Annotated in this window: 112 protein-coding genes (1 of these 112 only partly in view); 57 read left to right on the forward strand and 55 right to left on the reverse strand. The window is 47.5% G+C overall.

Annotated elements, in window-relative coordinates; translation table 11 throughout:
• Window positions 1–79: 79 nt before the first annotated feature.
• The 20 genes from B3850_RS10910 to B3850_RS11005 form a co-directional block, all read right to left on the reverse strand.
• Window positions 80–1,153 (reverse strand): helix-turn-helix domain-containing protein, encoded by a 1,074-nt coding sequence (locus tag B3850_RS10910; RefSeq protein ID WP_286874651.1) that lies wholly within the window; start codon window positions 1,151–1,153, stop codon window positions 80–82.
• 47 nt (window positions 1,154–1,200) lie between these two features.
• Complete coding sequence (locus tag B3850_RS10915) at window positions 1,201–1,449, reverse strand: hypothetical protein (RefSeq protein WP_286874653.1); 249 nt, start codon at window positions 1,447–1,449, stop codon at window positions 1,201–1,203.
• Window positions 1,450–1,461: 12 nt separating this feature from the next.
• A complete protein-coding gene (locus B3850_RS10920; protein ID WP_286874655.1) occupies window positions 1,462–2,271 on the reverse strand; it encodes a hypothetical protein in 810 nt (269 codons plus the stop codon).
• Window positions 2,272–2,328: 57 nt separating this feature from the next.
• Window positions 2,329–3,750, reverse strand: a complete 1,422-nt coding sequence (locus B3850_RS10925) for a TnsD family Tn7-like transposition protein (RefSeq protein ID WP_286874657.1) — start codon at window positions 3,748–3,750, stop codon at window positions 2,329–2,331.
• Window positions 3,751–3,770: 20 nt separating this feature from the next.
• The gene (locus tag B3850_RS10930; RefSeq protein WP_286911741.1) at window positions 3,771–5,228 is read right to left on the reverse strand and encodes an ATP-binding protein; all 1,458 of its coding nucleotides are present in this window, start codon (window positions 5,226–5,228) and stop codon (window positions 3,771–3,773) included.
• Window positions 5,218–7,383 carry a transposase gene (locus B3850_RS10935; protein ID WP_286911742.1) on the reverse strand — a complete coding sequence of 722 codons (2,166 nt, stop codon included), beginning with the start codon at window positions 7,381–7,383 and terminating at the stop codon, window positions 5,218–5,220. The genes B3850_RS10930 and B3850_RS10935 overlap by 11 nt, the downstream gene beginning before the upstream one ends.
• Complete coding sequence (locus tag B3850_RS10940) at window positions 7,373–8,194, reverse strand: TnsA endonuclease N-terminal domain-containing protein (protein WP_286874663.1); 822 nt, start codon at window positions 8,192–8,194, stop codon at window positions 7,373–7,375. Before B3850_RS10940 ends, B3850_RS10935 begins: the two co-directional genes overlap by 11 nt.
• Before the next feature lie 43 nt (window positions 8,195–8,237).
• Window positions 8,238–9,152: a hypothetical protein gene (locus B3850_RS10945; RefSeq protein ID WP_286874665.1), complete on the reverse strand. Its 915-nt coding sequence runs from the start codon at window positions 9,150–9,152 to the stop codon at window positions 8,238–8,240.
• A gap of 349 nt (window positions 9,153–9,501) precedes the next feature.
• A complete protein-coding gene (locus tag B3850_RS10950) occupies window positions 9,502–10,683 on the reverse strand; it encodes an NAD(P)/FAD-dependent oxidoreductase (protein WP_286874667.1) in 1,182 nt (393 codons plus the stop codon).
• The gene (locus B3850_RS10955) at window positions 10,683–11,174 is read right to left on the reverse strand and encodes a peroxiredoxin (protein ID WP_053953405.1); all 492 of its coding nucleotides are present in this window, start codon (window positions 11,172–11,174) and stop codon (window positions 10,683–10,685) included. The genes B3850_RS10950 and B3850_RS10955 overlap by 1 nt, the downstream gene beginning before the upstream one ends.
• Window positions 11,158–11,949 (reverse strand): class I SAM-dependent methyltransferase, encoded by a 792-nt coding sequence (locus B3850_RS10960; protein ID WP_286874669.1) that lies wholly within the window; start codon window positions 11,947–11,949, stop codon window positions 11,158–11,160. The genes B3850_RS10955 and B3850_RS10960 overlap by 17 nt, the downstream gene beginning before the upstream one ends.
• A complete protein-coding gene (locus tag B3850_RS10965; RefSeq protein WP_053953404.1) occupies window positions 11,946–12,398 on the reverse strand; it encodes a GNAT family N-acetyltransferase in 453 nt (150 codons plus the stop codon). The genes B3850_RS10960 and B3850_RS10965 overlap by 4 nt, the downstream gene beginning before the upstream one ends.
• Window positions 12,395–13,267, reverse strand: coding sequence for a Dam family site-specific DNA-(adenine-N6)-methyltransferase (locus B3850_RS10970; protein ID WP_286874672.1), 873 nt, complete (start codon window positions 13,265–13,267; stop codon window positions 12,395–12,397). The genes B3850_RS10965 and B3850_RS10970 overlap by 4 nt, the downstream gene beginning before the upstream one ends.
• 69 nt (window positions 13,268–13,336) lie before the next feature.
• Entirely contained in the window at window positions 13,337–14,875 is a 1,539-nt protein-coding gene (locus tag B3850_RS10975) for an AAA family ATPase (RefSeq protein WP_286874674.1), read from the reverse strand.
• A 46-nt stretch (window positions 14,876–14,921) separates the two neighbouring features.
• The gene (aroB, locus tag B3850_RS10980; protein ID WP_286911743.1) at window positions 14,922–15,995 is read right to left on the reverse strand and encodes a 3-dehydroquinate synthase; all 1,074 of its coding nucleotides are present in this window, start codon (window positions 15,993–15,995) and stop codon (window positions 14,922–14,924) included.
• Between the two features lie 18 nt (window positions 15,996–16,013).
• A complete protein-coding gene (gene aroK, locus B3850_RS10985; RefSeq protein ID WP_053953400.1) occupies window positions 16,014–16,547 on the reverse strand; it encodes a shikimate kinase AroK in 534 nt (177 codons plus the stop codon).
• A 136-nt stretch (window positions 16,548–16,683) separates the two neighbouring features.
• The gene (locus tag B3850_RS10990; protein ID WP_286874679.1) at window positions 16,684–17,955 is read right to left on the reverse strand and encodes a type IV pilus secretin PilQ; all 1,272 of its coding nucleotides are present in this window, start codon (window positions 17,953–17,955) and stop codon (window positions 16,684–16,686) included.
• The gene (locus B3850_RS10995) at window positions 17,952–18,776 is read right to left on the reverse strand and encodes a hypothetical protein (protein WP_286874681.1); all 825 of its coding nucleotides are present in this window, start codon (window positions 18,774–18,776) and stop codon (window positions 17,952–17,954) included. The genes B3850_RS10990 and B3850_RS10995 overlap by 4 nt, the downstream gene beginning before the upstream one ends.
• Window positions 18,773–19,291 carry a hypothetical protein gene (locus B3850_RS11000; protein WP_053953397.1) on the reverse strand — a complete coding sequence of 173 codons (519 nt, stop codon included), beginning with the start codon at window positions 19,289–19,291 and terminating at the stop codon, window positions 18,773–18,775. Before B3850_RS11000 ends, B3850_RS10995 begins: the two co-directional genes overlap by 4 nt.
• Entirely contained in the window at window positions 19,279–20,091 is an 813-nt protein-coding gene (locus tag B3850_RS11005; protein WP_273268314.1) for a hypothetical protein, read from the reverse strand. The genes B3850_RS11000 and B3850_RS11005 overlap by 13 nt, the downstream gene beginning before the upstream one ends.
• 154 nt (window positions 20,092–20,245) lie before the next feature.
• On the opposite strand from B3850_RS11005, the gene B3850_RS11010 reads away from it, so the two are divergent.
• Entirely contained in the window at window positions 20,246–22,696 is a 2,451-nt protein-coding gene (locus B3850_RS11010) for a penicillin-binding protein 1A (protein ID WP_286911744.1), read from the forward strand.
• Between the two features lie 22 nt (window positions 22,697–22,718).
• Here B3850_RS11010 and B3850_RS11015 read toward each other — a convergent pair whose 3' ends face one another.
• Window positions 22,719–25,160: a bifunctional aspartate kinase/homoserine dehydrogenase II gene (locus tag B3850_RS11015; RefSeq protein WP_286911745.1), complete on the reverse strand. Its 2,442-nt coding sequence runs from the start codon at window positions 25,158–25,160 to the stop codon at window positions 22,719–22,721.
• Between the two features lie 187 nt (window positions 25,161–25,347).
• Between B3850_RS11015 and metJ the strand changes: the two genes are divergently transcribed.
• Window positions 25,348–25,671 (forward strand): met regulon transcriptional regulator MetJ, encoded by a 324-nt coding sequence (gene metJ, locus B3850_RS11020; protein ID WP_053953393.1) that lies wholly within the window; start codon window positions 25,348–25,350, stop codon window positions 25,669–25,671.
• Here metJ and B3850_RS11025 read toward each other — a convergent pair.
• On the reverse strand, window positions 25,668–26,912 hold the full coding sequence (locus B3850_RS11025) for a malic enzyme-like NAD(P)-binding protein (RefSeq protein WP_053953392.1): 1,245 nt from the start codon (window positions 26,910–26,912) through the stop codon (window positions 25,668–25,670). The two genes, metJ and B3850_RS11025, sit on opposite strands and share 4 nt — an antisense overlap.
• Before the next feature lie 242 nt (window positions 26,913–27,154).
• On the reverse strand, window positions 27,155–27,367 hold the full coding sequence (rpmE, locus tag B3850_RS11030; RefSeq protein WP_053953391.1) for a 50S ribosomal protein L31: 213 nt from the start codon (window positions 27,365–27,367) through the stop codon (window positions 27,155–27,157).
• Window positions 27,368–27,534: 167 nt separating this feature from the next.
• Between rpmE and priA the strand changes: the two genes are divergently transcribed.
• From priA to hslU, 5 genes are all read left to right on the forward strand, one after another.
• Window positions 27,535–29,745, forward strand: coding sequence for a primosomal protein N' (gene priA / locus B3850_RS11035; protein WP_286911746.1), 2,211 nt, complete (start codon window positions 27,535–27,537; stop codon window positions 29,743–29,745).
• 107 nt (window positions 29,746–29,852) lie between these two features.
• Window positions 29,853–31,595: an arginine--tRNA ligase gene (gene argS / locus B3850_RS11040; protein WP_286872544.1), complete on the forward strand. Its 1,743-nt coding sequence runs from the start codon at window positions 29,853–29,855 to the stop codon at window positions 31,593–31,595.
• Between the two features lie 6 nt (window positions 31,596–31,601).
• Window positions 31,602–32,171: an SPOR domain-containing protein gene (locus B3850_RS11045; RefSeq protein ID WP_286872541.1), complete on the forward strand. Its 570-nt coding sequence runs from the start codon at window positions 31,602–31,604 to the stop codon at window positions 32,169–32,171.
• Window positions 32,172–32,263: 92 nt separating this feature from the next.
• Window positions 32,264–32,821, forward strand: a complete 558-nt coding sequence (hslV, locus tag B3850_RS11050; RefSeq protein WP_058578528.1) for an ATP-dependent protease subunit HslV — start codon at window positions 32,264–32,266, stop codon at window positions 32,819–32,821.
• 1 nt (window position 32,822) lies between these two features.
• Complete coding sequence (hslU, locus tag B3850_RS11055) at window positions 32,823–34,175, forward strand: ATP-dependent protease ATPase subunit HslU (protein WP_273269731.1); 1,353 nt, start codon at window positions 32,823–32,825, stop codon at window positions 34,173–34,175.
• A gap of 13 nt (window positions 34,176–34,188) precedes the next feature.
• On the opposite strand, the gene B3850_RS11060 is transcribed toward hslU, so the two are convergent.
• On the reverse strand, window positions 34,189–36,258 hold the full coding sequence (locus B3850_RS11060) for a putative bifunctional diguanylate cyclase/phosphodiesterase (RefSeq protein ID WP_286911747.1): 2,070 nt from the start codon (window positions 36,256–36,258) through the stop codon (window positions 34,189–34,191).
• Between the two features lie 160 nt (window positions 36,259–36,418).
• Between B3850_RS11060 and rraA the strand changes: the two genes are divergently transcribed.
• Window positions 36,419–36,904, forward strand: coding sequence for a ribonuclease E activity regulator RraA (gene rraA / locus B3850_RS11065; RefSeq protein ID WP_053953384.1), 486 nt, complete (start codon window positions 36,419–36,421; stop codon window positions 36,902–36,904).
• A complete protein-coding gene (locus B3850_RS11070; protein ID WP_286911748.1) occupies window positions 36,904–37,950 on the forward strand; it encodes a formimidoylglutamase in 1,047 nt (348 codons plus the stop codon). The genes rraA and B3850_RS11070 overlap by 1 nt, the downstream gene beginning before the upstream one ends.
• On the opposite strand, the gene hutI is transcribed toward B3850_RS11070, so the two are convergent.
• Window positions 37,901–39,127 carry an imidazolonepropionase gene (gene hutI, locus B3850_RS11075; RefSeq protein WP_286911749.1) on the reverse strand — a complete coding sequence of 409 codons (1,227 nt, stop codon included), beginning with the start codon at window positions 39,125–39,127 and terminating at the stop codon, window positions 37,901–37,903. The two genes, B3850_RS11070 and hutI, sit on opposite strands and share 50 nt — an antisense overlap.
• A 114-nt stretch (window positions 39,128–39,241) precedes the next feature.
• On the opposite strand from hutI, the gene hutC reads away from it, so the two are divergent.
• From hutC to hutH, 3 genes are read left to right on the forward strand one after another with little or no spacing between them, the layout of a single operon-like run.
• Window positions 39,242–39,943 (forward strand): histidine utilization repressor, encoded by a 702-nt coding sequence (gene hutC / locus B3850_RS11080; RefSeq protein ID WP_053953381.1) that lies wholly within the window; start codon window positions 39,242–39,244, stop codon window positions 39,941–39,943.
• Between the two features lie 3 nt (window positions 39,944–39,946).
• On the forward strand, window positions 39,947–41,623 hold the full coding sequence (gene hutU / locus B3850_RS11085; protein ID WP_286911750.1) for a urocanate hydratase: 1,677 nt from the start codon (window positions 39,947–39,949) through the stop codon (window positions 41,621–41,623).
• 9 nt (window positions 41,624–41,632) lie between these two features.
• Window positions 41,633–43,162 carry a histidine ammonia-lyase gene (gene hutH / locus B3850_RS11090; RefSeq protein WP_286911751.1) on the forward strand — a complete coding sequence of 510 codons (1,530 nt, stop codon included), beginning with the start codon at window positions 41,633–41,635 and terminating at the stop codon, window positions 43,160–43,162.
• A gap of 16 nt (window positions 43,163–43,178) precedes the next feature.
• On the opposite strand, the gene B3850_RS11095 is transcribed toward hutH, so the two are convergent.
• From B3850_RS11095 to B3850_RS11105, 3 genes are read right to left on the reverse strand one after another with little or no spacing between them, the layout of a single operon-like run.
• Window positions 43,179–44,081 carry a bifunctional GNAT family N-acetyltransferase/hotdog fold thioesterase gene (locus B3850_RS11095; protein ID WP_058578521.1) on the reverse strand — a complete coding sequence of 301 codons (903 nt, stop codon included), beginning with the start codon at window positions 44,079–44,081 and terminating at the stop codon, window positions 43,179–43,181.
• Window positions 44,082–44,085: 4 nt separating this feature from the next.
• A complete protein-coding gene (gene dtd, locus B3850_RS11100; RefSeq protein WP_286874624.1) occupies window positions 44,086–44,523 on the reverse strand; it encodes a D-aminoacyl-tRNA deacylase in 438 nt (145 codons plus the stop codon).
• Window positions 44,524–44,579: 56 nt separating this feature from the next.
• A complete protein-coding gene (locus B3850_RS11105) occupies window positions 44,580–45,434 on the reverse strand; it encodes a virulence factor BrkB family protein (protein WP_058578519.1) in 855 nt (284 codons plus the stop codon).
• A 241-nt stretch (window positions 45,435–45,675) separates the two neighbouring features.
• Here B3850_RS11105 and B3850_RS11110 point away from each other — a divergent pair, with 241 nt between their 5' ends.
• The 3 genes from B3850_RS11110 to B3850_RS11120 are packed head-to-tail and all read left to right on the forward strand — an operon-like array spanning window position 45,676 to window position 47,087.
• Window positions 45,676–45,915, forward strand: coding sequence for a YqaE/Pmp3 family membrane protein (locus B3850_RS11110; protein WP_286874628.1), 240 nt, complete (start codon window positions 45,676–45,678; stop codon window positions 45,913–45,915).
• Complete coding sequence (locus tag B3850_RS11115; RefSeq protein WP_286874629.1) at window positions 45,915–46,553, forward strand: DUF2959 domain-containing protein; 639 nt, start codon at window positions 45,915–45,917, stop codon at window positions 46,551–46,553. Before B3850_RS11110 ends, B3850_RS11115 begins: the two co-directional genes overlap by 1 nt.
• A 15-nt stretch (window positions 46,554–46,568) precedes the next feature.
• Entirely contained in the window at window positions 46,569–47,087 is a 519-nt protein-coding gene (locus B3850_RS11120; RefSeq protein WP_053953373.1) for an NADPH-dependent FMN reductase, read from the forward strand.
• A gap of 95 nt (window positions 47,088–47,182) precedes the next feature.
• Here B3850_RS11120 and B3850_RS11125 read toward each other — a convergent pair whose 3' ends face one another.
• Window positions 47,183–47,797, reverse strand: a complete 615-nt coding sequence (locus tag B3850_RS11125; protein WP_273270484.1) for a TetR family transcriptional regulator — start codon at window positions 47,795–47,797, stop codon at window positions 47,183–47,185.
• 174 nt (window positions 47,798–47,971) lie between these two features.
• Between B3850_RS11125 and B3850_RS11130 the strand changes: the two genes are divergently transcribed.
• Window positions 47,972–48,250, forward strand: coding sequence for a DUF3081 domain-containing protein (locus B3850_RS11130; RefSeq protein WP_053953371.1), 279 nt, complete (start codon window positions 47,972–47,974; stop codon window positions 48,248–48,250).
• Window positions 48,247–48,912, forward strand: coding sequence for a PAQR family membrane homeostasis protein TrhA (gene trhA / locus B3850_RS11135; RefSeq protein WP_053953370.1), 666 nt, complete (start codon window positions 48,247–48,249; stop codon window positions 48,910–48,912). The genes B3850_RS11130 and trhA overlap by 4 nt, the downstream gene beginning before the upstream one ends.
• Window positions 48,913–48,989: 77 nt before the next feature.
• Here trhA and typA read toward each other — a convergent pair whose 3' ends face one another.
• The gene (typA, locus tag B3850_RS11140) at window positions 48,990–50,828 is read right to left on the reverse strand and encodes a translational GTPase TypA (protein WP_053953369.1); all 1,839 of its coding nucleotides are present in this window, start codon (window positions 50,826–50,828) and stop codon (window positions 48,990–48,992) included.
• 338 nt (window positions 50,829–51,166) lie between these two features.
• Here typA and glnA point away from each other — a divergent pair, with 338 nt between their 5' ends.
• From glnA to B3850_RS11170, 6 genes are all read left to right on the forward strand, one after another.
• Complete coding sequence (gene glnA / locus B3850_RS11145) at window positions 51,167–52,576, forward strand: glutamate--ammonia ligase (protein ID WP_053953368.1); 1,410 nt, start codon at window positions 51,167–51,169, stop codon at window positions 52,574–52,576.
• Window positions 52,577–52,647: 71 nt separating this feature from the next.
• A complete protein-coding gene (glnL, locus tag B3850_RS11150; protein ID WP_286871794.1) occupies window positions 52,648–53,706 on the forward strand; it encodes a nitrogen regulation protein NR(II) in 1,059 nt (352 codons plus the stop codon).
• A complete protein-coding gene (gene ntrC, locus B3850_RS11155; RefSeq protein ID WP_286871792.1) occupies window positions 53,699–55,117 on the forward strand; it encodes a nitrogen regulation protein NR(I) in 1,419 nt (472 codons plus the stop codon). The genes glnL and ntrC overlap by 8 nt, the downstream gene beginning before the upstream one ends.
• 75 nt (window positions 55,118–55,192) lie before the next feature.
• Complete coding sequence (locus tag B3850_RS11160; RefSeq protein WP_286871789.1) at window positions 55,193–55,873, forward strand: response regulator transcription factor; 681 nt, start codon at window positions 55,193–55,195, stop codon at window positions 55,871–55,873.
• A complete protein-coding gene (locus B3850_RS11165) occupies window positions 55,870–57,219 on the forward strand; it encodes a sensor histidine kinase (RefSeq protein ID WP_286871786.1) in 1,350 nt (449 codons plus the stop codon). Before B3850_RS11160 ends, B3850_RS11165 begins: the two co-directional genes overlap by 4 nt.
• 14 nt (window positions 57,220–57,233) lie before the next feature.
• Window positions 57,234–58,259 (forward strand): alpha/beta hydrolase, encoded by a 1,026-nt coding sequence (locus B3850_RS11170; RefSeq protein ID WP_286871784.1) that lies wholly within the window; start codon window positions 57,234–57,236, stop codon window positions 58,257–58,259.
• Here B3850_RS11170 and B3850_RS11175 read toward each other — a convergent pair.
• Window positions 58,201–59,115: a cation diffusion facilitator family transporter gene (locus tag B3850_RS11175; protein ID WP_286871782.1), complete on the reverse strand. Its 915-nt coding sequence runs from the start codon at window positions 59,113–59,115 to the stop codon at window positions 58,201–58,203. The two genes, B3850_RS11170 and B3850_RS11175, sit on opposite strands and share 59 nt — an antisense overlap.
• A 70-nt stretch (window positions 59,116–59,185) precedes the next feature.
• Here B3850_RS11175 and trmL point away from each other — a divergent pair, with 70 nt between their 5' ends.
• Entirely contained in the window at window positions 59,186–59,650 is a 465-nt protein-coding gene (gene trmL / locus B3850_RS11180) for a tRNA (uridine(34)/cytosine(34)/5-carboxymethylaminomethyluridine(34)-2'-O)-methyltransferase TrmL (RefSeq protein WP_286871779.1), read from the forward strand.
• Here trmL and B3850_RS11185 read toward each other — a convergent pair.
• Window positions 59,628–60,941 (reverse strand): ABC transporter substrate-binding protein, encoded by a 1,314-nt coding sequence (locus tag B3850_RS11185; protein WP_286871777.1) that lies wholly within the window; start codon window positions 60,939–60,941, stop codon window positions 59,628–59,630. The two genes, trmL and B3850_RS11185, sit on opposite strands and share 23 nt — an antisense overlap.
• A 148-nt stretch (window positions 60,942–61,089) precedes the next feature.
• On the opposite strand from B3850_RS11185, the gene B3850_RS11190 reads away from it, so the two are divergent.
• Window positions 61,090–62,751 (forward strand): cyanophycinase, encoded by a 1,662-nt coding sequence (locus B3850_RS11190; RefSeq protein WP_286871774.1) that lies wholly within the window; start codon window positions 61,090–61,092, stop codon window positions 62,749–62,751.
• Here B3850_RS11190 and pyrE read toward each other — a convergent pair.
• Both pyrE and rph read right to left on the reverse strand, forming a co-directional pair.
• Window positions 62,748–63,392 (reverse strand): orotate phosphoribosyltransferase, encoded by a 645-nt coding sequence (gene pyrE, locus B3850_RS11195; protein ID WP_100691288.1) that lies wholly within the window; start codon window positions 63,390–63,392, stop codon window positions 62,748–62,750. The genes B3850_RS11190 and pyrE overlap by 4 nt on opposite strands.
• Window positions 63,393–63,420: 28 nt before the next feature.
• Window positions 63,421–64,134 (reverse strand): ribonuclease PH, encoded by a 714-nt coding sequence (gene rph / locus B3850_RS11200; RefSeq protein ID WP_053953357.1) that lies wholly within the window; start codon window positions 64,132–64,134, stop codon window positions 63,421–63,423.
• 136 nt (window positions 64,135–64,270) lie between these two features.
• Here rph and smrA point away from each other — a divergent pair, with 136 nt between their 5' ends.
• The 6 genes from smrA (at window position 64,271) to B3850_RS11230 (ending at window position 69,442) form a co-directional block, all read left to right on the forward strand.
• Window positions 64,271–64,858 carry a DNA endonuclease SmrA gene (smrA, locus tag B3850_RS11205; RefSeq protein ID WP_286871769.1) on the forward strand — a complete coding sequence of 196 codons (588 nt, stop codon included), beginning with the start codon at window positions 64,271–64,273 and terminating at the stop codon, window positions 64,856–64,858.
• A 9-nt stretch (window positions 64,859–64,867) separates the two neighbouring features.
• Complete coding sequence (locus tag B3850_RS11210; protein ID WP_126753027.1) at window positions 64,868–65,731, forward strand: YicC/YloC family endoribonuclease; 864 nt, start codon at window positions 64,868–64,870, stop codon at window positions 65,729–65,731.
• A gap of 196 nt (window positions 65,732–65,927) precedes the next feature.
• Window positions 65,928–67,157, forward strand: a complete 1,230-nt coding sequence (locus B3850_RS11215) for a tyrosine-type recombinase/integrase (protein ID WP_286871763.1) — start codon at window positions 65,928–65,930, stop codon at window positions 67,155–67,157.
• A gap of 117 nt (window positions 67,158–67,274) precedes the next feature.
• Window positions 67,275–68,054, forward strand: coding sequence for a TIGR04255 family protein (locus B3850_RS11220; RefSeq protein ID WP_286871760.1), 780 nt, complete (start codon window positions 67,275–67,277; stop codon window positions 68,052–68,054).
• Window positions 68,045–68,605, forward strand: coding sequence for a helix-turn-helix domain-containing protein (locus B3850_RS11225; protein ID WP_286871757.1), 561 nt, complete (start codon window positions 68,045–68,047; stop codon window positions 68,603–68,605). Before B3850_RS11220 ends, B3850_RS11225 begins: the two co-directional genes overlap by 10 nt.
• 12 nt (window positions 68,606–68,617) lie before the next feature.
• On the forward strand, window positions 68,618–69,442 hold the full coding sequence (locus tag B3850_RS11230; protein ID WP_286871754.1) for a hypothetical protein: 825 nt from the start codon (window positions 68,618–68,620) through the stop codon (window positions 69,440–69,442).
• A gap of 114 nt (window positions 69,443–69,556) precedes the next feature.
• Here the strand turns inward: B3850_RS11230 and B3850_RS11235 are convergent, their stop codons facing one another.
• On the reverse strand, window positions 69,557–69,814 hold the full coding sequence (locus tag B3850_RS11235; RefSeq protein ID WP_286911752.1) for a hypothetical protein: 258 nt from the start codon (window positions 69,812–69,814) through the stop codon (window positions 69,557–69,559).
• Between the two features lie 297 nt (window positions 69,815–70,111).
• On the reverse strand, window positions 70,112–70,687 hold the full coding sequence (locus B3850_RS11240) for a helix-turn-helix domain-containing protein (RefSeq protein ID WP_286911753.1): 576 nt from the start codon (window positions 70,685–70,687) through the stop codon (window positions 70,112–70,114).
• Window positions 70,688–70,775: 88 nt separating this feature from the next.
• Here B3850_RS11240 and B3850_RS11245 point away from each other — a divergent pair, with 88 nt between their 5' ends.
• On the forward strand, window positions 70,776–71,414 hold the full coding sequence (locus B3850_RS11245) for a LysE/ArgO family amino acid transporter (protein WP_286871745.1): 639 nt from the start codon (window positions 70,776–70,778) through the stop codon (window positions 71,412–71,414).
• Between the two features lie 4 nt (window positions 71,415–71,418).
• Here B3850_RS11245 and B3850_RS11955 read toward each other — a convergent pair whose 3' ends face one another.
• On the reverse strand, window positions 71,419–71,709 hold the full coding sequence (locus B3850_RS11955) for a hypothetical protein (protein WP_339612203.1): 291 nt from the start codon (window positions 71,707–71,709) through the stop codon (window positions 71,419–71,421).
• Between the two features lie 57 nt (window positions 71,710–71,766).
• Between B3850_RS11955 and B3850_RS11250 the strand changes: the two genes are divergently transcribed.
• The 4 genes from B3850_RS11250 (at window position 71,767) to B3850_RS11265 (ending at window position 74,994) form a co-directional block, all read left to right on the forward strand.
• Window positions 71,767–72,063, forward strand: coding sequence for a hypothetical protein (locus B3850_RS11250; protein WP_058578497.1), 297 nt, complete (start codon window positions 71,767–71,769; stop codon window positions 72,061–72,063).
• Between the two features lie 17 nt (window positions 72,064–72,080).
• Window positions 72,081–72,500: a nuclear transport factor 2 family protein gene (locus B3850_RS11255; protein ID WP_286871739.1), complete on the forward strand. Its 420-nt coding sequence runs from the start codon at window positions 72,081–72,083 to the stop codon at window positions 72,498–72,500.
• A gap of 99 nt (window positions 72,501–72,599) precedes the next feature.
• Window positions 72,600–74,468 carry a DUF885 domain-containing protein gene (locus B3850_RS11260; protein ID WP_286871735.1) on the forward strand — a complete coding sequence of 623 codons (1,869 nt, stop codon included), beginning with the start codon at window positions 72,600–72,602 and terminating at the stop codon, window positions 74,466–74,468.
• 82 nt (window positions 74,469–74,550) lie between these two features.
• Window positions 74,551–74,994: a YaiI/YqxD family protein gene (locus tag B3850_RS11265; protein ID WP_286871798.1), complete on the forward strand. Its 444-nt coding sequence runs from the start codon at window positions 74,551–74,553 to the stop codon at window positions 74,992–74,994.
• 6 nt (window positions 74,995–75,000) lie between these two features.
• Here the strand turns inward: B3850_RS11265 and B3850_RS11270 are convergent, their stop codons facing one another.
• The gene (locus tag B3850_RS11270; RefSeq protein WP_286871733.1) at window positions 75,001–75,279 is read right to left on the reverse strand and encodes a peptidylprolyl isomerase; all 279 of its coding nucleotides are present in this window, start codon (window positions 75,277–75,279) and stop codon (window positions 75,001–75,003) included.
• Window positions 75,280–75,392: 113 nt separating this feature from the next.
• Between B3850_RS11270 and B3850_RS11275 the strand changes: the two genes are divergently transcribed.
• The gene (locus tag B3850_RS11275) at window positions 75,393–76,070 is read left to right on the forward strand and encodes a DNA-3-methyladenine glycosylase I (protein WP_286871730.1); all 678 of its coding nucleotides are present in this window, start codon (window positions 75,393–75,395) and stop codon (window positions 76,068–76,070) included.
• Here B3850_RS11275 and upp read toward each other — a convergent pair.
• Together upp and B3850_RS11285 are read right to left on the reverse strand one after the other, a co-directional pair.
• The gene (gene upp / locus B3850_RS11280; RefSeq protein ID WP_053953326.1) at window positions 76,067–76,696 is read right to left on the reverse strand and encodes a uracil phosphoribosyltransferase; all 630 of its coding nucleotides are present in this window, start codon (window positions 76,694–76,696) and stop codon (window positions 76,067–76,069) included. The two genes, B3850_RS11275 and upp, sit on opposite strands and share 4 nt — an antisense overlap.
• Before the next feature lie 18 nt (window positions 76,697–76,714).
• Complete coding sequence (locus B3850_RS11285; protein WP_286911754.1) at window positions 76,715–77,899, reverse strand: MFS transporter; 1,185 nt, start codon at window positions 77,897–77,899, stop codon at window positions 76,715–76,717.
• 72 nt (window positions 77,900–77,971) lie between these two features.
• Between B3850_RS11285 and B3850_RS11290 the strand changes: the two genes are divergently transcribed.
• Window positions 77,972–78,226, forward strand: coding sequence for a YkoF family thiamine/hydroxymethylpyrimidine-binding protein (locus B3850_RS11290; protein ID WP_058578492.1), 255 nt, complete (start codon window positions 77,972–77,974; stop codon window positions 78,224–78,226).
• Here the strand turns inward: B3850_RS11290 and B3850_RS11295 are convergent.
• Window positions 78,223–78,870 (reverse strand): methyltransferase family protein, encoded by a 648-nt coding sequence (locus tag B3850_RS11295; RefSeq protein WP_286876059.1) that lies wholly within the window; start codon window positions 78,868–78,870, stop codon window positions 78,223–78,225. The genes B3850_RS11290 and B3850_RS11295 overlap by 4 nt on opposite strands.
• A gap of 89 nt (window positions 78,871–78,959) precedes the next feature.
• Between B3850_RS11295 and B3850_RS11300 the strand changes: the two genes are divergently transcribed.
• Entirely contained in the window at window positions 78,960–79,454 is a 495-nt protein-coding gene (locus tag B3850_RS11300; protein WP_286911755.1) for a hypothetical protein, read from the forward strand.
• Here B3850_RS11300 and B3850_RS11305 read toward each other — a convergent pair.
• Window positions 79,441–79,872, reverse strand: coding sequence for a nuclear transport factor 2 family protein (locus tag B3850_RS11305; RefSeq protein ID WP_286876062.1), 432 nt, complete (start codon window positions 79,870–79,872; stop codon window positions 79,441–79,443). The two genes, B3850_RS11300 and B3850_RS11305, sit on opposite strands and share 14 nt — an antisense overlap.
• Window positions 79,873–79,958: 86 nt before the next feature.
• Here B3850_RS11305 and B3850_RS11310 point away from each other — a divergent pair, with 86 nt between their 5' ends.
• Window positions 79,959–80,381: a secondary thiamine-phosphate synthase enzyme YjbQ gene (locus B3850_RS11310; RefSeq protein ID WP_286911775.1), complete on the forward strand. Its 423-nt coding sequence runs from the start codon at window positions 79,959–79,961 to the stop codon at window positions 80,379–80,381.
• Between the two features lie 2 nt (window positions 80,382–80,383).
• Window positions 80,384–81,280: a TIGR00730 family Rossman fold protein gene (locus B3850_RS11315; protein WP_286876131.1), complete on the forward strand. Its 897-nt coding sequence runs from the start codon at window positions 80,384–80,386 to the stop codon at window positions 81,278–81,280.
• Here the strand turns inward: B3850_RS11315 and B3850_RS11320 are convergent.
• The 7 genes from B3850_RS11320 to B3850_RS11350 all read right to left on the reverse strand — a co-directional run bounded on the left by B3850_RS11320 (window position 81,263) and on the right by B3850_RS11350 (window position 89,752).
• On the reverse strand, window positions 81,263–82,378 hold the full coding sequence (locus tag B3850_RS11320) for an ABC transporter permease (protein WP_286876066.1): 1,116 nt from the start codon (window positions 82,376–82,378) through the stop codon (window positions 81,263–81,265). The genes B3850_RS11315 and B3850_RS11320 overlap by 18 nt on opposite strands.
• Window positions 82,379–85,099, reverse strand: a complete 2,721-nt coding sequence (rbbA, locus tag B3850_RS11325; protein WP_286876068.1) for a ribosome-associated ATPase/putative transporter RbbA — start codon at window positions 85,097–85,099, stop codon at window positions 82,379–82,381.
• The gene (locus tag B3850_RS11330) at window positions 85,099–86,154 is read right to left on the reverse strand and encodes an HlyD family secretion protein (protein WP_286876069.1); all 1,056 of its coding nucleotides are present in this window, start codon (window positions 86,152–86,154) and stop codon (window positions 85,099–85,101) included. The genes rbbA and B3850_RS11330 overlap by 1 nt, the downstream gene beginning before the upstream one ends.
• Before the next feature lie 183 nt (window positions 86,155–86,337).
• Entirely contained in the window at window positions 86,338–87,489 is a 1,152-nt protein-coding gene (gene pgsW / locus B3850_RS11335) for a poly-gamma-glutamate system protein (protein ID WP_286911756.1), read from the reverse strand.
• Between the two features lie 15 nt (window positions 87,490–87,504).
• Window positions 87,505–88,080, reverse strand: coding sequence for a poly-gamma-glutamate biosynthesis protein PgsC (gene pgsC, locus B3850_RS11340; protein ID WP_286876072.1), 576 nt, complete (start codon window positions 88,078–88,080; stop codon window positions 87,505–87,507).
• Entirely contained in the window at window positions 88,077–89,282 is a 1,206-nt protein-coding gene (gene pgsB / locus B3850_RS11345; RefSeq protein ID WP_286911757.1) for a poly-gamma-glutamate synthase PgsB, read from the reverse strand. Before pgsB ends, pgsC begins: the two co-directional genes overlap by 4 nt.
• Before the next feature lie 131 nt (window positions 89,283–89,413).
• Window positions 89,414–89,752, reverse strand: a complete 339-nt coding sequence (locus B3850_RS11350) for a zinc ribbon domain-containing protein YjdM (RefSeq protein WP_286876075.1) — start codon at window positions 89,750–89,752, stop codon at window positions 89,414–89,416.
• Between the two features lie 204 nt (window positions 89,753–89,956).
• Here B3850_RS11350 and B3850_RS11355 point away from each other — a divergent pair, with 204 nt between their 5' ends.
• Window positions 89,957–90,898 carry an ATP-grasp domain-containing protein gene (locus tag B3850_RS11355; protein WP_286876077.1) on the forward strand — a complete coding sequence of 314 codons (942 nt, stop codon included), beginning with the start codon at window positions 89,957–89,959 and terminating at the stop codon, window positions 90,896–90,898.
• Window positions 90,899–90,967: 69 nt separating this feature from the next.
• Here the strand turns inward: B3850_RS11355 and B3850_RS11360 are convergent, their stop codons facing one another.
• The gene (locus B3850_RS11360) at window positions 90,968–93,106 is read right to left on the reverse strand and encodes a TonB-dependent receptor family protein (RefSeq protein WP_286911758.1); all 2,139 of its coding nucleotides are present in this window, start codon (window positions 93,104–93,106) and stop codon (window positions 90,968–90,970) included.
• A 227-nt stretch (window positions 93,107–93,333) separates the two neighbouring features.
• On the opposite strand from B3850_RS11360, the gene B3850_RS11365 reads away from it, so the two are divergent.
• Genes B3850_RS11365 through B3850_RS11375 form a run of 3 tightly spaced genes read left to right on the forward strand, consistent with a single transcriptional unit; the run spans window position 93,334 to window position 96,029 of the window.
• Window positions 93,334–94,269 (forward strand): META domain-containing protein, encoded by a 936-nt coding sequence (locus B3850_RS11365; protein WP_286911759.1) that lies wholly within the window; start codon window positions 93,334–93,336, stop codon window positions 94,267–94,269.
• A 25-nt stretch (window positions 94,270–94,294) separates the two neighbouring features.
• Window positions 94,295–94,741 carry an RrF2 family transcriptional regulator gene (locus B3850_RS11370; protein ID WP_053953313.1) on the forward strand — a complete coding sequence of 149 codons (447 nt, stop codon included), beginning with the start codon at window positions 94,295–94,297 and terminating at the stop codon, window positions 94,739–94,741.
• Window positions 94,742–94,757: 16 nt separating this feature from the next.
• Window positions 94,758–96,029 (forward strand): metal-dependent hydrolase family protein, encoded by a 1,272-nt coding sequence (locus B3850_RS11375; protein WP_286876085.1) that lies wholly within the window; start codon window positions 94,758–94,760, stop codon window positions 96,027–96,029.
• Between the two features lie 15 nt (window positions 96,030–96,044).
• On the opposite strand, the gene B3850_RS11380 is transcribed toward B3850_RS11375, so the two are convergent.
• Both B3850_RS11380 and B3850_RS11385 read right to left on the reverse strand, forming a co-directional pair.
• Window positions 96,045–96,932, reverse strand: a complete 888-nt coding sequence (locus tag B3850_RS11380; RefSeq protein WP_286876087.1) for a MaoC family dehydratase — start codon at window positions 96,930–96,932, stop codon at window positions 96,045–96,047.
• Between the two features lie 115 nt (window positions 96,933–97,047).
• Window positions 97,048–99,087, reverse strand: coding sequence for a BCCT family transporter (locus tag B3850_RS11385; protein WP_286876088.1), 2,040 nt, complete (start codon window positions 99,085–99,087; stop codon window positions 97,048–97,050).
• A 146-nt stretch (window positions 99,088–99,233) separates the two neighbouring features.
• Between B3850_RS11385 and B3850_RS11390 the strand changes: the two genes are divergently transcribed.
• Window positions 99,234–100,403, forward strand: coding sequence for a PAS domain-containing protein (locus B3850_RS11390; RefSeq protein ID WP_286911760.1), 1,170 nt, complete (start codon window positions 99,234–99,236; stop codon window positions 100,401–100,403).
• Between the two features lie 12 nt (window positions 100,404–100,415).
• Here the strand turns inward: B3850_RS11390 and B3850_RS11395 are convergent, their stop codons facing one another.
• A complete protein-coding gene (locus B3850_RS11395; protein ID WP_286876092.1) occupies window positions 100,416–101,639 on the reverse strand; it encodes an AMP-binding protein in 1,224 nt (407 codons plus the stop codon).
• Between the two features lie 186 nt (window positions 101,640–101,825).
• Between B3850_RS11395 and B3850_RS11400 the strand changes: the two genes are divergently transcribed.
• The gene (locus B3850_RS11400) at window positions 101,826–102,416 is read left to right on the forward strand and encodes a TetR/AcrR family transcriptional regulator (protein WP_286876094.1); all 591 of its coding nucleotides are present in this window, start codon (window positions 101,826–101,828) and stop codon (window positions 102,414–102,416) included.
• Here B3850_RS11400 and B3850_RS11405 read toward each other — a convergent pair.
• A complete protein-coding gene (locus tag B3850_RS11405; protein ID WP_286911761.1) occupies window positions 102,400–103,614 on the reverse strand; it encodes a cyanate transporter in 1,215 nt (404 codons plus the stop codon). The genes B3850_RS11400 and B3850_RS11405 overlap by 17 nt on opposite strands.
• 109 nt (window positions 103,615–103,723) lie before the next feature.
• Here B3850_RS11405 and gmk point away from each other — a divergent pair, with 109 nt between their 5' ends.
• From gmk to B3850_RS11425, 4 genes are all read left to right on the forward strand, one after another.
• Window positions 103,724–104,365 carry a guanylate kinase gene (gene gmk / locus B3850_RS11410; RefSeq protein WP_273268439.1) on the forward strand — a complete coding sequence of 214 codons (642 nt, stop codon included), beginning with the start codon at window positions 103,724–103,726 and terminating at the stop codon, window positions 104,363–104,365.
• A 63-nt stretch (window positions 104,366–104,428) separates the two neighbouring features.
• Window positions 104,429–104,698, forward strand: a complete 270-nt coding sequence (gene rpoZ / locus B3850_RS11415; protein ID WP_053953306.1) for a DNA-directed RNA polymerase subunit omega — start codon at window positions 104,429–104,431, stop codon at window positions 104,696–104,698.
• A 102-nt stretch (window positions 104,699–104,800) separates the two neighbouring features.
• The gene (gene spoT, locus B3850_RS11420; protein ID WP_286911762.1) at window positions 104,801–106,906 is read left to right on the forward strand and encodes a bifunctional GTP diphosphokinase/guanosine-3',5'-bis pyrophosphate 3'-pyrophosphohydrolase; all 2,106 of its coding nucleotides are present in this window, start codon (window positions 104,801–104,803) and stop codon (window positions 106,904–106,906) included.
• Window position 106,907: 1 nt separating this feature from the next.
• Entirely contained in the window at window positions 106,908–107,300 is a 393-nt protein-coding gene (locus B3850_RS11425; protein ID WP_053953304.1) for a RidA family protein, read from the forward strand.
• A gap of 7 nt (window positions 107,301–107,307) precedes the next feature.
• Here B3850_RS11425 and B3850_RS11430 read toward each other — a convergent pair whose 3' ends face one another.
• Window positions 107,308–108,648 (reverse strand): Na+/H+ antiporter NhaC family protein, encoded by a 1,341-nt coding sequence (locus tag B3850_RS11430; RefSeq protein ID WP_273268444.1) that lies wholly within the window; start codon window positions 108,646–108,648, stop codon window positions 107,308–107,310.
• 136 nt (window positions 108,649–108,784) lie between these two features.
• Between B3850_RS11430 and B3850_RS11435 the strand changes: the two genes are divergently transcribed.
• From B3850_RS11435 to ubiE, 6 genes are all read left to right on the forward strand, one after another.
• Complete coding sequence (locus tag B3850_RS11435) at window positions 108,785–110,008, forward strand: hypothetical protein (RefSeq protein ID WP_286876103.1); 1,224 nt, start codon at window positions 108,785–108,787, stop codon at window positions 110,006–110,008.
• On the forward strand, window positions 110,008–110,562 hold the full coding sequence (locus B3850_RS11440; RefSeq protein ID WP_286876105.1) for a hypothetical protein: 555 nt from the start codon (window positions 110,008–110,010) through the stop codon (window positions 110,560–110,562). Before B3850_RS11435 ends, B3850_RS11440 begins: the two co-directional genes overlap by 1 nt.
• Entirely contained in the window at window positions 110,562–111,485 is a 924-nt protein-coding gene (locus B3850_RS11445; protein WP_286876106.1) for a cation diffusion facilitator family transporter, read from the forward strand. The genes B3850_RS11440 and B3850_RS11445 overlap by 1 nt, the downstream gene beginning before the upstream one ends.
• A 69-nt stretch (window positions 111,486–111,554) precedes the next feature.
• Window positions 111,555–112,238 (forward strand): tRNA (guanosine(18)-2'-O)-methyltransferase TrmH, encoded by a 684-nt coding sequence (trmH, locus tag B3850_RS11450; protein ID WP_058578466.1) that lies wholly within the window; start codon window positions 111,555–111,557, stop codon window positions 112,236–112,238.
• A 9-nt stretch (window positions 112,239–112,247) separates the two neighbouring features.
• Window positions 112,248–114,329, forward strand: a complete 2,082-nt coding sequence (gene recG / locus B3850_RS11455) for an ATP-dependent DNA helicase RecG (protein ID WP_286876109.1) — start codon at window positions 112,248–112,250, stop codon at window positions 114,327–114,329.
• A 42-nt stretch (window positions 114,330–114,371) separates the two neighbouring features.
• On the forward strand, window positions 114,372–114,846 hold the 5' portion of the coding sequence (gene ubiE / locus B3850_RS11460; protein WP_058578464.1) for a bifunctional demethylmenaquinone methyltransferase/2-methoxy-6-polyprenyl-1,4-benzoquinol methylase UbiE. It continues 281 nt past the right edge of the window; only the first 475 of its 756 coding nucleotides appear in the window; it begins with the start codon at window positions 114,372–114,374; its stop codon lies beyond the right edge, outside the window.

A 114,846-nucleotide genomic window follows, 5' to 3' on the forward strand; every position in this document is an offset into this window, starting at 1 on the left:
CTCCGCAGCCATTTATTGGTGTGGTCTACAGAGTATTATGTCTTTTTACAGGGGAAAATCCCTAGACCCCCTCGTTCTTTTAACTTGGGAAACGCACTCTTAAATAATCTTCGCGGGTTTGTTCTTCGAGAGCTTCACATTTTGCAAACTTTCGAATATACAAGGTATTATCAAACTCAACCGGCCTATTAGCGGATGCAACTTCGATGAACACTAATGATTTAGAGTCAATTGAACATGGGCTTATGTTTATCAAGCGTGATGCATCAGGGCCAAGCCTACCTTTAATTATGCTCTGTATATGAAGGTAAAAATTGTCATAGTTGCTGTTGAATTTTTCATTAACCTCTTGTTCTACCCCTCTTATATTGCGGTCGTCATCAACGCCTAGAATTAAGTAACCTCCTTCAGTGTTTAAAAAAGCCGCTAGACACTTTAGCGTCTTGGCTTCAATGCTTTTTTGCGATTTATTTCCATTTCTGCGCGCTCTTCTAGATAAAGTTAGGGACTCCTTAAACTCGACATACTCTACAGGATTTATCTCGCCCAACTCTATTAGGTTCCTTACACGCTCTTCTAAAAGTGACTTGATATCAACTTTCAGCTGGTTTTCTAGTGACAGAAGCTCTTCCAGCGCGAGGGAACTAGTCATATCAGCTTCACAGCCAATGCGGCCAAGTAATTTAAGAGTGCCTTTACTTTCGTTACTGTCAAACGATTTGGCTCTAAAGATGTTAAAACAGATATGGAATCCTCTCTCTACTTCTTGAAAATAACTACAGGCTCCCTTGGGGGTCTTAAACTTCGCTAACTTAGTTAGTAATACGCTTCGTGCCGAGAGAGAATTGGGAGAGCTCGCTTCGGTAGCTAGTTTAGCTATTTCAATTATTTTCTTTTGCGTGACTAGAGGGAAAACTCTTTCATAATTCGATTCGAAATAGTCCCAACAATCGTGCAATACTTGGTGCATAGTTGTATATTGATCCGAGTACTTAAAGATTTCATCTATTAAGGTATAGCTCCAATTTCTTGACTCACTCAGTATTCGGTATTCTAAATAAAATTCTGGATATTGACTTAATTGGTTATTAAAAAGCTCTTCCCACGTTGAGAGCGTCGATTTAGCCAGCTCAGTAATAGGTGAATTGGTCACGGGCTGCTCCTTTCTAGCTGAATCGCGACAAGTTCATTAGACATTCATTAGCCGCTTTTAAGTTCATTGATTTTGACTCGAAGTTTATCAAAGCAGTCCTCACAAAAATCAAAGCTGGATACTTCACCATCATGCTTTGAGCCATAACCAAAGTCAGCAGTTAACCGGGCAAACGATGAGAATTCATCTAATCTGTCCAGGTTTTTCTTTTGAAATTCGGGTACCACGCTTTGGCCACAAATGTCACACATAATATCGACAACGACCTCTGTAGTTCTTCGGGCTTTCTTTCTCATGGTGTTACCTTTTTAGTTATTGATTTGCTCATAGGCATCGCCAACTTTTACAAATGTTCTTCTTTTTACCTCAAAGGGTTTATCAATAAGCGCCTGAACCGGCACAATGTCGCTTATGTCGGAAATATCACCAATGTTCAGTTCAAGTGCTCCTTTTGAATTTAAGCACTGCTTGTGAACGCCAAAAGAAATCCTAAATTCCATCTGCCATGAATATTTACAATCTTTTATATACAAGCCGATGGGACCAGAATAATTCTCTAATGGTTTATAATCGACCAAGCCATAGCCGTCATCTAAAAGCTTAGAGCTAAATGTACCAGGTAGCTTTTTTATTGCTTTGTTTATCCGGTATGAAAACTCGCTCGGCTTGTTTATAAGTAAAACATGCGAACCGAAATCGAGAAACCGCTTATCAAAGTGTATTTTTCCATCAATTTCATTGAGGATTAAGCCATCTTCATTGTCAGCAAAAGCCCCCATGCAAAATAGCATCGTATTTTCAGGCCTTGGAAAGTGGGCAGTAAGAACTGCATCAGAGCCTAAATCAACTTCCTCATCATTAACTTTGATAGATAACGTGGCGTAACCCGAGGGGGTATTTCCGGCCCGCAGTATTCCATATACTTTCTCTAACTTATCGGCTCGTAAAGCCAGACTCTCTTCACCTTCTAAATTTGAAAAGTACTCAAGACTGTTCATGTAGAGCAGGCCTTTTTGCATCTGCACAAGCCTATCAATAGATGCTACTTTGAAAAGTAGCCAAAAGTCCTTCTTGGGTGGCTTAGCGATAAAGTTGTGAGGTGTACTTGCAGTTTTCATATGAACAAAAATCCAGATTTAAACCTAGCTTCATCCTATCAGCTCGTATAGCATGAGTTAGTGTTTTTTAATGTGACCTGAGGGCTTTGTAGGTTCTGGCAGCACTTTTTCTAACCAGTTTCGGTCGTTTTTATAAAACCAATAGTAAGCTTGGTTACAATTGCGTTGAAAATCTTTTCTGGCTGCCCGAGGATTAAGACTTTTATAATTCAAAATGGATAGCTTACATTGTCTCCGTTTTGACTCTCTCCGGAGATGTCGCCGGTGTTCAGCTAAACCTGGCTCACTAGAGATGATTTGCTCTACAGAACCAATGCCGATACAACACAGTTTAGCAATGACCTTTCTACTCATGCCGTGACGAGCTAAACGCAAAACATTGTTTATGCAGTCAATAGATAACTTTCTAGGTCTCAATTTAATAGGAATATTATTCAAAAGGGCGAGTCTTTTTAAGTAACAACGGCTTTTACCTGTTATTTTTTGAATCTTATTTAATGAGAAGGATTTTCTCAATAGATCTAAGCATTGCTGCTCTTGTTTCTCGGTCGGATTACCTTTTTCTTTAGTAGAAACCTTTATATGGTTTCCATTTATTGATGTAGAAGATTCAAGTAAGTCTTTTGGTGAGTCGAATAACCAGGACGAAAATAGTAAGTGTCTAAATGGATGGTGGCTTGTATAGGGAAGTAATAGTTCAGAGAAATAACGATAGTCTACCTTACTTCTCATTAACGGAGTCCCGGCTGATGGCCGGTAGTCTTGGGTATACTCCGAAAATTGCTGGATAATTTGTTTTCGTTTAATTCTGCCATTTTTAGTCACAAAACCTCTAGCAGATAAATTATGGAGGTAGGCAAAATGATAATTACCTAACAAAAACGGTTTGTTCAAACAATGGAGTAGTTCCTTGGTGAATTGAGCTACTTTGGTTTCAACTTTGGTCGATTGAACTGGATTAACTCCGGCCTTAGGAAGCAAACCAGGTAAAATCTTCTGGCGTTGCTTTAAAGTTATGTAGTTTAAAAGAACTCCATGTTTAGGGCAGCTAGTCAAACCTGGAACTTGATGCACTCGATGCCAGTAAGATACACCGTAATTTCGGATATCCTCGGAAACACATAATGTACAAGATTTGAGTTTAAGATTGGAGCCGCTGGCGAAAGATGGTAATTGGCTAGCTCTGTATGCTAGGGCGCAATTATTACTTAATAGATATCTGATAAACTTTATTGAGTGAACAGGTAAAAAAAAGGAAAAGAGACTAGCAAGGGTTTCTTGATATAAGATTTTATCTGGAGGTTCCGATACCAGCTCCGATAAGCTAGATATTCCAGCAGGTAAAAAGGGGTGAAAAGAAACTCTTTTTGACCCAAATATTTGTTTTACGAGTTCACTACCACTTATGCCAGTTACCGTAACAAATCTAATCAGGCGGCTAATGATTATTTCGTCTGGGTAGCATTCAGGTAGTCTCATTGGAGTTGCCGAAACTTAAGTTAAGATATTTCATGCAATGGATTTATATATAGAAGTCCTTTAGATTTTAATGCTATCTCGGGATCTTCACCTTCAGCTGAACGCTGAATACAATCCGGATCTTTTAGAAGCTCGTCCAACGATAAAGATTGCTGAAGCAGCCTAAGTTTATTAGCGAATTCAGGGTGATGAGGACGAGTTAGATCACTGGGAACGGTATGAATATCTTTCTGAGTAGCAATCGGCTCATTAAGTTTTTGTGCGTCATCCTCACATTGCGTTTCGTTGAGTTTGCTTATCGATCCTTTTGCTTTAGTCAAAGCATCATACTCTTTTTTTTGAATGCGTATCTGGTTGACTATTTCTGCTGACGCTTTTACTGTATTGCTAGCGGCATATTCAAGTACCTTAACTGAAATACGTTCGTCGCCAGTTCCAATTACACATCGCTGTGCCTCTCTAAAAATTCGCACTGCTAAATCCATATTTCCAACAGAAAGATCGTACAGCGAATCACTTAGCTCTCGGGTTAACTTGGTTTCAGTGTCTGTCCATTGAAGTTCCCAAAGAGAGTCTATAAATAACTCCCAGATCTCATTATTTTCCATTAGCTCAACATCAAAGTACCCACTATTTTCGGCTCTTCTCCCTGTTTTAAGAGTTTCAGCAAGAAGCTTATTAAAGGGAGGGTTTGCACAAAATAGAATGGGAATTCCAAGGCTATTTACTACGTTATGCAGAAAGCCAATTAGTCGTTCAGCTCCCCCAGCTTTAGCAAGGTTTAAGTTTTGCATTTCATCTATAACTAATATTCCTAAAAAGCTAGATCTTATTCGAGAATCAATCTGCTCTAAAAGTGCTGGTATAGTCGCTTCTGGCTTGGTTTTTGGAAGTGAAAGCTTTTTATCCAACTCAGCAAGGATTTTAAGGCATAACGCTTTGACGCTTGAGTCATTTGGGCAATCGACTTTTAACCAAATAACTTGCCGAAGGTTTAATGGAATTCCATGATACTCTGTATGTTCGATAGCGTCTGGGAAATAGCTTAGGATTTGTTCCAGCATACATGTTTTGCCAACTCCGCTTTCACCAATTAGTGTAATCCCACTACCTTTAGGGTTGAAAAAACCTGATTCTGGTTCTATCTGTGGCCTATTCGCATCTGTGTAATGCAAATAATTCTGAGTTGTTGGCGATAATGGATTTCTAGATGAGTATCCCTCTTTCATGGCTGTTTCGATTGCTCGAAAGCATCTAAGGTAGAGAGGAAGTGGTTGACGCAAATCCTTTAGTCGAGTCAAATATTCAACTCTCTCAAAAGCTTCAAGTTTTTTCTCCTCTGGCGAGAAAGGGGGGTAATGACTGAGTCTTTGGACTAAAACTTCATCACGCACTTTAGGTTCAAGAGCTTCTAGTAAGGGGTTACCTCTATGCTCAGGAAGGATGGCAGGGCTGTAGTTTGCGAAATTAATTTTCACTGCGATCTCTCCGTACTCGTTTTAACATTGAGACTACGTTACTTGTATTATCCAAATTATGAGGAGGGTTGTGTGGCTTCTCTTTTAAAACTGCACGCTGATCAGAGTGCACTTTGTCATCGCCGAGAGTCCTTGAATGCTCTATAGCTCTTCTTCTATTTTGCTTTATGCCACGAGTCTTCTCGCTTTTAGTAGAGGTAGCTTGGGTTTGCTTTTGAATTTGAGCAGCAGAAGATACAATTTCTTGTCTGCGGTTGTGCCTTTCAATTGATTTACTATCGGGTCTCGCTCGTTTCTGCTCTTGCTTTATCCAACCGTGAAAGTATTGAACGTCAGCAATGTGTTTGTTTTCAAAGTTTGAAGAACGCAACACGAGGTTACACTTGGTAAAGCCCTCATTGTGTTTGAGTCGAACGTAAATGTATGACGCGCTATCGTGATCTATTCGGGCTTCCAATTGCCATCGGCCATTTGTTCGAGCTATGCTTTTCCAAGCTTCGAAGTTAGGGTGATCACATTCGTAACAAAGACTGTCACTTAACCTTATACCCTCCCCTGTCATAGAGACTGTTTCCGATGGAAGTAAGTATGCATATATTTCAGACTCGTCAATTTTACTCAAAGCATGCTGATGATTATCTAGATGTAGGCTCCAGTAATTTAATGGGGTTGGGGGCAATGATGACTCAACAAATAGCGTTGACTGATGAGCTAAGCGCTCTATGACCGAACTATTGTTGTGTTCAAGAACTTCATCAATAAGTAATGCTGTAACCTCGGTTATCGTCAATTGAGCATCAAGTCTAGGATCTCTTTCGCCTCGGTTGTAGTGGCGGCCATTAGTAGTTCCTTTTAGTTCATGGAGTAATCTGGAGTTAAGCGTTTTAAAAAAGCGCTCTACAATTCCTTTTAAGTCAGGTCGGTATGGTGGAGCAATACTAATATGACCAATTAAGGGGACGGCTAACTCCTCTGGCTTCTTGCAGATGAATTCTCCACGATCACATACAAGCCTTTGGGGGATATGGCTGCAAGGCCACTCGGATTCTTCGATAGTTATGCCAAACCGAGCACAGTACTCTTTTTTTGGAGTAAAACTATTTACTAATGCTTGTCTACCTGCTCTCCAAGATGCAAACTCAAGTGAAACGTGAATTCCAGTAACCATTCTACTTTTTTTATCAATGACACAGTAAAGAGTAGGGCGTCCTAAAACTAAGCTCCTGTTGAACTCTGATACAACATGAACATCAATTACGGTAGCATCGATTTCGAAGCAGCTTCCAATTACTTCGGTATTGTCTGTTGCGCTACCGCGAAGCCCTCGTTTATTGCGTTCGTAATCTCCTTTAGTTGTTTGTCGACGTATTATTTCATCAGCTCTAAAGAGCTTACTTATCCAATAGCGGAAAGCTCGTAAAGTCGGCAGAGCGGGTTCATAACCTTTAGTTTCAGCTAATATTATCTCCTCTGAATAGAACTCTTTAAGCATGTTGTCGTAGACTCTAGAGAGAGTTACTTTCTTTCCTGTGAAGCCATATTTTCTCATCGCCTTTTTAAATATGAGCTTATCACTTTCGGTGATATTCTTCCCTGATACCATAGTTAGATTGGGTGCATACTCTTTCAGAGGAGCTCCTCTTTTAGCTTCTCCCGCGATTCTAGAGGTTCCACTGCCACCTGAAAGCTTATAGGCCGGTAATAGCGAGTTTAAGTTTTGTCCAAATTGCCAATATAGGTTCAAGAGCCTGTATATTTTCTGTACATATGTGTTTTGGGCTTTTGCGTAATTAGAAACCTTTTTATTACGTTGTCCAGTAAGAATCTCTTCTAGATATTCAGGTTGTTGGACTAAGCCCTGTATTAGTTTCCAGTTCTTATCTCTTCTTTCCCTGTGTTTACGAGGAATGGACTCCTCTGCTGTTACTTGGTAAGAGGGGGTGGGATATGTAGCTGGAATGCAGTTTTTGGTTTTTACTCCCTGGAGAAAAACTGAGTAAGAAATTAAAATAGGCTTTCTAATTCTGTGTTTCGAAGTGAGTTTAAATAATATTATACTTTCTAACTCTGGACAGTGTTGAAGCACTCTATATTTTCCATTGGGAATGGAGTCTATGCTGTCTAATTGCCACACACTGTTAATTTCAACATGCATATTTAAGTGCCTCTTTATCTTCTGAGACATTAGTGATATCGAGTATACCGGTAGAAGAAATTGGTTTTGTGAGGTCCGCAGTTATGAGCTTAAAGCTTAGTAAGTATTTGATTATATTAAGAAAGTTTTCAGGTGAAGTGTTGGCATGCCTGGACATTTCTTTACAAAGTTCTTTTAAAAAGTATTTTTGTGGACTCAGATTTGATAGAGCAAGCTCTAAAGCGGAGGCCTCGACCGTTTCTCCACGTCTTACGGCGGAAGTTATCCATTGTATATTTTGAGAGATAATATGATTTTTCTCGTTTTTTACAAAAACATGGAACGGAACGCCAAGTAACTGCCACCAGTGTCGCTCAATCTCAAGCTTTTGTGCGCTTCTCATACTTTTGAGTTCTTCACGCGGTTTTACACTTATTGCCTCATACCAAACACGTTCTCCGTCAGAGCAGCTCAGCACAAAGTCAGTTGTCATCACTGATAGTGATTTTGTCTTTGGAACTGTAGGGTGCGCAACACCAAGTACTTTTGAGATACGAACACTCAAATCTAATGGTAATAGTGGAAACTGTTCCCTTATGTCGATAACTGAATCATTGAATTCAGCTAAATAGAAGAAGCAACTTTCATTCTCTGACAGAATGTGATGTTCCCGCTGAGTCTTTAGACCATATATTTTGCCGCTATTCCCATAAGAACGTACATCCTGAACTCTAAGCCACGGCTTATAATCTGATCCGTTTCCTAATCCATACTTGTTTCTTAGGGCTCGGCTAAAATCATCAAGGGATTCTAGTTTACGATATCGACCCAATTTAATGCCTCCTATAGATGCAATTATCTATTATAGCCAGTAATCAGTATTTATGATTGGATAACTCTTCAAATAGGCGCTTTCTCACTTCTTGTACGTTTTTATAAACCCTAGAGCCTTTTTGTCTCGATGCTTCAACCCATAGTTGTGTTTCGCTGGTCCTAATGGTTTTTTCGTTACGGCGATTTACGGTGTGTAGCAGGTCGATAGCCCAAGAATCGCAATGCTGAGAACTGGGAACCGACTTAAACTCCTGAGGAGAGTCAATCAGTGACGACTCTATTTTTTTAGATGAAGGGCATGGTAAAGTACATTTGTCACATTTCTTCCCTTTTAGCTTATAGCATTGTTCCAAAGGGGGGGCGTTATCAGATACGGCCGCGGAGTCTTTAATTAGCTCAAGAGTGGACAAAAGGTGTTCAGTAAACTTATTCAGAAAAGGTGGTGGGGATTTTAATACTTCACTTGCCCAACGAGGCTCTATTTCTTCTAAGTAATTTGCTCTCTGCAGTATACTAAAAGCACCTTTGGAGTAGTTAGTGTAGTCAGGTAATTCGGTATAGCCTTCTGGAAATATCCTTAAATCCCACATTAGTTTTGAAGCCATAGGCTCTGCGCAAGGAGCAAAGAGGTAACTCGGATGGTCACTTTGAATTTTTGATATTTTGGTTCTAGAAAAAGGGGATACAGTTTGGTCGTAGTTTAGCGCTAAAATACCTTTTAAAGAGGATATCGCTTTCTTGGGTGTTTCAGGTAAAAATGTATAAAGTTGGCAATTGTGAATACTGCATTGACTATGTAAAGCCCAGTCCTGTTTAAAATAAGTGAACCCCTGAGTTTTCAATTGCTCTTTAAAGCATTTCTTACAGAAGTTTATTGGTAAATCCTTTGCTCCAAAATCTAGCTGCTTTTGGGTACGTAGTAGTGTGCAAAGATCAACCAATTTGTTAATGCGCATGAAAAAGCCTCTTGTAGGTAAAGAGCTTTTTATTATTCTGCAGAGGTAATTTTTCTTAAGTGTTTCTACGTGCTTCCCAACTTGTTGCGGAACTCTTAATTTTCCATTCCAGCTTTTATTGTTGAAGTTTATGACGTAAGAGAAATCATTTATACCATATAAGATAGATAGCCTAAGAATGTAGCTGTGAAGCGATTCATCGGGCACTGGAACAAATGGTGACAGGGTTCTAGTTTTGTTAAAAGGCAAGCAGGCACTTATCCTTCAGTTAGTGTACAAAATTGATTAGTATTCACTACTAATCTACAAACTTTATTGTCTTTGTACAAACTATATTGTCAGTTCACAGCTAAACCTCCGACCCACAAGCAAACCCACTGCTCCAAGCCCATTGAAAATTAAAGCCTCCCAGCCAGCCGGTTACGTCCAGCACTTCGCCAATGAAGTACAGACCGGGTTGCTTCTGGCTTTCCATGGTTTTAGAGCTGATTTCGTCGACGTTTACGCCGCCTAGGGTAACTTCGGCGGTGCGATAGCCTTCGGTGCCGTTGGGTTTGAGCTGCCAGCGGTTAAGGTTGTCGGCTATGGTCTGGAACTGTGCGTTCGAGGTATCGGCCAGTTTGTTGCTTAACGGCCATTGGTGGTGCTCGGCTAATGCGGTAACCACGCGTTTGGGGAAGTGCGCTTGTAAAACGGTGTTGAGCTGGCTTTTAGGTTGTTGCTGCTGTTGTGTTTTCAGCCATTCGTAAGCGTCTAAATCGGGCAGCAGATTAATGGTCACGGCTTCGCCGGGCTGCCAGTAGGACGACACCTGCAAAATTGCGGGGCCGCTGACGCCTCGGTGCGTAAACAGCATGGCTTCACGGAAATAGCCGTCGTTAGCCTCTGCGGTTACTGGTACAGCAACGCCTGAAAGCTCGGCAAAGCGTTCTTTGTCTTCTTCTTGCAGGGTAAATGGCACTAAGCCAGCGCGTACCGGCACAATGGAGTGCCCAAACTGCTCGGCAATTTGGTAGCCCAGAGGCGTAGCGCCCAATTTAGGCATGGAGAGCCCGCCACAGGCAACCACCAGTTTGTCGCTGCGGTATTCACCACGGCTGGTGTCTATGCAATACCCGTCGTCAAAGTCCACCGACATAATCTCTGTACGTAACTGTACTCGCGCGCCGTAGCGGTCGCACTCGCTCATTAGCATGCGCACAATGTCTTTGGCGGAGTCGTCGCAAAACAACTGGCCTAAGGTTTTTTCATGGTAGGGAATGCCGTATTCAGCCACTAACCCAATGAAGTCCCATTGGGTGTAGCGGCTAAGCGCAGACTTACAAAAATGCGGGTTAGATGACAAAAAGTTATCGGGGCCGGCGTATATATTGGTGAAATTACAGCGGCCGCCGCCAGATATCAGTATTTTTTTCCCCGCCTGTTTCGCGTGGTCAAGCACTAATACCGACTTACCGCGTTTAGCGGCATGCGCAGCGCAGTGAAGCCCGGCTGCGCCGGCACCGATAACAATGACATCCCAGTTCGACATTACTTTTGCAATTGCTCCAAAATGTATTCCGCTTTGCTGACTTCAAAGGCTTTTTCGTCTTCAACGTACAAGCCTTTAACGGTGCCGTCGGTAATGATCATGGCATAGCGTTTTGAGCGAATACCGCCAAAGTTGCCAGTGTCCATTGCCAGGCCCAGCATTTGGTTGTAAGCGCCGTTACCGTCTGACAATAACCGAACTTTTTCTCCGATCCCTAACGACTCGCCCCAGGCTTTCATCACAAAAGCGTCATTTACGGCCACGCAGTTAATGCTCAAAACACCAGCTTCTTCAAGTGCTTCCGCGTGTTCGACATAACCGGGCAAGTGTTTTTCCGAACAGGTCGGAGTAAAGGCGCCAGGTACGGAGAACAATATGTGGGTGCCTTTAGCAAATATCTCTGCCGGGTCGTAATTTTGAATGCCAAGCTCACCTTTGCTGGTCAGTGAACCGGATGGAATTTTATCGCCTTCTTTAATTTGCTGACTCATTGAAACCTCGTTTTATGTAAACATCAAAGCGATGCTTTTTACTCTTAATTTGGCTGTTTGGTTCACGCTCTGCCAGAAAAGGTGCGCGGTTCGGGCGCTTAACCACCACCCGGAATTTAGCATGGGCAAGTGCAGGCTCCAGTAGCGAATCAGCGTCGTTGTCACTACCGACCAACTGCTGAAACATTTGCATGTCCTTTTTCACCTGCGCTTTTTGTTTGCCGGTTTTGGGGTACATGGGGTCTAAATACACCACGTCGGGCTCGTGGGTGAAGCCTCTGCCGGTGTATAAGTTGTCAGTGCCTATTAGGTGCATTCGCTGACAGGCTTCGCCAATATCGTCGGCTTCTAACTGAGCTCTGTGCAGGCCGTTATCGAGCAGCGCCGCGACCACTGGGTGACGTTCTATAAGCTGCACGTCACAGCCCAGCCCGGCCAATACAAAAGCGTCTCGGCTAAGGCCGGCAGTGCCGTCAACCACCGACGGTTTAAACTGTCCGGTGACACCCACTGCCTTGGCTATGGCTTCGTTTTTTAATTGCGTGTTCTGCGCACGGTACGCTGCTTTTCCCTGATGAAAATCGACCACTAACGGTGACATTTTTTGTGGGCTTTGCAGCCAGTGCAGGGCTAACACGCCTTCATTCAGCCACAGCTGAAAAGCGTCGTTGTCTCTGGCTTCTGACGGGAGCCCCCAACGTTCGGCAATAGTTTTTGCGGCAACGATGTCAGTATCGCTGCTTGCAAGCACCGGAACCCGATCTGTGACGGTCACTGGGCCGCCTTACGTTGCATATCAATGTGTGGAATGTCGTCTTCCAGATATTCTTCGCTAATCGGCTCAAAACCGAAGCTTTTATAAAAGTCGAGCAGATAAACCTGAGCACCCACACGAATAGGCGCCTGAGGTGCGTACTTCTCAAGATAGTCGATGCTGCGTTGCATAAGCTCAATGCCAAGCTTTTGGCGGCGCACTTTCTCGTGGGTTAATACGCGGCCAATGCGCGAGTAGCCAGTGTCTGCGGTGGCCTGGTAAAGTCGTGCGTAGGCAATCATTTCACCGGCGCTGTTGCGGGCGTACAAATGTAAAGCCTGCTCATCGGCGCCGTCGGCGTCAAGATACGGACAGGTTTGCTCCACAACGAAAACTTCTTGTCGAAGTTTCAGTAAGTCGTAGAGATCGTGCAGCGAAAGATCGTTAAATGCTTTTAAGTGCCAGTTCATGTGCCTACTTTCTTCAGTTTTTTATTAATAGATACGACATTGCTTGCGGCTGAATCCGTATTATAGAGCGCAAGCAGTTCGGTAACGGGCTTACGGCCGTCACCCTTTTGACTAATACTGCGTGACACCGACAAGCTGCTGATATCCGCTTGTTTGTAGAGAGCCCGCGTTAGTTCAGTATCGTGATTGCTAATAAGCACCGGTATGTCTCTTTTCTTGGCCACTTGCGCCGCCCGGCGCGCGAGTTCGTGTTGGTCAGTTAGGCCAAAGCCGCCGGTCGCGTAGCTGGTGAAGTTAGACGCTTGTACCAATGGCGCATACGGTGGGTCGCAATAAATAACGTCGCCCTGACGTGCGCGGCGGAAAACCTGCTCAAACGGACGGCAAATAAACTTGGCTTTGCGGGCTTTTTCGGCAAAATGCTCGAGCTCTTTTTCCGGGAAATAGGGTTTTCGGTAGTCGCCAAAAGGAACGTTAAAAATGCCTTTGCTGTTGTAGCGGCATAAGCCGTTATAACCATGTCGGTTCATATACAAGAACAGCAAAGAGCGGTAGTAAGGGTCACTACTGCCATTAAACGCGGCGCGCAGCGCGTAGTAAGCGTCGGGCTGGTTATTACGGTCAACGAAAAGCTTGCGGGCGTCCTGAATAAAGGTTTTAGGACGACGCTTCACAAACTGATACAGGGTTATTAAGTCCTGATTAATGTCGTTCAGCAGATAACTGTCGTAGTCCGTGTTCAGAAACACGGAGCCGGCACCAACAAAGGGCTCAATGAGCTTTTTACCTTGCGGCAAGCGTGCTGATATTGGCTCGATAAGTGAGTACTTACCGCCTGCCCATTTTAAAAATGCCCGATTCTTCTTCATGCGCCGGCCGTTGGTTGATCCTCAACGGATTGTAACCCAAAGGCCGGGGGATGAAAATTGCTGTGAGTATTAACGTCCCTGAATGTCGGCATGAACGCTGGCAAATGACTTAGCCCAGGGCTCCATTTGCTGAACCGCCTGAGGCAGTTCGCTAGCGGCATTGCGTGCCTGTTCAATACTATTGTAGCTACCAAAAATAATGACATAGCGGTTATCGGCGCGCTGATACACCTGCGTATTGTCAGTTAAGCCGTAGTCCTGGCGGAAATCTGACAGCAGCTGGGTGTCGCTGATAATACTAATTTGCAAGGTGTAACTGTCGGTCGGCTGACTCAGTGCCCATTCGGTATTAAACGGTAGTTCCTGAGTCTGTGCCGTTTGAGTTGCCGCCGGTTCCGCTTGGGCGGGCTGGCTTGCTTCTGTTTCTGCTGGCGCAGCCTCTTTCGGTTGTTGCTCTTTAATGAAACCAACGCTGATATCACCTTCTGTAATTTCAGCGGCGGCTTTGTTGTTTAGCGTACCCAAAGAAGCTCGATACGACGATGCCAGCTCTTCAGGAACAAGCTCTAAAGAACGCTCGTTGATAGGTTCAAAGGTTGGTAACTCGGTTGTTTGTGGCTCTTCTGCCTGAGCCGGAGCAGGCTCGCCCTCACCCTCGCTTGCTTGTGCGGATGCTGCATCAGTCGTCTCTGGCGACGGCTCTGCTTGAGCTGGGCTGGCGGCTGAGCTGTTGAACTGTTCCCATAACGGCAGTAACTGGTCTTTGTTCAGGTAGCCGGCGACAGCGGTGCTGATAAGTGCCGCAATTAAAATAAGAGGCCACAACTTCATTTTTGAAGGCGTCTTCTCCGTGTCTGACTCGGACGTATTTGCCTGTTCACCTTGCTCTTGTTCCGTCGGCGATGAGTCACGATAGCGCGCCGCCTGAGTGGTTAAAGTCAGTTGCAGGCGTTGTTGTATTTCTCCCGGGTAGCCGTTAATCGAGTTTAAGAACTGCTGAATGCGCTCTAAGTTCCAGAAGCTACGTTGCTTTTCCGGTAGTAGCGCTTGTACAAAACGTATTTGTTCTTCATGGCTAAACGGCTGCACTTCAACCATAGCCGGGCCTTGCACGCGAAGGTGCGGTGCCGGACGTTGCTGCTGAGCCCAACGCGAACTACCGGCAACGATTATGCTGGTGCGCTGACCAATGGCGCTGAGTTGTGAAACTGTTGATATGCACTCGGCCAGAAAACTTTCAGACAGGTATTCGCCGTTGTCTATCACAATAATGGCGTGGTTCAGGGGGCGTTGGCGCTGAATTTGGCGGCTGAGTGACTCGTCACTAATGCTGATAGTACCAAACAGCTGATTAAGGATTTGCGCCCGCAGACGGTCGTTGGTTGAACGCTCATTGGCTGAAATGAAAGCGACTTCTGCATAGTCTGACGCTTGCTCCAGAAAAAGCTCTGCAACGGTGGTTTTACCGCTGCCTTCAGCGCCGTGCAGCATAATTAAAGACACACTTTGCTGGCATTGTTGATGGAGTTGATCAATTGCCTGCTGCTGGCTCGGTTTATTTTTTACCGGTGCGGCAACAATGTGTTGTGTGGTCGCAAGTGCTTGCATCGTTTCGTTCCTGTCTGTTTAGCCGAATAGAGATAACGCGGGTGCGTTAGCAACATTCAGTGATCACAGCAGCAACGGTGGTGTGCTCTATATCTTTGACAACGTCTGCCTGGCCAATGGCGGTAGGCAATACAAAATGCAGCTGGCCGTCTTTGACCTTTTTGTCACGCTGCATGTATTCCAACCACGACTCCCACGGCATGTCCGGGCAACGGGTTGGCAGTTCAAACGCTGTCAGCAGCTCTTTAATTCGTCGAAAATCTGACGCCGATAGCCGCTGAGTCACTTCTGACAGCTTAGATGCAATTATAATGCCAGCAGAAACGGCTTCGCCATGTGTCCATTCGCCGTAGGTTGTGGCGGCTTCAATGGCGTGTCCAAAGGTGTGACCGAGGTTCAAAAGTGCTCGTAAGCCTTTTTCGCGCTCGTCTTTAGCCACGACTTCGGCTTTTATTTCACAGCTGCGCTTTATGGCATAGGTTAAGGCATCAGGATCTTGCTGTTTTAACTCTGCGGCGTGGTGCTCCAGCCAATGGAAAAAGTCGGCGTCATAAATAATGCCGTACTTAACAATTTCCGCCAGGCCACTGCGAAAGTCTCGTTCGGTTAAGGTTTGCAGGCAGTCGATATCGATAGTGACCGACTTAGGTTGGTAAAACGCACCAATAAGGTTTTTACCGTGAGGATGGTTTACCGCGGTTTTCCCACCTACCGAAGAGTCCACTTGGGATAACAAGGTTGTCGGTATTTGATAAAAATCGACGCCACGTTGAAAAGTCGCGGCCACAAAGCCTGCTAAGTCGCCAACCACACCTCCGCCTAAGGCAATAATGCCGCAGTCGCGGTTGTAGCCTTTACTGATTAACCGGTCCATTATTTCAGCGTAACTGTCGAGGTTCTTAAACTGCTCGCCGTCGCGCATTTCAAAAAAGTCGACATGGTGGTCGGTTAGCACGTTCAGCAAGGGCTTAAGATAGTACTGGCTCACCGTTGGATTGGTGATAATAAACAGCTGTTTATTGAGTTTATGGGCGTTGGTTGTGCGGAAGTTGGCAAGTTGTTCGTTGCCAATATGGATAGTGTAGCTGCGTTCGCCTAATGAGACTTGAACCTCGGCCATGAACGCAGCTCCTTTGTTTTATCCCAGCCCGTTAATGGTATCGAGCTGATCAATAATGTCATTGACGACAAATTTTGCACTTTGGTCGTCAGTTTGTACGGTAATGTCCGCAATTTCTTCGTACAGCGGGTTACGTACGTCAGCAAGCTCTTCTAATACTTCACGCGGGTCGTCTGCTTCTGCAATAAGAGGGCGACGTTTATCACGCTGGGTACGTGCTAATTGCTTCTCAATAGGGGTTTTTAAATAAACCACAATACCCCGGGCTGATAAACGGTTACGGCTTTCTTTGCTCATTACCGAGCCGCCACCAGTCGCAAGCACTATGCCCATTTTCTCAGTGAGTTCTTCTATGACTTTCTCTTCACGCGCGCGGAAGCCTTCTTCACCTTCCAGCTCAAACACCCAGCTGATATCCGCACCGGTACGGCGCTCTATCTCTGAATCAGAGTCATAAAAGTCTAAATGTAATTGTCTGGCGATTTGACGGCCAATCGTACTTTTGCCAGCCCCCATGGGCCCAACAAGAAAAATATTACGTTTCTCAGCCATATTCCTGCTTACATCATTGGTTAAAATTAGCTGTAACTCACGAATCCGGAGTGTCTGGAGAATCTCCCAACCCAACGAAAAGAAGCGGGATTATCTCAACTCGGAGTCACTTTAGCAATAGCCATTGGTAGCCGTGTTAGTTTTGCTGCAGAATCGTTGGTGTGACGAATATCATCAACTCACGTTTCTCTTTGCGTTGCTGCTCATGTGAGAACAGACTACCTAACACTGGAACAGACCCTAAGATGGGGACGCGACTGTCATCATTCAAGCTGTGTTCCTGAAATATTCCGCCAAGTACGATGGTTTCCCCATTGCGAGCCAGCACCCGAGTGGACATTTCCTGGGTATCTATGGCGACAGCGGGGCCGGTGGGCGTTGCGACGGTGTCGCCTCGCGTATTTTGGGTAATGGTTAAGTCCATCAGTACATGATTGTTGGGTGTGATCAATGGCGTCACGCTAAGGCCCATAACTGCTTTTTTAAACTGCACCGCGGTGGCACCGTGCGCTGCGGTTTCAACATAGGGAATCTCCGTGCCTTGTTCAATGTAGGCTGCTTGCTGGTTCGAGGTAAATATTTTCGGGCTGGTAATAATTTCGGCTTTATTTTCCTGCTCTAGTGCGGTGAGCTCTAAGTCGAGCAGAATGTCGTCGCTAAGCCGGGCTAAGTTGGCTGAAAAGGTGCCTGCCGGGTTGGTGACAGGTAAGTCGACGTGCATACCTTTAATAAAACCGGCTCCTTCTTCCGGCACCGACAACCCATAGTTAGAAGCACCCCAGCGTACGCCCAGAGCTTTACTCACGTTGGCTTTAACGGTAACCATGCGCGCTTCAATGAGCACCTGTTGCACCGGAATATCTAGTTTTTCAATGACGCGACGAACCGACTCGATTTGCTCGGGCGTGTCGCGAATAATCAACGTATTGGTGCGTTCGTCGACGCTAACGGCACCGCCTTCCGACAAGAAGCTTTGCTGGTCGTTCTTCAGTAACGCGGCTAAGTCTGCGGCCTTGGCAAAGTTGATGCGCAAAAGAGTAGAGGTACGCTCGTCGTTGTCTTCTTGCTCCTGAGGCTCGGTGGTTACCCACAACAAATCGCCCTGCCGCTTTAAATGCAGGCCGTGTGTACTGACGACGCTTTCAAAGGCATTTCTCCAGGTGACACCGTTCAGTTTTAAGGTCGACTCTCCGCTTATGTCGTTACCAATAAGAATATTCAGCTCATGCTGGTCGGCCAGCAGTTGCAGTAACTGTCGAAGCGGCAGGCCGTCCGTAGACAGCGAAACAGGCTCATTTAGCTGCTGCTCAGACAAAAGAAACGTCCAGTCTAAGCGACTCGCGCTCACAGAAGATGTGTGGAATAGAAATAAAGAGGCCAGTAGGCAGGTTGTTATAAAATGCTTCATGAAGCGTCACTTTCCTTGTTGATGCGCAGTTGTTCAGAGTGTTTATGCCAGCAGTCTCCGGACTGTTGCCAGTGAGAAAGGATTAAGCTGTCTGAATGAATTGTGTCGAGTTGGGTGTGTTGTCCTAACCAGTCGCCCTCTAAAGCCGTTACCCACTTCTGGTTTTGGCTTTTAAAAATGGCTTTTCGGTTGGGAGCGGTTTGTATGGCGGTTAACCTTGCATCAGACATTTGAGGCACAACAAAATGAGGCTGTGTGCCGCTAAATGGTTTGTCATAACAGGACAAGGTCGGCACATTAATGGGCTTAAAATGGTTAGCGTATATGGGCTTCTCTAATTGGCTGATGCTGTGCTCGGTTTGCCACCGAAATTGCCACTGGAGTACGCCGTAAACACCACTGTTGATAGCGCCCAGCGATTCCCAACGCAGGCTTTCTGTCTCCGGAAAATGTGAATATTGTTTGTATTGAGAACGAACAACTTCAGCGAGGAACCGCGTTGCTTGTTGGGGTTCGGCTTCAATGGTGACCAGCCAGGTGCTGTCTGCAGAGCCAGAGCGTTGGTAGTGAAGGTTAATGGGGTAGCGTTGGACAATATCAGATAACAGCTCATCCACTGGCGCTGACGGACTCAGCTTAGCAGGCTCTCCGGCAAGCGTCGGAATGGGGCTGGCTAACTGCTCTGCGTTATCTGAAATAAGCTCACGTAACCGGTGCGACTGATGTGCGGTAAAAAAATAGGCCGACACAGCGCAAAGAATGCAAATAGCAACAAATAAGATTGACCAGAAGCCGATAGCTTTTGTGACCGAGCTTTTCATGACGATGACCTTTCTAGTACAAACAGCACGCGCTTTTCAGGCAGAAGTTGCTGATGCAGGGAGCTGGCAACTTCCGGGTTTTTCCAGTGCGCGTTCAACCAGTTTTTTAACGCCTCGGTTTGGGCGATACGGTCGTATAATGAGGTCACTTCCAGTCGGCTGTTGCTCAGCTTAATGCTGGCTTCGCCGGACTCGATAGGCAGTTTCTCTAGAAGCCCGGCAAATGCATTCAGTTCATCACTGACACTTTGTTGCCTGCGCAAAAAGGCGTCTCTTTTAACCTGTGCTTGTCGCTGCTTTTCATAAATGTGTTGTTTGTGCTTGCGGCTTTCTAACTGTTGAGACTGCTGCAGAGCTATTTTATTGGCGTTATCTATAATGGGCTGATAACTGACAATAAACTGCGCCGTTAAGGCAATAGCGCCCAGACACAAGCTAACACCAATAAAACTCAGCGCCGGATGCTTAAAAACATGATAGCGGTTGTCTTTGGAAACCAGGTTTAACGATGCCATTGACTGAACCCTCTGAGAGCTAAGCCGACAAGGGCTATTTCGTTGTCTAAGGCGGACACAGTGGGCGCGGGCTCGTCAGCAAACAGCGGTGCGGTAGATAAAGCAATGTGCTTGCTGAAAGACTGGCTCTCACACGTTGTGCGCAATGCGGATTGCGCGACTTTATCGCCAAAGCTGAATAGCCAGTAGTCGTCCATATCAGAGACCTGTTGCAATAACTCCGCAGTGGCCAGTTTCTCGAACCGCTGAAAGCGCCCGCTTTCGCAATAAATGAGTGTCGACACCTTTTGGCGCAACTCGGCAATAATCCATTTCATGTTCGAGGAAAAGCGAGCACCTTCCGGCCATAAATACGGAATGAGAGTATTGGTGGCACGAATTATCGAATGGTAAATAGGCTCAATGACTTTGACCGGAATGTTAAGAGGCGCCAAGTCCGATATTAACTGTTGCAGTGCACGCTCCGAACTTATCGCTGCCTCGATTTGACCGCTGTCATGCTGAATAAAGTCGTAAGAAAAACCGGCTTCGTTGTCCATAGTTGAGGGCAGCTGCTGTAAAATACTTTCCTCAACACTGACGGTAGAAGATTCGTTAGACAGCTGCTGGTAATGCACGGCTTGATAGTCTAACGCTGATATTAAGCCACAGCGTTTGAACCGCTGGGTGGTTAATTGGGCGGTCAGTTCGTGGGCAAAGTTCTGAACGGTAAAGCGTCCGTGGCTTCTGTTCAGCTGCAAAATTTTACAATTTTCTTGCTGAATACAGACCGCGATGGGTGTTTGCTCAAGCAGCGACATGAAACAATATCCTTATTGTGTAAAAGCCAGATGCAATCGTAGTGTTCTGAACAAAAATCCGCCATAATATGCGGGTAGGAATTGAACGGTAGGTAGTGTCGGAAAATGCTTATTTTGCCGACAGTTACATTTTAAGTGGTTATGGAGCAGGTCATTGAAGTGGTTTAAAAGGCTACTCTACACAATGTTAATTTGTGTGGTTCTTGGTGGTGCAACAGTTGGTGGACTTTATTTATACGTCAAACCCGAACTGCCTAGTGTCGAAACGCTGCGCGACGTTCGTTGGCAGACCCCAATGCAGGTGTTTACCGCCGACGGGCACCTAGTCTCACAATTTGGTGAGAAGCGCCGTATTCCTATTAAGCTCGAAGATGTACCTCAGCCACTTATTGATGCCTTCCTGGCGACCGAAGACAGTCGTTTTTACGAACACTTTGGTGTTGACCCTATTGGTGTTATGCGGGCGTTTAGCGTACTCATAACAACCGGCGAAGTGCAGCAAGGGGCCAGTACCATTACTATGCAGCTGGCGCGCAACTTCTTTTTGACGTTTGAGCGCGCGCTCATGCGTAAAATTAAAGAGTCCTTTATTGCTGTGCATATTGAACAGCAACTGAGTAAAGACGAAATTCTGGAGCTTTACTTAAATAAAATTACCTTCGGTCATCGAGCTCACGGTATTGGTGCAGCAGCCCAGGTTTATTACGGTAAAGAGCTGCATGAGTTAACGCTGGCACAAATGGCGACGCTGGCAGGTTTGCCGAAAGCGCCTTCTAACTTAAATCCTATTTCTCATCCGCAGGCGTCAAAAGAGCGCCGCAGAGTTGTACTGCTGCGTATGCTGGATGAAAACAAAATTACTCGCACGCAATTTGATGAAGCGGCCAATGCGCCGGTGACAGCGCGTCGACATGGTGCCGAAGTTACCGTGAGTGCACCTTACCTGGCTGAAATGGTGCGTCAGGAAATGGTCGACCGTTACGGTGAAGAAGAGGCTTATACCGGCGGTTACAACGTTTACACAACGGTAAAAAGTGATGTTCAGTTAGCCGCCCGTCAAGCCGTGTGGGATAACCTGCATAGCTACGACGAACGTCACGGTTATCGCGGACCTATCAGTATTCTCTGGTCTGAAGAAGAAGGCCAGGAAGCGTTACCTCAAGAAGAAATAGAGCAGTATTTAGAGCAGCTGAAACGCATTGGCGATGTAACACCTGCTGTTGTTACTGGCGTTGAGGAGCAGACGGCAACTGTGATGGTCAAAGGCGCTGGTGCTGTTACTTTGCCCTGGGAGTCGATGCACTGGGCGCGCGAATACCTCAATGAAGAGCGTCAGGGCGAGCCACCAGAAACCGCATCCGATATTATGCAGCCGGGACACGTTATTTGGTTGCGCACCGTTAACGAGCAATGGCGTTTAGCGCAAATACCCGAGCCGAGTTCAGCAATTGCGTCGCTAAGACCAGACGATGGCGCCGCGGCTGCCGTCGTTGGTGGGTATAGTTTCACTCTGAGTCAATACAACCGGGCGCTGCAGGCCGAGCGTCAGGTGGGGTCGAACATAAAGCCATTGATTTATTCAGCGGCGTTTGAAGAAGGATTGACGTTAGCAACTTTGGTCAATGACGCACCCATCAACCAATGGAACCCGGGGTCAGGCATTGCGTGGCGTCCAAAGAACTCGCCCGAGGTCTATGAAGGGCCTATTCGCTTGAGAAAAGGCCTGGCGAAGTCTAAAAACGTGGTATCTGTGCGCTTAATTCGCGAGGTTGGTGTTGAGAAAGTTGCCGACCACATTGCTAAGTTTGGTTTAAAAAGAGATACCATTCCTGAAAATGAATCGCTGTCACTGGGCTCGTTATCGATGACCCCAATGGAAGTGGCACGGGCCTATGCGGTATTTGCGAATGGCGGCTTTTTAGTCGAACCGTACTTTATCGACCGAATTGAAGATATGGATGGCAATACGGTTTATAAGGCTGATCCGGTGCGGGCTTGTTACGACTGCGAAAAGCCAGCTCCTCAAGTTATTAGCGAACAGAACGCGTTTTTGGTTGAGCAGGCAATGAACTCTGCCGTTTGGGGTGGTGGCAGCTGGCCAAATGGCACCGGCTGGAATGGTACGTCCTGGCGTATTCAGCGTTCGAAGCCTATTACTCAGGAAGTGGGTCGTAACATTGCCGGTAAAACCGGTACCACCAATGACGTGCGGGACACTTGGTTCTCGGGTTTCACTTCAGGCTTAGTGACGACCACCTGGGTTGGTTTTGATGACGTTTCAAGAAAGCTGGGGCGCACCAGTAAGCACCCTGACGTGGACTCGAGCCAACAAGCGATAACAGGCGGTGAAGCCGGCGCAAAAACAGCTTTACCGGGCTGGATACTCTTTATGGAAAAAGCGATTCCTGAATACCCGGCGCGAGAATTTAGTATTCCGCCGGGCGTGGTGAATGTTCGTATCGATTTAGAAACCGGCAAACTGTCGCGCAAAAACGACTATACCTCACGGTTCGAGTACTTTATTAAAGGTACAGAGCCTACGGAGTACGTTCGCGGCGACAGTAACAACGACGATATATTCGAGGATGAAGGCGGGTTGTTTTAACGCCCGCCTATTGAACCGAAAATTAATGACCGACAGACAGCTTCCCAAGTAGCTGGTTAAGGTCTGACTGCACCCCGCCGGCTGTGACGTGCTTGCCGGCTCCCGGGCCGCTAATTACTAATGGCATTTCCGAATACCAGTCTGTATAAATCACGAAGATATTCTCGCCTGGAATAAGGTTCGCCAGCATATCGCCCTCAGGTATGTATTCAATACCAATGCTTGCAGTGACTTTATTGTCCTGGCTCACCGAAAAGCTGGCCAGTAAGCGCGGTACTTTTGCGTCTTTCGCCGCTTCTTCCAGCATTTGGTTCATGGGTTCATCCATATCCGTTACTTTATCCATAAACTCAGCAGCAGATATATCCCGCAAATGCTCTGGCACCAGCGACTGAACCTGTATGTCCTGCCAGTCGAGTTTTAAGCCAATTTCGCGCGCAAGAATAAGCAGTTTTCGGACTAAGTCCTGACAGGAGAGATCCTCGCGTGGATCCGGCTCGGTGTAACCTCGGGTCTTGGCTTCTTTGACTAAGTCACTAAAGTTGACGCCTTTGGTGAAGTTTTCGAACAACCAGGACATTGTGCCGGAGAATATGCCCGAAATACTGCGAATTTCATCGCCTGAGTTACGCAGGTCGTTAATGGCATAGTTAAGCGGAAGCCCGGCGCCAACCGTGGTGTTGTATAGCCACTCGCGTTTGTACTCGTGTTGAATGGTGCGTATTTCGCGGTACAAAGCCTCGTCGGCCGAGCCTGCGCGCTTGTTGGCGCTAATAATGTGCATGCCGTTGGCAAACAAGCTTGGGTACAGTTGCGCTATCTGTTTGGCATCGGTTAAATCAATAACGACAAGTTCGTCATAAGGCGCGTTAGGTAGCTCTCTTAGCAGTTCGGTTAACACATAAGGGCGTGCCAAACGGTCAAAGTCGCTGGCCCACTCACCTAAGTCGACCCCGTTGTAATCCAGCCAAAGCTGGCGTGAGTTAGCAATGCCAATAACCCGTACGTCCATGACTTGGTTAATGCGGTCACGCTGTTGACGGAACAACTCGAGCCAGGCACTGCCAATATTGCCGCGACCAATCACTAAAACACCCAAACTGCGGCGATAGTTAAAGAGCTGGCTGTGCAGGCGGTTAAGCAGTCGGCTGTCGAGTGATTGCTCTAAAATAGCAACGGCAGAATCACCTTTTTCACTGAGTACGAAGCGACGTACTTTTTGCTCAGACAGTTGCAGTTTGAAGGTCGAAAACTGATCGGTTTCCTGAATGCGATTGCCCACAATGGCCAACATTGAGTAGCCGCGAATTTGTGTAATGGCATCGTTGGCATCGACCTTGTCGAGCCACTCGTTAAGGTAGTCGGCATGGTTTTGGTGAAAGACTAAATATTGAGTGTGATTTTCCGGCTCTACCCAGCTGACTAGTGGCGTTAAGTCCAGCTCGTCGAGCTTTTTAACAAGCGCTTTGTCGTGCAGCTGTACTTTAAACAGCAACACTTCAGAAAGCGACGTGAATACTTTGCCGCGAGGCTCTGTGTCGTGGAACTGACCAATGCGGGTTTTCTGGTTTTCCACTTTCAAACTGGAACGAACGGAAATGACCATGCGGTTACGGTCGACCGGCTGAAAGGTTCTGGGGTGCAGAACCGGGCTGCCCAGACGAGCCAATTCTTCGGCTTCGGTCCAGTCGAGCGTTGGTAGACTGACAACTCGTTCGACTTTGCGCGGATCGGCGGAATAAACACCGGCAACGTCTTTCCAAATCGTGACTTGTTTTACGTCGAGCAAACTGCCGACCAAGGTAGCGGAGTAGTCACTGCCGTTACGACCCAATGTCAGGCTTTCGCCATTTAAACCGCGTGCGATAAAGCCAGTGACAATAAAACGGGTGCCTGAGTGCGGCGCGACACGTTTGAGCAAATTCTCGCGTGATTTTTCGACCTGAATAACGGGTTCAGGGGCATCGGCGGCTAATAAAAAGTCACGGGCATCGATGTAGTCGGCACGTGTACCTTGCTTTTGCAGTAAAGCCGCCAGTAAGCGGGCAGACCAGAGCTCACCGTAAGATAAAAGCTCTGCGTTGTGCGTTATTATTTCTTCGCCGGCCAGCCATTGACGCCAACGGGCAAAGTCCTTGCGTGACTGCTCAAGCAAACGTTCAGCCAAATCACCGCTTAATAACTCTGTAATAAGCCCCTGCTGAAACTGCTCGAGTTGGTCAAGTAAAATAGATGCCGTGTCGCCTGGATTGTCTTTGGCGTTAATAATGGCAAGTATGCGGTTGGTGGTGTCGCCAGCCGCCGAAACCACAACGAGATCACTGGCGCCGGCGTATTCTGTTACAATACGCGCAACGCGGCGGTAACAGAATGCGTCTGCTAAGCTGCTGCCGCCAAATTTATGTACTTGCACGCTGTCAGCCACGTTTTGTTTTTCTGCGTCAGTGATCGGTACGTCTGTCATCCCTTTTTCCTTAATAACTCTGCGTCTACTGTGGCTTTGGAAAGCGCTGTTTCCCTAAGGCTAAAATATTGTGACGCAAATGTCAGCAATTTTTAGCCATCTAGACGGATAAAAATTGACGGGGCGGCTCAGTTGGGTACAATTCAATATAACTTATGTGGTTTTGTTATAACGCAGGGCAAAAATAATGAAGTGGAACGGTGAATACATCTACCCATACGCTGAACATGGTCGTAAGAGCCAACAGGTAAAAAAAGTGACGGTGTCTATTCCGACCCGCGTACTGAAAGTTCTTACGGATGAGCGAACTCGCCGTCAGGTTAACAATTTGCGCCATGCTACCAACAGCGAACTACTGTGTGAGGCTTTTTTACACGCTTTTACGGGGCAGCCGTTACCCACAGACGATGACTTGAAAAAAACGAACCCTGAGAAAATACCAAAAGCGGTGCGAGATGAGCTGGAAAAACGTGGTTTGCCCATCCCCACCGACGACGAATTGGACGATTAATCCATCATATAATTGTCCGGCATATCGATTTTGGCGACGCCGGACTTCACTGCGGCCTCCGCAACTGCGCGGGCGACACGCTGACATAAACGTGGGTCAATTGGCTTAGGAATAATGTAGTCTCTGCCGAAGGTTAGCGATTTCTCACCTGCGCCTTTCAGTACCGACTCGGGCACTTCTTCTTTGGCGAGTTGGCGAATGGCTTCTACCGCCGCTACTTTCATTTCGTCATTAATAGCGGTAGCCCGTACGTCTAACGCCCCACGGAACATAAACGGAAAGCAAAGTACGTTATTAACCTGATTTGGATAGTCAGAGCGACCTGTCCCCATAATAAGGTCATCTCGCGCAGCCATTGCTACTTCAGGTTTAATTTCCGGGTCAGGGTTAGAGCAGGCAAATATAACCGGGTTGGGTGCCATGAGTTTTAACTCTTCCGGGCTTAATAAATCGGGGCCCGACACGCCAACGAAAATATCTGCACCGTCAATAACGTCTTTTAATGTGCGCTTGTCGGTGTTGTTTGCAAACAGTTGCTTGTACTCATTTAAGTCGTCGCGGCGTGTATGAATAACGCCTTTTGAGTCGAGCATATAAATGTGCTCGCGCTGAGCGCCGCATTTAATCAGCAACTCCATACAAGCAATAGCGGCAGCGCCGGCACCTAAACAAACAATGCGTGAGTCAGCCAGTTTTTTACCCTGAATTTCCAGTGCGTTGAGCATACCGGCAGCGGTAACAATGGCGGTACCGTGCTGATCATCGTGAAAAACCGGGACATTACAGCGTTCAATTAGCGCTTGTTCAATTTCGAAGCACTCGGGCGCTTTAATATCTTCTAAGTTAATACCACCGAAGGTATCGGCAATGTTAGCGACCGTATTGATAAAGTCCTGTGTGGTGCGGTGACTCACCTCAATATCTATTGAGTCCAGCCCGGCGAAGCGCTTGAACAACAGCGCTTTACCTTCCATAACCGGCTTAGAGGCTAACGGACCTAAGTTACCTAAACCAAGAATAGCGGTGCCGTTGGAAATAACCGCGACCATATTGCCTTTTGCGGTGTAACGATAGGCATTGTCCGGGTCTTGTGCTATTTCTCGCACGGGCTCGGCAACACCTGGGCTGTATGCCAATGCTAAGTCTTTACTGGTTTCAGCGGGGGTGGTGAGCTCAACCGATATTTTTCCGGGGGTTGGGTATTCGTGGTAGTCCAGTGCCTGTTGGCGAAAGTCAGTCATGAGGTGCGTTGCCCAATTTGCGTTACTGAGAATAATGACAGTCTATCGCTTCTCAGTGAAGAAACAAATCATACCTCCCGTAAGTTAGCTGGCAGTAAACTTTTAGGGTGGTTAAAAGTACACCGGTTAACTTTTCTTTAACAATAGGCTTTTCAGCGGTGCGGGAAACAAAAAAGGCGCTGTTTAGCGCCTTTTCTAATAAATCTACTCTAAAGTAGCGTTTTCTATAGCTTTTCTTAGGCTTATTTCTTGCCCAGAGCGCCAAAACGCTTCTTAAATTTGTCGACACGACCACCAGTGTCCATTACACGTTGCTTACCAGTGTAGAATGGGTGGCACTCTGAACATACGTCAACCAGCAAGTCTTCGGTGCGGGTAGAACGAGTTTCAAATTTATTGCCGCAAGAGCAAGTTACGTTAATTGCTTCGTACTTAGGATGAATACCTTGTTTCATGGGGTTACCTCAGTTATGGGCCGCATCGCCATTCGATCCAAAGCCGAACACCATGCGCAAAAAAACATCAATGATTTAAGAGCCGCGCATTTTAAGCGATCAACGGCTTGTGATCAAGCAGAATCTATTGCCTTGTATTATCGGTGTCCGCGTTTCAAAATAGAGCCATGACGCAAGCCAATACCAGTGGTGAGCGGCGCTATAAAATTGCGTTGCCACTGCCTCTTAGACAAACTTATGACTACCTGTGCAACAGCCCTGAGCCATTGCCGCAGGGCGTAAGAGTGCGCGTACCTTTCGGGCAACGTCAGCTGGTTGGCTATGTTGTCAGTGAAGCAAATGATCCTGCGCCTGAATTTGAGCTGAAATACATAAAAAACGTGCTCGACTCTAAGCGGTTATGGCCAGACGATGTTTGGCAGCTCGTTAACTGGGCGGCCGATTACTACCATCACTCGTTGGGTGATGCGGCGGCAAACAGTTTGCCGGTGCTGTTGCGAAAAGGCGATGCACCCGAGTATTTAACCGAAACCTTTTACGCGTTAACCGACTTGGGGCTGGCGCAATCCATTAACGATTTGAAAGGGGCAACACGACAGCAGCAGGTGTTGGCCGCTCTGAAGCACCAACCGCTGCGGCGCAGTGACTTAAGTGATATTGGCGTAAGCTCGGCGGTGCTCAGAACGTTGCAGGACAAAGGTTGGATAACCGTTCAGGAACGGGCACCGAAGAAGCCGAAAGACTGGCGCAGTCAGCAGACGGTATTGCGTGAGGAAGGTCACTCGCTGAATACCGAGCAGGCTGTGGCGGTATCGACCATTAACCAGCAGCGCAAGCATAGTACGTTGTTGCTGGAGGGGGTTACCGGCAGTGGTAAAACAGAAGTGTATTTACAAGCCATGCAACCGGTGCTGGAACGTGGTGAGCAAGTGTTGGTATTGGTGCCGGAAATTGGCCTGACACCGCAGACCCTGCAGCGCTTTAAAGAGCGCTTCGATGTGCCTGTGGTGATGCTGCACTCTGCCATGAGTGACCGCGAGCGCTTAAATACCTGGCTGGATGCAAAGCATGGCCATGCTGCCATTGTTATTGGCACCCGTTCGGCGGTGTTTACCCCCTGCCAAAAGCTCGGCCTTATTGTTGTGGATGAAGAACATGACTTGTCTTACAAACAGCAGGACGGCTTTCGGTATCATGCGCGGGACTTAGCCACGAAGCGCGCGGCATTGTTGGACATACCACTGGTACTTGGCAGTGCGACAGCCTCTTTAGAAACGTTAAATAACGCGGTGAGTAAACGTTTCCACTGGCTTAAGTTGGGTCAGCGAGCCGGCGGCGCGGAAATGGTCAAGCACGAGCTTATTGACTTGAAACAGCAACCGGTAAAAGCCGGTATTTCAAAAGCGTTGCAGGAGCAAATTCAAACCGAAATTGAGCGCGGCAACCAAGTGTTACTGTTTTTAAACCGCCGTGGCTTTGCGCCTGCACTGATGTGTCATGAGTGCGGCTGGCTGGCGCAATGCCACCGCTGTGACGCCTATTACACCGTGCATAAGACTCACCAGCAACTGCAGTGTCACCATTGTGGTAGCCAGCAGCGGATACCGCGACAATGCGGCTCGTGTGGTTCGCCGCAGCTTATTTCGCATGGGGTTGGCACCGAGCAGCTGGAACACACATTAAAAGACTTGTTCCCGGGGCGTGGTGTGCTGCGTATTGACAGGGACTCTACACGTCGCAAAGGCCAGCTGGACGAATACCTGCAAAAAGCGACTAATAACGAGTACCCGCTGTTGGTTGGTACGCAAATGCTGGCAAAAGGGCACCATTTTCCCAATGTTACTTTGGTCGCTTTGCTGGATGTTGACGGTGCGCTGTACAGTGCGGACTTTCGTGCAGCAGAACGCCTGGGGCAGCTGTATACCCAGGTTGCTGGACGTGCCGGGCGGGAGCATAAAGCGGGTAAAGTGGTATTGCAGACCCATCACCCTGAACATGAGCTTATTCAGGACTTGCTCAATAACGGGTATTCGCACTTTGCGTTAACCGCCCTTGCTGAACGTCAGCAAAGTGAGTTACCGCCATTTTCATATTTGGCACTGTTTCGGGCAGAAGCAACCGACCGCGACGCGGTCATACAGGCAATGACTCAAATTCAGCAGTTAATGCCCGACGTAGAAGGGGCTTTTTTATTAGGCCCAATGCCGGCCCTGATGGAACGTAAAGCCGGTCGTTACCGGTATCAATTGCTGTTACATTGCTCATCAAGGAAGCTGCGGTTTCAGCTTATTGAGCACTTGCTGCCGCAAATTAACGCCTTGCCGTTATTGAAAAAAGTACGTTGGTCGCTGGATATCGACCCACAAGACTTTAGCTGATTAACGCTTAAGCGGTTTTTTTTATCGGGCGTAGCGATTAAACTATACGCTTTGAATTTGAGCGTCTTGAATTTCCTCTTCGATTTTTCATACAGGTAGTCGCATTAATGAAAGAACAACTTGAACAGTTACTGGCCGAAGCGATTGGTCAACTTAAAACACAGGGCACTTTGCCTGATGATCTCCCAGTAAACATTAAGTTGGACCGTCCCCGAGACAAATCGCACGGTGATTTTGCGACGAACCTCGCACTGATGTTGGCGAAGCCTGCTAAGTCAAACCCGCGTCAGTTAGCAGAAGCCATTATTGAGGCAATTCCAGAAAATACGTTGCTGGCAAAAACTGATATTGCCGGGCCGGGTTTTATTAATTTCACTATCTCTCAGGACCAGTTGAAAGATCAGCTGAGCGCTATGTTCAGTAGTGACCGCTTGAACGTCGATGTCGCGGATAACAGCGAAACCATCGTTATTGACTACTCGTCACCAAACCTGGCAAAAGAGATGCACGTAGGCCACTTGCGCTCGGCCATTATTGGCGATGCGGTGTCTCGCGTGAGTGAATTTTTAGGCCATAAAGTCATTCGTCAAAACCATGTGGGCGACTGGGGTACACAGTTCGGTATGCTGTTGGCGTACATGGAAGCGCTGGACAATCAGTCGGCAGAGTACGAACTGAGCAACCTGGAAACTTTCTACAAAGCGGCGAAACAACGCTTTGACGAAAGCGAAGAGTTTGCTGAACGCGCACGTCAATTGGTGGTGAAACTGCAGTCTGGCGACGAGTATTGTTTGAAGCTGTGGAATCAGTTTATTGATGTTTCACTGAGTCATTGTCAGGACGTTTACGACCGTTTAGGTGTTAAGTTAACGCGCGACGACGTGATGGCAGAAAGTGCCTACAACGATAAGCTGCCGGGCGTTATTGAGCACCTGCGTGAAAAAGGACTGTTGAAGGAAGACCAGGGCGCACAGTGTGTTTTCCTAGAAGAATTTAAAGGCAAAGAAGACGAGCCTCTGCCAATTATTGTTCAGAAAAAAGGCGGCGGTTACTTGTACGCAACCACTGATTTAGCAGCTATTGAGTACCGTCAAAAAGTCTTAGGCGGTGACCACCTCATGTACTTTGTCGATGCGCGTCAGTCATTGCACTTTGACCAGATTTTTACACTGGCTCGCAAAGCCGGTTTTGTCGAAGGCGATATTAAACTGGACCATTACGGTTTCGGTACGGTTATGGGCAAAGACGGTAAGCCATACAAGAGTCGAGACGGTGGTGTGACTAAGCTGGCCGACTTGCTGGACGAAGCGGAGCGCCGCGCACTGGAGCTGCTGCAACAAAAAACAACCGACCTAACCGAAGACGAGCAAAAACGTGTTGCTGAAGTGGTTGGCATTAGCTCGGTGAAATACGCCGACTTATCGAAAAACCGCACCAGCGATTACATTTTCGACTGGGATCACATGCTGACATTCGAAGGCAATACGGCCCCGTATTTGTTGTACGCCTTTACCCGTGTGAACAGTATTTTTTACCGTCTGGGTGAGACCGGCTTTGATGAAAGTGCCGACTTCATTTTAGACGACGAGCGTGAACTTGCGCTGGCAAACCAACTGGTTCGTTTCAACGAGGTGTTGGTTCAGGTGCAGAATAAAGCCATGCCGCACTTTTTATGCGGTTATTTGTTTGATTTGGCGGGGCGTTTCTCGAGCTTCTACGAAGCCTGCCCAATTTTGAATCAGGAAGACGAAGCACTGCGCAACAGTCGTTTGAAGCTGGCAAGGTTAACGGCCAATGTCTTGAAACAGGGCTTAGATTTACTGGGTATTCCAACGCTGGAGAAAATGTAGTTGAGTATGGATTACGCGAATCGTAAGCCAAAGCAAAACAAGCGCAAGCCGTCGAAGAAAAAGGGCAGTAGCAAGAAAACGCAACGTGGCGCTAAGCCGGTTCATGACAGACAGCCAGTCCCTTGGGCTATCGTGATTATTGCAGTCGCAATTATTGCTGGCTTTGTCTATTTTCTGGTGTCTATTAGCGGCAAGTCGGAGGAACAGGCCAACCAACCTGAAGTTCAGGCACCGCCGGCGGACCTGCTTCCGGAGAAGTCAGCTGAGCGCTGGCGCTATATTGAAGAGCTGGAAAGCAAAGAAGTGGAAGTTGACGTGCCTGAACGCGAAGCGGGACCACCAAAACTCATGCAGTGTGGCTCATTCCGCCAGCAGTCTGACGCTGAGCGTTTGCGCGCCCAAATTGCGATGGCGGGGTTAGAGTCGCAGGTTCGTGCCACCGAAGGCAGTAACGGCTTGTGGTATCGCGTTATCCTGGGCCCTTATGAAAGCAAACGTGACGCCGAGCGTGATCGCCATAAGTTGCAGCGTAATCAGGTATTTGGTTGCGCTATCTGGAACTGGAACATCGATTAGTCTCAACCCACCATTGAAAAATCCTCAAAGGACCCTCAGATACTGGTCATCGTTGTCAGAAATTGACGCAAAGACAAAAAGAGGGTCCAGATTTGACTACTATCGTATCAGTACGCCGTGGTGACAAAGTTGTCATTGGTGGTGACGGCCAAGTATCTCTTGGCAACACTGTAATGAAAGGCAATGCTCGCAAAGTTCGCCGTCTCTATAATGACCAGGTGTTGGCTGGTTTTGCCGGCGGTACAGCGGACGCTTTTACCTTATTCGAACGTTTTGAAGCTAAACTCGAACAGCACCAGGGCAACCTTATGCGTGCTGCCGTCGAGTTGGCGAAAGACTGGCGCACCGATCGGGCGTTGAGGCGTCTGGAGGCTTTGCTAGCGGTTGCTGACAAAGAGTCCTCATTAATCATTACCGGGAACGGCGACGTCGTTCAGCCGGAAAATGACCTCATTGCTATTGGCTCGGGTGGTCCTTTTGCCCAGTCTGCCGCTCGCGCTTTATTAGAGAATACTGAACTAAACGCCCGCGATATTGTGGAAAAATCACTGACCATAGCGGGTGATATCTGCGTTTACACCAACGGCAATCAAACCATTGAAGAGCAAGAGTCGATTGTCGAAGACAAGATAACTAAGGGGAAAAGTTAAGATGTCGGAGATGACCCCAAGAGAAATCGTTGATGAATTGAACCGCCATATTATTGGTCAGGACAATGCAAAAAAAGCTGTGGCGGTGGCGTTAAGAAATCGCTGGCGCCGCATGCAGCTCGATGATGACCTGCGTCAGGAAGTAACGCCTAAAAACATTTTGATGATTGGCCCAACGGGTGTGGGTAAAACTGAAATTGCCCGCCGCTTAGCGAAGTTGGCAAAGGCGCCTTTTATTAAAGTTGAAGCGACCAAATTCACCGAAGTGGGTTACGTCGGTAAAGAGATTGAGTCCATTATTAAAGACTTAACTGACGTAGCAGTGAAGCAAACGCGCGAGGAAATGATGCAGCGTGTTCGCTACCGTGCAGAAGAAGCGGCAGAAGAGCGTATTTTGGACGTGTTGTTGCCGCCGGCGAAAACAACCTCTCAATCGGGTTGGGCGCAGCAGGAAGAGAAGACTGAGAGCGAAGAGCAACGTGGTACGCGTCAGGTGTTTCGCAAGAAGCTACGCGAAGGCCAGCTGGACGACAAAGAAATTGAAATTGATTTAGCCATGCCGCAAATGGGTGTTGAAATTATGGCGCCACCGGGTATGGAAGAAATGACGTCGCAGCTACAAAACATGTTCCAGAACATGGGCAGCGACAAGACCAAAGCACGCAAAATGCGTATTAAAGATGCATACAAGCAGTTAGTTGAAGAAGAAGCGGCCAAACTTCTGAACCCCGATGACGTTAAAGAAGCGGCTATTGAGTCGGTTGAGCAGAATGGCATTGTCTTCTTAGACGAAATTGACAAAATTTGTAAGCGTGGCGACACCAGTGGTCCGGATGTTTCCCGCGAAGGTGTACAACGTGACTTGTTGCCATTGGTCGAAGGTACCACGGTGAATACTAAGCACGGTATGATTAAGACCGATCATATCCTGTTTATTGCTTCTGGTGCTTTCCAGATGAGCAAGCCGTCGGATTTAATCCCTGAATTACAGGGACGCTTGCCTATTCGCGTTGAACTGGAAGCGCTAACCAGTGGTGACTTTGTTCGCATTCTGACAGAGCCAAGTGCGTCGTTGACGACACAATATCATGCGCTGCTAAACACTGAAGGTGTGGAAGTCACGTTTACAGAAGACGGCATTCAGCGCATTGCTGAAGTGGCTTTCCACGTCAACGAAACCACTGAAAACATTGGCGCGCGTCGCTTACATACGGTGCTGGAGCGCTTAATGGAAGAAATTTCATTCAACGCGACCGATCACAGTGGTGAAAAGCTAACGGTTGACGCGGCCTATGTGGATGAGCATGTCGGCCAGTTGTCACAAGACGAAGACTTAAGCCGCTTCATCTTGTAACCGTAAAGTAGGACTAATAAGCCGCTGCCACATCGCGTGGTAGCGGTTTTTTATTGCCCTGAATTTGGCGCTCGATGAACTGCTCTGCGAACTGCTGGCGCATAGGCGGTGAGTAAAAATAGCCCTGCATCATATCGCAGCCTAGTTTTTGCAGAATGTCTTGCTGTTCTTCGGTTTCAATACCTTCCGCGATAACCCGTTTACCCAAGCCGTGGGCAAGGCGAATCATGGCTTTTAGAATAGTGACATCGTTATTGCTGTGTTGCAGCTCGCTAATAAAACTGCGATCAATTTTAATTTTATTAATAGGCAGTGAACGTAAATACGCCAGCGAAGAATGGCCCGTGCCAAAGTCATCTATCGCGATACCGTAACCCATTTCACGTAACCGCTGAATCACGCTCATGCCGTTATGCAAGTCTGACATGGCAACGTTTTCAGTAATTTCCAGCTCCAGCCATTCTGGCTCAAAACCAAACTCCTGCTGCAGGCGCTCCATTTTCTCTATGAGTTGGAAATGCTGGAATTGGGGCGCCGATAAATTCACGGCAATAGGCCAGCACACTCCAAACAGACGTTTCCAGTGCATAAGAATGTTCGCTGCCTCATTAAGCACCCAATCATCCAGCTCAGCCGACAACCCTAACTGGTCAATGTAGGGCAGGAACTCGACCGGACTCAGTAGGCCTCGCTCTGGGTGTTGCCAGCGAATAAGAGCTTCAAAGCCACAAAGCTGTTGATGATCAAAATCGAACTGCGGCTGTAGGTACAGCTGGAATTCGTTTTCGTTCATTGCTTTACGCAGTACCGGCTCCATATCCACCAGGTGTGAATACATCTCGTCCATGCCGCGTTCGTAAAAAGTCACTTTAGGTTGGTGGGACTCTTTGGACTGCGTGAGTGCGATAGTTGCCTTGTTGATAAGCACTTCTGAGCGCGTTCCATGTTGCGGATACCGTGAAATACCCACTCCGGCTACGATATTGACGGTTTCATCGTTAACTTCAATGGGCTCAGCAATGCGGTTTTGTATTTCGACGGCCAGGTCTTTGATACGGTTGCGGCTTTTCAGGTGGTCAAAAGCAACGGCAAATACGTCACCACTAATGCGGGCAACAGTCAGTGGTTGCTTATAGAAGTTTTGCAGACGTCTGGCGACCTCCTTGAGGACCTGGTCGCCACCGCGAATACCCATGTTTTCATTAACCACTTTAAAACGGCTAATACCGACTAACATGACCGTTAAATGACGGTTATTACTGCGACAGTACTCAATAAACAGCGGAATTTTACTGACTAACTGATCGCGGTTAGACACGCCAGTCAGTGCGTCATGAGTATGCAGATACTCGGCGCGCTGAATAGCGCGAACGGCGGTATTTCGCTCGGACTCTAACAGCCAAATAATGAGCCCAACCATAACGGCGGCAATAATTATAACGGTAACTAACGCCTGGAAGCTAAGTAGCCAGTCCAGTGAGTTACCGGTAATGGTATACAGGCCGTAAAGTACGATGAAGTTCTTTATACCAATGCTGAGAAAGCCCGCAGAAACTAACTTAGGGCCAACGCCTGAGCCCAAACGTCGCCACATGAAAACACCGATAACGAATAACGCCAGGCCAGTAACCAGAAAGTGCATAAAGCCGGAATTCGGGCTACTCGATGTGTAGCTAATGGAGGGCTCTAGCCAGAAGTAAGAGATAATGCCGCCAAACAATGACGCGGCATAAGCAACGTACAGCCAGTATTGCTTCGGTTTGTTATTAAAAACAGCACAGCTGGCGCCGAGACCAATAAAGGTTATAGCCAAATACTGTAGGGTCAGAGCAATACCCTGTAAGCCACTGGACCATCCCAGGGTTGATTCCGGATCGACCATGGCGCTGCCGGCTAATAGTGCCCGAATAAGTTCACTGGGACCAAAAGCGAAACAGGCAAACGACCAGTAACGCAGGTAATCTCGGCGGTAGAAGCTATAGTAATACAGAAGTAGGGCTGCGAAACCCAGTAAAAACAACGCTTGTATTGAATGCGTAAAGGTTTCTATGGCCAGACTGGTGATCAGATCGAGCTGAGGCATTAAGATTTAATCTGCTTTTATTATTCTTATAGTTACCTAGATTAAACGGGTTTTTATTCTATAATTCAAGAGGTTCGTTCACTGCTATTGAATCCTTTAGTAATAAGAGGATAGCAGGTATACTCCTAGCCCTAGCCAACAGCGACTTTAGGATACGCTCATGGAATACAATACTTCAGAACTTTGTGACCTATATCCCGACATGGTGGATGTGGTAGAACCCATGTTTGAATCCTACGGCGGACGACCGTCTTTCGGTGGGCGCTTAGTGATTGTTAAATGTCACGAAGACAAAGGCATTATTGAAGAAACAGTCGCCGAAGACGGTGGGGGTAAAGTGCTCTTAGTCGATGGCGGTGGCTCCTCACGTCGTGCACTTATTGATGCGGCCATTGCTGAGCAAGCCATGGACAACGACTGGGAAGGCATCGTTTGTTACGGCTCGGTCCGCGATGTTGATGCGCTGGAAGAGTTGGATATTGGTATTCTTGGCGTTGCCTCAATTCCGGTTGCTGCAATGAGCGACGGTATTGGCGAATTTAACGTGCCGGTGAATTTCGGTGGCGTTACCTTCCTGCCTGACGATCACCTATACGTTGACACCACAGGCGTTATCTTGTCACCAGAGCCACTTGATATTGAGTAATGAGTGATATTTCTTTTCTGGAACTGACAGACCCGGCGAAATGGGTCAATGTCAGAGAGCATGAAACGAAAATAGGTCAGGCAATACGGGTTCTTTCAGAAGAAGGGACCTACGAAGAGAGTTTAAAAAGTGCCTGGGACGACGGTCAGCGCGTTGCTTTAGTCGGTATTCCGGAGAGCATTGGTGTGCGAGGCAACCTCGGACGCGCCGGCGCAGAAGACGGTTGGCAGGCGTTCTTAAAAAGCTTTCTGAACCTACAAAAAACTGGTTTATTATCCACCCACGAATTGCTGTTAGTTGGTGCCGTAAATTGTGCCGACTTGATGGATAAAGCAGCAGATTTAGATGCGAAAAACCCACACGACTTAGCGGAATTAAGAGCGCTTTGCGCGCAAGTGGATGCGCGAGTCCGGGCTGTTGTAACCCCGCTGTTTGAACAAGGTTTTGAAGTGATTGTTATAGGCGGTGGCCATAATAATGCCTACCCGCTTTTGAAAAGCTTGTCGGAAGTCTCTGAAGAGGCTTGTGGCTCCGTCAACTTAGACCCCCATGCAGACTTTCGTCCAAGAGAAGGCCGTCATTCTGGTAATGGCTTTAGCTATGCTTACATGGAAGGGGCGTTAGAGTATTACCATGTGGTTGGCCTGCACCAGGGTAAAAACTCAGCCGAAAGCTTACGACAGCTGCAACACGCCGGTATGCGTTATCACACCTTACACCGACTGTACGAACGCCCATTTTATGAAGTGATGGATGAAGTGGTTGCCAAAGCAGACTCCTGGCAACGTCCGTTAGGTATTGAAGTGGATGTCGACGCACTAAATGCGGTGCCAGCCAGCGCGGTTAACTATGCAGGGTTGAGTTTGGCGCAGGGTTTTCAGTATGTAAAACGCTTGTCTGAAGTTAATGAAACCCGCTATTTGCACTTAGCAGAAGCGGCGCCGTCGCTGTGCAGCGCCGGTTTTGAAGAAGGCATGAAAATATGTGGCCAGCTGCTTAGCGAGCTGACCACGGCTTATTTACACGGTCGTGAGCGACGCCGCTAAACCACAATGTTTGCAGTGGGTTAACCCCGGTTTGGTAGGTTAGCTCTGCTGCATCCTGACATTTCCATAATGCTAAGTCAGCGTAATTTCCTTCAGCGATAACGCCTCGACTGTTTTCTCCCAGAGCTTTAGCCGCATTGACCGTAACGCCCCGCAAGCATTCCTCGGGGGTTAAATGAAAGAAGGTTGCCGCCATTTGTAGCATCAGCGGTAAATTATGGATGGGCGACGAGCCTGGGTTAGCATCGGTTGCTACCGCCATAGGTACCTTATATTTTCTTAATAACTCAATGGGCGGCTTTTGAGTGTCACGCAGAAAGTAAAAAGCGCCCGGTAGCAATACGGCCACAGTACCGTTCTCGGCCATTGCTTTAACACTGTCCTCGTCTAACTGCTCTAAATGGTCAGCCGACAGCGCTTGATACTCAGCCGCGAGTTTTGCGCCTTGTTGGTTGGTAATTTGCTCGGCGTGCAGCTTCACAGGCAAGCCAAGCGCTTTCGCCTTTTCAAATACCCGACGAGTCTGCTCTATACTGAAACCAATGCTTTCACAAAAGGCATCAACCGCATCGACAAGGCCTTCCTGAGCTAACGTCGGCAGAATGCTGCTGACAATGTCATCAACGTAGCCGTCGGCGTTATCTTTATATTCAGGTGGTACGGCATGCGCAGCAAGTAAGGTGGTTTTCACTTGTACGGGCAGTTTTTCGGACAGCTGACGAGCGACTTTTAACTGTTTTCGCTCGTTTTCCAAATCGAGACCATAACCAGACTTCACTTCCAGCGTAGTGACGCCTTGTGACATGAGCGTTTCTGCACGCTCTAAGGCAAGAGCCAGTAACTCTTCTTCGCTGGCTTCACGAGTGGCTTTGACGGTACTTTTAATACCGCCGCCCTGCTCGGCAATTTCCTGATAACTGATGCCATGCAGACGCTGCGCAAACTCATTGGCGCGAGACCCAGCCCAGACTAAATGCGTGTGGCAATCGATAAGTCCGGGTGTCAGCAACCCGCCGTTACCATCAACAACGTCCGCGGTTGGCGTTGCCGGGGCATCATAAGCAGGCCCCACAAACTCAACTTTACCGTCGTTGATAATAACCACGGCGTCTTGTATGAGCCCATAACCGGCGTCATCAGACATGGTAGCGGCAGTAATATTTTCGATGCGCTGCATAATAATCCTTTCTGATTTGCGATGAAAAAAAGAATAACAAAACAAGCTTGTATATACAATTATTCTCCACTAAACTTTCTCACCACAACTGCCTGTTTAGCGGTGAGGAATGCGGTGAATAAATTTACGAAAATTAAAGAGCACATTTATCACAAAATTGAGTCTGGCGAGTGGCCCGAAAACCACCCTGTTAGCTCGGAGAATGCCCTTTGTACACAGTTCTCTGTGAGTCGAATGACGGCGCGCAGAGCATTACAGGAGCTGGCTGACGAAGGGTTAGTGATACGCACTCAGGGCTCTGGCACTTATGTAGCGCCTATCAAGTCGCAAACGTCATTTATGGCCATTCGCAACATTGCCGACGAAGTACGCTCGCGTGGTCATGACTACCGCGCCAAAGTGCACCTGCTGAAAGAGCAGCCAGCCTCGGCACAAATTGCTGAAGCGTTAGAGTTAGAAGAAGGCGCTCCTGTGTATCACTCGCTGATAACGCACTACGAGAACGATCAGCCCGTGCAGTTAGAAGAGCGCTTCGTTAACCCGACGCTGGTGCCTGACTACCTCAAGCAAGACTACAGCAAAGTGACGCCGCACGAATATCTCTGTGTGGTGAGCCCACTGACCGAAGCCAGTCACCAAATTGAAGCTATTTTACCGGTTCATTCGGTGTGCCAATACTTAAGCATAGACCGTCATGAGCCTTGTTTACGAATTTTTCGCCGCACCTGGAGCTCTGGCGGCGTGGTCACTTTTGCCACGCTGACGCATCCGGGCTCTCGCTTTAAATTAGGCGGCCACCTAACGTTTAAGGAGTAATGTATGTCATTCACCCGTTTGGATAAAAGTCGCAAAATAAGCGCACCTCACGGCACCGAGCTAACCACTTGTAACTGGCAGGTAGAAGCGGCCAAGCGCATGCTCATGAACAACCTGGATGACGAAGTGGCGGAGCATCCGCAAGCTTTGGTTGTTTATGGTGGTATTGGTCGCGCGGCGCGTAGCTGGGAATGCTATGACAAAATTGTAGAGACGTTAGAGCGTCTAAAGCCAAACGAGTCATTATTGATTCAGTCAGGTAAACCAGTGGGCGTATTCCCAACGCATGAAGACGCGCCACGTGTGCTTATTGCAAACTCTAACCTGGTGCCCGAATGGGCGAACTGGGACCACTTTAACGAGCTCGATAAGAAAGGCCTGATGATGTACGGCCAGATGACCGCCGGCTCGTGGATTTACATTGGCTCGCAAGGCATTGTTCAGGGCACTTACGAAACCTTTGGTGCGGTGTCACGTCAGCATTTCGACGGTAACGCAAAAGGTAAGTGGGTACTGACTGGTGGTCTTGGTGGTATGGGCGGCGCTCAACCGCTGGCCGCGACTATGGCGGGCTTTTGTATGCTTGCCGTTGAGTGTGACGAAACCCGCATCGATTTTCGTTTGCGTACCCGTTATGTCGATCACAAAGCCACCAGCCTCGATGAAGCTATGCAGCTGATTAACGATGCTAAAGACAAGGGCGAAGCGATTTCTGTGGGTTTATTGGGCAATGCGGCAGATGTGTATGCAGAGCTTCAAAAACGCGGCGTAACGCCTGATGTTGTGACCGACCAAACGTCAGCGCATGATCCGCTACATGGCTATCTACCTCAGGGTTGGACACTGGATGACTACAAAGCGAAGCAGGAAAGCGACCCCAGCGGTACAGTAGCGGCGGCGAAAGAGTCGATGGCAGTGCAGGTACGCGCTATGCTGCACTTCCAGAAAGAAGGCGCTGCGGTACTGGATTACGGCAATAACATTCGCCAAATGGCCAAAGACGTTGGCGTGGATAATGCCTTTGATTTCCCGGGCTTTGTACCGGCATACATTCGTCCGCTGTTCTGCGAAGGCATAGGCCCATTCCGTTGGGTGGCACTTTCGGGTGACCCGGAAGACATCTACAAAACTGACCAGAAAGTCAAAGAGCTCATTCCTGATAATGAGCACTTGCACAACTGGCTGGATATGGCCAAAGAGCGTATTAGCTTCCAGGGCTTGCCGTCACGCATTTGCTGGATAGGCCTGAAAGATCGTGCCCGCATTGCTCGCGCTTTTAATGACATGGTTAAAAGTGGCGAGTTAAAAGCGCCAATCGTGATTGGTCGTGACCATTTGGATTCCGGTTCAGTTGCCAGCCCTAACCGCGAAACCGAAGCCATGCAGGACGGTTCAGACGCAGTTTCTGACTGGCCGCTGCTGAATGCGTTGCTGAATACAGCTGGCGGCGCGACCTGGGTCAGCCTGCACCATGGTGGTGGTGTTGGTATGGGTTACTCTCAGCACGCGGGTGTGGTGATTGTAGCCGACGGTACAGAGGCTGCCGATAAACGCTTAAGTCGTGTCTTGTGGAACGACCCGGGCACAGGTGTTATGCGTCATGCTGATGCCGGATACGATATTGCGAAAAACTGCGCCCGTGAACAAGGGCTTGATTTACCCATGCTGGAAGAGAAGTAAGGAGGTTGCATGAGTCATTTTGAATTACAGCCAGGAAAGCTGCAGCTAAGCGATTTGCGCAGCTGGTTTTACGAGCATCAGACGCTGAAGCTGTCTGATGAAGCAAACGACAATATTGCTACTTCCGCAAAAACTGTTGCTGATGTGCTTGACCAGGGACGCGTAGTTTACGGTATTAACACGGGCTTTGGCTTGCTTGCGAATACTCGCATTCCACCTGAGCGTTTGACTGATCTTCAGCGCCGCATTGTGTTGTCGCACGCCGCCGGCACCGGCGATTTAATGGAAGACGCCGTTGTACGTTTAATGCTGCTGTTAAAAGTAAATTCCCTGTCTCGCGGTTTTTCCGGCGTACGCCCGGTTGTCATTGATGCGCTCATTAAGTTGTTGAATGCAGAAGTGTATCCCTGCGTGCCTGAAAAGGGCTCAGTGGGTGCTTCAGGCGATTTGGCGCCATTGGCACACATGGTATTACCGCTGTTGGGCGAAGGAACGGTTCGTTATAAAGGCGAAGTATATGAGTCAAAAGAGGGCATTAAGTATGCCGGACTTGAGCCGCTGGAATTAGCTCCGAAAGAAGGTTTAGCTTTATTGAACGGCACCCAGGCATCGACCGCATTGGCCTTGGCGGGTCTGTTCCGTATCGAACGCAACTATCACGCAGCCATTTTGGTGGGCGCCACATCGGTAGAAGCCGCTATGGGCTCCCGTGCGCCATTCGATGAGCGTGTTCATGCTGTGCGTGGTCAGCCCGGCCAAATTAAAGCCGCCGAAATGTTCCGCCATGTGCTGACAGAAACGTCGGAAATTGCCAAAGATCACGAAGACTGCGAAAAAGTGCAGGACCCTTATTCATTGCGCTGCCAACCTCAGGTTATGGGCGCAGTTCTTGATCAAATGGAGCATGCTTCAGCGATTTTAGAGCGTGAAGCCAATGGGGTCACCGACAACCCGCTGGTATTCAGTGAAGAGCAGGATATTATTTCCGGTGGTAACTTCCATGCGGAACCCGTCGCTATGGCTGCCGATATTCTGGCTATCGCAGCCAGTGAAATTGGGGCTTTGTCAGAGCGTCGCAGTGCGCTACTTATTGATAGTAACCTAAGCAAGCTGCCAGCATTTTTGGTCAATGATGGCGGTGTGAACTCGGGCTTTATGCTGGCGCAGGTGACCGCAGCCGCATTGGCTTCTGAGAACAAAACCTTGGCGCACCCGGCTTCTGTCGACAGTATGCCAACCTCTGCTAACCAGGAAGATCACGTTTCGATGGCGACATTTGCAGCTCGTCGTTTGACCGATATTGCTAAAAATGTCAGTGACATTATTGCTATTGAGTGGCTTGAAGCGGCACAAGGTCTCGACTTCCGTCGTCCGTTGAAAGCTTCGGCAGCGGTTGAAACCGCCTTTAACTGCTTGCGTGAACAGGTGGCTTACTACGACCAGGATCGCTATTTTGCCCCGGACATTAAGGCAGCCAGTGACTTAATTCAGAAGGGTGAGTTAGCGGCAGTAGTGAAACTACCGCATATTTTGTCTTAAGCTTTGGTTCTAAGCGTTAGTCGCGCTTAGCCAATACAACGAAGCGGCCGGTAAATTCAGCGACCGGTCGCTCGTCATCCAAAATTTGCGCCTTCATCATTAAACGCGCATTTTTCCCTTCTTTAAGCGCCGAGAAGTCTCCCGTGACATCGCTTAACCGGGCGACAGCCCGTGGCTCCTGTGTGACCGGCTTATGATAATGGATATTGCCGTCACCCAACACAACTGAGCCTTCCAATTCTCGCTCGAGTAGCTGCAAGTGCAATAAGCCCCAACAGGTTAAAGTGCCCAGTGAATAGATGCTGCCGGCAAACATGGTGCCATGCACATTGATGTTACGTGATAACTGCGCGCGGGTTTCAAAAACACGGCCGGTATACTGATGAATTTTAATACCCATGGCGTCCGAGATAGGAATGTCTTCCTGCCAGGTCTTTTGCAGCTCTGCACACCAGTCCGGACGGTAAATTATACGGTTGTAGTCGTTAAATGACTTGCGTAACTGGTGTTCAGCCATGGGGTTATTGACCGTATCCGCTTCTTCAACAACGCCGTAGCCACACTTTTTATAAAAGCCGATGGTGTTGTCGCGCGAGTTAATAACAACGTGGGTGGCGCCCTCTTGGCGTGCGGCTATTTCTAACGCGTAAATAATGGCAACGCCATGCCCTTCTCCCCGATATTCAGGTGCAACCGCCATAAAGCGTATTTGTGCTTCTTCCGGGCTGTTAAAGTGCAGTCGACCGACAGCGACGGCTTCGTCCGCTTCATTCACTACCATGCGATGGTGGCCAACTTGATCGTATTCGTCCTGCTCAGAGCCTAATGGGCGCTGAAAAGGCTCCCGCAATACCCGCCAGCGTAAGTAATAATAACGTTCAAGTTCGGTGTCGGTTTGTGGTGTTATAACGCGATACATGGCATTACACTCTTAACTCAAAAGTAACGGGGCCGTCATTGACCAATTCAACCTGCATATCGGCAGCGAACTGACCGGTTTCAACAGGTAAGCGCTGTTTTTTCATGGCGTCGCAGAACCTTAAGTATAGTGCTTTCGCCTGGTCAGGCGTTGCTGCCGACGAAAAACTTGGACGGCGGCCTTTGCGTGTATCTGCTGCCAGTGTGAACTGTGACACCACCAACACAGAGCCTGACTCATCAATAACGCTATTATTCATCTTGCCTTCGCTGTCTGTGAAGACGCGGTAATTGGCAATGCGTTGAGCCAACTTGTCAGCGGCTGCTTCGTCGTCTGCGTGCTCAACACCCAGTAATATGAGCAGCCCTTTATCAATGGCGCCGACTATCTGATCGTCGACTGTAACTTTCGCTCGTGATACGCGCTGAATCAGTCCTATCATGTTAACCCGAGTCTGTTAAAACGAGCCTGTTATGGTCTTTTAAAAAGGGCCTAAGGTCAATCGGAAGTCGGCTCTTCCGGCAGCTGTTGATATTCTTCCAGGCTGACGGTTAACACTGCGCCGGTCAGTACAATCATCCAGGACAGGTAAACCCAAATAATGAGAATGGGTACCGTTGCAAGCGCACCGTAAATAGCCTGATAGGTCGGAAATGAGGTGATATACAACGAAAAAAGCTGTTTGCTGAGCTCGAATAAAATCGCTGCAATGGCGGCCCCAAATGCAGCGTAACGCAGTTTAACCTGACGGTTTGGTACCAGTTGATACATTAACGTGAAAAATATGAAAGAGGTGGCTATCGGCACCATCCATAACGTGAAACTGCGTGCACCAGAAATATATTCATCAGCGAACTGACTTAATGAAATAAGGTAAGACGTTGCTGCGAGGCCGGAGCCAATCAGTAATGGTCCCAGAGTTAATAGCATCCAGTATACTGCGAAAGAGACCAGCCAGTGGCGTTTATTCACGTCGCGCCAAATGTTGTTTAACGCCTTGTCTATAGCTGACATGAGCGTGATGGCGACAATAAACAAAAAGCCGACACCAACGGCTGTCATTTTTGAGGCGTTAGCAACAAACTCATTAATGTATTCCTGCAGTTGCTCGCCGGAGGTGGGTAACAAATTCGCGAACAACGCCTGTTCCAAGTTACCTTTTAGCTCTTCAAAGACCGGAAATGCAGAGAAAATGGTAAACATAACGACAAGCAGCGGTACCAGGGACAGCAGACTCACATAGGTTAAGTGCCCGGCAGTCACATTAATACTGTCGCTGTTAAACCGGCGTCCGAAATAAGTTAAAAACCGCCAGGTTTCGCTAACGTAATGTTTCCAGTCTATTTGCTTCATGCGATTGAGCCGCTTACCTGTCCGTTGCGTAGTCATTAAAGACTATCATGATTGAGGATACGCGAAATGGCAATGGTGATATTGGGCGCTGGCGGTGTGATAGCACAGAGCTGCCTTATTAGCGTGGCTATAATTGATCTGATAAGAGAGTTGTTTGGTAGAAGACGATAAGACTTTATTTGCTTTTACGCTGAGAATGTCGGTTAATTGGTAATAAGGCCTTTCAGTGTAAGGAGTTTTTATGCTTTATATTTTAGCGATTTTATTTCCGCCGCTGGCGATTTTGTTCACGGGGAAAATTTTCCAGGCTATTTTTAACCTCATTATTGCCGTGGTTGGCGTTGTGTTGTTCGTTGTCTCGATCGGTGCCTTAGGTATCGTTTATTTAATTGCGATTATTCATGCCATTATCGCAGTGCACGACTATCGACAACGTAAGCGAGATGAGCGACTGATTAATTCGGTACGAGGAAAAGACTAATGAAACAGTGGATTGTTCCGGCAGTTGCTGTGGTAGCACTGACTGCCTGTCAAAGTGCTTACTACGGCACCATGGAAAAGTTTGGCGTTGAGAAACGCGACATTTTAGTCGACCGTGTTGACGATGCCCGCGACTCGCAAACTGAAGCTCAGCAAGAGTTCCGCTCGGCTTTTGAACGCTTGGACGAAATGCTGAACATTGAAGGCGGTGAACTGGAAGAAACCTACAACGCACTCAATGACGACTACGAGGACAGCAAAGCAGCCGCTGAAGATGTGAGAAATCGCATCGACGCGGTCGATGACGTAGCTCAGGACTTATTTGACGAATGGAGTGAAGAGCTCGGCGAGTACAGTAATGACAATATGCGCCGCCAAAGTGAACGCCAACTTCGTGAAACAGAACGTCGTTATGCGGAGCTCCTGCGAGTTATGGAACGGGCTGCCGACAAAATGCAGCCAGTACTGGATAAAATGCAAGATAACGTGCTTTACCTGAAGCACAATCTAAACGCGAAAGCGATAGATGCCATTAGAGGTGAATTTAACAGCCTGCAAAATGACATTTCATCGCTCATTGCTGACATGGAAGCCTCAATCGAGGAATCGAATCGCTTTATTGAGTCAATGCAGCAGTAATAATTAGGAGACAGTATGACGGTATTATTTATCGGGGGCAGCCGCCGCAAAGAATCACTGAATGCAAAGCTTAAGCATCGATTAGTCGAGGTGGCTGAAAAGCATGGTATACAGCATAAGCTGCTCGACGCCGATGCGCTGGATGCACCGATTTACCATGGGGACTTGGAAGAAGCAGAAGGTGTACCAGAGTCGATGCAGGCGTTGGCGAAAGCCATTGATGCCGCAGACAAAGTGGTGTTAGTGAGCCCGGAATATAATTCGTCGGTATCTCCGTTAATTAAAAATGCGATTGACTGGGTGTCTCGCGTTGATATTGGCGCCTGGGGCAATAAAACCGTTCTGCTGGCGGCCGCGTCACCTGGTGGCCTAGGTGGTTTGAGAGCGGTCAGTCATTTGCGTGACATACTGGCGAACGTGGGGGCGTGGACGGCACCTATGTGTGCAAGCTGTCCTAAAGCGAATGACAGCGCTATCGCCTCAATGGACGAAGAGTTTCTGGTTAATTTCTTGCGCCAGGGAGACAGCCGTTAGTGATTGACTGGCAATTGGTTCAGGAACTAGGCCCATACTATTTGGGCTTTGGCTGGCGCCGGCGACGCGGCGACAGCAATGAACCTTAGTGGTGTTTAACGCGGCAATCCTTTGACATAAGTGTCTATAGCGGTATTGCCGTACTCAACCAACGGGAAGAAGTCGGGCGCCAGTAACCAGTTATAAATGAGCCCATCAACTAAAGAAAACAAACCAATAACTGCCGTTCTTGCATTGACAGACTGAGCGATTTCGCCAGCGTCTATAGCTTTTTGGAAAAGACCTTCAACATCATTAATACACTCATTCCGGCCGCTGACGTGGCGAAGTTTTATAGGGTTAACCTCGTCGATATATTCGCACTTGTGCAGCAGTATACTGGCAAGCGATTGTACCTGTGGCTCGTTTTGAACCCTTGCCAAAAACTCTTTAGAGCGGGCTTTTATTTCTTCAAGAATCTCAAACTCACTGGTTTCTGAAATTTGCTCACGCATTTCGTCGATAGGCAACTTAACGCGCCCCATCAACGACTCAATGAGATCCATTTTATTTTCAAAATGATGGTAAATCGCACCACGAGTGACGCCTGCTTTCTCTGCCACTTGCATCATAGACGTCTGGGTAACCCCCTTTTCACTGAACAAAGCTTCTGCAGCGTCCAGTAACTTGGAGCGAGTTTCCATGGCGTCTTCTTTTGTGCGTCTAACCATTGTGAACTCCAATTACTTAACATTCGTTCATTATTATAACGGATTCTATTTAATCATGCACATGTGTATGTAAAAGATTAGGCAACTAAATTCAAACATTTGTTCCAAATTGGTTGTCGAAATGGTTTTAGACCCCAATAATGAAGTTATACATTTAACGAAAAGAGGTGCGGCATGAAAAATGAGCTAGACACAAAACTGATGCTTGATGCTTACGAGAAAATTCAGACTCATGGTGAAGCTCGCCAGGGACGCCATTATTTAGATGGCATTGAAGCTTATACCGACCACGACGGCTATACGGTGTTTTTAGAAGGCTACGGTGTGACGCTGACGCTGCAGTTTCATAGCTCTTATCATCTGAATTACGAAAATCAGTCGCAGGTTGATAAGTTTATTAGAGCGGTTAAGAATATAGCCGAAGGTTACGAAACGCCAGGGTATGAACGATGACTGAACAAAAAGCCTATACGGCGATGGAGGAAGTCGCTCATGCATTGACGCATGGCATGGGTGCAGTATTAAGCATTGCGGCTTTGGTTGTCATGATACTTTGGTCCGTCGCGTATGGTGATGCTTGGCACGTGGTAGCAGCCAGCATTTACGGGGCTAGTCTTATTTTGCTTTACACGGCTTCGACGCTTTATCACGCGTTTCCATGGCCGAATATTAAGGCCGTTTTTCAGCAGCTTGATCATGCGGCTATTTATATTCTCATTGCCGGCACCTATACACCCTTTGCACTGATAAACTTACGCGGCGCCTGGGGCTGGACGTTATTGGGCATAGTCTGGGGCATAGCAATAGTCGGGGTTGTGTTGGAGCTCGCTATGACCAAACGCATTAAATGGCTGTCGCTGAGCTTATATTTAGGTTTGGGCTGGATGGCGCTTATTGCGATAAAACCCATGATAGATAATGTCGATTTCGGTGGCTTGATGTTATTGGTAGCAGGAGGGCTGGCTTATACTTTCGGCGTTATTTTTTATGTCTGGAAGTCACTGCCTTATCATCATGCTATTTGGCATTTGTTTGTCTTAGCAGGCAGTATTTTTCACTTCTTTTCTATTTTCTATTTTGTTTTGCCGCGACCAGAAATGATGGCAGCCAGTTAGGCTTAGGTAAACAAAGCGTTAAATACAAAAAGCCCCGCATTCGAAGCGGGGCTGTTTCTTATTTGCTAAACGTCTATTTAGCCTTTTGACTCGCGGCCAAGGCGTTTACGCTCGTTCTCTGTTAAAGCACGCTTACGAATACGGATAGATTCAGGCGTAACCTCAACCAGTTCGTCGTCGTTGATAAACTCAAGCGCTTGCTCCAGTGTGTACTTAATTGGCGGGCTCAGTGTTTGAGCGTCGTCTGTACCTGAAGCACGAACGTTGGTCAGCTGCTTACCTTTAAGGCAGTTAACAGTTAAGTCGTTCGAACGGTTATGAATACCAATAACCTGGCCTTCATAAACTTCGTCGCCGTGTGCTGCGAATAATTTACCGCGCTCTTGCAGGTTAAACAGTGCGTAAGTCAGTGCTTTACCCTGGGCGTTCGAAATGAGTACGCCGTTTACGCGTTGGCCAATAGTGCCGCCTTTGTGCGGGCCGTAATGGTCAAACGTGTGGTACATCAAGCCTGTGCCTGACGTTAATGTCATGAACTCAGTCTGGAAGCCAATTAAGCCACGGCTTGGTACTTCGAAGTCGACACGAACACGGCCTTTACCGTCAGGTGTCATGTTTGTCATCTCGGCTTTACGTAAGCCAAGTTTTTCCATGACTGCACCTTGGTGCTGCTCTTCAATATCAACCGTCAAAGACTCATACGGTTCCATTTTCTTACCGTCTTCTTCTTTGATGATAACTTCCGGGCGAGATACAGCCAGTTCGAAGCCTTCGCGGCGCATGTTCTCGATTAATACACCTAAGTGCAATTCACCACGGCCTGATACGCGGAATTTATCCGGGTTGTCCGTTTCTTCAACGCGAAGCGCAACGTTGTGAACCAGCTCTTGCTGTAAGCGTTCAAGAATTTGACGTGAAGTAACGAACTTACCTTCTTTACCCGCGAACGGAGAGGTGTTGACCTGGAACGTCATGGTAACCGTTGGTTCGTCAACGCTTAGAGGTTTCATTGCTTCAGCTGCGCCAACCGCACAAACGGTATCTGAAATTTTCAGTTCACCCAAACCGGTTATGGCACAAATGTCGCCTGCATGCGCTGATTCAGCGTCAATGCGGTCAAGGCCCAGGTAGTTAAATACTTTACCAATTTTACCGCTACGCTCTTTACCGTCAGCACCAACAATGGTCACGGGTTGGTTGACTTTCACGCTACCGCGAGTCACACGACCAATACCGATAACGCCAAGGTAGCTTGAGTAATCCAGCTGCGAAATTTGCATCTGTAAGTCAGCGTCAGGGTCTGCGTCCGGGTGGCTAACTTCATTGACGATAGTTTCGAACAACGGTGTCATGTTGTCGCCAACCGTTTCTTCTTCACGAGTCGCCCAACCGTTTAGAGCTGATGCGTAAACCACAGGGAAGTCTAACTGCTCATCAGTAGCGCCTAAGTTATCGAACAAGTCGAATACTTGGTCCATGACCCAGTCAGGGCGAGCGCCGGGACGGTCGATTTTGTTGATGACAAGAATTGGGTTCAAACCGTGCTCGAACGCTTTCTGTGTAACGAAACGAGTTTGCGGCATAGGACCGTCAACAGCGTCGACCACCAGCAATACGGAGTCAGCCATTGATAATACACGTTCTACTTCACCGCCAAAGTCAGCGTGTCCAGGAGTGTCCAGAATGTTGATGCGGTAGTCTTGCCAGTTAACGGCTGTATTTTTTGCCAAAATGGTAATGCCGCGTTCTTTTTCCAGATCGTTAGAGTCCATGATGCGCTCTTCGAGCTCACCACGACTTTCTAAGGTGCCAGATTGTTGAAGTAGTTTGTCGACCAGTGTGGTTTTACCATGGTCTACGTGCGCAATAATCGCAATGTTGCGAAGCTTATTGATATCAAATGCCTGAGTTGTCATTAAGAAAGCCTGTGTTTGTCGGTAGTGAGTGTAAACCCAACCCTTCCGACGGGGGTTTATGAAAAATAGCGGCGTATTCTACCTTCTTAGACTCTATTAAAAAAGACCTGATTGTTTTTTGTTCGCTATTTTTACTGAATAATCGGACAATAGTTTCGAGACTTACTGTGATCGTTTGCACCGTCATGGTGCGTAATGGGCTATAGTGGTGCGAATTTGTTGGTGCGAAATAAATGATTTTAAGCAACCTTTTGATTTATAAAGGAAAGTAAATTGGCATAAGCTTTGCTATACTGTGCCTGTTACTTTTAAAAAGACGCTGTCTACTGGAGGACAACATGTCAGCTGATAAGATTTTCGATACCATTAAAGAAAACGACGTAAAATTCGTCGACCTACGCTTTACCGATACTAAGGGTAAAGAACAACACGTCACTATCCCGGTGTCGCAAATCGATGACGACTTCTTTGAAGAAGGCAAAATGTTTGACGGCTCGTCAATTGCGGGCTGGAAAGGTATTAATGAATCAGACATGGTGCTGATGCCGGACAACGAGTCGGCAGTATTAGACCCGTTCACTGATGAAATGACCCTGAACATTCGCTGCGACATTTTAGAGCCTGAAACACTACAAGGTTACAGCCGTGACCCACGCTCTATCGCCAAACGTGCGGAAGAGTTCTTGCGCAGCTCAGGCATTGCCGATGAAGCTTATTTCGGTCCAGAACCAGAATTCTTCCTGTTCAACGATGTTCGTTTCCGTACCGATATGAGTGGTTCGTTCTACAAAATTGATGCCGATGAAGCTGAATGGAACTCGGGTCGTGAATATTCTGAAGGCAACATGGCGCACCGCCCTGGTGTTAAAGGCGGTTACTTCCCGGTACCACCGGTTGACTCAGCTCACGACATTCGTGGCACCATGAGTTTGGTTATGGAAGACATGGGCTTAGTGGTTGAGGCGCACCACCATGAGGTGGCGACAGCCGGTCAGAACGAGGTAGCGACCCGTTTCAACACCTTAACGACTAAAGCCGACGAGCTTCAGGTGTATAAATACGTTGTTCATAACGTCGCGCACTCTTATGGCATGACAGCAACCTTTATGCCTAAGCCATTAGTTGGTGATAACGGCTCTGGTATGCACGTACACATGTCACTGAACAAAGGCGGTGAAAACCTATTTGCCGGTGACCAGTACGCTGGTTTGAGTGAAACCGCGCTGTATTACATTGGCGGTATTGTTAAGCATGCTCGCGCGATTAACGCCTTCGCAAACGCATCAACGAACTCATATAAACGTTTGGTTCCTGGTTTTGAAGCGCCGGTTATGCTGGCTTACTCAGCGCGTAACCGTTCAGCGTCCATTCGTATTCCGTTGGTGTCTAGCGCTAAAGCCCGTCGTATTGAGGTACGCTTCCCTGATCCAAGCGCGAACCCTTACCTATGTTTCACTGCGCTGCTTATGGCTGGTCTTGACGGTATTCGTAACAAGATTCACCCGGGTGATGCAATGGATAAGGACTTATATAACTTGCCACCGGAAGAGGCAAAGGATATTCCGACCGTTTGTCATTCGTTAGAAATGGCGCTGGAAGCACTGGATAAAGACCGTGACTTCCTGAAGCAAGGTGGTGTCATGGACGATGACATGATCGATGCGTACATTGGTCTGAAGTACAACGAAGTTGAAACACTGAAGAAGACAACACACCCTGTTGAATTCGACATGTACTACAGTGTTTAACAACCTTTAGAGGGCGGTTTATACCGCCCTTTTTATTTGCACCAATATGGTGCATAAGCTAATCTTCCCTTGTGAACATTAACTCATTAATTAATCAGCTGCTGACCGGGATACTCGCTTTAGACGAGAGCCTCACTATTCGTTACGTTAATTCGGCAGCGGAGTCCCTATTTGATCATAGTGCGAAGCGTCTGCTTGGAGAGCCTTTCTCGACGGCTTTTTTTCAGTGCTCGTTAGCCAGTGAAACCATTGCCAATTGCTTTCATTATGAGCAAAGAGTGCTCAATACGGATGCGGAATTCGCTTTGCATTCAGGGCATCGAATTACCGTCGATGTGTGCATTCAGACCATTCAGGATGACGGTCAAACACTGTTGTTGATGGAGCTTCGCAAGGCGGACCAACTGCGCCGCATTAATCAGGAAGACCAACAGCGGAACCAATTGTTTGCTACCCAGCATTTATTGCGTGGTATGGCGCATGAAATAAAAAACCCATTAGGCGGACTACGCGGTGCGGCACAGCTGCTGGCGCGTGAGCTGAACGACGATTATTTAAAAGAATACACGGACTTAATTATCAGTCAGTCTGACCGTTTGCGTTTTTTGGTCGACCGTCTGTTAGGCCCTATGAAACCCGGCAAGCGAGAACGGGTCAATGTGCATGAAATAACGGAGCGCGTGGCGAAGACTTTATCTTATGAATACGGCGATGCACTGAGCATTGTTCGCGACTACGACCCGTCATTGCCGGACATTATGATTGTCGAAGAAAGCTGTGAGCAGGTGTTTTTAAACATTGCACAAAATGCAGCCCAAGCGATGAACGGCAAAGGGAAGCTCATTGTAAGAACCCGAGTTGAGCATCAGTTAACGCTTTTCGGAGAGCGTTACCGACAATGCGCTGTGGTTCACTTTATCGATAATGGTCCTGGCATTTCTGACGAGCTTCGTAACACTCTGTTTTATCCGTTAGTCAGCGGTAGAGCAGAGGGTACGGGGCTGGGACTGTCTCTGGCGCAAACCATTGTGCACCAGCATAAAGGCAAAATTGAGGTCAGCTCTGAACCGGGACGTACTCAATTTTCTGTCTATTTACCTTATGTGAGTGAGGGCTCAGGAAATGACTGACGCAAGTTTATGGATAATTGACGACGATGAGTCCATTCGCTGGGTATTGGAAAAGGCCTTCGCAAACAGTCGTTATCGAGTGCGCACTTTTTCTGACAGCGCTACATTTTTCAGCGAACTTGAACAGAGTCAGCCGAGTGTGGTGATGACGGACATCCGCATGCCCGGTGACGATGGACTGGCGGTGTTAAAAAGGCTGCAAGAAAACTACCCGGGTATGCCGGTAGTCGTTATGACCGCTCACTCTGACTTAGATACGACAGTCAAAGCCTTTCAGGGCGGTGCGTTTGAGTATTTGCCTAAGCCGTTTGATATTGATGAAGCGCTGACAACGGTAGACCGCGCACTACGGCATGCGGCTGAAAATAAACAAGGTTCGCAGCAAGCTAGAACCGCAAAAGTACCTGAGATTATTGGTGAAGCGCCTGCTATGCAGGACGTATTTCGTGCCATTGGGCGATTGTCGTCATCCAGCGTGAGTGTGCTGTTAACGGGAGAAACAGGGACGGGTAAAGAGCTTGTTGCGCGAGCATTACATAAGCACAGTCCACGAACTGAGAAACCTTTCATTGCGTTAAATATGGCTGCTATTCCGGGGGAGCTCATCGAATCGGAGCTGTTTGGGCATGAACGCGGTGCATTTACCGGCGCTGATAAAAAACGCATGGGACGTTTTGAACAAGCCAATGGTGGCACGCTTTTTTTGGATGAAATAGGTGATATGCCGCTGTCAGTGCAAACTCGTTTACTGCGCGTACTTGCTGAAGGACAATTTTATCCGGTGGGGGCACATCAACCCGTAGAGGTCGATGTTAGGGTCATTGCAGCAACACACCGATCATTGGAAGCGCTGGTTGCTAAAGGTCAGTTCCGGGACGATTTGTATCATCGATTAAATGTCATTCGGCTTAAACTACCGCCATTGCGTGAACGGAAAAATGATATCCCTAAACTGATCGAGCATTTTTTAGAAAGTGCTGCAAATGAACTTCATGTGACGGCGAAGAAGCTGTCTAAAGAAGCAATGGCAGCACTAAAGAATTACCGCTGGCCGGGCAACGTTCGTCAGCTGGAAAATACGTGTCGTTGGTTAACTGTTATGGCTCCCGGTCAACGCGTGGGCGTGGATGACTTGCCGGACGATATTGTGAATAACGGCGATATTAAGCCTGAGTCAACAACGGAAACGAACAGTGAAACTTTGAGCAGTTGGCTGAGTCTATTAAGCGATGAGCTGGCTGCAATCCCCGATGATAATACTGACGTACTGACTCAGTACCAGCGGCGACTTGAACAAGCCGCTTTACAACATGCATTAGCTCGCTTTGACGGCCATAAGCAAAAAGCCGCTCGCTGGCTTGGTTGGGGGCGTAATACACTCACCCGAAAAAGAAAAAATCTGCTAAAGTAAAAGTTATGTAAATTGGGTCGTATATTGAGCGGTCATTTTGGATCATGGATTTATTTCTGGAGAGAACAACAAGTTATGAGACATTCAGTACTACTCATTGATGATGATAGCGAAATGTCCGTCATGCTGACGGAGTTGTTTAAGCGTGAATCTGTTGATCTGACCACGGCGGAAGACGGCGTGACCGGTCTCGACGAAGCCCTTAATGGCGACTACGAACTTATATTGCTTGACGTTATGCTGCCGGGTATTGACGGTATGCAGTTGCTGCAACGTCTGCGTCAGCAGCATCGTGATACAGCCGTACTTATGTTAACGGCGCGTGGCGATGACGAAGATCGTGTTATGGGCCTTGAACTAGGTGCCGATGACTACCTGCCTAAACCCTTTAATCCGCGTGAACTGGTTGCCCGGGTAAAAGCATTGCTGCGCCGTACGCCAAATACCACAATGCAAAGCGAGAAGTTGTCCGTTTGTGGTATTAACTTGGACCCCGCAACGACAGAAGTTGACTGTGACGGTTCTGAATTAGTATTGACACCTACTGAGTTCGATATTTTGCGTTGCTTAATGCAGCAGGCTGGGCACATGGTCAGTAAAGATCAGTTGTCGGTCGCTGCGTTAGGGCGAAAAATGGAGCCGTTTGATCGCAGTCTTGATGTTCATATCAGTAATATCCGCAAAAAATTACCGACCAAACCTGATCGTATTCAAACCATTCGTGGTCGTGGGTATCGCTTACTTGCGAGTCTATGAAAACACAACGCACGCGGTGGTATCGGTCATTAACCTTAAGGTTGCTGCTGGTTTTCTGGGCGCTGCTATCGGTGACTGCCGCCAGCGGCTACCTGCTTGCGATATGGAACAAACCTAAGGCGGAGCTCTCTCCGCTTAAACCTGAAATATATCAAACCCTGCAACCTTTGCTCAGTGATGCTCTCACTTTTCACTCTCTTCAGCCAGGCAGACTCATTGCTGGCGACTACCGCGTGGCTGCTCAACTATCCAATACCGGCAGTGAAAAGCTTTTAATGGATGAATTATTGCGCATTAAACACGGCTCAACGTTACTGCGTATGCTTGGGCAGGAGCAGCCGCAACAAATTCCTTTGGATGAACGGCTGTTAATGGGACCTTTCGAGCTTAATGGCAATAAAATATTGGTCACGCGGCCGTTAGGTCCTGAGGAATACGTCGATAAAGAGCAACTTGAGCAAGAGTCGATGCAGGCGCGGGCACTGACCGTAATTATCGGCAGTGGTGTACTTGCTATTTTGTTAGGTATTTGGCTTATTCGCCCTATTCGCCGAATGATATTAGGTATGCGAGAAGTGGCAAAAGGCAGTGCAAAGCCCGACTTGAAGCGACTGCCAAAGCGGGGTGATGAAGTGGGTGAGCTGGCGCGAGCCTTGTCGCAAACCGCGTTGGACTTAGCCAAGTCGCGAGATGCTCAACGACGACTATTAAGTGATGTATCTCACGAATTGCGCTCTCCTATGGCGCGTATGCAAGTAGCGTTGGATTTAACCGAAACCGATGCGCATGAGGATGATCCGAACTGGCAGCAACTGCGCCGGGACACCGAACGTTTAAGCGTTATCATCGAGCGTATTTTGTCGCTTTCCCGCCTGGAAAATGGACTCATCGAGTTGAACAAGGAAGCGTTGGACAGTGGCGAATTGGTCCAGCAGCTTATTAACGATATGTGCTATCAAAAACCAGAGGTAGAAGAGCGCTTAGTGAAGCTCGGAGATGCCTGGCCAGAGATTGAAACTGATGCAGAGCTTTTCCGTCTGGTGCTTGAAAATATTGTGAGAAACGCTTTACATTACACTGAAAATACCGTGGAACTGTCTTGCGAAGTAGGTCGCGACAATATGTGTGTGATAATACGCGACCATGGCCCGGGTGTGGAAGAGTCGACACTTGTTAAGCTATTTGAGCCGTTTTACCGTGGAGACCCTGCCCGTCACCATAAAGCGGGCGTTGGCTTAGGTCTTGCTCTCAGCCAAAGAACAGCGGTAGTTCTCGGTGGCAGCCTCACCGCTAAAAACCATCCTGAAGGTGGACTGGAAGTCGTGCTAGAATTGCCAAAAAGGTAATTTGAGCAGCACGAATGTCGCTAAACGACTCTCTTAAACAAAAGCCTTCCGATGACTCGCCGAATTGGCGGGCCTTTTTTGATGACACTATTGTGCCTTTTTGGGACACAAAGGTTGAGTCGAAGTATTTTAAAGGTGACGACGGCTTAACGTTGCACTATGCCTCTTATAAACACACCCCAGAAGCGCCGCTGGTTGTTATTAGCCCGGGTCGCATTGAGTCTGCGTTAAAGTATCAGGAATTATTCTGGGAGCTGGCACAGTGCGGATACTCAGTCACTGCTATCGACCACCGAGGACAGGGGTTGTCGGACCGTTTGACAGACAACCCACATCAGGGGCACGTTGACAGTTTTGATGATTTTGTCCGTGATTTTGCACGATTTAACGATGAAATTGAGAAAGAGTTTGGCAATGTGCCAAAAACCCTGTTCTCTCACTCGATGGGGGGCACCATAGCTACGCTTTATTGCGCTAACTATAAGCATAGTTATCGGTCGCTCATTTTGTCAGCTCCTATGTTCTCTATTGATACAGGCGGTGTGCCGTACAGCTTAGCGAAGTTTGTCGTGAGTGTCGGGGCGCATCTGAACCGCTGGTTTGCGAGACCCTGGTATTTTCTGGGCATGAAGAATTATCAGCGTATTGCGTTTGAGGATAACGTTTTGACGCAAAGCCCGGCACGATACGATGCTTTTCGCGATGGGTATGAGGCTCAGCCTAGCGTGCAGCTTGGAGGCCCAACTTTTAATTGGTTGTATGAAGCGATAAAAGCTTCGGAGGCTGCGCAGGATGTCGTCAATAAAATAAACATACCGGTGACGCTATTTCGCGCCGGCGCCGACAAAGTTGTCTCGAAAACAGGGCAATTAGCGGTGGCATCAAAAGCGACAGCAGGTCACTTCACTTTCAGGACGATAGAAGGGGCGTATCACGAATTGATGATGGAAAAAGACTGTTACCGAACGCCCGTCTTGAATGCTATCGTTGAGCAGACCCTTCCACTATTGCAACAATCTCAGGGTCCATGTGCACAATAATATCGGCTCCCGGGAAGGCTTTCATCAGTTCAGCTTCAACGTCATCCGCAATGGCGTGGGCGCGCAGTAGCGATAAACTGTTATCGAGCTCAATGTGAAGCTGAATAAAGCGAACTGGACCCGCCTCACGAGTCCTTAAGCCGTGGAACCCCTTAACCCCGTCAACCGACATGGTTGCTTCGGCAATTTGTTTTTGGTGTTCCTCAGACAGCTCTCTGTCCATTAATGACTGGAACGCATCCCAACCAATTTTTATTGCACCAATTATAAGGTATACCGCAATGCCAATGGCGAATACGCTGTCTGCCCAAAACCATCCCATACTGGTTAGCATAAGAGCGACAATGACGGCCACATTCAGCAGAATGTCAGACTGGTAGTGCAAGTTGTCGGCTTGAATTGCCTGTGACTGCGTTTGTCGTATAGCAATGCGTTGAATAGTGATAAGAACCGCTGTAATAAGTATGGCGATAATAGAAACAATGATGCCGTAACCGGCTTTCGGAACACTGCCGCCCTGAATGAGTTGCTGCACACTGTGAAACACTAGCAACATGCTGGAACCGGCAATAAAGGCGCTTTGTGCAAGAGCGGCTAATGACTCGGCTTTACCGTGACCAAAGCGATGCTCTTCGTCAGCCGGCTGGAGCGCATAGCGAATGGCAAAAAAGCTGAAAATAGAAGCGCCACTGTCGAGAATAGAGTCTGTGAGTGAGGCCAGCATACTGGCAGACTCAGTTTGTAGCCAGGCAAATAGTTTTATAGCAATAAGGGTAGCCGCCACAACAACCGATGAAGCACTGGCTAAACGAACCCAAAAAGAGTAATTTTGCTGATAATTTTTCTGCTTTGGCACGGCTTAGGCACACATTAAAAAGAAATATTCTGCTATTCTACCGTTTTTCTAAAAGCGATGAAAATGAGCGATGCTGCATTTAGTTTTATTTGAACCAGAAATTCCGCCTAATACCGGTAACGTCATACGCTTAGCGGCTAACACCGGTATGCAACTTCACTTAATTAAGCCGCTGGGTTTTGAGCTGGATGAGAAAAAAGTGCGTCGTGCCGGCCTGGACTACCACGATCTTGCTAATGTGAACATTCATGAGAATTGGCAGGCGTTTTTGTCCGACGTTGAGTATAACCGTATTTTCGCCTGTACGACGAAAGGCAAGACCCGCTACACCGATGTGCAGTATCAACGCAACGATGTTTTGCTGTTTGGTCCCGAGACTCGCGGTCTGCCAATGTCCGTTCTGGAGACGTTTCCGTCTGAAAATTGGTTGAGATTGCCGATGGCTGACACCAGCCGAAGCTTAAACTTGTCTAACTCTGTGGCTATTTTTGCCTATGAAGCTTGGCGGCAGCTTAATTTTGAGGGGGCTCGCTAACGTTTTCGGCTAAGTAGTTATCGAATGCCAGCCTCAACGAGCGACCGCGTGGGGTATCAGGAAAGGCGACAAACAATGGACTAGGTTTGGCAAGCAACTGTTGCTGATAAGGCTTTTCTGTCCAGTCAGGTAGGTTTTTCTTGTAGTCAACAACGGCATTGACGCGCCCCATATCCAGCAACGCAAAGCAATCGAGAGAGCTGTCTGCGCGGTAGAACGGGCGTTGTGTATCGACGAGATCTTCAATGAATCGTGGGCCTGATACACAAATAGGTCCTTCGTTTTCTTCTTCTAACATGAACAAATACAGACTGTCGTCATAACCGATGTGGTATTTCGACAGCGTTATGTTCTCAATGTTTTGATTGGCGCGCACCCCTAAAAGTGCATCAGCACGGGCCTCTTGAATCATCTGTTTAGCGCGCTGCCAACTGGTTACAACCGGGTGTAGTTGTGTCGCCATTTGTGGGAAAACCTGTTTTGCAAATGCCCAAAGTACACCTGTGCCGTCTGCGTTAGTCAGCCCTTTTTGGACAGGACCCAAAACAACAATTGGCTTAGATGCATCAAGTGGCTGGGCTGGTTTTTCCGCATGCACCCCATAGACCTTTTGCAGTTCTTCGATACGGCCACTTTCTTTTAGTTTTTGTAGTTGGTAAGTCAGCTGTGGAATAAGCCGGGCATGCTCTTCGTTAAGGTAATGAAAACCTTGTTCGATAGAAAGCCGGTGAGTAATAAAGTTTGGGTTGCTGCTCAGTGAAGACCCCTGGTATTGAAAGTCTGCCATAAAGGCTGCATCTACCCGGCTAGCCTCAACCAGTTTTACCACTTGCTCTAAATCTGTTGGGGTTACGACAGATGGCGTTTCAGCGAGGTCGTTAACGACTTTGGTGATGGCGTCCATACCATTGACGTACGCCAGGCTGTCATAGTTGCCGGGGCGACAGAAGCCACAACGACGGCGGTCAGTTACTGCAATTACGTCGAAAGTAAATAACGGGAAAGGTACGCGACGTAATTCACGGCGCTTGTCTTCCAGTGCTGGTGTTCGGCCCAGCTCTCCGGCAATAGTACCTTCAGCGGCCAGTTGCTCGCCACGGACACGAGGCAGCTCAACGTACTCAAGTTGAATACCGAGTTCACGGTACGCTTCTTCGAGCACTGCCGTGACATAATTGGTAAAGGCACTCTCGTCCGGCGCACGAAAGGTGAGCTTTTCCTGGGCCATTAAGACCCCCGAAAATAATGTGGTGAGTAGCGTTAACAACGCTGCCCGGACGATGAGTTTCATAAGTTAAAAATAACCTGAACGCGAACAACAGCGACCTAGTATAACAGCGAATACTAACTATAATAAATGGAGTATTTACGAACGTTTGTTGACACACACAGTCAGAATCTCTAGCGTTCCAGACGTTGTTATCCTATCGGAGTTTTTTATGGTCAAATCGTTGTTGTTTTTAGGTACTGTGTTTTCGTTAGCTTTTAGTACCGCACATGCTAACGAAGATAGCTACCGTCATGTAATGCTGGCGGGCGGTGGTATGTCTGTGTGTTCGAGTATGGCATCGGATAAATGCGATGACGCCGACTGGATAGACAGAGACACCATGCGCACAGACCGTTACCTGAATATTTCTAAGAAATTTCGTTCGAAAGCAACGGCAGAGTCGGTTTGGCCAACTTACCGCGAAGAAACCCGAAAAGAAGTTATTGATGCATTAGCACTGATTCATGATCGTATTAAGGAAGATATTGTCCCGGAGCGTGTGTTCTTAAGAGAGTTTACGCGTCGCGCCACCCAGCAGCTGTATAACAGCTTGTCGGATGCTGAGTGGAATCGCATTATCGATTTACTGGAAATGCCGGTGCCGGACAATATGGCCGAGATGGTGAATTTAGAGGATAACTTGTCTGGCGAATCGCGTGCTATTTACCGTCAGTTTGTGGGTATGGCTGAAACTGTTTCAGATGATGAGCAGCCCACTATTTACTTTTTAACGTCGTCGTCGCGTGACCCTTATGCAGAAATTGACTTTTACACCAGCGTATTTGAGCAACTCGGTGCCAAAGCGAAATGGCTGCCGCTTGACTCTGCGGTTATAAAAGCACGCCGTGAAGGCCGCTGTGAAGAATTAGCAGAGATACAAAAAGAGAGTCAGGGCGCTTACGAGCGCGATCGCATTTACCGTGAGGACTACGAAAAACAAGTCGAGTTTTGTAAAAATCCAGCAGCAACTAAGGACATGTTGGCAGAAGCGGATGCGGTATTTATCAATGATGGCAACGCCAACTTTACGCGTTCGACATTTGTAAAAAGCAACAACCAAATATCGGATGAACTGAAGCAAATTGTCACTTTAGTTCAGCAAAAAGAGCTGGTCATTGGTGGTGTCGGCGCTGGTGCAGCAGTAATGACGTCCAAGCCTATGGTATCTAACGGAACAACTGCCGAAGCCATTAAATCAGGAGCCCTTGCCTCTGATCCACCACTGCATGGTTGTGACTTAGACACGACCTGCCCACCTAATACCGGGCCGGATACACTGACGTATCATCCATTAGGTGGTATGAGTCTGTTCCACTTTGCGACCGTTGACTGGGCAATGTCGGGTAACGGTCGCCACGGTCGTTTGCTAAGGCTGGCCGCTGAAACATCAACGCCACTGTCATTAGGCGTTGATGAAGAAACCTCAATGACCGTGAATTTAGAATCAGGTGCGTTTGAGATTCATGGTGAGCGCGGTGTGTTCTTTGTTGAAAATGCTCAGTCAACCGACAGTGCAGTGGCAGGAACCTTTCATTATCTAGTGGCGGGCGCTTCCGGTGTGATTTCGCCATTTGGTCTGCAAACGACGGAGTTCGCGGAAAGTGATAATGTTGTACAAACAGCACCTACAACGAACTTCCTGAGAGATCGCGGCTTAATCGATTCTATGCGTATTCTGTGCGGTGAGCGCAATCAAGTCAGCTTATTAAATAAGAGTTACCGACTGGTTGCGCAAAAAGGTGAGTCGAGCCGTGTTCAGGCTGCAGGCGGAGAATGCCAGATAGTGAATGGTAGCATCGGCATCGCCTATCAGCCTGAAGAGAAGCTCTAGGCTACGCCAAATTCGCTGCGATAAGCTTCAACTTTTGGCAAATATTCTTTGAACGTGTCGTCATCTTTCAAGAAGGTGATGACATCGTTCAGGCTGACAATGCTAACCACTTTGGCACCAAAGTCGCGTTCAACTTCTTGAATAGCTGAAAGCTCGCCTTTGCCTTTTTCCTGACGATCCAAAGCAATTAATACTCCCGAAAGTTCAGCGCCATTGGCTTGAACAATGTCCATTGCCTCGCGAATAGCTGTGCCAGCGGTAATCACGTCGTCAACCAGCATTACTTTGCCTTCCAGCGCAGAGCCCACCAAGTTGCCGCCTTCACCGTGATCTTTCTTTTCCTTACGGTTAAAGCAATAAGGTGTGTCTTGGTTGTGCTGATCATAAAGCGCAACAGCTGTTGCCGTGGCAATAGGAATGCCCTTATAAGCTGGGCCAAATAAAACGTCAAAGTCGATACCTGAGTCGACCAGAGCCTCTGCGTAAAAGCGGCCTAAGCGAGCCAAGTCGGAACCTTTATTAAAAAGCCCGGCGTTAAAAAAGTAAGGGCTGGTGCGACCCGACTTTAATGTAAATTCGCCAAACTTAAGAACACCACGCTCAATCGCAAATTCAATAAACTCTTTTTGATACGCTTTCATTCGTTAACTTCCTGAACTATTACTGACACTAGGCTAAAGCCTTTTTCTGAATATCGATAAGCTCGCGGATGCTATGGCGCGCCATATCGACCAGACTGTTCATTTCGTCGAAACTGAAGGCTTCGCCTTCTGCAGTGCCCTGAATTTCGATGAATTTACCGGCTTCAGTCATAACAATATTCATGTCGGTGTCGGCTTTTGAGTCTTCAACGTATTCTAAGTCGCTGACCGGGTCGCCATCTAAAATGCCCACCGAAATAGCCGCAACCATTTCTTTGAGTGGGTTCACCTTAACCATGCCTTGCGCGCGCATCCAGTTCAGAGCGTCAACCAACGCAACACAAGCGCCGGTGATAGAGGCAGTGCGTGTACCACCGTCAGCCTGAATAACGTCACAGTCGACCGTAATCGTATTCTCGCCCAACGCCGCTAAGTCGACGCAAGTTCGCAATGAGCGACCAATAAGACGTTGGATTTCCAAGGTGCGTCCACCTTGCTTACCTCGCGATGCTTCACGCTGAGAGCGGGTATGTGTCGCTCGCGGTAACATGCTGTACTCGGCTGTGACCCAACCCTGACCTTTGCCTTTTAAAAAGCGTGGAACGCCTTTCTCAACAGAGGCGTTGCAAAGAACTTTGGTTTCACCAAACTCAATTAATACTGAGCCTTCAGCGTGTTTGGTGAAGTTACGGGTAATGGTTACCGGTCGAATTTGTTGTGCCGTACGGCCACTTGGACGCATGTCATCTCCTTTTTGAGTGAATGTCGCTGTGTAAGAAATTGAACGCAATTGTAGCAGAATTGCACGATTAATGGATCGCGATTCCGTCGACAACGTATTACACTAGACGTAGCAAAATAAATGGACGGGAGGCGGTATGTCGCGTTCAGATGATGAAGAATTTGAGCTGTTTCGTCAGGAAATGACGGATGTAACGCCGTTAGCCGGTGAAGAAGTCGCTGATATTCAGCAGGCTTTTGAGCCAACATTGGCGCAGAAAGAGCGGCGCCGGGCAGCAGAAGCTGAAGAAGAAAAAAATGCTAACTTCTTGTCGACTGAATATGTCGATTTAGTGGAGCCAGATGAAGCCATAGAGTTTCACCGCGACGGGGTGCAAGCCGGTGTGTTTAAGCGCTTGAAGCAAGGCCGTTACACTATGGAAGCGAGCCTGAACTTGCATCATCACTCGTTAGTGGAGGCACGCACTGCACTGTTTAATTTTGTGCAGGACTGTCATGCTGCTGGTGTACGAACGGCTTTGGTGATTCACGGCATGGGTAAGCATTCGAAACCACATCCGGCGCTGATAAAAAGCTATGTGAATAAATGGCTGCGGGAATTGCCGCCGGTACTGGCGTTTCACAGCGCTCAGCGACCGCATGGTGGGCGTGGCGCCGTGTATATTATGATGAAGAAAAACGCCGAACAGAAACAGAAAAATCGCGAAAAGCATGCGAAAAAATAAGGAAATACAATGATTCAAAGTATGACGGGCTACGCTCGCTATGAACATAAAGCCGACTGGGGCACTGCAACATGGGAAGTCCGCTCGGTAAACCAGCGTTATTTAGAAACCTTTTTCCGTTTGCCCGAAAACTTTCGTTCGCTGGAAAACGCACTGCGCGATAAATTTCGGAAAAATCTGCAGCGCGGCAAGGTTGAATGCAAGTTATACGTGCATATGGATGAAACGCGGCAAAGCGAGCTATCTATTAATGAAGAGCTTGCGAAAAGCGTTATTGCCAGTGCTAAGTGGGTGAGTCAGCATTCCGCAGCAGGCCAGTTAAACCCCATTGATGTATTGAAGTGGCCGGGCGTAGTGAACGCCGACGAGCAAGACACCGACGCTCTGCAAAAAGAAGTACTGAAAGCACTTGATGCAACTATCGCTGAGTTCATAGAGAACCGTAAAAGCGAAGGTTCGGCTATTGATAAAATGCTGCAAGAACGTCTGGATGGCGTTAGTAAACAAGTCGCCTTTGTTCGTGAGCGTATGCCAGAAGTGCTCCAGTGGCAACGTGAGCGCTTACTAACCCGCTTTGAAGAAGCTAAAATAGAACTTGACCCGCAACGCGTTGAGCAGGAAATGATTATGCTGGCGCAAAAAGTCGACGTTGCCGAAGAGCTAGACCGACTGGATGCCCACGTAGAAGAAGCCCGAAAAATACTGAAAAAAGGCGGCCCCTGCGGACGTCGCCTAGACTTTATGATGCAAGAGTTCAACCGCGAAGCAAACACCCTGGCCTCTAAGTCTATTAACGCCGATATCACCGCCGCCGCAGTGGAGCTTAAGGTCTTGATAGAGCAGATGCGGGAGCAGATCCAAAATATCGAATAATTTGCTTCACGCTGCCTGATATTTGCCTGATGCTTCCAAAGCCCTTTTAAATAAAGGGCCTTGTTGTATCTGGAGCTTCCTCATTTTTCCGTTACCTAGCAATTTTATGGTGAGTGCGGCGGTGAGTATGAAACAGTTGTGAAAAACCAGAATGGTGAGTACTTTCTTGTAAAGAGTTTAAGGGAGGTACGCAACTATGGCCACACTAACCGCCACGAAAATCGCATCATTGGACAGAAGTAAACAACATGGGAAATATGCGGACGGTCTCGGTTTGTATTTTGTAGTCCCAAATAAAGGCCATTCATACTGGTCGTATCGTTACACTGTCCATGGCAAGCGCCGTGAAATGACGTTAGGCAAATATCCATTCATGGGATTGGCCGATGCTCGCGGTGAACTGTTACTGAAAAAGCGTGAGTTACTCAATGGACTTGACCCTTTGGTAGCCAGGAAGAGGGAGGCTTGGTCTGGCATTGAAACTATGGACCATTTGTTCGAAGAATGGTTTGCCAATGATATTAAGCCAAGATTGAAACATCCGAACATTCCTGCTCGATTGTACCGAAAGGAGATGAAGCCGGTAATCGGCGATATGCGAATTGAGCAGGTTACTGCTAGGGATGTTCGAGAAGTGTTACAACGGGTAAAGTTGAGCGGACGGCCAAGCATTGCGAATGACGTTTTGATGTATATGAAGCAGTTGTTTCGTCATGCGGTGAAGCTTGATTTAACCCTGAATAACCCGGCAGCAGCATTTGGTACCAATGATGCCGGGGGCATAGAGAAATCTCGAGATCGCGCGCTTTCTCTTGCAGAAATCAGAGAGGCAACTAAGGTTTTCCGGAAGCATATGGACCGCTTCGGTATGGATAACTACATTGCCGTTTGTTTGTATCTGGTGCTTGGCGTACGTAAAACCGAACTGACTGAAGCACCATGGACCGAACTGGATTTAGTTAAAGCAGAATGGGAAATACCGGATGAACGGGTGAAGAAAGGTAAAGGTATTGTTATACCACTGCCAAGCCAAGCGGTTGAATGGTTTCACATGCTAAAAGCGCGTTCATTTGGTTCAGACTATGTTCTACCGGCACGAAGAGGTTCGAATAGACCTTTCATTGGTGGCGACACCATTAATCGTGCAATCAACAAAATGTTTGGTATCGAACAAGGTCGCAAACGCCCTGGGCCTAACTTGATGGGAGATATAGAGCATTTTACCGTACACGATTTACGGCGAACCTTTCGCAGCCAAGTGTCAGCACTAGGCTTCAGTGGTGCTGTTGGTGAGCGGGCCATAAACCATAGTCTGAAAGGCGTTGAAGGCATTTATGACCGTTACGATTACTATGAAGAACGGCGGCAGGCGCACCAGAAGGTTGCTGATGTGATTGAGCCGCTGGTTCGGCTGGGAATGAATTAAACATATCCAAAAAGGAAACTTGCTAAACTTTTGGATGTCACATACATTGATAGAAGCAGTGTGTAATTTAATGTATAATTTTATCCCGCTGTTGACCAAACTATAAGGACTATTGGTGTGACTGACTATAAAAAGCTTGAGAATCAGCCGCTTAAGCTGGTTCTTGCCGAATTTCGGTTTTCCCAAATTCTGCAAATTGAGCAATACATTCCGGAGCTCCAAGAAATGCTTCGGAAACAGTACCCTACATTCCGTAAAAGTGCAGAGCAGTCCGTTCACGTCAAACCTGATGGTTTAGAAGTCACGTCCATTAGCCGTTGGTCATTTGCATCAAGTGATAAAAGGCATGCTATTGATATCAGTCAAGATCGACTTATTTATTTTACTAATGCATATCCGCGGTTCGAGGGCTTTTCTGAAGCGTGTAAGAACGTTCTTGATAAGGTTATTGAAATTATAGAGCCTTCATTATTATTAAGGGTTGGACTCAGGTATTGTGATTTAATTACGGCTAATAATGAGGATGAATTCATCCAGTTAGTTGATAAGAAATTTATTCCTACAGCAACGACAGCGGGAATTGGAAAAACACGACATCTGAAAACTGAAAACTATGTTGAAACCCAACATGGGACGCTATCTATTCGATCATGGTTTGGTGAGATGCCGCTAACCTGCCCACCAGACATTGATAATGTTCCGGTGCAAATTAAGCGTGATGACTCACCCTCTGTAAGGTTAATTCTTGACTTCGATCATATTTGGGAAGCGGGTGACGAATCAGTATCTTTCAACTGTGATGAGGTCCTTAGCAGACTATCTGATTTACACGACGCGTCACGAGCAGCGTTTTGGGAAGTCACTACAGAATTTGCGAGGGACAAAAAATGGAATTAGCTGCCCCGGATTTCAATTTAGCGACTCAAGAGCTTCATGGATACATGTATAGCAAACGGGTACAGCAACCTACGATAACGCTAACATGTAACGATGTAGAGTCGCCTATCCCTGGAGTAGTAAACGGGTCCGGAGGAAAGTTCACCGTAACCCTAGCGCAATCTCACAGTGGAGCAGGAGTTTCTTTTGTAGTTCAAACAGGGAACTCAATAGCTATTGCGATAGATAAAATCTGTGGAACCTTCGGACTAACCAAAGAACAGCTTGCTGAGGTTTTAGGAACTACTAGAAAAACGATTTATAACTGGATTGAGGGTGTTGCCCCACGTTCTAATACGCTGGTTCATATTCATGAGCTCCAAATGACCGCAAATGAATGGGTGAAAAGCGGTTTACCACATCCAGGTGAGCAGCTTCGTGAACTGGTAATTGAAGAGCTATCTCTTTTTGACCTTATTAAAAAAGGTGAAAAGGACTTAATTTTATTTGCTGGCAACAGATTAATGTTGCGCGGAGCAAAGAACAAATCATTGTCAGATCCATTTGCCTAAAGGTTACGAGTTATGATGGGAAGCAAACTCGAAGATAGTGGATGGCGGCAAGGTTCAATTCTTAAGGATGAGGACGCGGCAGAGCTTGCAAAACTGTGCGGGTTTGAGCCTGAATTTGAGTATTATGCCGTTGTATCCTCGCAGTCTTGTGATATCGCGAACGACAACTTAGAGCTTGAACCCAATGTTGAGGTTTATTTTGTGCAAGGCGGTTTGGATAGTTTAAATGGTAATTATCGGCATAATAAAAATGCTCGCTTACTGCACACGAGTTTCATTCAAAGAGTTAATAGCAATTCTCTATCGGAAGAAAGGCTCATAGAAATTAAAGCCTTTGATAAACAATTCATTGCTAAAGCTTGGTTTTCTGAGCGTTCTCCTGACGATACGAGACTATTTGAAGAATACGACTTGCGACATTTTTCAGATTGGCTTGCCGCTCGGTACTCACGTCCAGCTTTACCCAGTGAGTTCAATAGACGAATTGATGCATTTGATCGAAAAGGGAAACTCAGGCAAAAGGCAAAAAAAGCGACTAATGAGCTATCTGGGATGTATGTTGAAATCCATCCTTTTGATGAAATTGCCGATGGTGAGCACTACCGAGTAAATCTCTTGGGCACTATTCCTGTAGACTTTGATGGTGATATCGGCGCTGCCGAATCAGCACTTGAAAAACATGCAGAAGTATTACGCGCAGCCCAAATGGACGTCACCATTCGGCTAGCAAGAGAAGATGAAATTTCGATTGCTGTTATCCGTAGGTTTAAGCGTTTTTATTATGATGATCTTTCTTATAGCGCCGGCACAGCGCTACCTGTAGAAGTAATGAAATAACATTATTTTAGAGTTTTTCTAGTGCGCTATCTCGAACTATAAGCTTGATCAAACACAGCTATATTCACACCTCTACTGGGTTTTGATTTAAAAAAGCGACGAGTTTACCGCCATTCAAAGGGGAGCTTCTACACCTAGCCGGTTCCAGTATTCAACAATTTCATTTTCGTGAGTGTTCAACGGGCGACCGCCGCCTCCCGAGTTATTGCAGACTCCAGCGCTTAGGCATAAGTTGATATCACCATACTCGATTAATACTCTTACGCAGACATGCTCACCTGCTTTTTGTAACTCATTTATTGTGCCGTTGATCCACCCTGATTGGCGACTATCCCAAATTCGGTCTTGCTCGTTGATTATGACTTTAATCATTGCCCTTCCTTGTATTAGGTTTGCTACTTAATGGGATTAAGGAAGAGGCGACTGCAAACTGCCCCTGATAACGTTAGTTCGGCGTCGAGCGATAGTGTTCAGGAACCTTCGTGCCATCTTTCTTGGTGTGCGCAGGAACGTGAACCTTCTTTTTGCCGCTTGTCGTCTTAGCCATGCGATCATCCTCATGGAAGTTTAGACTAAAGGTCTCAGCAAGGTACGAGTCAGCTCCTTGCCTTAAATTAATAAGTGGGGGTGAGTGGTCAAAATTTCAACAAGAGATTGGCGGTGCGATCTCTACCTAGACTTTTCATAAACCGTCATTGTGAAGTGAACGGGTTCGGTAGTGCTGTTTAGGTAGGTGTGTTCGACATCCATTTCGGCGGTCATTGAGTCACCTGCGGATAACGTATAAGTTTCTTCATTCACCAAAACGTCTAAACAACCCTCCTCAACGTGAATGAGTTCAATGGTTCCTTTGGAGTGCGCCTCCGATACAAATTGTTCTTTGGGAAACATGGACCACCGCCATAATTCAATCATGATAGCGCCCTTTGAACCGGCAAGCAGTCGAGCAGAGCCCCCATGATCACCATTCCAAAGTGTCGGAATATCCTGAGGCTGTCGAATCGTTACTTTTGGATCGTCTGACACAGCGACGATATCAGCAACAGAAACAGCGAGTGCATTGGCTAATTTACACAGAATCCCTATGCTTGGGTTTGCACGGCCTTTCTCTATTTGCACAAGCATTCCCTTGCTGATTTCGGCATTTTTAGCCAGTTCATCAAGGGACATACCGTGCTGTTTGCGAAAGCTGTTGACGCGTTTGGCGATAGCTTCATTAATCGCTGTTTTATCTTTATCGGTCATTATATTGACTATTTGTTTCTTTATATTAAACTGGCGATGATTTCCATTATCGTTGACTTAAACGATTAGAACAACGCAGGAAGTGATAATGTTTGAGTTTGTCAGTGTATTCGTCATGGGTGCCGTGATTTCTGGTGGGCTGATTATTGCAATTGGTAGCCAGAATGCCTTTCTGTTGAAAACCGGCTTAACCAATAACCATCCATTTGCAGCGGCGACCGTTTGCTTTGTTGGCGATATCCTACTTATTGGGGCGGGCGTGTTCGGCGTTGGTGCGCTCTTTTCGATTGAAAGTATCTGGGGGCAAATGCTGAGCTTAGCGGGCGCCATTTTCTTAATTTGGTATGGCAGTAATGCGCTAAAGGCCGCAATAAAAGGTGAAAGTCGATTATCGGTAGACGAGAATGAAAGCAAAAGAACATCGCTTAAAAGCGCATTATTGATGGCTTTTGCGATGACATTTTTAAACCCACATGTTTATATCGACACCGTTGTTCTGGTCGGCGGCGTTACTGCCGGGCTTGAGCAAGCCTATAGACCGTGGTTCGTGGCCGGCGCTTTATGTGCCTCCGCAACGTGGTTTTACACATTGGTATTTGTTGCAAAAAAGCTCGCTAACAAACTGAATAAACCAAAAACGTGGCGTATTATCAATGCATTAATCAGTGCTGTAATGTTTCTAATTGCTGGCCGTTTGTTAGTCGATGTGATTCCGTATTGGTTTTAGAAAACTACCCTCGAGACGCAAGAAGAGCACATAAGGGCTCGTTAATATAATAGTTAGCACGACCAATGCGTTGTTTTTTCAGAAAGCCGTGCTCAACAAGTTGCTCCAGGTATTTTGTCGCTGTAATTCGCGTAACGCTAAGTTCATCAACGACAAACTCGATTTTAGTGTGATAGCGAAGCTGACATATAAGTTTTAGCCTTTTCTGTACATTAATACCGAAATATATATAAATAATCGTAAATATTATATATGAAAAGGTGTTTATGTATAGAAAATAGATTTTTTTATACATAAGGCGCGTTAGCACTAGCAATTAACTTGTCGATACACCCAGGAAAAAAGTTTACCTATGCGAAAAAATGACAAAAAAATCGAACGAGAAATCATCCGCAAGCTGACCCGGGTGTGTGAAGAGGCCAAATTTGACCATCCAGGCTTTATTTGGCTGACGCACGACGTGAATTACCAACGCTTTCCGCAGAGTTTAAAGGTAACTCTGGTATTCAATGAGCAAGTCGATGAAGCGGTTATGCTGTCTGAGTTTGGCCAATTAATTCCGATCGTTCAGGCTGCGCTGGAACCCGTTATTGGTGGTATGCTGCCAGCTAAACAAATTGAAGCTCGCCGTGAGCATACCCTGCAATGATGGGTTAAGGACTGATCATGTGTTACCTACGTTACTTCTTTGTGTTTTTCTGCTTTATTTTATCTGCGCCTAGTTTTGCAGAATCGAACCGATTCGAACAAGTTGAGCAGTTTGTCGCTGCGTTTAATGACCACAATGCTGAGCGAATGGCGCAATATGTGACTGAAGATGTGCAGTGGCTATCGGTAAATGGTGACAAGATCACGGTTGAAACCCGTGGTAAAGAAAGCTTGGTTAAGGCGATGAGCGGTTACTTTACGTCTTGTCCATCGTGCCAAAGCCGATTAGAAGACTTTACTGTGCTAGGCAATCGCATCAGCGTTGTGGAAGAGGCCAGCTGGCGTCGGAACGGCGAGCTCCGTTCGCAGAAAAGCCTGGCCGTTTATGAGTTTTCCAATAACTTAATTCACCGCGTTTATTATTTCCCTGCTGAATAAGTCGATTGACCTTAGTAACTGACCTCACCACCGCGCATCAATTGACATCCTGTGCTGCAACCGTTATCAAGTTAAGCACAACAACAGGAGAACACACACATGTTTGAATATAAGAAAATTGCACTGGCGGTATCGTTGGTGCTAATGACAACTGCGTGCTCAGATGCTGCAAAAGACAGCACGACAAATAAAGCTGCAGAACCGCAAACGGCAAGTGCTGAAAACACCAACCAACAGTCAGAGCAAACCGAGTCAGAAAAGGCTAACCAGCTGTTTGAAGACATTTTTATGGAAAATGTCATGCGCAGCCCAATGTATCAGTCTTATCTGGGTATTAAAGACGACCAGGATAAGTGGGATGACATTTCTGACGAGCAAGCCAAAGAAGACTTGGCGTTAACCAAAAAACATTTAGAGCAAGTTAAAGCCATTGACGAATCAAAGCTTAATGAGCAAACCAAAATTAGCTGGATGCTGATGAAGCAGAGTCTGGAAAACGACATAGCTGACTTTAAGTGGCGCCATCACAACTACCCGGTTAACCAAATGTTTGGGTTGCACTCAAGCGTGGCATCACTGCTGATTAACCAACACCGCATTAGCAGCGTGGATGACGCGCAAGACTATATTTCTCGCTTAAATGGCTTACCGGAATTGTTTGAACAGTTAGCGGAAAACCTGGAGTTGAGAGCTGAAAAAGGCATTATCGCTCCTAAGTTTGTTTACCCATACGTTATTAGTGACAGCAAAAACATTATTACCGGTGCACCGTTTGACGATGGCGAAGCCAGTGCACTGTGGGGCGACTTCACCGGCAAACTGGATAAGTTGGAAATCGACGAAAGCCAGCGTGAACAGCTGCTCGCAGACGCTAAAAAAGCGATGTTAGAGTCAGTGAAACCAGCTTACGAAAACTTAATTACTGCGGTAGAGGGTATTGCCGAACAGGCCACGACAAAAGACGGTGCCTGGAAGTTCCCAGACGGTGAAGCGTTCTACAATAACGCGTTACAACGCACCACCACGACTGACTTAACCACAGAAGAAATTCATGAGATCGGCCTAAGTGAAATGGAGCGTATTCATGAAGAAATGCGCGCCATTATGAAAGAAGTTGGTTTTGAGGGCACGCTGCAAGAGTTCTTTGTCCACATGCGCAACAGTGACGAGTTTATCTATCCAAACACGGAAGAAGGTCGCCAGCGTTATCTGGATGAAGCAACAGCCTACATCGATAACATGCGTGAACGTTTGGATGAATTGTTCATCAATAAGCCAAAAGCGGGTCTTATCGTGAAGGCGGTTGAACCGTTCCGCGAAAAGTCTGCGGGTAAGGCGTTTTACCAACAACCTTCAATGGACGGCTCACGTCCAGGCACTTACTATGCCAACTTGTATGATATGGAGGCTATGCCAACGTATCAAATGGAAGCGCTGGCTTACCACGAAGGTATTCCTGGTCACCATATGCAAATTGCGATTCAGCAAGAGCTTAAAGGTATTCCTAAGTTCCGCCGCTTCGGTCGCTACACCGCCTACAGCGAGGGTTGGGGGCTGTATACCGAAAAGCTGCCGAAAGAAATTGGCTTATATAAAGACCCATATTCAGACTTTGGCCGCTTAGCAATGGAATTATGGCGTGCGGTTCGTTTGGTCGTGGATACCGGTATTCACGACAAGAAGTGGACGCGCGAAGAGGGCATCGATTTCTATGTGACCAATACCCCAAATGCCAAGTCTGATGCAGTGAAGATGGTCGAGCGTCATATTGTTATGCCAGGTCAGGCAACGGCTTACAAAATTGGTATGAACAAAATTCTGGAACTGCGTGAAAAAGCGAAGTCAGAACTTGGTGATAAGTTTGATATTCGCGAGTTCCATGACGTAGTGCTTGGCAGTGGTCCAGTACCACTTAACATACTTGAGCAGTTTGTTAATGATTATATTAGCGAGAAAAAGAGCGCATAGTCGCAAACTTTAGGCTCATTTTAAGCAGGCACCATAGATATGCGGTGGTGCCTTTTTTCGTTAGGAAGTCACTATGACCACAATCACAATTTGGGTGGATGCCGATGCCTGTCCAACGGTTATAAAGGATATTTTGTATCGTGCGGCAGAACGCAAACAACTGCCGCTGGTATTAGTAGCGAATCAGCCACTGCGGGTACCGCCGTCTAAATTTATACGGACGATGCAAGTGTCCTCTGGGTTTGACGTTGCAGATGACGCCATTGCCGAACAATGCCAGCCGGGTGATTTAGTTATTACTGCGGATATACCGTTGGCAGCGGATGTTATTAAAAAGGGTGGGCAGGCACTGAGCCCACGGGGTGAGCTTTTTACAAAAAGTAATATTGGCTCACGCCTTAATATGCGTGACTTTATGGACACCATGCGTAGCAGCGGTGAACATACCGGCGGTCCACCGCCCTTGCACCAGCGCGATCGCATGGCTTTTGCGAACGAATTGGATAAAATTCTTTCGCGTGTTTAAGCAGCTTTAGCTGCGGGAAAGCGTTTTAATTAAATGCCAGCCAAACGCGGTTTTTACCGGGCCGTGTACTTCCAGCGTAGGCTTGCCAAATACCACTTTATCGAACGCTGGCACCATTTCACCGCGGCGGAATTCACCCAGGTCGCCGCCCTTTTTACCCGAAGGGCAAAGTGAATGTTTGCGCGCTAAATCTGCGAACTTGGCGCCGCCAGCCAATTGCTTCTTCAAGTCTTCTGCTTCTTCTTTGGTTTTCACTAATATGTGTACTGCTTGCGCTCGTGCCATGTCGGACTCCTTTGTTTGTCGGCCGCATTTTACCTAAATTTGCATCATGAGCCGAATAGAATCATTATTTGGCTCAAAATGTGAGCCGAATAGCGAGGCTGGAGTAAACCAGAATGACTGACATTATCCACTTTTCAGTATTTTATGAGCGCGCCTGCGAACGCAAGGGCGGAGAAGCAGCAATGCGTGCCATGTTACCCGAGGTGGTAAGCGATAAAGAACTAGCAAAGGTTACTGATGACAGAGTCCTTTCGTTAATGACCCATTGTATCTTTCGGGCAGGTTTCGTCTGGCAAATTATTGACCGCAAGTGGCCACAGTTCGAAGAAGCCTTCAGTGGTTTTGTACCGCTTTACTGGCAGCAAGTGCCACCGGAGCGACTAGAAGAGCTGGCGCAAGACGAACGTATTGTGCGTAATTTTCAAAAAATAATAACCGTACCGGTTAACGCCCGAATGATTGTCGAAGTGTCGGAAGAGCATGGGAGTTTTTGCAAGTTTTTGGCTAGCTGGCCGCATGATGATCAAGTTGGGTTATTGATGTTCTTAAAGAAGAATGGTGCGCGCTTAGGCGGTAACACGGGTCAGTATTTATTGCGCATGTTGGGCTGGGACGGCTTTGTTTGTGCAAGCGATGTGCTCACTGCGTTACGGAATTTTAATTTACTGGATGCCTCACCAACCAGCCAAAAAGGCCTTAAGCAAATACAAGCAGTGTTTAATCATTGGCACCAGGAAACAGGGCTACCGCGTAGCCATATTTCCCGCATCTTGTCATATAGTGTTGGCTAACGCGTACCAAAGATCTTATCGCCGGCATCGCCCAAGCCAGGGATAATATAGCCGTTTTCGTTGAGCTTCTCGTCCAGCGCTGCAGTAAATATACGTACGTCAGGGTGTTGTGCTAAAACAGCTTCGACGCCCTCGGGTGCTGCGACTAACACGAGTACACGAATATCTTTGCAGCCTTTGGCTTTCAGCATGTCCAATGTTGCTATCATACTGCCACCGGTTGCCAGCATCGGGTCAATAACGAGCGAAATACGCTGGTCAAGACTGCCAACAAACTTATCAAAATAACTGACCGGCTCTAAGGTTTCTTCGTTGCGGTATAGGCCGACCACACTGACTTTGGCGTTGGGTATTAAGTCGAGAACGCCGTCCAACATGCCAATACCCGCTCTTAAAATAGGCACGACAGTCACTTTTTTGCCTTTTAACTGTTCGACTTCTATGGCTTCACCGCTCCAACCGTCAATAGTGGTCGTTTCTAAGGCAAAGTCACTGGTCGCTTCATAGGTCAGTAGGCTGCCAACTTCGTTGGAAAGCTCACGAAAACTTTTGGTTGATATACCCGACTTACGCATAAGGCCTAGTTTGTGCTGAACAAGCGGGTGTTTTATAACTTCTAATCCCATGGTTTGTATTCCTGTCGTTTAATTCGAGCTGATTTTATCAAACTTTCGCATTGCCCAAAGCCCTAAAACAGGGCCGGGTAATAGCAGCCAGGCGACCCACTCGTTTAATACTGGCCAGCTCCAGCTAGCTAACCAGATGGCTGGAATAGTCAGGGCGAATCCAACTGAGTTCATTACCGCTAAGGCACTACCAACTTTGTCAGCTGGCGCCTCTTGAGCGGCTAATGCTGAAAACTGAGGTGAGTCAGCAATAACCGAAATACCCCAAAGCGTCAGAGTTAAAAGAGCAACCCAAGGCGGTAGCTCAGTCATGAATGGGTATAACAAACACATTGCGCCGGAAGTGATAAGAGCGAGTCTGGCAACCGACACGCCACCATGCTTTTTGCTAAGCCAACCGCCACAGATACAACCAAGAGCGCCCACACCAATTAACGAGAATGATAACCAGGGAATGGAAGACAAAGACCAGCCAAGCTCAGATACCGGTGCTAAAAGGAGCAGAGGCACCAGCATCCAGAAAGCGTAGAGCTCCCAGCAGTGGCCAAAGTACCCACCGGCAACCGCACGGAAGCGTGGCTGTTTAAGCGCCGATAATCCCTTACTTAACGCCGCAGGTTTAGCTGTTGCCGGCAAATGTGGCCCGCTACCGAGAAGCCCTACGGCTATACCGCCTAAAATGGCTAACATAGAGGCAGCAAACAAAGGTATGTGCCAATTTAAACCAAGAGTGAAGCCTCTCATTAAATGCGGCAGTGCGGTGCCCAAGGTAAGCATTGCCAGTAACCAGGAAAGAGCCGCGCCGGCGTATTTAGGCACCCAGGAAATGACCAGCTTCATCCCCATGGGGTAAATGCCGGCTAAACACAGGCCAGTCAGTAAACGCAGAAACCACGCGAGCGAGAAATGGTCGGCGGCAATGATGAAAAGCGCATTAACTGATGCACCGAGCAAACTGGACAAGCAAAAAATAACGCTGGCTTTGTAGCGGTCAGCTAACCCGGTGAGCGCTAAAAACAGGGTGCCGACAATGAAGCCTAACTGAACGGCGAGAGTTAATGCCCCTAAGTCGGCTTCTGAAAGACCCTGCGCTGACGACAGGCTTAACCAAACACCATTAACGCTGAACCATAACGAGGTGCCCAGCAGCTGAGCTAAAATGATAACAGGTAGAGCAATGCGCGAGCGGACATCCGATGTCATTCATCAACCTCGTGTTAGTATGAATGGCCTGACAATTTACGTCGCAATAATAACGACAAAGGAGTGACTATCATGAAACTGACGGTTGAAATTAGCAAGTATCCACTGGCAGATGACTATATTGGCCCAATCAAAGGCTTTATTGATGAGCTGAATAAAACCGATGATGTAAAAATTATCACCAATACATTGAGTACTCAGATATTTGGCGACTACGACAAGGTGATGGAAGCCTTGCAGCGCTGTATTAAATGGTCATTTGAGCGTTACGGAAAAGTCGTCTTTGTTTGTAAGTTTTTACACGGCGACCTGAGTCCGGAAGACTAAAAAAGCCAACGCGGAACCTGAGCTTTGTAGTTTTGATACTCTTTGCCATAAAGCTCATTTAGGGCGTGCTCTTCTTTAATGGCTTGAGCATGCACCATGGCCACGCCGACCAATAAGCACACTAAGGTAAACAGGCTGGGTAGCGCCAGGAATAAACCCAGTTGGCCAAGCATAATGGCTAAGAACATAGGGTTACGCGAGCGCGCAAACGGGCCTTGCGTTAACAGTGCTCGGGAGTTGTCGTGGTCGATACCTGAACGCCAGTCCTGGCGCATATAGGCGTGGCTGTAACTGACAAACCCAAGTGATACCAACATTGTGAGCATGCCAATAGACAGCACCCAGGGTGTGTAAAGAGGTTCTATAATGCCGAGCCAGGTATCAATAGGGTAAAAGACCCGGGCAATACAAATAAGCAAAATTGCACCGCGGAAGAGGTTAAAAACCTGACGTATCCACCATGTCGCACTGCCTTTTTCACCATATTGAATGTGGCTTTGTGAGGTACGGCTATTAAGCCCAATGGCAGTACTGGCGTAATGAACCGCAATAAACAAAAAGTACACGGCTAAAAAGTGGCGGCTAATCAGGTCAATATCGAACAAAAAGATCTCCAAGCTTCGGTACACGCAATCATCTCCCATTCTACGGTTCTTTAAAGAGATTGAAAGAGTCGGGTGAAATATCGTTTTTTGTGCTATTGCTTAACTGTGCTCTTGGTAAAGGAAAAGTTATGCGCGTTATAACCTATGGTGCTCTGCTATTAATTGCCCAGGCGTTGGTTGGCTGTGCCTCGCCAACCTCCTCCATTCTTATTGGTGATGCCCGACCGGAAATTCCGGTAGAACAAGTAAAAGTCTACTTAGAGGCGCCTGACAGCTACGAGGAAATAGCCCTTATAGAAGCAAGCAGTGATGCCTCCTGGAGCTTTGGTGAACAAGCGAAAATGGAAGCGGTGTTGAAGCGACTGAAACAGGAAGCGGCTAAAGTGGGCGCTAATGGTGTGTTGCTGCAAAAAACCGGAGACAAGCAAGGCGAGTCAGTTTATGTCGGCGCAGGCTCTGGTGGCTATTCAGGTAATGTTGGCTTTGGAGTCAGTGTCGGCAAAGCGTTTGGTTTGACGGATAAAACCGGAGAAGGCATCGCCATTTATGTAAAACCAGATAATGGCGGTGCGGCATCAGAGAACGACTCTTCAGAAATTAAGGAACCTCTTAAGGAACTTTAGTCGCGTTCCAGTTAACCGCTTGCCAGCGGCCATCGCGGTGAATTAAAACTCCGGTATTATAGAAGTACTTAGTGACTTTACCTTCTTCTTCAGCGGTTAACGTGAAGTTGAATACAACGGTGTCACCAAACTGTTTTACCTCGATGTCTTCAGCGCCATACCAGACGTTAACGTTGTCCGGATTTTTCGCTTTGGCGTCTTTCATGCCTGACATGAGGTGGTCTTTACCAAAACGTTCACCGCTGGAACTGGTATAGGTCAGCTCCTCTGCCCAGAAACGGTCATGCGCTTTGGGTGCGCCAATGCTAGCGCCGTATAAAAACGCTTCTACTGCTTTGGTTGTTGCTTCCTTAATATTCTCTTGTGCGGTGCCAGCTGCGCTGAACAAAACCGCAATGGCTAATAATAAGTAACGCATTGTCGTTATTCCTTTAAGTTGTTCTTCGGTTTTCGGTATGCTGTAAGCATATGGCAAGCAATGAAGCACGGCAAACAGGTTTACAAATGCTTATCAAACAAACAGAACTGCAACTGGCTCCTCACCCAAGGGGCTTTCACCTCATTACTGACGAGATTGAACGAGCTTTGGTTGAGCTTGGGCAGGTATCAACCGGGTTATTACATGTGTTTATTCGGCATACATCGGCGTCGCTGACTATTAATGAAAATGCTGACCCGACGGTTCGTCAGGACTTTGAAAGCCACTTTAATGAAATGGTGCCGGAAAACGCTCCTTACTATCGGCATACGTTTGAAGGGCCTGACGACATGCCAGCTCACTTAAAATCGAGCATTCTGGGGAGTAGTTTAACTCTGCCTGTAACCAATGGGCGTTTAAACCTGGGAACCTGGCAAGGCATTTACCTGTGTGAACACCGAGACCACGGCGGATCCCGAACGCTAATTTTAACTCTGCAAGGCGAATAACAATGACAGAAAAAGAATTGCACCGACGCCGCCTTATTTCTGCTAAGCAGTCTGAAGAGTCTATTGCGAAGATTGAAGGGCAGGGCTCTTACAAATTAGCGTTTGCTGACAATGAGTTTTTGCTGAGTGATGACTTACGAGCCGTGCGCCTTCAACTGGAGTATTTAAAGCCACAGCTGACTCTGGAAAAGCACAATGTTGATGCCACTATTGTAGTGTTTGGCAGTGCAAGGTTTTTGCCGCCCGAGCAGGCACAGCATGATGTTGGTGTCGCCGAGCAGGCGCTGGAGAAAGACCCTGAAAACGATACCCTTAAAGGACACCTTAAGCGGGCAAAAAGGGCTCTGAAAAACAGTGCTTATTATCAGCAGGCAATGGACTTTGCGCGTATTGCGACAGAACACAACCTCTGCCACGACGATGAAAACCTAATGATTGTCAGTGGTGGAGGTCCCGGCGTCATGGAAGCGGCAAACCGCGGAGCGATGGAAGCCGGAGGTGACAGCATTGGCTTGAATATTGTGTTGCCTCACGAGCAACGGCCAAACCCTTATATAACCCCCGAATACTGCTTCCAGTTTCATTATTTTGCTATTCGGAAAATGCACTTTCTGCAACGTGCGCGGGCGCTGGTGGCTTTCCCCGGTGGTTTCGGCACGCTGGATGAACTGTTTGAAACCTTAACTCTGGTTCAAACCCAAAAGTCTGAGCCAGTGCCTATTGTCTTAGTCGGCAAGGAATTTTGGCAGCAGTTGATAGACTTCGACCTCTTGGTTGAGGAAGGTACGATTGCCGAGCAGGACCTAGAGTTATTTGAAATTGTCGATAGTGCCGAAGAAGCCTGGCAGGCCATTTGCCACTGTTATGACTTAAAAAACGGTTCACGCCATATCCGCTAAGCGCTCTCGGAAATGGCGCCATGACACCCAGAAGAACAAGGCGCCAATCCCCGCTAATGCCAGCAGTTGTGGCCAGACGATATCGACATCCGCGCCACGGAATAAAATGCTTTGGCCAAACTCAGTAAAATGAGACGTTGGTGCAAAGTACATAACGGCCTGCACCGCAGTTGGCATACTGTCGAAAGGCGTCATGCCGCCTGACAGTATTTGCATGGGCATAATAATGAGCAAAAACAGCAAGCCGAACTGCGGCATTGAGCGTGCATAAGTGCCTAAGAATATGCCAATAGACGTGGTTGCGAATAAGTGCAGTGCAGTGCCAAATAAAAACAGGGTTAAAGAGCCGCTGGTCGGTATTGCGAGCGCTTGCTTAATAATGACAGTTAATGAAAAAGCGGAGGCAACCAACACAACTAAAGCCATTGCCCAAACTTTGCTAACCATAATTTGAAAAGGCGTTACCGGCATCACCATAAGATGTTCGACGGTGCCATGTTCTCGCTCTTTGATCAGCGCAGCGCCAGTTAAAATAATCGACAGCATGGTTATTTGGTTAATGAGCTCCATAATGGCGCTGAACCAGCCACTATTAAGCTCTGGATTGAATTGCGCTCGTACGGCAATATCTATGGGTAGTTGCGTGTCTGCTTGGGTAAACGTACTGACTTCACGGTTAATAATCGACTGAATGTATCCGTTGCCGGTAAATGCCTGACTCATTCGGGTGGCATCGACAATCAGTTGCACTTTTGGCTGCTCGCCATTGAGTAAGTCTCTCTGCAGGCCTTCCGGTATATCCAAAATAAAGGTGTAGCGGCCTTCGTCCATGAGCTGATCGGCTTCACTGGCAGAAACGGCCTCCGGGGGCAAAAAGTAAGGCATTAAAAAGCCATTGATTAACTGATTTGAGAGTTGTGAACGGTCATTATCAATAACCGCTATGGGTGTTTTATAAAGGGTTTGTGGTGTAGCCGATGCGGCGGTGTAAACGAAGACAGTAAATGCCAGCATAATAAATAAAAGCAGCATAGGGTCGCGTGACAAGCTCACTAATTCTTTTACGCCTAAATGCGAAATGTTTTTGAGAGAACGCATTTATCGCTCCTGCTTCTTAACTAAGCTAACGCCAACCGCAATAAAAATAATGGCAGCAATACTGAGCCCTACCAACATGACGTGCAGCTCATTAAAGGACAAAGCTTTTGAGAAAACACCGCGGCTGACAATCATGTAATAGGTTGTTGGATAGACTTCGCCAATGACTTTCGCTAACCCTTCTAATGATGTGACCGGCGTTATCATTCCGGAAAACTGTGAGGCTGGAAGGATTGTTGCCAGAGCGGTGCCAAACAGCGCTGCAATTTGGCTGTTAAGAAAAGCGGACATAATCAGGCCTAGTGCAGTGGCGCAAAGCACATAGAAAAACGTAGCCAGAGTAAAAGTCAGGAAGCTGCCGGTCAGATCTACCTTAAAAATAAATAAAGCCTGCCCAACCAATATCAGGAAGTTAACCATCGCCAGAACAACATAAGGGAGCTGTTTACCAATGAAAAATTCACTTTTGCGAGTTGGGGTGACATAAAAATTAGTAATGGAGCCTAGCTCTTTTTCCCGCACGACAGAGAGGGAAGTTAAAATGGACGGAAATAGCATTAGCAGCAGAGGTATCACTGCCGGCACCATCGCTGGCAGACTTTTAATATCTGGGTTATACCGATATCGCGACTCTATATTAATAGTGGCCCGTTGAGGTACAGGGGCACTTAACTGCTGCTGTTGCTTTTGCAGCCAGTCCATATGCATACCCTGGATATACCCTTGTGCGGTCTCAGCCCGCATAGGCATAGCGCCATCAACCCAGGCACCGACGGTGACGTTATCGCCTCGTTGTATATTGCGAGCGAAATTAGCGGGAATTTCAATTGCCAGGCTAATTTCGCCAGTTTGTAGGCGAGCGTCAACCTCTGCATAACTATTTAGCGGAGGTTGCTCATTAAAGTAACGAGAGCCCGACAAACTGAGAATATAGTCGCGACTGGTACTGGTCTTGTCGCGGTCAAGTACGGCGAAACCAATTTCATCAACATCCATGTTAATGCCGTAACCCAGTACGAACATAAGAATAACGCTGCCGACCAGCGCCATGACAAGTCGCACCGGGTCGCGGAGTAGCTCTAAGGTTTCGCGGTGACTTATGCTAAGCAAGCGCCTTACACTAAAGCCGTGACTGAGTTTGAGGCTTGCTTGTTTTTGCAGCTCTGGAGCCGGTTTCTCAGTGTCGCTGGGCTGTTCCGAAGCCGTTTCTAAATAATCAACAAACGCATCTTCGAGCGTGCTTCTGTTACAGCTTTTAATAATGCTCTGCGGTGTGTCAGTCACTAACACTTTTCCTGCGTGCATCAATGAAATGCGGTCGCAGCGCTCGGCCTCATTCATGAAATGGGTCGAGATAAAAATAGTGACGCCATGCTCGCGGGACAGCTTTAATAAAATATGCCAGAAGTTATCGCGGGCAGCAGGGTCAACTCCCGACGTCGGCTCGTCCAGAATCAGTATTTCTGGCTGATGAATCATGGCGACAGCGAGTGATAGCCGTTGACGTTCACCAACGGGTAACTGCTTAGGAAGTTGCTTAAACAGGCGTTGTAAGTCGAATTGATCGGCAACTTCTTTTATACGGTTTTCGACATATTCTTCGGGAATATCAAATAGCCGGGCGTGCAGTTTTAAGTTTTGATACACCGTAAGCTCACCATACAAAGAAAAGCTCTGAGTCATATACCCCACGCGTTTGCGAGTGTCCAGAGCGCGACTGTTAATGGGTTCATTAAACAGCCAGGCTTTTCCGGAGCTGGGTGTTAAAAGACCAGTGAGCATTTTCATGGTGGTGGTTTTACCGCAGCCATTAGAGCCTAGAAAGCCAAATATTTCGCCTTTTTGGATGCGGAAATTAGCGTTATCAACGGCAGTGAAGTCACCAAAACGCATGGTCAGCTCTTGCGCTTCTATGGCAACTGAATCGTTTTTAGACGGTTGTCGCGAGGGCTCAAAAATTTGAGCCGATTCATTGCCAAGCAATGTCATAAACGCTTGTTCCAGCGAAGACGCCGCGGTTTTTTTAAGTAACTCAGTTGGAGAGCCGCTGGCAAGCACCTTTCCTTCATTCATGGTAGCTAACCAGTCAAAACGTTTAGCCTCATCCATATAGGCCGTAGCAACCAGTATGCTCATGTCCGGGTGTTGTTGGCGAATGTCATCGATAAGTTGCCAAAACTGACGGCGAGACAACGGGTCAACGCCGGTGGTTGGCTCATCCAGAATCAGGAGCTCTGGCTCGTGAATCAATGCGCAGCATAGTCCGAGCTTTTGTTTCATTCCGCCCGAAAGCTTAGCGCTGGGTCTGTCTTTAAACTCCCACAACCGGGTGGCTTTTAGTAAACGACAGACTTGTTGTTCACGCTGTTGGCCGTTAATACCAAAAAGTTGGGCAAAAAAGCTGAGGTTTTCCTTCACTGACAGTGTTGGATAGAGGTTTTTGCCTAACCCTTGTGGCATATAAGCAACACGACGATACAAACGTTTGCGCTGACGTGACTCACCAAGGTCTTCGTTTAACACGAGTAGCCGCCCGGACTGTAAAGCTCTGGCACCAGAAATAAGAGACAGTAACGTCGATTTACCCACGCCGTCGGGGCCAATCAACCCACACAACTTACCTCTGGGGACATCCAGAGATACCGAGTTCAGCGCGAGTTGCTTGCCATAATGATAGTTGAGCTTATTAACAGAAACAGCAAAGTCAGCCTCGCGAGTCATCAATCAAGCTCCGACTCGAGCTCTTGCGGCCAGCTCTCTGTAGCATCAAATTTCACGTAAGCAACTCCGGGTAACCCTGTTTTTACGCGTTCGAGGTGCTTTTCCAGAAGTGCTTTGTTAATACTGGCGCGAACGCGGAACATGAGTTTTTCACGCTCTTCCTGGGTTTCGACCGTTTTAGGTGTGAACTGTGCTACGTCGGATATAAAGCTTATGCGAGCGGGAATGCGATACTCTGGTAGTGAATCTAATACAATACGCGCTTCGCTGCCTACTGAAATCTTACCGATAGCACTGGTTGGCAGAAAGAACGTCATGTAAACATCGCTCAAGTCCACCATGTTTACAACTCGACCTCCGCTGCCTATTACTTCTCCCGGTCGAGCAATAACGTATTGAATGCGGCCGTCGCGAGGCGCAAGAAGCGTACTGTCATCTATTTGAGTTTGAATGCGTTCAATGGTTGCCTGAGAGGCTTCTGCTGCAGACCGAGCACCTTCAAACTGTGATATAGACGTGGTAATGGCGGCTTGGGATGACGCTATTTGTGATTTTGCAGCTGCGACTGCTGACTTGGCACTGACAACAGCAGCTTCTGCATTGTCTTGCTCTTGCGCCGATATAGAGCCTTGATCAGCCAAACTACGAACGCGTGCTAAGCGTTTTCTGGCAAGTTCCAACTCCGACTCGCGTTGCTGTAGTAAAGCTTCTGCTGCCTCTTTTTCGGCTCGGCGCTGTTCAACCTGGCTTTGTGCGGTATTAATCGCATTTTGGGCCTGCTTGAACTGGGCTTGTGCTTGGTGTAGTTCAGCTTCCAGCGTTGTTGTATCGAGTTTAGCAAGCTTGGCACCGGTCAATACAAAGTCGCCTTCGTTGACCCAAACACTGTCTAATCGCCCAGCTACTCTGGTCGCCACATTTATTTCGGTGGCCTCAATTCTACCGTTACCGCTGGCAACACCGTCGTAGCCGTCTGTGCCTTTATTTGTCCCCAAGTAAACAAAGAAAGCGAGTCCTAAAACGACAATTGCCCAGACAATAGTTCTTTTATTCATAGTTCATTCCAAACTGCGGTTTGGGCGATAGAAGCGCTGGGAATGCTGATGGGTCTATGGGTTAAGTATTGAGTCATAAAAAGAGAGCCTTACATGGAAAGTGCTATGTATAGTTTTAGCACTAAAAACAGCAAATGTAAGGCTCTCTTTTAGAGGAGAGAAGCTACCTTATAAGGGGGAGTGTTAAACCATGGGCTTGGTGCCTTTACCACTGTGGCCCGAACGCTGCCATAAACTGGTAATACGTGCAGAGCGAACAATAAGCCAAGTCAGACCAAATAAGCCAATGGCTAAGCCCAGCGCTAACCACCGGTTATAGGTGGTCGCAGAATAAACACCGCCGTTTCCAACCGGCACTGCTTCTGGTGGCATTAACGGCAAACCGTGACGCTCAGCCATAGTTTTAATGCCAATGAAGTGAATGCCCGGAATATCTTCTTGTAAGAAGTAACCCATAACAGTCTCTACGGCAAAGGCGCGTGCAGGGGCATCTGTTTGCAAGCCCGAGCTGAACATATCATCAATGCCCGGAGGGCCTACCACGGTAGCACCACCGCCGACGTTAATGTAAGCAGTGTAATTGCGCTCAGCTGAGTATTCACGGAAAATCGCTATACGATCGGCGACCGCTTCCTGATAGTTAGCTGGTTCTATGAATTTCACATCAGCTCGTTCAATAGACGCCTTAATTGACTTTAAACCCTCTTCCGGAAGACCGATACCTCGATCTTCAATACCGCCAATCGAGGCGTAGTCGGCATGAAGGCTAATAACACCCGCTTCACGCAGCTTACGTTCCATATCTAGCCATAGAAAGTTGGGAACGTTGGCTCCCCACTGTGAGGACGAAGCGGAAGCAACAATAACAGCATCTGCCTCCATTGCTTCAAGAGCCGAGTAGACAGCAAGGTTGAGTGCTGGGAACGAGCCCGAAACCGTTACGGCAACTAAGTCACCTTTTTTAACACCAGCTTCCGCTAATAATTTAACAGCAACAGCGGCCCAGTTTGGGTTAATGGTGGTTTGTTTTGACTCACGACCGCCATGGTTAGTGGTTACAATACTATTTTCTAAACCGACCAAGCCCGAGCGCTGCGGGTCAAACTCCGGGTTTATGGGGGCAATTTGGGCTCTTAGTGGTTGCAACACATTCATGCCTTCACGCATGATCTTTGCGGCATTCACCATGGTTGCGTAATTATCTTCAACGACCGGATCGCGCTGCTTCATATTCTCCGCCGCGACAACAACGGTAATTGCGACGACGATTAAGAAAATAAGTCCCCAGGTTGGTACACCTGAAGAGCGCCAATAAATTTTAGTAAAACTACTCATTATAGGGTTCTCCTGTTACCAACCGGGCATTTGAAAGGCTTTGCTAGCTTCATACATTTGCAGAGACTCAGGCATAATGACAATCAGTGCTAAACGCACTAAAACAGCGGTCACGGCCAGTCCGCATAGTGTTTGCAGAACGCCTTGCCGTTCAAACCAAATAGCGATAAGCCCCGGAATAATGTAACCGATAATGCTACTTTCCATCACCGACATCATCACGGTTGACTCAAGCGCGCCTACTTGCGCCTGTGCATTGTCACCGCCGGCAATCATTTGTAAGTCGGCCCAGTTTACTAAGTTGCCAATAAACAAGTCGAACAGACCAGCAATTAAGTAGCCGGTTAAAATCATGATGATGGTTTGGCGACGGCCATAAATAATGGCAAAACTGGCAATGACTTTGACAATCAAATAAGTCATAAGGGCTGCCAGTAAAGTAATAGCCAGGCTTAGCGGGTCTGTAAGCTGTAAAGCCACATAACCCGGAACAACCAAGCCGCCTGCTGCGAGTCCTAACGTATGAGTCAGTAGTAACGTAAAAAATAAGCCAACGCCAATGGCAACGGCCAATATGTTAAGCGCTATCATAAATCTTCCTCTTTAACGGCACGGTTTTGGAAGAAGCGAGCGACTTCTTCGCCGCCGCCATGAATATTACACATACCAACAACCAGTGCGTTACCTGCAGATTCTTCTAAAATAGTTTCCGTAATATCCGTGGTTTCACCACCTTCGAGCACCAGTAGTTTTTCTGGGTCCAGACCATGTTTCACGGCATTACGGACAAAGACAAAGCAACCCGAGCCCATTAAAATAACTTTATCGGCCTCAGTCCATTGTCCTGCTTCTTCAGCCATTTGCTGTGAACGGTGAGGTCGGTCAGCCCGGCAATTAATGAGCATGATCTTCTTGCGGCCTTCGCCGAACTTCTCAATCATGTTTTCCCAAATTTTACCGGTCGACTCAGGGTCGTTAGCGGCAAAGCCGTTAACGAACACAATTTCGCGTTTGAAGTAGTTAATGTGCAGAACCTGCATGGCGCCGGCTTCCGGTTCGAGTTCGGTCATGCCTTTTAAGGCTTTATCGCGGTCAACGCCCAGGTGTTCGCAAATTTTTAAGGCCAAAGCGACGTTTTCTTTATGCTCGGCATAGCGAAACTGACTCATGGTGTCATCGGAAATGGCATCAACTTCTTCCAACGTCACACCGTGAAGTTGTGATTTCCTGTCGTGACATGAGTGTTCGAAAGTCGGCAATAAGTCACGTTCTGCGGTAAATAAATTACCTTTCACCGGAGTGCTTCCCGCCAGCGCTAAGGCGACGTCTTCTTCTCCAGGGCCCATGACATCTAAGTGGTCGGGACGGGCGTTGGTAATGACACCCACATTAGAGCGCACCATGCGTAGCTCACTTAAAGACTGGTACTGTGGTTGTAATGCCATACACTCCATCACGACAATCTCAGGCTTTAATCTTGCCATGCGTTTAAGTGTTCGCATTTGCTCTATAATGTTTGCGCCACTGACGCGGTAAATTGGGAACTCGCGACCGTCGGGGTCGGTGACTGCGGCGGCGGAGCCCGTTGTTTTCGCACAAACACGTTTACCGCCGGCACGAAGCCCTGCGGCAATGAGTCTAGTGACACTGGTTTTGCCACGCGTACCATTCACATGAACACGCACCGGAATGCGGCTAACCAGCCAACGATGTTTTAGCGCTTCTAAACCACCTGCCAGAACAAGTGCTACCCAAAGTCCTGCAACAATGGCGAGCAAAACAGGTATTTCCATAATCGCTCCCCTTAACATACATAAATGTATGTATTCTTTTTAGCGAACCTTTACAAAAAAGACCAATGAATTTAGGGATCTTTACACTTCCGCGTGCGAATACATGGTTAGTTCCAGCAAGCGGTTTTTTGCTACGCTTTTTTCACGAACTCTGACTTCAACTTCATTGGGCCAATGCCGTCAATTTTGCAGTCGATGTCGTGATCACCCTCTACCAGGCGAATATTTTTTACTTTCGTACCGACTTTAACGACGGACGATGACCCTTTTATTTTCAGATCTTTAATGACGGTCACAGTGTCGCCGTCTTCTAAAGGCGTGCCGTTTGAGTCGCGGTATTGTGGTGCGTCATCGGCTTCTGAAGGCTCGCTTTCAGACCATTCATGACCACACTCAGGGCAAATCAGTAAGTTACCGTCGTGATAAGTGAAGGTTGACTGGCATTCGGGGCAGGCGGGGAAGTCGCTCATTAGAAATCCTTTTAAATTAAAAAGAGGCGCAATTATAGCCTGTTAGTCTCGAGCCCGCATCTGGTGAGCACTGGCATGTTGGCGAGTTGGGTGGCAAGCAGTACAATGAGAGCGGTTAATGGCCCCAGCGCTAAATGTTTCATTAAACGATTTTTCTATCCATAGCGTATCTTTCCCAGTAAAGATAATAGATAAGAGGTTCACATGCGAGATATTGTTATTCTGCACGAAAATGAAGAGTGGCTAGTGCCATTGAGAGCAGAATTTGAGAAACGCGGAGTTGAGGCCAAAGAATGGTTTCTTGATACGGGGATTATTCCTTTTACCGAACTACCCGACGATGCGGTGTACTACAATCGCATGAGTGCGTCGTCACATACGCGTGGACACCGGTTCGCACCTGAACTGACTCGTATGGCGCTCACCTGGCTTGAAAACAATAACCGAACCGTTGTGAATGGCAGCGGTGTGCTAGCGCTGGAAGTGTGTAAATTATCGCAGTATGCGGCTTTGCAAAAAGCTGGACTCAATGTCCCCAAAACACAAGCTGTGGTTGGCAAAGAGCTTATTGCGGAAGCGGCTGAAAACTTTGCTCAATGGCCACTTATTTTGAAGCCAAACCGTGGCGGTAAAGGTTTGGGAGTTATCAAGTTTGATGATGTGGCCGGTCTGAAATCTTATATAGAGAGCGATGACTACGAAGAGCCATTAGACGGTGTTTGGCTGTTGCAGGAGTACATTAAGCCGAAGCAACCGCACATTACTCGTAGCGAATTTGTTGGTCAGAAGTTTGTATACGCAGTCAATGTGAATACAGAGCAGGGTTTTGAGCTTTGTCCGGCGGACGTATGCAGTGTTGATGATGCGTTTTGCCCCACGAACGAAGCACCGGCGGAGACCCCCAATAAGTTTTCGATTACAAAACGCTTTAACGGTCACGAAATTATTTTCGCGCTTGAGGCTTTTTTGAAAGCGAATGATATTGATGTAGCGGGTATTGAGTTCATTGAGGACGAAAAAGGCGAGTTGTACGTTTATGACGTGAATACCAATACCAACTACAATCAAACGGCCGAGCGGGAAGCTGGTGTAAAGCAAACTGGAATGGGAGCGTTGGCAGACTATCTTATTAGCTTAGCCAAATAATTAACCCGTAAACAAAAAAACGGCCCCAACTTGTGGGGCCGCAAAAAAGCCAGGGAGAGAGTCTGGCGTTTAGAAAGTGTATTCAACACCAAATGACGCTGTTTGAGGCTTGTTAGGGAGTGCACCGTGCGGTGAGCGAGCCACAATTTTTTGCTGGTCAAACAGGTTTTCGACTTTGAAATAAACCGCCATGTTATTGTTCATTTCGTAGCGGCTGACAAAGTCAGTCACAAATACAGACTCCGTTCTGTCGAATTGACTGTTGGTACGGTTACAGCCGACATCGACACACATCTCGTCCGCGTACTTCGCTACAACGTAGTTAACCCAACCGTTTTGGTTGTCTAAAGCAACGCGCATACTGAAGGTGTTTTGCGGAATATCGTTTAACTCATCGCCATCCATTAGACCTGACACGGCGTTGTTTTTACTAATTTCACCTTTGGTGTAGGTGTAAGTCACATCTACAGGTATCAGGAAGCTACCCGCTTCAAAGGTGTTGCTCGCCTGGAATTCTAAACCGCGAACAACCGACTCACCCAATACATAGTAGCCTGACTCCGCACCGTTGTCACAAGGATTAGCAATAGAGCATTGCTGTGTGGTGTCGCTAAAGTCGCTGTAGAAGCCAACCGCTTCGACAAACAAAGCGCCTTGGTTGTAACGTACGCCAGCCTCGTAGTTCGTGCTGGTTTCAGGCTCTTGGTTCTCTTTTGCACCGCCACCTAAAGGAGAAAAACCTTTGTGTACGCCTGCCAGAACCTGCCAGTTGTCGTTTACATCATAAGTAAATGATGCCCCTGGCAACCACTCGCTGCTGTCATTCGAGCGTGCACTGTCAAGTTCTGAGCGAGCTGTGTCAGCAAATTGATAGCGGTAGGACTCTACGTCTTCATATCTCAGCGCGACGTTGACCATTAACGCATCGCTTACTCGCCACTCGTCAGTTAACCATACGCTCAACGCGTCAGCGCCCTCTAAGCGGTTATTGCTTCCAGTTGGCATGACGATGTTTTGGAAAACCAAGCTGCCGTTCACTTGATCGTATACAGAAACAGGTTGGAAGCGATCCATCTCGTCACTATGGTCGCGAGCGCCCAGCTCCAACGTATGGTTAGCTAGCGCAAACTGCGCATTGGCCTCGATGCCTTTTGATTCGTACGCGCGGTTGTTGTTTTTGTAGTTCAGACCAGTCTCATCCATGGGGCCGTGCAGTATGGCTAAGGCATCTTCATCGCCATTGTTAGCGGCATTAACATACGCATTACCGCCATCAAGTTTGAACCAGTTACGAGCGAAGTCATTGTAGTAACCAAGGATATTCAGTGTAAGGTTATCTGACGCTTCGAATGCATAATTCAGGCTATAGCCTTTATGTGAATTGTCCATCTGATCGATTTCCGACAATCCATAGCGACGGTTTTCATCTTTTTCGAAGTCTGAATCTGTTAGTCCCAGATAGGTTTCGTTTGAAATCTCTTCGGAGTACTGAACTTTAGCCAACAAGCTTTGACGACCGCCTGTCCATTTTAGTTTGGCCACATAATCTTCAATGTCGAACCCGGCGTCACGGCTGCTGCGGTCGATATCTTTAAAGCCGTCACTGCTGCGTTGAACGGTTTCTAGCAAGAAGCCCCACTGACCTTCTGTGCCGCCAACATGAGCATGAATATCGCGGCTGCTGTTTTCACCGAATTCGGTCAACACTTGACCACCGAACTGTTCCGGAACGGGTGTTGTAACCAGATTAAGTACACCGCCAGTGGTTTGAGGGCCATAGCGCAATAATGGAGCCCCCTTCAGCACTTCAATAGAAGACATGCGGAATGTCGTTGGGAAGTAATACGCGGCTGGGTTTGAATAAGGGGCGGGCGCTACCATAACGCCGTCTTCCAAAAGAGTAACTTTACTGACACGACCAGCGGTAGCTGCGCGAATACCAATGTTGGGTCGTAGGCCTTGACCGTCTTCTTCACGCACATAAACACCGGGGATGGTTTTCATTAACTGGTTAATGTCCGTTGGTACCTCGATGCGCATCTGTTCTTCGTCGATAACCGCGCTTGAGCCCGCTGTGGCCCTCGAGTCAGTTTTCGTACCGATGATTTTGATTTGTTCAATGTCATCAGTTCGGTCAATTGCAACTTCTGCAAAGGCTGGCGCTGCGAAGCTTGCGAGAATAGCCGTAGTCAGTAACGTCTTTTTCATGATCTACCCTGTTAATGTTTTTTGAAAGGTTATTTCATTATTGGTTTATCGAATTGCTGCGAATGCTAATATAAATAATAATGATTCGCAACAACGTTTTTGATCTATCGCAATTCCTTAGTCGGTTTTTTTGAGGCACTGGTCGCTGGTTTCTTCAGAGCGTTTGGTTAAAAGTGCATTCGCGAGTAAAGTGTGTAGATAAAGAATAAGTAGCTAAGGCGTTTTAAATGATGAAGATAATAAAACTGGCGGCGGTGCTGAGTGCACTTTCCGTTTTAATAGGATGCAGCTTACTCACCAGTGACTCGAAACAACGTATTCAGTACCAATGCGGCGCAGCAGAAGTCGAGCTCAACTTTGCTGACGAATCGGCGACACTTCATTACAAAGACAGCTCGGTACCTTTGAAGCAAGTGGTTAGCGCATCCGGTGCACGATACAACGATGATGCTGACCCAATAACCCAGTACTGGGGAAAAGGGAACGAAGCAACTATTACCTGGCGTGGGCAGGAGTTGCCGACGTGCGTCGAACAAGGAACATTGCCAAAACATTTCACGGGGCGTGGCAACGAACCTTTTTGGCAGGTGGCAGTTAACCCGCAGCATATGACCATTACTACGCCAGACACTGAAGCCATAGTCGACGTTTCGCCTGCTAAGGTTGTTTCAGAGAGTCCTTATGAATGGCGTATTGAGTCAGCAACAGAAACGCAGTTAGTGGTCATAGATACCTTATGTCGAGATTCCATGAGCGGACGTCTCTATCCCTACCAAGTCGATTTGCACGAAGGCGGTAATGTCTATTCCGGCTGTGGCGGTGACAGCGAATGGCTGGTGCAGGGCGTTGAGTGGCAATTGGTTGAGTTTGACGAGCATTCACTGAATACGAAAGCGCCAACACTGAGTTTTCTGGCTGACGGCCAGTTGACCGGGTTTAATGGCTGCAACCGCTACTTTGGTCAATACAACTTAGGCGGTGAGCTGGCGCAAATACGACTGATGGGTAGCACCAAAATGGCGTGTCCGGAAACTGCCAGCCAACTGGAAAGGAACTTCAGTGAAGCCATGCAGCGTGTTTATCAAGTCAGCATCGATAATAAAGAGCGGTTAGTGTTGACCACTCGCGGTAATCGACAACTGATTTTTGTCGAGCAAAACTAGCAATATCCTGATAGGGTTAATACCTATGCAACTTAAAAAATACACCGATTATGGCTTGCGCGTTTTAATGTATTTAGCGGCCAAAAAAGATGATGACAGAGTGACTATTGATGAGCTCAGTGGCATTTTTAATGTGCCCAGAAACCACTTAAATAAAGTGGTCCATCAATTGGGAAAGGAAGGGCTCATTGAAACCCGACGGGGAAAAAACGGCGGTTTTTTGCTGGCCGTTGACCCCGCCGATGTTCGACTAGACAAGATCATTCGTCGGCTGGAAGGTGACGAATACTGGATAGATTGTCACAAGCCTGAATGTGCGATATTTCCAGCCTGCGAGCTGAAGAATTTAATAAACGAAGGTAAGGAAACGTTCTATCGGTTTTTATCAGACTATACATTGGCTTCGCTAATGCAGAATGACGCTGATATTCGCCGACTCTGGGGACAGGAAATTCCAATAAACGAAGCATAATAATAAGGGGAGTTTCATGCTTAAAAAGTTAGCAGTAGGCATAGCCGTTGGTTTGGCTGCAACATCTGCGCAGGCGAGTGACTGGCTGCATTGCGGCGATGTTTTTGACAGCCAATCAGGGCAACTTGTTGGTGAGCGCTATATTGAAGTTGAAAACGGTGATATTAAATCGGTGAAGGTTAATGCTCCGGGGAATTCGGGTAGTTTGATAGACTTATCGGACAGCACTTGCCTGCCTGGTTTTATTGACCTCCATGTGCATTTAGATGGTCAGTCAGGACCCAACTCATACATTAAACAGTTTACTCAGAACCCAGCCGACTTGGCCCTGGTTGCTCAGAATTACGGCATGAAAACGCTGAAAGCTGGCTTTACGACGGTACGTAACCCAGGCGACTCGGACAATGTGACTATCGCCCTGCGAAATGCGATTAACGCAGGCATTACCGATGGCCCGCGCATTTACACTGCAGGCAAGTCGATTGCTACAACAGGTGGGCATGCGGACCCGACAAATGGCTGGAAAGAACAGCTTATGGGTCGCCCAACACCGAAAGACGGGGTTATCAATAGTGAAGAAGATGCTCGTGAAGCGGTTCGTCAGCATTACAAAGATGGTGCCGACTTTATTAAAATTACCGCAACCGGTGGTGTATTAAGTATGGCCAGCAGCGGTGATAACCCTCAGTTTACTGACGATGAGTTAGAAGCTTTGGTTGATATTGCCGATGATTACAACTTTCATGTGGCGGCTCATGCGCACGGTAAAGCAGGTATGCTTCGCGCAGTAAAAGCGGGTATTGCCTCAGTTGAGCATGGTACCTATATGGACGATGAAGTCATTGCTGCAATGAAAGAGCATGGCACGTATTTAGTGCCAACAATACTGGCGGGTAAATTCGTTGCTGAAAAAGCCGAAATTGATGGCTACTTTCCTGAAGTCGTAAGGCCGAAGGCGCGCGAAATTGGTCCTAAAATTCAGGATACCTTCGCAAAAGCGTATAAAGCCGGTGTGAACGTTGCCTTTGGTACGGACACTGGTGTGTCAGCGCATGGTGACAATGCGCTGGAATTCCAGTACATGGTCGAAGCGGGTATGCCGGAAGCTGAAGCAATTCAAGCGGCAACCAGTATCGCTGCTGACTTCCTTAAGAACGATAAAATTGGCCGTATCGAAGCGAATAAGAAAGCCGACATTGTGGCGGTAAAAGGGAATCCTTTAGAGGATATTACACTGCTGCAAAACGTTAGCTTCGTTATGAAAGACGGAAAAGTATATAAGCAGTAATATAATGATGAGGGGTCAGTCGAACCGTACTGACCCTTCTAGTTTTAAAGATGTATGGTCGCCACTGCGCACTTCATACTTGGTTTTATCTTCCTCGTAATTCACCCATAGTTGCACTCTCGCAGGCAAAATAACCGGTCGTTTAAAGGTTACATCTATGTAGGTCACTGCTTTTGACTGTTGGCGTTCGAGCTCTGCTTGGGCTCGCGCCATCATATACATGCCGTGAATTATCGGTTTTTCAAACCCGAACCAGCGCGACACGAGCGGATGCAAATGGATAGGGTTAAAATCGCCGGATATACGAGCGTATCGACGACCCATACCGCTGCCTAATTGCCAGTGCGCTAAGTTGTCCCAACCTTCATCGGGCTCAAAGGGTTTAGGGGGCGCTTTTTTAGCTTTGGCGTTGCTATTATCGCCTTTCATGACCTGATAAACACTGGTGCATGTGGAGACTTTCTCACCGTTTTGCCAAAACTCGACCGTGAACTGGGGCCTTAACCGGCGTGGAGACACATCAGGTCCGCGCTTAGGTACTTTGACTTTTGACACCAGTTGAAACGACTGGTCGGTTTGAATAACCGCATGGCGCTCTAGTTTGTTGCTGACGTGCACCAAACCCGGTGCCGGCCAGGGGAAGCTGTCATCGAGCATTTGCGCTAAGTGCGCACGCTGCGCAATGCAATAAAGCATGGCAAGCGGGACATCACTCACAAAGCCACCAAAAGCATCGTGATACTTTTCAAGTTGCTTCGCTGCCGGAGCGGGAATGGAGTAGTGCTTTTCCAGGGTTTCTGAATCGGCCTCAGACTCGTCGCTACGCTGCAAGGTAAATAGTGACTTGAACAGCATACTTGGCATGGGGGCAAGTTTTTGCGGATGATTATCCACACGTTCCATAGTGATAGTGACTCCCTACTGACTTAGTGGTTATTCTCGCACATGTTGCAAAAATTCAACAGTCCGACCACTAAAAAGCCGCTCCGAAGAGCGGCTTAGCTTGTTTTTCTTCGCATTACTTATTGGTTTCTATGTCGTCGTTAAGATCTTCATCATGTTTTTCGAGATCCCACGGCAGAACACCCGGGCTGTGGTGTCTGAAGTGCAGGTAGTTCTCGAATTGGTTAATGACGTCATTGATGATATCCGACGATTCATAACCGTAAAGATCATACGACTGACCACCCTGTCTCAGGAATACCTCTGCACGATAGTAAGTTTCGCGGTTTTGGTCGTTGCTAAGCACAAACTCAGGTAACAAGTAGTCGCGCAGACGTATTTCGTAAGCGAAGTCCAAGTCATTTTCTTTTTCAACGCTTAAAATAATACGGTTGTGCTCCTCGTCCGTCGTGAACTCAGCTGGCCAGTCCTGGCTTTTCAGCTCTTCTTTTACTTTTTTCAAAGACTCTGTCGCTGGTCCGTTAATAAATTCCAGTACAGGTTCTTTTTTCGGAAAGTCGACCAGGCCGGCTAAGCGTTTTTTCCAATAGTCGGGTCCTGCATTTACCCCACGACGATGATGATGTCGATGGCTCTTAAGACTGTTGTATTGGTGTCCTTCAATAACTAACGCTCGCCACATTCCTGCCGCCGATATCAAAATAATGACAGCGAACGGTAAGGCACTAGTTATTGCTGCGGTTTGCAGCGCGCCTAAGCCGCCGGCAACCAGCAGTACTGCCGCAACAACGCCTTCACTACTTGCCCAGAAAACACGCTGCCATACAGGTGTTTCCATACCACCGGATGCTAGCGAGTCGATAACCAGTGAGCCAGAGTCCGATGATGTCACGAAGAAGGTAATAATTAAGAGCACAGTGACAAAGCTAACAATGCTGGTCAGAGGCAGTTCTTCGTAGAGTTTAAACAGGGCTATGGCCTGGTTATCCTGCACTTCAGAGATGAGTGCTGTGTAACCTTCGTTCATGATCATATTCAAAGCGGTATCGCCAAATACGGCGAACCAGAAGAACGTGAATATGGTAGGCACGAACATGACCCCAAAGACAAACTGGCGAATAGTGCGACCGCGACTGATTTTGGCAATGAACAGCCCAACGAACGGTGCCCAGGCGATGGTCCAGCCGAAGATAAATAGCGTCCAGTTACCAATCCAGTCACTGCGTTCATAAGCTTGCAAGTTAAAGGTACGTTCCACAATGCCGCTTAAGTAAGCGCCAGTGTTTTGCAGGAAGGTTTCCAGAATGTGGATTGTAGGTCCGGCAATGAACACGAATAATAGTAGGAAAAGCACCAGTGTCATGTTCAACAGAGACAGCCGTTTAATCCCTTTATCCATGCCGGCAACAACCGATGCTATTGCGGCAAGAGTGATAACACCTATTGCAATAACTTGTACGGTGGTCCCCACGGGGATGTCTTCCCACAAATAGTTGAGGCCGGTGTTTATTTGTATTACCGACAAGCCCAGGGTTGTGGCAATACCAAACATGGTTCCCAGCACCGCAAAGGTATCAACGGCGTGTCCTATTGGTCCATTAATTTTCTCGCCAATTAGCGGGTACAGCGTAGAACGCATGGACAGTGGAAGGCCATGTCGGAATGAGAAATATGCCAGAACTAAACCTACTAAGCCGTAAATTGCCCAAATGTGGAAGCCCCAGTGGAAGTAGGCAATTTGCATAGCCTGTTTAGCTGAGCCGATTGTTTCAGCCGCGCCTGCGGGAGGTTCCGCGTAATGTAAGACAGGCTCTGAGACACCGAAGAAAAGCAAAGCAATACCGTAACCCGCCGAAAACAGCATGGCGAACCAAGAGGTAAAGCTGTATTCCGGTTCGCAATGGTCGGGACCTAATTTAATACGCCCCCAGCGCGATATTGCCACACCAATAATGAATACTAAGAAAAGAGCGACGGCGAGCATGTAAAACCAACCAAAGTTGTCAGTAATGCCTGCTAACGTCCAGTTAAACAGTTCACCGGCTTTTTCAGGCGCGCTTAACGTCCCTATTACCAGCAAAGCGATGACAATAACAGCCGGTAAAAACACCGGAATCAGTATTGCGTTGTGCCACTTAGCTTTCTCCGCTGACATAAAAACTCCTGTTTTTATTATGGTTTGTATATATATAGCGTACTTATTTTGTTTTGTAATGGGTCACTTTACATTTCTTTTACTGCTTATTTTGTAATCTTTAAGGTATGATGAGCGCTTATTCATATTTATGAGTTAGCGGTTATATGAATGCTCAGAAGTCATCAGTTGATTTAGTCAGTTTAACAAACGCACTGCCTGGTGCTGTCTATCAGTTAGAGTTAACCGAGAATGGCGACTGGCACTTTCATTTTGTCAGCGAAGGCATCGAAAGTATTTACGGCTGTTCGGTGGCCGACCTTCAGCAAAACACTTGTGTGCTTAAAGACATTATTGTTGCAGATGATTATGACTCTGTGGTTAATAGTTTGCTTGATTCGGCGAAGTACCAAATTCCGTGGAACAAAGAATACAGAGTAGTTCGTAATGGCGAAATACACTGGGTTTATGGGCACGCGGTGACTGAAAAGCAGGCTAATGGCAGCACTCTTTGGAAAGGCCAATTGCTGGATATTACTGAGCGTAAGCAGTTAGAGCTGACGGTTAAAAGACATCAACGGAATCTTGAACTTGCCGAACGGGTCGCTAACTTAGGCCACTGGAAATTGAACTTAAACACCGGCAAGTCGGTTTGGTCAGACACAGTGTACGAGCTCTACGGCTTAGAAAAAAGCAAGACTGACCCTGGCCTCGATATCGTCATGGAAAAAACGCATCCGCAGGACCGTCAGGCAGTCACGGAAGCCATTGAAGCCGCTAAAAAGTCTGGTGTTCGTGACGTTGAGCACCGTATTATTCGTAGCGATGACACTGTTCGTTGGTTGCGTGAGTCGGGTATTTATCAGCTCGATGAAAATGGTGATGAGATCATCTTTGGTACGGTGCAGGACATTACCGAATACAAAGAAATGGAGCTGAAACTTCGCAGTACCGGTGGTGAAGACGAGCACACCGGTTTTTACAACCGACGTATGATGCTACGCGCATTGCAGCGGCGCTTTAGTTTTTATAAAGCACACCCAGAATACCCATACTTCTTGTTGGTTCTGCAGGTGACTAACGACGCCAAAACGCTGGCGCATACGGCAGAAATTGTTCGCGCAAATATCAGAGATTACGATACTCCCGGGCACTTGGGTAATGGCTTAATTACTGTGCTGCTGTCAACGCTGTCGTCACCCGAAAATAAAAGCAGTCTTCGACGAGTTATGGCGCAACTCTCTAATGCCGGCATTGAAGGTCATTGTATATTGGAAGAGGCTCGAAGTACCGACAGTCGGTTCGATGACATCTTGACGCGCGCGTTGCCTAAATAAACCCAGTTTAATTTAAAGAGTCCAGTCCCTGCGCTTGCCCATGCTATTGGTTGGAATCGCGCTTCCGAAGCTAACATGAGTGGGGATTTCAATATCGATCAGTTGCTCGCTCAACCACTGTTTCAGGCTGGTCTCTGTCAGGTTGTCGCAGCCGCTTTTCATAACGACATAAGCTTTTAATCCCTCGCCTTCGTCAGGCTTTTTCTTCCGTACAGCTGCAGCTTCAACCCCTGGGTGTGACTCTATAGTCGCTTCAATGCGTGATGGATAAACGTTAGTTCCTTTTATTGATACCGCATTATCGACTCGTCCGCTGACGGTAAAGGTTTCATCGGAATGCCAGTTAAGTCCGTCCGGCAACTCGTAAGGCTGCTTCGCGTTTTTGTCCAGTAGCTTGCTGGCAGAGTCTTTTTTCCAGCGAGGGAACAGTTGAAAGGGGTTGTTAGGCGAGAGTCGGTAACCAATACCTGCCGTTTCTGAGCTGCCGTAAATTTCGATAACTTTAGAGGCGCCCAACGCATAAAGGCCATTTACGGTTTCCGCAGGACATGGACCTGATGATGTGGTGAACGTCACTTCGCTGGGGATATGCCTTAACAGTTTGACCGCCTGAGTTAAGGCTTCAGGAAAGCCAATAACAAGATCCTCCTGCTGTAAGGAGCCGCTGGTTAGTTTTTGGAACGCTTTAAAGCCTCGCACAACCGGTACATCCAGAATGTCAGGCAGTAATACTGAAAACAGCAATCCGTAAATATGGTGAGACGGTACCAGCGCAACCACTTGATTAACTTGGGCTGATTGCTGCTTGATAAGGTCTGATAAAAACTGAGCTTCATCAGCCAAGTTAGACCATGAGTGCTGACAAGCTTTCGGTTCTCCGGTACTGCCTGAGGTAGTGACGGTAATATCCTCAGAGGCAATTTCGCGAGCTTTAGCCACAATGTCGGCCCAGTCGCTAAGTGTATTTTTTCGCAGTAAGTAGTCTTCAATACCACTTTCTGCCATATTGAAGAACTGCACAACGCGACCGGCAATCGCCATCCACTCGAGTGAATCGACAACAACTTCGTGAAATGAATCAGAAGAGGCCTTGCTTTGCGGCACCAGTTCATCGTTGGCTTGCCAAGTACGACGACGCCACTCGTTACTTTCGGCAGGGCGCAGCCTTGTCAGCTCCTCGGCAACTAAGTCGCCAATAAGCTGAACAAGTGCTGGTTTTCTTAAACTGACGGTCATTTTACAGGCGTTTTACAAACACCCAATAAGTATCACCCGTTAGTGCTTTCTTCATGTGAACTTTTACTTCTTATTAGTATGGAATGGCTCAGGTTAGATCACATTCCTTAACAAATTCTTTACTGTAATAACCAAAATAGCGGTCTATACTTAATTTTTTATGAGCAACACCAAGGGGACACAAGGATGCCAAGAACACCCCAGTTTCACCGTGAGACAGCATTAAATAATGCGCTGCAGTTATTCTGGCGGCAGGGTTACCATGCCACTTCAATGAAAGATATTGAGGAAGCGATGGATATGCGACCGGGTAGCATTTATGCGGCGTTTGGTAATAAAGAATCTTTATTTAAAGAAGCGTTGGACTCGTACTTTGCTATGGTTGAGGAAGACTTTAAAAATACCATTGCCAAGCAACCATCGGTATTGCAGGGCTTTCGCCAGTATCTTAAAAATATCGCAAAAGCGGATGAGAGCTGCGCACCGACAAAGGCCTGTATGTTGGTGAAAACTTTATTGGAATTTACGCCGGAAGACAAAGCCTTCAGCGAGCCCGTGCATGCGTATTTAGACTCAATTGAAGCAATGTTTACTGAAGCACTGAGTGAAGCCCAAAGCCGTGGCGAACTGAGTAGACAGAGCTCTCCTGAAAAGTTGGCAAGACTAATACAAACCAATGTTATTGGCTTAAGAACCATGGCTCGACGCAGCAGTTCACAACCCTATCTTGAAGCTTTGGTCGATGATGTGGTCGCTCGTATTATTCCTGTGAATTAAACAAGCCTTTGTAGCCTTTAGGATTAAACTGCCACGTCATTGCTAAAATAATGACACCGACGAGAATATGTAATTGCCAACCGAATGTGTAGTTACCGGAAAAATCGCGGAACCAACCGGTAACTAGAGGCATTAAACTGGCAAACATAAACCCAATACCCTGCATGAAGGATACCAGACGACCAGCCTGAACGGGATTGTCGATATGGTCTAGCGCCATAACAATGCACAGTGGGAAAGCGCCACCCAAACCAAAACCGCAAAGTGCCGACCATAGCCAGGGCGACACATTTGGAAACCAACTCAGACCGATAAATCCAACCATTTGTGTGAGTACAGCCAACGCTAACCAAGGGCGGCGATCTTGTGAACGTGATAACGCGGGTAAAATTAAAGCGCCAATCACCTGAACTAACGAAAAAAGCGCCAGTAAATTACCTGAGGCCTGTGCAGACCAACCGAACTCGGCGTAAAAAGGTGCTATCCAGGCAATAAAACCAGCGTAACCGGCATTAACCAGTGCAAAATAAGCCCCCAGAATCCAGGCTCGCGGTGTTTTATAAGCACGCAGCAGCAAATGTCGTGGTGGTACGCTGGCAACCGGCGTTCGGTTAATGGGTAAATACCAAATAATGAATACTAGTGCCGCCAACAGGCTCCAGCTCCCCATGGCTTGGTATCGTTCAGGTAGCAAGCCGGCAGCCCAGGGAGTGGCAACAGCACCTAACGCAGCCCCGCCCATCAGGGCTGCCGACCAAAGACCGGTCACTAAGCCGAGCCGTTTCAAATATTGCTGCTTGGTGAGCTCGGGAATAACAATGTGCAGCAGTGAGATACCGACACCGCCAACAATAGCGCTGGTCATCATACTGGTGCTGGTGGGCTCAAATAAGCGCACGATAAGACCGGCGGTTAAAATAAGCAGCCCCAGTCCAATACCGTGGCGGTAACCCAGAGCAGTAGTGACACGCCCGGCAAACAACGCCATAGCGCCAATCATTAAAATTGGAATAGTGGTAAGCAACGAAACTTCACTGAACGACAAGCCGGTTATGTCGCGTAACTCGCCGGTTAGTGGTCCGATAGAGGTCAGCAAAGGCCTTAAGTTCAGCCCTAGTAACACTAATACCGCTAAGCTCAGTGCAAGTCGAACGCCTGACGGAGCAGGAGTGAATGTTGGCTCTTTTTGCAAACTCATACCGCTGGTTATTTAAAACCTTACTTTACTGAATTTTTATCGTTGTGTGAAACCGTGTTATTCTTTGGCGCCAACAGTCGCTATCCTTTTCTTAGAAAGAGTACCCGTTATGACCGCATCTACGGCGCCAGGGAATTTATTTATTGTTGCTGCTCCGAGTGGTGCAGGCAAATCGAGTTTAATAAAAGCCTTGTTGGACAAGTACGCCGACGACTCCATGCAAGTGTCTGTATCGTCAACCACACGAGCCCCCAGACCCGGAGAAGTTGACGGTGTACACTATCACTTTCTAAAGGTTGATGAGTTTGAACAGCGCATAGCAGCGGGCGAGTTTTATGAATGGGCTAAGGTGTTTGATAACTACTACGGTACTTCTCGTAAAGTGGTCGAATCGCTTCTGGCTGAGGGCAAAGACGTCTTCTTAGATATTGACTGGCAGGGAGCGCAGCAAGTCCGCGAACATTACCCCGATGTGCGCTCTATTTTCATTGTACCGCCAAGCTTGGCTATTTTAGAGCAGCGTTTGCGAGCACGAGGACAAGACTCTGAAGAGGTTATAGCGAAGCGTATGGCGAAAGCCCAGGCAGAAATGTCGCATTATCATGAGTTCGATTACCTGCTGGTGAACGACGATTTTAATGACTCGTTACATGCTCTGGAGCACATTGTTATGGCGCAACGTCACAAAATGCCGCACCAGCAAGTAAGATATTCGCAGGTATTGAAGGAATTACTTGGATCGTCCGGCTGAATTCCGTATAATTCTTAGCCTTTCGAAAAATGTCACTCAAGTTTTAGTGGGAGTAAGTAAACCATGGCTCGCGTAACCGTAGAAGATGCTGTAGACCGTGTAGGTAACCGTTTTGATTTAATCTTGTTAGCGTCACGCCGTGCGCGTCAAATTGCTAATGGAAAAGAGCCTCTCGTTGAAACCAAAAATGAAAAGCCAACCGTTATTGCGTTGCGTGAAATTGAGCATGGCTTAATTGACAGCGCACGTTTAGACGTAGAAGAGCAAGCCGCTCAGCAAGAGCAAGACGCAGAAGAGCTGCGTGCTGTTGACGCTTTGCGTGGCATTGAATAAAAGATATCAGTTCGCCAACGGTATCAATACCGTTGGCAAATCTCGCAAATCCCCTTATTCTGAAAGTATATCCATTGTCCAGTCTTAACTGGGGAGTTCTCGGTGTACCTATTTGAAGGTTTAAAAGCGCAAGTTAGCGAGTATCTGCCGTCCGACCAAGTGGACAGAGTGGCGGAAGCATTTGTGGTGGCTAATGATGCCCACAGCACACAGAAGCGCAGTAGTGGTGAACCTTACATTACCCATCCGGTGGCAGTAGCCAGCTTACTGGCCGATATGCGGTTAGACTGTGAAACTATTATGGCGGCGTTGTTGCACGACGTTATAGAAGATACGGAAACCAGTCAGGAAGATCTCGCCGAGCAGTTTGGCTCAACCGTTGCTAGCCTCGTAGAAGGTGTTTCTAAGCTCGATAAACTGCAATTTAACTCTAAAGAAGAGGCGCAAGCTGAAAACTATCGCAAAATGATAATGGCAATGGTGCAGGACATTCGCGTAGTTTTGATAAAACTCGCGGACAGAACGCACAACATGCGTACTATCGAGCACTTGCGCCCGGACAAGCGTCGTCGCATTGCGCGAGAAACCTTAGAAATTTACGCGCCACTGGCTCACCGGCTGGGCATTCACGACATTAAAAATGAGCTTGAGCATTTAGGCTTTTGGGCGCTTTACCCATGGCGAGCACGACTGCTTGAGTCTGAGGTTAAAAAAGCCCGGGGTAACCGTCGTGAATTTACTGATCGGGTAAAAAGCGAAATAAACTCTCGCCTGGAAGGTAATAAAATCAGTGCCCGAGTGCTGGGCCGCGAAAAGCATCTGCACAGTATTTATCGAAAAATGCAGGCCAAAGAGCTCAAGTTCGAAGAGGTTATGGATATTTATGCGTTCCGCGTCATTGTTGATAGCGTGGACACTTGTTACCGAGTTCTGGGCGCACTGCATAACCTCTACAAACCTATAGAGACACGCTTTAAAGACTATATTGCCATTCCTAAATCGAACGGTTATCAGTCATTGCATACCTCATTAAAAGGTCCGCATGGGGTGCCAGTAGAAATTCAAATTCGTACTGAAGAAATGGATTTAATGGCTGACCGTGGGGTTGCCGCTCATTGGATGTATAAGAAAACCGATGACTCCGGCACCACCGCACAGGTGCGGGCTCGCAAGTGGATGCAGAGCCTACTCGAACTACAGCAAAGTGCTGGGAATTCGTTCGAATTTATTGAAAGCGTTAAGTCGGACTTATTCCCGGAAGAAATTTATGTGTTCAGCCCGGACGGGCGTATTACCGAGCTTCCGCAAGGTGCCACGGCAGTCGACTTCGCTTACGCAGTGCATACCGACATTGGCAATACCTGCATTGGTGCGCGAGTCAATCACCGTGCTTACTCGCTGAGCAAACCACTGGAAACCGGACAAACGGTGGAGATAAAAACAGCACCGAATTCGCGTCCGAACATCGCCTGGCTAAACTTTGTGGTAACGGGCAAAGCACGCGCGAAAATACGTCAGTATTTGAAAAGCCAGGAAGCGGACGAAGCCCAACAGTTGGGTGAGCGCTTACTTCGCTCAGCACTTGGACCTGTCAGTTATGATGATATTCCTGAGTCTGAATTTGAGCGCGTCCTTAAAGACACTAAAGTGGCGTCGAAAGAAGAGCTACTCAAGCAAATTGGTTTGGGCAATTTAATGTCCATAGCCATAGCGAAGCGTCTGTTAGGCGAGTTACAGCCATTAAAAGACGAGAATGCTTCTGAAAAGAGCCTTTCAATTAAAGGGGCGGAAGGCTTATTGGTTAGCTTTGCTAAATGCTGTCGACCTATCCCAGGTGACGATATTATTGCTCATGTCAGCCCCGGCAAGGGCTTGGTTATTCATCGTCGCGAGTGTAAAAACGTGCGCGGTCATGAGGATGATCCGGGACGTTACTTCCCTGTTGAATGGGATAACAAACCAGAAGCGGAATTTATTTCTGAAATTAGAATCGAAATTATTAACCACCAAGGCGTTTTAGCCCGGTTAACTTCTTCAATAGCGACCACCGGTTGTAATATTGACGGACTGAAAACAGAAGAAATTGACGCCAATATTTACTTTATCGATGTCGCATTAACGATAAGAAACCGGAAACATTTAGCGGATGTGATACGTCATATTCGTAAAATGCCGGATGTTCAGCGCGTGACGCGCTTAAGGAAGTAGTATGTCAAAAGTCATTATTTCTACCGATAACGCACCTGCGGCCATTGGCACTTATTCGCAGGCGGTAAAAATTGGAACAACAGTGTATCTGTCTGGGCAAATTCCACTGGTACCGGAAACTATGGAGCTGGTTAGCGAAGACTTCACTGCACAAGCGGAGCAAGTTTTTAAAAACCTGACCGCTGTCTGTGAAGCTGCCGGTGGCGAACTGCAGGACATGGTTAAGTTGCAAATTTACTTAACCGATTTGGGCGAGTTCGCTATTGTGAATGAAGTGATGGCGAAGTTCTTCAAAGAACCTTACCCAGCCCGTGCAGCCATTGGCGTGAAGCAATTGCCAAAGGGCGCACAGATTGAGATAGACGGCATTTTAGAGTTGCCGAGTACTAACTAAGTTAGGCTTACACCGACTCTGGCGCCGGCTCTCTGTCTTCCAGCGGGCGGCGCCAAATAATAATAGCAATAGCCACTGCCGCCAGAATAAAGCTGTAACCGGTGTGAATACTCACCGACAACGGCGATATCTTGAAGCTTGCCCCCATTAATAAAGCTTGCGCTCCGTAGGGCAAGGCACCTTGCACAACACAAGCAAAAATATCCAGTAGGCTGGCGCTTTGACGTGGCGCTAAATTACCAATTTTTGCCAACCGCTTACTGACTTCACCTGCCAAAAGAATGCTGACCGTATTGTTGGCAACACATAGGTTAGTTAATGCTGTCAGGCCAGCGATGCCGATGGCTGACGCACGTTGTTTGTGCTTGCTGACTTTATTCGCAGCAGCTTCAACAAATTGAGCTAGGAACGCCAGACCACCCTGCTGGCGAATAAGCGCAGATAGCCCACCAATAAGCAATGACAGTAAGAAAATTTCCTGCATGCTTTCAAAGCCTTTATAAATGTCCTGACTAAAGGCAACCCATTCGTAGTCCACTGTGAACATACCAAAAGCTGCCGCCAGGACAATTCCAAGCCCGAGTACTGCAAAAACGTTCAACCCCATAACCGCCAGTACGATGATCGCGAAGTAAGGCAGTGAGAGCCAGAGGTTGGCATCGGGAATTTTCAGAGGCGCTTCGCTGGTATCGTAAGTTACTAACCACAAAATAGTAATGATAGCTGCTGGTATTGCAATTTTTAGGTTCGCACGGAACTTGTCACGCATCGTACAGCCTTGCGTGCGTGTTGCGGCAATGGTGGTGTCCGAGATAATTGACAGGTTGTCACCAAACATCGCGCCACTGACTAATACACCCGCGAGCAGCGGTAAACTGATGTCGGTGGCCTCACCAATACCTAATACGACTGGAGCTAAGGCAGCTAGGGTTCCCATTGACGTCCCCATTGCTGTTGAAATAACCCCGGCAATAATAAACAGCCCGGGTAGGAGAAACGCCGCCGGAATAATGCTGAGCCCGAGTGCCACCATAGCATCCACGCCTCCGGTCGCTTCTGCAACTGTGCTAAACGCACCCGCAAGAAGGTAGATAACACACATGGTAATGATGTTATTGTCACCAACACCGGCAACGAAGGTGTTAATTCTCTCTTCAAAGGCCTGCTTGCTCAGTAGTATGCCCAGCACAATAGCGGGCAAAATGGCGACCGGACTCGGTAGCTGATAAAAGGCGTACTCGACCCCTTCGTTTTGGAAGTACAGGCCGGTGCCTAAAAATAGCACGAGGAATAACGCCAAAGGCAGGAGTGCTTTTGCGCTTGCCGGCTGCGGCGACGAATCTGTCATAAACTACCCTTTTATTTTTATTTGGACGTCCAGAAGCTTATCCGTCCACTGGTTTTTGTGCAACATTTTTTCTGCAACACGAAAGTACTGCATTGATTGTGACCACAGTGGTATATTTTTGCAAAAGGAGGCGTTTATGGATCAGTTTTTTGGCCGGGCGTATGTGTTTATCCCCTGCTATTTGGACGGTAAAGAGCTAAAAGGCAGTGAAACTGAACAAGGTTCTTATGTCACTGAAATTGCCGACAGGTTTTCAGAGGAAATTTCTAATCGTAGCTGGAACCAATTTGAGCGTGGGGCGCTAGGCCGCTTTTCATTTAATTTTCATGGTGAAAGTGAAAAAGATACCAACTGCGAACAGCTACCGGGCGATGTGTATTTCACGCTTAACCAACGCACTCAGCTATGTATTTTGACCATTGTGTTTGGTGTTACTGGTGAGCCGATTACTCAGCTACTCGACAGAGTGTCGCGTGAAGGTATTGAAATAACCGACGGCGACGAGCGTAATGCTAACTTTTATGCGTATTTAAAGAAAAAGCATGGCTTGCAGGTATCTGGCAAGGCGCGAGTTTGTCTTAGTACCGGACGAAAAGTGCCAGAAACCTTAAAGCCGTCGATATTTGCTAACGAAATGTATGAGTCTGACGTAATGGAGTCGGCGGGGTTGCTACCAACCTTTGGAAATGGCAGTTGGCAGGACAATATAGCGGTTTACAACAGCAGTGAAATTTACGCCAGTAAGACAACGGTACTGCGATACGATGACAACCTGGACAGGGATGATCCTGAGCTGTCTGGTACTTCCGTAAAGGCTATTCAGCGCGACTTAATGCTGACCTTTATTATTGAGTTGCTTATGTTCAGAGAGGCATCTATAAAACGTGCGAACCTGCGGGTGACTCATTCAATTCAAACCGATGAGAAACTGGAGCTGGACGACATTAATGACTTAATGGGCGACTTTAAGTCAGCGATTTTGTTCTGGGATCTGGATATATTTTTATACCCCTCAGCGCAGCAATTGGCTGACAGCCTGTTTGAAAAGTTTGATATTTATCGCTCGTTGGAAACTTACCGAAAAAACCAAAGCTTTCTTGAACAGCGGGTAAACCTGTCGAATGCTGCGCAGGCAGAAAAAGAAACCCGCACGATAAACTACATTGCTATTATCGTGTTCTTTTTCGAGGCGGTGCCGTTACTATTCGTGTTAGCTGAATCACTTATCCAGAAAAAGCCGCTTAATATGCTAGCGATATATTCCGGGATAGCTGCGATAAGTGTTAGTTTTGTCTTATTTGTAGCGATTTTGGGCATTGTAAGAATGCGCCGACTCACCAAAAAGGCGGTACGAAGTTAATGCAAGAAAAACAGTTAAGCCCCGGCTTTTTTACCTATGCAGAATTACAGGGAATGGGCAACACCGTTGATGACATTGTTGAAAAAACAGTGGCGTTATCGGCCGATGATATTTCCGGCTATGACTCGCAAGATAACGAGAGTCAGTATTGGTTAAAGCATCGTCGGAACAATATGTCATTGTTTGTTTGTGCTATGCAGGGTGACACTATGTTAGGCCACTTCTCAGCCATGCGCGTAAAAACAGATGAAGCAATGGCGTTTTTAGAGGGGAAGCGCTCTGAGACTGAGTTCACCGTGGTTTCAGGGCAGGATGCTCAAACAGCACCGCACTATGTTTATATTAGCGCCGTCGTGGTGAAGAAGACTTTGCGAAACAGTTCTGTTGCAATGAAACTGATACGACAAGGCTATCGTCTTTTGAATCAGTATTTAAAGGAAACCCCGCAAGCTAAGGGGATTTTTGCGGAAGCGTACTCGGAAGAAGGGCGAAGACTCTGCGAACTCTTTGGTATGAATAATATCTCGGCAAATTTTTATCGTAAGGATAGGTAATGTTCAGTAAAAAGCTCGATCCGGAGTTAGAGTCACAGTTGTTATCGTTATCGGTATTGGCCTCGTTGTTCTTCACGGTGTCGGGTATTGTGGTTGGGCTGTTAACCGGTTCGTCAGTGGTGCTTTTTGACGGCTTGTACTCGGGTATCAGCTTATTACTGTCCTATTTGTCGCTCATTGCTGCTAAAAATGTGAATGCCGACGACAGTGTGTCCTTTCCTTATGGCAAAAGCGCTATTGAGCCTTTTTTAGTCGGCGTTAAATACCTCACGTTAATTGTCTTATGTGTGTATTCTGCTTTTGCTGCCGCCTTTGATATTGCCGCTGGCGGCAGTGACGTGAATATCGACGTGGCGTTGGTGTATTCGCTTATCTCCTCGGTTGTCTGTGCGGGTGTTTACTTTTATTTCAAAAAAGCCTCAGCCAATTTGGAGTCAGACTTAGTTCGCTCTGAGTCTTACGAATGGTTTCTCGATACCATTTTGTCTACGGGCATATTTATTGGCTTTGTTGGTGCGCTAATACTCATGCGCGTTTCGATGGAAGAGTGGGTGCCCTATATTGACCCGGTATTGGTGTTGGTAGCGTCACTTGCGTTTATTGCTACTCCGCTGAAAGGGCTAATCCAAAGTGCCAAAGAACTCATTGGTTTTCAGCCGAAAGGAAAACTTGTCAAGCAGTTAAACCGAATTGTGGAAGAGGTTGAAGAAGAGAATAACTTCGACTCGAGTGTGGTTCGTATCCAAAAAGTTGGCCGTACCGTATTTCTGGAAATTGATTTTATTGTTAGACCCGACGACTTTTCTGTCACGGTGTTACGCCAGGATGCCATTCGCGAAAAAATACACAGTCAAATTGTAAAACTGGGGTACCGCTGGTGGTTGACAGTTGCCTTTACCAAAGACGAGAAATGGGTGGCTTAAGTGCAGTTAGGACTGATTCATCGACTCAGGTATACTGCTAATAATTAGTTCTTTTTTCGAAAAAATGCAATGAGTCCTGAACGCTATTTAAGAATTAACCAAATGCTCGATAAACGCCAGCCTGACTTAACGGTCATTATGGAGAACGTTCATAAGAACCATAATTTGTCGGCGGTAGTACGCTCTGCCGATGCGGTCGGTGTGCATGAAATACATGCTGTATGGCTGACTAAAAAGGCGCGATTGTCAGGTGGCACAGCGCTTGGCAGTCAGAACTGGGTGAAAATTCATAATCATAAGTCGATGGATGATGCTATTAGCACAGTCCGCGAGCAGGGTATGCAAGTTGTGGTTACGCATTTATCAGAGCACTCGGTTGACTTCAGGGACATTGATTACACCAAGCCGACAGCTATTTTGCTGGGGCAGGAGAAGTACGGCGTGACTGAGCAGGCGTTGGCGCAAGCTGACCATCATGTGATGATACCCATGGTCGGTATGGTGCAGTCGCTGAATGTGTCAGTAGCGGGTGCGGTGATGTTTTATGAAGCACAACGCCAGCGTGAACTAGCCGGTATGTATCAGTCGCCTCAAATTAGTGCTCAAGAGCGTCACCGGGTGCTTTTTGAAGGCGGGCACCCTATTTATGCGAAGGCGTGTAAGCGCAAAGGTATTGACTACCCCGAACTTGACGATGGTGGGCAAATTATTGCGAACGACAGTTGGTGGCAAGCTATGCGGGAAAAACGGTAAGGGGGCATTGTGCCGGAAAACGGGCTGCACCGAATTCCATTAACGGTGCTAAAAGGCGTTGGAGACAAAGTAGCGGTTAAGCTGAAAAAACTCGGGCTTGAGTCTGTCAGTGACGCTTTATTGCACCTGCCGCTTCGTTACGAAGATCGCACCCGCATTGAATCAGTCGCTCAATTGCGGCAGGGGCTGTCGACGAATGTGCTGGTCACTGTAAGGCATGCCGATATTAAATATGGTCGCCGCCGTATGTTGATATGCCAGGCGTCTGATGACACCGGCAGTATTACGTTGCGGTTCTTTCAATTCAGTGCCGCTCAGTTAAAGCAATTTGCAGCCGGCACAAAAATTCTGGCATTTGGTGAAGTGCGCCGGGGCATGACCGGCTGGGAAATGATTCACCCGGAATACAGGGTGATGCGGGTGGGCGAGGCTATGCCCACCGAAGATACGCTGACACCGGTATACCCCATGACTGAGGGGGTCACTCAAGGACTGCTAAGAAAGGTCATCGAACAAGCACTTAGTTACTTAACACCGGGCGCCTTACCCGAACTACTTCCCAATACGTTACAACCGCATCATTTGTCCTTGGAGCAAGCGATTTTAACGCTCCACAAGCCCGCGACAGATGTGTCTCTGCAAGCGCTTGAACAAGGTGAACACCCTGCTCAGCAGCGTCTGGCGATGGAAGAGCTTATTGCTCATCAGTTAAGTATGCTGCAACTGCGCCACTCGAAACAGCAGCAAGCCGGATTTAAAGTCACCGGAACCGGGCGTTTAACTCAGCCCTTTTTAAGCCAGCTTCCGTTTTCTCCGACTAATGCACAGCAGCGTGTCGTGGGTGAAATTACTGGTGATATGGCACAGGGAGCCCCCATGATGCGGCTTGTGCAAGGCGATGTCGGCTCAGGTAAAACACTGGTTGCGGCGCTGAGCGCATTAGCCGCTATTGAAGCGGGCTACCAAGTGGCGTTGATGGCACCGACGGAGCTGCTTTCAGAGCAGCATGCGATTACGTTCGAGCAGTGGCTAAGCCCGCTGGGTGTCAATGTTGCCTGGTTAAGTGGTAAGTCGAAAGGCAAACGCCGCAACGAGCTACTTGAGCAATTAAAAGCCGGCAATATTCACTTGTTGGTGGGCACGCATGCGTTGTTCCAAAACGACGTGGAATATAAAAGCCTGGCGTTGGTGATTATTGACGAGCAGCATCGTTTTGGGGTGCATCAACGGTTACAATTACGGGAGAAAGGCGTGCAGGCGGGTGTGCATCCGCATCAATTAATTATGACGGCAACGCCAATACCAAGAACCCTGGCCATGACAGCCTATGCCGATTTGGCCACGTCCATCATTGACGAACTGCCGCCGGGGCGGACGCCGGTAACAACCGTGGCAGTGCCTGATACGCGCCGTCAGGATGTTGTTGAGCGCGTGCGAGACGTGTGTCAGAGCGAAGGTCGGCAGGCGTATTGGGTGTGTACACTCATTGAAGAATCAGACGTGCTGGAGTGTCAGGCAGCGGAAGACACCGCCAACGAGCTTCAGGAGCAATTGCCGGGGTTAACTATCGGATTAGTGCACGGTCGCCTCAAGCATGAACAGAAAGAGCAAGTCATGCAGGCGTTTAAAGCAGGCGACGTTGATCTTTTGGTGGCGACAACGGTTATTGAAGTGGGTGTTGATGTACCAAACGCCTCGCTTATGATTATTGAAAACCCGGAGCGTTTAGGGTTAGCGCAATTGCACCAATTGCGTGGGCGAGTTGGGCGAGGGTCGGTTGCCAGTCACTGTGTGTTGCTTTATCACAGTCCGTTGTCGCAAACGGCTCAGCAAAGGCTTGGTGTTTTGCGTGAAAGTAACGACGGCTTTGTGATTGCCCAGCGCGATTTAGAAATTCGTGGGCCGGGTGAGCTGCTCGGTCACCGACAAACCGGTTTGGCAGCCTTAAAAGTGGCGGATTTAGAACGTGACGAGCCGCTTATTCCGGAAGCCCAGCGTATTGCAGAAACTTTATTAAGAGATTACCCGCAAAGCGCACAGGCACTTATTGAACGATGGTTACCAAGGCGTGATCACTATGCTCAAGTGTGAACATCAAGTACACTACAGGAAATTGAGTTCGGGACAGTTTGAATGAACGATAGAAAAGACGATTCGATAGATTTTGGCTACCAAAAAGTGGCCAGAAGTGAAAAGAAAAACCTGGTCGCCAACGTGTTTCAGTCGGTTGCGGCTAAATACGATGTCATGAACGATTTAATGTCGTTTGGCATTCATCGGTTATGGAAACGCTACACGATAGATTGCAGTGGTGTTCGTAAAGGCATGAAAGTACTCGATATTGCGGGTGGTACGGGCGACTTAACTGCGCAATTTTCACGTCGGGTCGGCCCGGAAGGCGAAGTGGTTTTAGCCGATATTAACGATGCTATGCTAAAAGTCGGCCGCGACAAGCTGCGCGACCGCGGTGTTGTTGGTAATGTGCGCTATGTGCAGGCTGACGCTGAAGAACTACCGTTTGACGACAATTCTTTTGACATTATTACTATTGCCTTTGGTCTGCGTAATGTGACTGATAAAGACAAAGCGCTGCGCTCGATGCTGCGTG

Origin of the sequence: Idiomarina sp. UBA4520 (assembly GCF_002388365.1) — a bacterium.
GTDB classification, from domain to species: Bacteria; Pseudomonadota; Gammaproteobacteria; order Enterobacterales; family Alteromonadaceae; genus Idiomarina; species Idiomarina zobellii.

Bases quoted from the DNA above. Each gene is read 5' to 3' on its own strand.
- B3850_RS11275 (WP_286871730.1), top strand. From the start codon at position 75,393: ATGACTGACATTATCCACTTTTCAGTATTTTATGAGCGCGCCTGCGAA.
- rbbA (WP_286876068.1), bottom strand. From the start codon at position 85,099: ATGACTCGCGAGGCTGACTTTGCTGTTTCTGTTAATAAGCTCAACTAT.
- pyrE (WP_100691288.1), bottom strand. From the start codon at position 63,392: ATGAAAGCGTATCAAAAAGAGTTTATTGAATTTGCGATTGAGCGTGGT.
- B3850_RS11245 (WP_286871745.1), top strand. From the start codon at position 70,776: ATGTTTGAGTTTGTCAGTGTATTCGTCATGGGTGCCGTGATTTCTGGT.
- smrA (WP_286871769.1), top strand. From the start codon at position 64,271: ATGTCGCGTTCAGATGATGAAGAATTTGAGCTGTTTCGTCAGGAAATG.
- rpoZ (WP_053953306.1), top strand. From the start codon at position 104,429: ATGGCTCGCGTAACCGTAGAAGATGCTGTAGACCGTGTAGGTAACCGT.
- B3850_RS11270 (WP_286871733.1), bottom strand. From the start codon at position 75,279: ATGGCACGAGCGCAAGCAGTACACATATTAGTGAAAACCAAAGAAGAA.
- B3850_RS11365 (WP_286911759.1), top strand. From the start codon at position 93,334: ATGATGAAGATAATAAAACTGGCGGCGGTGCTGAGTGCACTTTCCGTT.
- rph (WP_053953357.1), bottom strand. From the start codon at position 64,134: ATGCGTCCAAGTGGCCGTACGGCACAACAAATTCGACCGGTAACCATT.
- B3850_RS11285 (WP_286911754.1), bottom strand. From the start codon at position 77,899: ATGACATCGGATGTCCGCTCGCGCATTGCTCTACCTGTTATCATTTTA.
- B3850_RS11070 (WP_286911748.1), top strand. From the start codon at position 36,904: ATGAGTGATATTTCTTTTCTGGAACTGACAGACCCGGCGAAATGGGTC.
- B3850_RS11295 (WP_286876059.1), bottom strand. From the start codon at position 78,870: ATGGGAGATGATTGCGTGTACCGAAGCTTGGAGATCTTTTTGTTCGAT.
- B3850_RS11310 (WP_286911775.1), top strand. From the start codon at position 79,959: ATGCTTATCAAACAAACAGAACTGCAACTGGCTCCTCACCCAAGGGGC.
- B3850_RS11435 (WP_286876103.1), top strand. From the start codon at position 108,785: ATGGATCAGTTTTTTGGCCGGGCGTATGTGTTTATCCCCTGCTATTTG.
- B3850_RS10950 (WP_286874667.1), bottom strand. From the start codon at position 10,683: ATGTCGAACTGGGATGTCATTGTTATCGGTGCCGGCGCAGCCGGGCTT.
- B3850_RS11225 (WP_286871757.1), top strand. From the start codon at position 68,045: ATGGAATTAGCTGCCCCGGATTTCAATTTAGCGACTCAAGAGCTTCAT.
- B3850_RS11380 (WP_286876087.1), bottom strand. From the start codon at position 96,932: ATGGAACGTGTGGATAATCATCCGCAAAAACTTGCCCCCATGCCAAGT.
- B3850_RS11210 (WP_126753027.1), top strand. From the start codon at position 64,868: ATGATTCAAAGTATGACGGGCTACGCTCGCTATGAACATAAAGCCGAC.
- hutH (WP_286911751.1), top strand. From the start codon at position 41,633: ATGAGTCATTTTGAATTACAGCCAGGAAAGCTGCAGCTAAGCGATTTG.
- B3850_RS11000 (WP_053953397.1), bottom strand. From the start codon at position 19,291: ATGGCATCGTTAAACCTGGTTTCCAAAGACAACCGCTATCATGTTTTT.
- B3850_RS11320 (WP_286876066.1), bottom strand. From the start codon at position 82,378: ATGCGTTCTCTCAAAAACATTTCGCATTTAGGCGTAAAAGAATTAGTG.
- B3850_RS11350 (WP_286876075.1), bottom strand. From the start codon at position 89,752: ATGAGCGACTTCCCCGCCTGCCCCGAATGCCAGTCAACCTTCACTTAT.
- glnA (WP_053953368.1), top strand. From the start codon at position 51,167: ATGTCAGCTGATAAGATTTTCGATACCATTAAAGAAAACGACGTAAAA.
- B3850_RS11390 (WP_286911760.1), top strand. From the start codon at position 99,234: ATGAATGCTCAGAAGTCATCAGTTGATTTAGTCAGTTTAACAAACGCA.
- upp (WP_053953326.1), bottom strand. From the start codon at position 76,696: ATGGGATTAGAAGTTATAAAACACCCGCTTGTTCAGCACAAACTAGGC.
- B3850_RS11405 (WP_286911761.1), bottom strand. From the start codon at position 103,614: ATGAGTTTGCAAAAAGAGCCAACATTCACTCCTGCTCCGTCAGGCGTT.
- trhA (WP_053953370.1), top strand. From the start codon at position 48,247: ATGACTGAACAAAAAGCCTATACGGCGATGGAGGAAGTCGCTCATGCA.
- metJ (WP_053953393.1), top strand. From the start codon at position 25,348: ATGAAGTGGAACGGTGAATACATCTACCCATACGCTGAACATGGTCGT.
- B3850_RS10965 (WP_053953404.1), bottom strand. From the start codon at position 12,398: ATGAACTGGCACTTAAAAGCATTTAACGATCTTTCGCTGCACGATCTC.
- hutI (WP_286911749.1), bottom strand. From the start codon at position 39,127: ATGCAGCGCATCGAAAATATTACTGCCGCTACCATGTCTGATGACGCC.
- B3850_RS11955 (WP_339612203.1), bottom strand. From the start codon at position 71,709: ATGTATAAAAAAATCTATTTTCTATACATAAACACCTTTTCATATATA.
- B3850_RS11355 (WP_286876077.1), top strand. From the start codon at position 89,957: ATGCGAGATATTGTTATTCTGCACGAAAATGAAGAGTGGCTAGTGCCA.
- B3850_RS11400 (WP_286876094.1), top strand. From the start codon at position 101,826: ATGCCAAGAACACCCCAGTTTCACCGTGAGACAGCATTAAATAATGCG.
- B3850_RS11095 (WP_058578521.1), bottom strand. From the start codon at position 44,081: ATGTATCGCGTTATAACACCACAAACCGACACCGAACTTGAACGTTAT.
- B3850_RS11185 (WP_286871777.1), bottom strand. From the start codon at position 60,941: ATGAAACTCATCGTCCGGGCAGCGTTGTTAACGCTACTCACCACATTA.
- B3850_RS11005 (WP_273268314.1), bottom strand. From the start codon at position 20,091: ATGTCGCTGCTTGAGCAAACACCCATCGCGGTCTGTATTCAGCAAGAA.
- B3850_RS11120 (WP_053953373.1), top strand. From the start codon at position 46,569: ATGACGGTATTATTTATCGGGGGCAGCCGCCGCAAAGAATCACTGAAT.
- B3850_RS11230 (WP_286871754.1), top strand. From the start codon at position 68,618: ATGATGGGAAGCAAACTCGAAGATAGTGGATGGCGGCAAGGTTCAATT.
- B3850_RS10915 (WP_286874653.1), bottom strand. From the start codon at position 1,449: ATGAGAAAGAAAGCCCGAAGAACTACAGAGGTCGTTGTCGATATTATG.
- priA (WP_286911746.1), top strand. From the start codon at position 27,535: ATGACGCAAGCCAATACCAGTGGTGAGCGGCGCTATAAAATTGCGTTG.
- B3850_RS11160 (WP_286871789.1), top strand. From the start codon at position 55,193: ATGAGACATTCAGTACTACTCATTGATGATGATAGCGAAATGTCCGTC.
- B3850_RS10970 (WP_286874672.1), bottom strand. From the start codon at position 13,267: ATGAAGAAGAATCGGGCATTTTTAAAATGGGCAGGCGGTAAGTACTCA.
- rraA (WP_053953384.1), top strand. From the start codon at position 36,419: ATGGAATACAATACTTCAGAACTTTGTGACCTATATCCCGACATGGTG.
- aroB (WP_286911743.1), bottom strand. From the start codon at position 15,995: ATGGCCGAGGTTCAAGTCTCATTAGGCGAACGCAGCTACACTATCCAT.
- B3850_RS10920 (WP_286874655.1), bottom strand. From the start codon at position 2,271: ATGAAAACTGCAAGTACACCTCACAACTTTATCGCTAAGCCACCCAAG.
- B3850_RS11240 (WP_286911753.1), bottom strand. From the start codon at position 70,687: ATGACCGATAAAGATAAAACAGCGATTAATGAAGCTATCGCCAAACGC.
- gmk (WP_273268439.1), top strand. From the start codon at position 103,724: ATGACCGCATCTACGGCGCCAGGGAATTTATTTATTGTTGCTGCTCCG.
- B3850_RS11250 (WP_058578497.1), top strand. From the start codon at position 71,767: ATGCGAAAAAATGACAAAAAAATCGAACGAGAAATCATCCGCAAGCTG.
- B3850_RS11125 (WP_273270484.1), bottom strand. From the start codon at position 47,797: ATGGTTAGACGCACAAAAGAAGACGCCATGGAAACTCGCTCCAAGTTA.
- B3850_RS11370 (WP_053953313.1), top strand. From the start codon at position 94,295: ATGCAACTTAAAAAATACACCGATTATGGCTTGCGCGTTTTAATGTAT.
- B3850_RS11290 (WP_058578492.1), top strand. From the start codon at position 77,972: ATGAAACTGACGGTTGAAATTAGCAAGTATCCACTGGCAGATGACTAT.
- B3850_RS11395 (WP_286876092.1), bottom strand. From the start codon at position 101,639: ATGACCGTCAGTTTAAGAAAACCAGCACTTGTTCAGCTTATTGGCGAC.
- B3850_RS10955 (WP_053953405.1), bottom strand. From the start codon at position 11,174: ATGAGTCAGCAAATTAAAGAAGGCGATAAAATTCCATCCGGTTCACTG.
- B3850_RS10925 (WP_286874657.1), bottom strand. From the start codon at position 3,750: ATGAGACTACCTGAATGCTACCCAGACGAAATAATCATTAGCCGCCTG.
- B3850_RS11235 (WP_286911752.1), bottom strand. From the start codon at position 69,814: ATGATTAAAGTCATAATCAACGAGCAAGACCGAATTTGGGATAGTCGC.
- aroK (WP_053953400.1), bottom strand. From the start codon at position 16,547: ATGGCTGAGAAACGTAATATTTTTCTTGTTGGGCCCATGGGGGCTGGC.
- B3850_RS11425 (WP_053953304.1), top strand. From the start codon at position 106,908: ATGTCAAAAGTCATTATTTCTACCGATAACGCACCTGCGGCCATTGGC.
- hslU (WP_273269731.1), top strand. From the start codon at position 32,823: ATGTCGGAGATGACCCCAAGAGAAATCGTTGATGAATTGAACCGCCAT.
- ntrC (WP_286871792.1), top strand. From the start codon at position 53,699: ATGACTGACGCAAGTTTATGGATAATTGACGACGATGAGTCCATTCGC.
- B3850_RS11255 (WP_286871739.1), top strand. From the start codon at position 72,081: ATGTGTTACCTACGTTACTTCTTTGTGTTTTTCTGCTTTATTTTATCT.
- B3850_RS10945 (WP_286874665.1), bottom strand. From the start codon at position 9,152: ATGCGCATTAACAAATTGGTTGATCTTTGCACACTACTACGTACCCAA.
- B3850_RS11300 (WP_286911755.1), top strand. From the start codon at position 78,960: ATGCGCGTTATAACCTATGGTGCTCTGCTATTAATTGCCCAGGCGTTG.
- B3850_RS11165 (WP_286871786.1), top strand. From the start codon at position 55,870: ATGAAAACACAACGCACGCGGTGGTATCGGTCATTAACCTTAAGGTTG.
- B3850_RS11190 (WP_286871774.1), top strand. From the start codon at position 61,090: ATGGTCAAATCGTTGTTGTTTTTAGGTACTGTGTTTTCGTTAGCTTTT.
- B3850_RS11015 (WP_286911745.1), bottom strand. From the start codon at position 25,160: ATGACAGACGTACCGATCACTGACGCAGAAAAACAAAACGTGGCTGAC.
- B3850_RS10990 (WP_286874679.1), bottom strand. From the start codon at position 17,955: ATGAAGCATTTTATAACAACCTGCCTACTGGCCTCTTTATTTCTATTC.
- B3850_RS11360 (WP_286911758.1), bottom strand. From the start codon at position 93,106: ATGAAAAAGACGTTACTGACTACGGCTATTCTCGCAAGCTTCGCAGCG.
- B3850_RS10935 (WP_286911742.1), bottom strand. From the start codon at position 7,383: ATGCATGTTGAAATTAACAGTGTGTGGCAATTAGACAGCATAGACTCC.
- B3850_RS11105 (WP_058578519.1), bottom strand. From the start codon at position 45,434: ATGAAGCAAATAGACTGGAAACATTACGTTAGCGAAACCTGGCGGTTT.
- dtd (WP_286874624.1), bottom strand. From the start codon at position 44,523: ATGATAGGACTGATTCAGCGCGTATCACGAGCGAAAGTTACAGTCGAC.
- trmH (WP_058578466.1), top strand. From the start codon at position 111,555: ATGAGTCCTGAACGCTATTTAAGAATTAACCAAATGCTCGATAAACGC.
- pgsC (WP_286876072.1), bottom strand. From the start codon at position 88,080: ATGATAGCGCTTAACATATTGGCCGTTGCCATTGGCGTTGGCTTATTT.
- B3850_RS11315 (WP_286876131.1), top strand. From the start codon at position 80,384: ATGACAGAAAAAGAATTGCACCGACGCCGCCTTATTTCTGCTAAGCAG.
- B3850_RS11305 (WP_286876062.1), bottom strand. From the start codon at position 79,872: ATGCGTTACTTATTATTAGCCATTGCGGTTTTGTTCAGCGCAGCTGGC.
- B3850_RS11025 (WP_053953392.1), bottom strand. From the start codon at position 26,912: ATGACTGACTTTCGCCAACAGGCACTGGACTACCACGAATACCCAACC.
- B3850_RS11170 (WP_286871784.1), top strand. From the start codon at position 57,234: ATGTCGCTAAACGACTCTCTTAAACAAAAGCCTTCCGATGACTCGCCG.
- B3850_RS11330 (WP_286876069.1), bottom strand. From the start codon at position 86,154: ATGAATAAAAGAACTATTGTCTGGGCAATTGTCGTTTTAGGACTCGCT.
- B3850_RS11385 (WP_286876088.1), bottom strand. From the start codon at position 99,087: ATGTCAGCGGAGAAAGCTAAGTGGCACAACGCAATACTGATTCCGGTG.
- B3850_RS10975 (WP_286874674.1), bottom strand. From the start codon at position 14,875: ATGCAAGCACTTGCGACCACACAACACATTGTTGCCGCACCGGTAAAA.
- B3850_RS11445 (WP_286876106.1), top strand. From the start codon at position 110,562: ATGTTCAGTAAAAAGCTCGATCCGGAGTTAGAGTCACAGTTGTTATCG.
- pgsW (WP_286911756.1), bottom strand. From the start codon at position 87,489: ATGAGTAGTTTTACTAAAATTTATTGGCGCTCTTCAGGTGTACCAACC.
- B3850_RS11110 (WP_286874628.1), top strand. From the start codon at position 45,676: ATGCTTTATATTTTAGCGATTTTATTTCCGCCGCTGGCGATTTTGTTC.
- pgsB (WP_286911757.1), bottom strand. From the start codon at position 89,282: ATGGAAATACCTGTTTTGCTCGCCATTGTTGCAGGACTTTGGGTAGCA.
- rpmE (WP_053953391.1), bottom strand. From the start codon at position 27,367: ATGAAACAAGGTATTCATCCTAAGTACGAAGCAATTAACGTAACTTGC.
- B3850_RS11215 (WP_286871763.1), top strand. From the start codon at position 65,928: ATGGCCACACTAACCGCCACGAAAATCGCATCATTGGACAGAAGTAAA.
- B3850_RS10995 (WP_286874681.1), bottom strand. From the start codon at position 18,776: ATGAAAAGCTCGGTCACAAAAGCTATCGGCTTCTGGTCAATCTTATTT.
- B3850_RS11430 (WP_273268444.1), bottom strand. From the start codon at position 108,648: ATGACAGATTCGTCGCCGCAGCCGGCAAGCGCAAAAGCACTCCTGCCT.
- B3850_RS11045 (WP_286872541.1), top strand. From the start codon at position 31,602: ATGGATTACGCGAATCGTAAGCCAAAGCAAAACAAGCGCAAGCCGTCG.
- argS (WP_286872544.1), top strand. From the start codon at position 29,853: ATGAAAGAACAACTTGAACAGTTACTGGCCGAAGCGATTGGTCAACTT.
- hutU (WP_286911750.1), top strand. From the start codon at position 39,947: ATGTCATTCACCCGTTTGGATAAAAGTCGCAAAATAAGCGCACCTCAC.
- typA (WP_053953369.1), bottom strand. From the start codon at position 50,828: ATGACAACTCAGGCATTTGATATCAATAAGCTTCGCAACATTGCGATT.
- B3850_RS11440 (WP_286876105.1), top strand. From the start codon at position 110,008: ATGCAAGAAAAACAGTTAAGCCCCGGCTTTTTTACCTATGCAGAATTA.
- trmL (WP_286871779.1), top strand. From the start codon at position 59,186: ATGCTGCATTTAGTTTTATTTGAACCAGAAATTCCGCCTAATACCGGT.
- B3850_RS11260 (WP_286871735.1), top strand. From the start codon at position 72,600: ATGTTTGAATATAAGAAAATTGCACTGGCGGTATCGTTGGTGCTAATG.
- B3850_RS11115 (WP_286874629.1), top strand. From the start codon at position 45,915: ATGAAACAGTGGATTGTTCCGGCAGTTGCTGTGGTAGCACTGACTGCC.
- B3850_RS11060 (WP_286911747.1), bottom strand. From the start codon at position 36,258: ATGCCTCAGCTCGATCTGATCACCAGTCTGGCCATAGAAACCTTTACG.
- B3850_RS11130 (WP_053953371.1), top strand. From the start codon at position 47,972: ATGAAAAATGAGCTAGACACAAAACTGATGCTTGATGCTTACGAGAAA.
- B3850_RS11375 (WP_286876085.1), top strand. From the start codon at position 94,758: ATGCTTAAAAAGTTAGCAGTAGGCATAGCCGTTGGTTTGGCTGCAACA.